The following is a 115,343-nucleotide window of genomic DNA, read 5'->3' as shown; positions in this document are numbered from 1 at the left end:
AACAACGCACTGCGCGCCTCCGGATGTCTCTTTATAAAGTCCAGCAACGCCTTCTTTGAATGACCCGCATCTTATGTCCTCGCATGTACAGACGCGCTAATCAAGCACGCTCTACCTGCAAGGCTAATGGGATGGGATCGAGACCGATAGCTGGCCGGACGGCATTGACCGAACAGCCCGCAACCGCTTACTACCGTACGACAACGTCATTTTATTCGCGTATTGCGAAGTTCGCAGTACGCGAATAAAGAGACAGGCGATGGCGCTCCGAGGCGCCTTCGCTAAAGCAGGCCACCCACTATCGCGCTGCACGCGGACGCCCACGCATCAGCGCCCCCAGTTGCCTCTCTGTGCGCGTTCGACGGGCCATGCAAGATCCTCGGTGGCCAGATCGGGTTCGATCCGCTCCGCCGCCGCCACCCGCAAACGCCAGCCCGAAGCTGCGATCGTGCGCGTCACTTCAGCCATGAAGGCGCGCCGGAAAACCGCCGCCGAAAACCGCTCGGCGTTCGCGCGGCATGCCGCCGCTGTGATCTGTGCACCCTGCCGCTCGAAGCGGTCGATCGCGTCGAGCATCGACACGACCGTTTGGCGTGCGAAATACACCCCGGTAGGACGCGCCTCGCCGATCGGCACGACCGTTTCGAGCGCCCCGCCCTTACCGAAAGCGATGACCGGCGTACCGCACGCCTGCGCTTCGAGCGCGACGATGCCGAAGTCTTCTTCGGCGGCGAACACGAAGGCGCGCGCGCGTTGCAGATGATCCTTGAGAACCTTGAATGGCTGATAGCCGAGGATCGTCACGTTCGGACCGGCCTTGGCGCGAATCGCCGCCATCTCCGGACCGTCGCCGATCACGATCAGCTTGCGATGCGGCGTCGCCGTGAAGGTTTCGACGATCAGATCGATGCGCTTGTACGGCACCATGCGCGAGGCAGTCAGATAGAAGTCGTCCTTGTGCGTGCACAGGTCGAACTTGTGCACGTCGACGGGAGGCGAAATCACCGCCGCCTCGCGCCTGTACGTTTTCATCACGCGCCGCGCGACGAATTGTGAATTCGCGATCAGCCGGTCCACGCTGTTGGCCGAGTGCGAATCCCAGCCGCGCAGATAATGGAGCAACGCACGCACGGCCCACGACTTCGGCCCGCGTGTCAGATTCGCGTCGCGCAAATACTGGTGTTGCAGATCCCACGCGTAGCGCATCGGCGAATGCACGTAGCTCACGTGCGTCTGATCGGGGCCGACCAGCACGCCCTTGGCGACCGCATAGGAGCTGGTGATGACGAGGTCGTAGCCGGAGAGATCGAACTGCTCGATCGCGAGTGGCATCAACGGCAGATACGCGCGATAGCGGCGCCGCGCAAACGGCAGGTGTTGAATGAACGACGTCGTGACAGGCTTGCCGCCCACCGGCCGGCGGTCTTCGAGGAAATCGACGAGACTGAAAAGATCGGCATCGGGAAAGCACTCGATGATCTGTTCGAGCACTTTCTCGGCACCGCCTGGTGCGACGAGCCAGTCGTGCACGATCGCCACTTTCATGATCTCCCCGCCTATTGATAAACGCCTTTTGGCCTTAGCAACGAGTGTAGGTGCCGCATCATTTACTGTGCGTGCGTATGCCCACATTCGAGGCGCGACAGTCCGCGAATAATGAAGACTCGCCATTCGCCTCCTGCGAACGGCGCGTTCAATCACAACGCCAGACATCGCACTCTATGCGCCCGACGCTCGACGCTTCTCCTCTCAGCCATTCTTTGCCACGCGTTCAGCCGACCCTGATCGATGCATCCGCGGCGCCCGTATCATCGGTGTCGACAGCCATCTCGGCAACGCTCTCGCCGGCGAAGCCAAGCGTGCTCTTTGTCGACCAGAGCGGCCAGCTCGGCGGCGCTGAATTCGCGCTTCTGCAACTGGCGGCAAGCTGCACTGCGCGGAGCGAAGTCGTGCTGCTCTCGGACGGTCCCTTCCGCGCGCGCCTCGAAGCGCTCGGTGCACGCGTGCAGGTGCTTAATGATGCGCGGGTGTCGGGCATCGTTCGGCAAGCGTCCGGGTTGAACTGTTTGCGCGTGGTGCCTGGCATCGTGCGCCAGGTGCGCTCGATCGCGGCGCTCGCGCGAGCGTTCGACGTGCTGTTTCTCAACACGCAAAAAGCACTTGTGCTGGGTGCGCTTGGCAAACCGCTGCATCGCAAACCAGTAATCTGGTATCAGCACGACATCCTCACACGCGAGCATTTCGGTCGCGTGCAGTTGAGCGTCATCAAGTGGCTGGTGCGCTTCGCCGTCGATCACGTGGTAGCGAATTCGCAGGCGTCGAAGCAATCGTTGATCGCGTTGACCGGCGTCGCGGCCGACTCGGTGCCGGTCATCTATAACGGTATCGACGCCGGCGCGTTCCAGCGTATCGACGGCAGTGACATGGCCGCGCTGCGCCGGCGCCTGGGCTTGCCCGAGCATGCGTGGCTCGCGGGTCTGTTCGGCCGCCTCGCGTCGTGGAAGGGTCAGCACATTGCGCTCGAGGCCATGGCCCGGCTGCCCGACGTGCACCTGGTGCTGGTCGGTGCGCCGCTATTCGGCGAAGACGTCTACGCACAAGGTCTGCACGAACAGGCGGAGAGATTGGGTGTCGCGGATCGCGTGCATTTCGCAGGCTTTCAGGACGACGTGCCCGCATGGATGAAAGCGATGGATGTGATCCTGCACACGTCGACCGAGCCGGAGCCGTTCGGTCGCGTGATTGTCGAAGGCATGGCGGCGGCGCGGCCGGTGATCGCCGCGGCCGCGGGCGGCGTGCCCGAGATCGTGCGGCATCGGCGCAATGGCTGGCTGGTGAAACCGGCAGACGTGGCCGCGTTGGCCGAGGCGATCGGCACCTTGCGCGCCGACCCGGCGCTAGCGCGGCGCCTCGCGGATCAGGGGCTTGCCGATGCGCAAACCGAGTTCTCGGTGGAGCAGTATTTGCAGCGGATGACGCAGGCGATCGGACAAGCGGCGCGCTAGTGCGGATCGGCACCGGTTCGATGCAGGCGCGCGCCTCGCTGAAGCGAGGCGCGCTCACACTCTAAAGAAGCGCGCCGATCAGCCCTTGCTATATTCGATCGTTTCGACGCCCGTATCCGTGCCGAGCATGCACAGATTCGCGCCGCGGCCCGCGAACAGACCCACCGTCACCACGCCCGGCCATGCATTGACATGCATTTCCAGCGTGCGCGGGTCGCTGATACGCAGACCCTTGACGTCGATGATCTCGTTGCCGTTATCGGTGATGAACGGCACGCCTTCTTTGGTCACGCGCACCACCGGCACGCCGCCGAGCGCCGTCACGCGGCGGCCGATCGCGGTACGCGCCATCGGCACGACTTCGATCGGCAGCGGGAAGTTGCCGAGCGTGTCGACCAGCTTGCTCGCATCGGCGATGCAGACGAACACGTCCGACACCGACGCGACGATTTTCTCGCGCGTCAGCGCGCCGCCGCCGCCCTTGATCATCGCGCCGCCGTGGTCGATCTCATCGGCGCCATCCACATACACCGGCAGCGAATCGATTTCGTTCAGGTCGAGCACCTTGAAACCATGCGATTGCAGACGCGCGGTGGTGGCGAGCGAACTCGACACGGCGCCGCGATAGCGGGTCCTGGTGGCAGCCAGCGCGTCGATGAAACAGTTCGCGGTGGAGCCGGTGCCGACGCCGATCACGGAGCCTTCCGGCACGTTGGCGTTCACATAGTCGGCGGCGGCCTGGCCGACCAGTTGCTTGAGTTCGTCTTGGGTCATGGGGAATGCTGGCGAGCAGTGAAAACGACAAGTTTACCGGAGTGGCGAGGGAGTGCCGGATTTGCCGGACACGGCGGCCGGCAAAAGTGCTCGCCATGGGTGCTTACTTCTTCTTCACCGACCGCTGACGCACCGCTTCAAACAGACACACGCCGCTCGCCACCGACACATTCAAACTCTCGACCGTCCCCGCCATCGGAATCTGCATGACTACGTCGCAGGTATCGCGCGTGAGGCGGCGCATGCCCTCGCCTTCGGCGCCCATCACGAGTGCGACCGGACCGTCGAGTTCGGTCTCGTAGAGGCTCTTGGTGGCTTCGCCGGCGGTTCCGACCACCCACACGCCCGCGTCCTTCAGCTCACGCAGCGCGCGCGCCAGATTCGTGACGGTGATGTACGGCACGGTGTCGGCTGCGCCGCTTGCCACCTTCGCGGCCGTCGCGTTCAAACCCACCGCGCGGTCACGCGGCACGATCACCGCATGCGCGCCGGCCGCATCGGCCACGCGCAGGCAGGCGCCGAGATTGTGCGGATCGGTCACACCGTCCAGCACCAGAATCAACGGCGAACCGTTGATACCGTCGAGCAATTCGGCCAGGTTCTGCGCGAGCGGCATGTCGGTCGCACGCGCGACCACGCCCTGGTGGCGCTCGGTATGCGCGAGACCCCACAGACGCGTTTCGTCAGCTGCGATCAGACGCACGCCGGCTTCTTTCGCCGCGTGCAGGAATTCGGTCATGCGACGGTCTTTGCGCGTGGCGTCGTAATACACCTCTTCGACCGTCGACGCGTCGTGCCGCATACGCGCGGTCACTGCATGGAAACCGTATAGAACCTTGAGACGTGACATGACTGACAAACCTTTGATTGAGCGCGCCTTGAACGCGTGCTGCTGTGATGAATACGAACCTGCTTACTGCGCTGCTAACTCGTGTTGCCTGCGTACTTGCCGCGGTACTTGTTCAGTGCTTGTTCGGTACTTGTGCGACACCCGACTTGACCACACTGAAACGAAGACCGCGCGCAACCGGTACGTCTGAACGTACCCGATGCGCGCGGTTCAAGCCGTCATGCGACTTCAGCGCTTCTTGCGGGCCTGCGGCTTCGATGCCTGCTTGGCCGGCGCGCCGCCATGCTTCTTCGCCGCGCCGCGTGCCGCGCGTGCTTCCTGGACGGCCGCGGTTTGCGCCGGCGCAGCCTTCTTGCGCCGCCCACCCGCGCCTGCCGCCGCGCTACCCGCACCGCCTTCCACCGGCGGCAACGAACGCACGCGGGCGCCACCGGTTTCACCGGATGCCTTGTCGGCAAGCGCCTGACGATTCACCGGCGGCTTGATCGGCGTATCGCGCACGAGGCGGAAATCGATCTTGCGCGCATCCAGATCGACGCGGCTCACCTGCACACGCACGCGATCCGACAAGCGGTAACGAATGCCAGTACGTTCGCCGCGCAACTCGTTCTTGATCTCGTCGTACTGGAAGTAGTCCGAGCCCAGTTCGGTGACGTGCACGAGCCCTTCGATGAACAGCGAATCGAGCTGCACGAAAATGCCGAACGACGTCACGCCGTTCACCATGCCGCCGTACTCTTCACCGAGCTTGTCGCGCATGAAGTAGCACTTGAGCCAGGCTTCGACGTCGCGCGAGGCTTCGTCCGCGCGGCGTTCGTTGGCCGAGCAATGCAGGCCGAGCTCTTCCCAGATCGCCACGTTGTTGGAGCGCTGGCGGCCGCGCTTTTCGTCGTCGGCTTGCTGCATCGCGCGGGCGCGCGGCGACAGCGCCGTGTTCAACTCGACGCCCTGCGGCGGCTCCGGCTGATACTTGCGTCCTTGCAAGATCGCGTAGATCGCGCGGTGCGTAAGCAGGTCGGGATAGCGGCGAATCGGGCTCGTGAAGTGTGCATACGCTTCATACGCGAGACCGAAGTGGCCGATGTTGTCCGGGCTGTAGACGGCCTGTTGCATCGAGCGCAGCAGCATGGTTTGCAGCATCTGCGCGTCGGGCCGCTCGCGGATCTGCGCCATCAGCGCGGCATAATCGCTGGCGTGCGGCTTGTCGCCGCCAGCGAGCGTGAGGCCCATGCCGCGCAGGAAGGTGCGCAGATTTTCAAGCTTCTCGGCGGTCGGCCCGGCATGCACGCGGAACAGACCCGGGTGCTTGTTGCGCTTCAGGAAGTCGGCCGCGCAGACGTTCGCGGCCAGCATGCATTCCTCGATCAGCTTGTGCGCGTCGTTGCGGGTACGCGGAATGATCTGCTCGATCTTGCCCTGCGCATTGCAGACGATGTACGTCTCAGTTGTATCGAAGTCGATCGCGCCGCGCTTCTGACGCGCGGCGAACAGCGACTTGTAGACGCCGTACAGATTCTGCAATTGCGGCAACAAGGCGGCGCGGCGGGCGGCTTCCGGACCCTTGGTGTTCTTCAGCACCGCCGCCACTTCGGTATAGGTGAGGCGCGCGGCGGAATTGATCACGCCGGGATAGAACTGATACGCCTTCACTTCGCCGCGCGCGGTGACGATCATGTCGCACACCAGCACGCAACGATCGACGTGCGGATTGAGCGAGCACAGGCCGTTCGACAGCTTCTCCGGCAGCATCGGAATCACCCGGCGCGGGAAGTACACCGAGGTGCTGCGCTCGATCGCGTCCGCGTCGAGCCCGCTCTTCGGATGCACATAGTGCGAGACGTCCGCGATCGCGACGATCAGGCGGAAGCCCTCGCCGCGACCGACCTGAACCGGCTCGCAATAAACCGCGTCGTCGAAGTCGCGGGCGTCTTCACCGTCGATCGTGACGAGCGGCACGTCGCGCAGATCGATACGATGACGCGCGTCGACCGGACGGACTTCGTCGGGCAGCTTCGCGGCTTCGTCGAGCGCGGCCTGGCTGAATTCGTGCGGCACGCCGTACTTGCGCACCGCGATTTCGATTTCCATGCCCGGGTCGTCGATATCGCCGAGCACTTCCACCACACGGCCGAGCGGCTGCGAATGACGGCTCGGAAAATCGGTCAACTCGACCACCACCACCTGGCCGACCTTGGCCTTCTTGGTGTTCTGCTGGATCAGAATGTCGTGTCCGATCCGCTTGTCTTCAGGCGCGACGATCAGCGCGCCGTTCTCGTTCAGCAGACGCCCGATCACGCGCTTGTTGGCGCGATCCGTGACTTCGACGATATGCCCTTCCGGCCTGCCACGGCGGTCATAGCCGACGATGCGCGCAAGCACGCGATCGTTGTGCATGACCTTCTGCATTTCGCCGGTGGGCAGAAACAGATCGTCCTGACCGTCGTCGCGAATCAGAAAACCGTAGCCGTCGCGATGGCCCTGCACGCGGCCCGCGACGAAGTTCGACGGATGGGTCAGCTGATAGAGATTGCGCTGATCGAGCCGGATCTGGCCGTCGCGCTCCATGGCGCCCAGGCGCTTGAAAAATCCTTCGCGCTCCTGGCGTTTGATCGACAGGGCTTCGGCGATGTCGTTCGCGGCAAGCGGCGCTTCACTCGTGCGCAGGACACCGAGGATTTCCTCGCGGCTTGGGATCGGATACGGGAATTTGCTCAAGGGCTTGTCGATGATTTTTTCTCGTTGCATGGACGTCGGTCGGCGATGTGGCTCGGCTTAAGAAGCGCTTGGGCGCGCCTGGGTTGCGCTTAAGTTGCACTTGCGATTGCACTGGAGATTCTGCTCGGGTCCGGCTCGTTCAAGTCTGAGTCCGACGGGCGTGTGCACCGTGCCAACGAACTACTGCGAGGCATTCTAACACCCGTCTTGCACGCCACGCGGCCCGTCAATAGTCGCTGTGAGCCGCCTGCGTGCTCGCTGCGGCGTCGTTCAAGCGACTTTTGAGAAACGCTTGACACCCCTGAATCTGTCGCTATAATGGCGTTCTTTGCTGTTCATCACCTGCCCAGGTGGCGAAATTGGTAGACGCACTAGGTTCAGGTCCTAGCGGTGGCAACACTGTGGAGGTTCGAGTCCTCTCTTGGGCACCAGATTCAAAAGTAAAGCCGCCTCCGGGCGGCTTTACTTTTTGTGTGAGGCCATGTGATCCGGGGCTGTTTTTTCTGGTCGGATTGCGTGGTTGGCAGGACGGTTGCGGCGACGCGAGTCGGCAGATCGCGCAGTGAGGTTTTGCCTCGCTGCGCGACACCAACCGGGCGATTGAAGAAGCGCTGGTTTGTTTGCAGGTAGGGATTGACACGCTGCTTCAGCTCGCTAAAATGGCGGTCTAGCTTGAAGACGTGCCCAGGTGGCGGAATTGGTAGACGCACTAGGTTCAGGTCCTAGCGGTGGCAACACCGTGGAGGTTCGAGTCCTCTCCTGGGCACCAACAGTTGTTCCGGCGCAAGCCGAAGAAGTCCGAGAAACCCCGTAAGATCAACGTCTTACGGGGTTTTTTGTTCTCTACAGATCCCCTGCGTTCCACTGACATCGACGATTTTTGCGTATACTGTTGCGTATACCAGATTCGGGGGCAAACCCATGCCCAGACGCGTCGAACCGAAGTCAGAGTTAGTGTTCCGTGCCGCCAAAGCGCGCGCCCGTTCCTACCTTCTCGCGGATGGAAACGGACTCGCCCTGAGGGTCCAGCCGAACGGCACCAAAACCTGGCTGTTCCGCTATCGACGACCGAGCACAGGCAAGGAGAACTTCCACAGCCTCGGCCCCTACCCCGATATCACGCTCACTGATGCGCGACGGTCGGCCACTACCGCACGCAATCTCGTACGCGAAGGCATCGATCCGGTTGCATATCGCCAGGCCGAGTCCATCGCCCGCAAACGCGTGGCCGAAGGCGCCTTCCATCTCGTGGCCCAGCGCTGGCTCGACTACAAACGGAAGGAATGGGCCGACGAAACCTACCGGAAGGCGGAGTTTGTCGTGCGCGAATACCTGACTCCCGCACTCCGCAACAAGCCCATTTCGACGCTTGCGACGCCAGAGGTCAAGCCCGTACTTGAAGCGATTGCAGCTCATGCGCCTAACCTCGCGACCAAGGCACGGCAGTATGTCGGTGGCATCGTAACGTACGCCGTCCAGAACGGACTGCGCGAAGATGGCGCCGCCTTGACACTGCGCGGCGTTGTGCCTCGCCACAAGAAAGGCCACATACCAGCGATCACCAAGCCTGCGGACATCGCTCCGCTCGTCCTTGCTATCGATGCCTACAAGTCGCCTATTACCCGCGCCGCCCTCAAGCTCACCATGCTGACCGGCCTTCGCCCAGGTGTGGTTGCCGCGGTACCGTGGGATGAGGTGAACCTCAAGACAGCTGAATGGCATGTTGCAGCCGAGCGGATGAAAATGCGGCACGATCACATCGTGCCATTGCCGAAGCAGGCCATCGCCGTCCTGAACGAGTTGCAGTCACTTACCGGTAAGGGGCACTATGTCTTTCCGTCCCCTGCCCGTCAAAAGACCCCTCATCTACATCGAGATGCATTGAGCAAAGCACTGCGAGAGATGGGCTTTCAAGGGAAGCACGCGACGCACGGTTTCCGGGGCATGCTTCGCACCGTCGCGCGAGAACGACTCGGTATGGATATCGATGTACTGGAAGCGCAACTGGCACACGCCAAACGTGGCGATGTACAAAAGGCCTACGATAGAACTACGTTTGACGATGATCGTCGCCGGGTCATGCAGGAGTGGGCCGACTATATTGATCGCCTAAGCATGCCAACGACAGAAACGGGATCGAGCAAGCGGACCTGAGCGGCATACCCACTCGATTGTCAATCCAGTGGCTGCACCCTTTGTGGGAACGGATTGCCGCCAGGTCATGTATCGACGATACCGTCACCGATACCGAAAAACCTAGTCGGCAGTTATCGGCTTTCGATAGACTGCATCGGAGATTCAACCCGTGCTTTCGTCGATGGATCAGGAACACTAGGCATTTGAGGGCGATTTCTCCAAGGATATCGTCATCGATACCGTCAGGCACGTCCAAGGTAATCCTGGCAGAGCTTGCTGAAGCCATGATTTCAACCCGGGAACGATCCCTGGCAGACTTCATTCGCCCCAGAGCTAGACGTTCCAGACTGTCGCGCTGCCGGTTAATCACCCACAGGACTACTAGTCGGCGCTGAAGCTCGCCTAGCGTACCGGCCAGCATCGCACCAAATCGCGCAACACCCGCCTGATTACGCGCCGCCGTATTGACGATTACTGCCGCGTCCCGGTGTCCGTCGCAGAAATTGACGAGGCCAATCCAGCCGTCTGCATCGTCCAGACTATAGGCAACGCAATGCATCTCGTCCTGAACCGCCTTCATGACGTCCGGATTTGAGGTGTCGGTTTCAACCAGCGCGGCATGGATATCCTGACGCTGGAGATAATCGGCCAGCGCAAGCGATACAAAGCTCTTACCCACACCGCCCTTGCTGCCGCCAACCAGATAAATGGGGGGAATCGTCGTGTCCATTTGAGCCCTCTACAAGTTTTCAACATCGGGCGTGATCTCGAACGAGAACGCGTCCCGAATTACCATTGATCCCTGCTGACTGACTGCCCTTCCCCCATCCTGCGTTTTCCCGGCAGGCTTGTTGCCGGCATGTAATGCTCTTTCCTGACTACCCTTCTTCGCGCGTGCTGCCGTCGTCGCACCCTGCACACCATTCGCTTCTGCCTGAACAGGCCGACTCTCCTTTGCAGCGCGTTGCATCGCGTATCTCAACGTGCTCGCGCTGATTTCGACGCCATCCTGGGCAAGCTGCTGCACGATTTCCTCCAGCGTGTACCCCTTTTTCTGGGCGCTGCAGATCTGGGCCTGCATCGACTTGATTGCATCCCGCACATTGACGCGATGCTCATGCGCAGGCTTTGCCGGCAGCGTATCGAGACGGCGCGAGGCGGCGTCCCATTGCGCCTGGGTAAAGCTCTTCACCATCGGCATGACTCGCTCCGGTGTGCGGCCTGAATGCCATCTTGCAAACGATTCCCGATGATCGTCAACACCCTGAATCAGGCCTGAAGCAAGGCACGAGAACACGGCGGAATACAGAGGAACTGACCGGAATAGGAAATTTTTTTGCGTCGTTTTGTACGGGCAACACGTGGGGATTCGTGCGAGAAGGCACGACCGTCGAGGCTACCCAGCGATAGCAATCAATGGTTGCGCGCTTCTACAGGTTTGACCGGTAGGAACATTGTTCACCGTAGGAGGCTGCGATCGCGCAAGTTGCGCCGAGCAATCGCAGGATTCGATTTAATCCGCTTCGTTATACAGGTTTTTTCTGCGCTGCTCGCCAACACCTGGCATCTCCAAGTGGCGGAAGAGGCTGCCTTCTCGCGTAGACATTCAACAGGTCATTTGAATTTTTCTGCGCGAAGCATGGAACTCCGTGTTCTCCATATTGCGCCAGCAATTACGGGTTTCTTTCTCCAGACTGTTCGGTCAATTTGCGAGCAGGGAAATCTACCCGTACGATGTCGCGCACCTTCCCTCGCAAGAGGTTCAGTTTTCTGCGTGCCACAGATGTCTTTTCTGTGCTAGTGGATCGTTTTTCTTGCGCCAGGTGGTCATTCTTTTCGCGCGGCGTCGGCTACCCTACTCACGGGATCTGCGGACGACAAACTGAACAACGGAAAAACAAGGGATGGCAGGATAGGCTACCGCCGGTTTTGGGCGCCATGTGCAATGCACTTCTACTAGATAAACATGGTCGCGGCCTCAGTAACCTTGCGCTTGTTAACAAACGCTCTCGCGTTGACCGGGATCCTGTTGCGTACGCTGGTGGTGTGAACGATCAGATCAACGAGGATATCGAGCACTGTATTCGTGGCCGCCGAAATAGCTCGCGATCCGCAGCGGAGTTGAGAGGTCGAACGAACCCTACTTCAGCCGGTCGTCGCCGATGTCGCGGCTAGGACTGATTGCAAAGATCAGCGGGCGTTAGAGACGTCGTCGCGGCCGGCGGGTGTCGGCAATTGCGATCACTGTTAGCCCGTCATGAGGCAACTGCTATACCGAAAAGCGGCCCGCTCGCCGCATCGGTCGGGGTCTCAAGAAAATGCAAAGAACGATACTACTTTGAGCCGGGCAACCACCAGCCGATCCGTCCCGCCCGCCCTCGCCTTTGCGACACCTGGTCGCCGCGATAACGTGGGCTATCGCCGCCCCGACCAGCAGATTCTTCTCGGTTCGATGTGCCCATTGAGGACTCCCGCCCACGCATGGATTCAGCGAAGCAGCCCGTCAGAGCACCTTGTTCTTATCGAGCTTCTTGCCCGATGCCGCGTTGTAGTGGTCGACGTATTCGCCAAGCAATGCCCGGATCGCGCGTCCGATCTTCACATAGTCGCTCTCGTTGAGATTCGCAAGCGACACGCGGCCCGACGGATGCTGTGTACCGAAACCGCGTCCCGGCAGCAGCACGACCCGCGCGTCCTTCGCGAGACGGAACAGCATCTCGGACGGCTCAGTGTTCTTGATCACCCAATCGACGAAGTCGCGTCCGTAGGCTCGCTCACCGAGGAACTCGAGATCGAGGATCGTGTAGTAGTCAACCTTGTTCTCATCATCGTCATCGAAGCTAATGCCGATCTCGCGGTATAGCGCCTGCTTACGGCTGCGGATCAGCCGCTTGAGCGCATTCTTGTACGCATCGGGCGTATCCATCAGCGAGAACAGAGAGAACAACACCATCTGCACCTGCTGCGGTGTCGACAAGCCAGCTGTGTGATTCAGCGCGACGGTGCGGCTGTCGGCCACGAGACGATCGATGAACTTGAGCTTGGCCGGCTCGGTCGTGATCGACTCGTAGCGCGTGTTCAGTTCCTTTTTGACGTCCTTGGGCATCTCGGCGAGCAGCCTGTCGAGCACATTGTCGCGATGCGTCGCAATCGTGCCCAGGCGCCAGCCGGTCGCGCCGAAGTACTTCGAGTACGAATACACGAGGATCGTGTTCTTAGGTGCGAGTGCGAAAAGCGACACGAAGTCATCGGCGAAGGTGCCATAAACGTCGTCGGTCAGCAGGATCAGGTCGGGACGTTCCTTGACGATGTCGGCGATGTATTCGAGGCTCTCGTCGCTGATCTTTACCGAAGGTGGATTGCTCGGATTCACGAGGAAGAACGCCTTCACCTTCGGATCGCGCAGTTTGTCGAGTTCCTTCTTCGAATATTGCCAGCCGTTTTCCACGTCGGCATTCAGGTTCACGACATTCAACTGGTAGTCGTTCAGACGCGGAATTTCGATGTACGGCGTAAAGATCGGCATGCCGAGCGCAATCGTGTCACCTGCCTGGATCAGGTGATTCTCACGCATCGTGTTGAAGATGTACGTCATCGCCGCCGTGCCGCCTTCGACAGCGAAGATGTCGAACTCGCCGATGAACGGATGCTTGCCGATCATCTCTCGACGCAGATACTGCCCAACGATGATCTCCGAGAGCTTGAGCATCCGGTCCGGCACCGGATAGTTGCAGGCGAGAATGCCTTCGCACATTTCATAGAGGAAGTCGCCGGCAGACAGTCCGAGCTGGTCGCGTACATACGAAACGGCGGCGCCCAGGAAGTCAATACCGGGCACGCCCCGGTTTTCGCGCAGGAATAGCTCGAAGCGTTCGGTGAGCCCTTCACGCTTCGGAAAGCCGCCGATGCCCTCCGGCATGTACGCAAACGAACGCTCAGATTCACGCATCGCGAATAGCCCGATCTGCCAGAAACCGTGGCGTGGAACCGTCGCGAGAAAGTTTGGATTGCCGCGACCGGCATTGAGCATCGATGCGTTCGCCGCGCGCTCGACTGCGCCGCCGCCCGCGGCCTTGATGAGTTCGTCCTTCAGTTCGAACGGGCTGAGCGCCGCCATCGCAGCACGATCGCCTGCGCCCGCTTTAGAAGACTTCGCCATCCAACACCTCCATTGAGGGTTAACGTGCAGGAAAAGCCGAATGCGTCAATGTGGGAGTCAGGTCAACAGCATCACGATGACCATCCCCCAGATCGTAAGCAGCGTATTGCCCACTGCGTAGGTGACGGTGTAACCGAGACCCGGCACCTGGCTTTTGGCCGCGTCGCAGATCATGCCGAGCGCGGCTGTCGTCGTTCTCGCCCCGGCACAGATGCCGAGCAGAATCGCAGGATGGAACTTGAAAATGTATTTGGCAATGAACATGCCAAGGATGAGCGGTACACTGGTCGCGAAGATGCCCCACAGGAAGAGGCTCACACCCAGTTGCTGAAGGCCCGAGACGAAACCCGGCCCCGCCGTGATACCGACCACCGCAATGAACACGTTCAGACCGACTGAGTTCATGAACCAGATGGTCGGCTCGGGGATCCGGCCGAAGGTCGGATGAATCGCGCGCAACCAGCCGAACACGATACCCGCGATCAGCGCACCGCCCGCCGTCGATAACGTAATGGGAATCGCCCCAACCTTGATCACGACGGCACCGATCAGGGCGCCGAGCGTAATCGCAAAACCAACGAACGCGATATCCGCGGCGCCGGTGGGCCGATCGAGCACGCCCAGATCTTTCGCGGCCGCCGTGGTGTCCTGCGTGCGGCCGATGATAGTGACGGTGTCGCCACGATGCAGCCTGGTGCTCGGTAAGACCGGAATCGGTGTTTCCGTCGCGCCACGCTTGATCCTGCGCAGGAAGACGCCGCGCGCCAGAGGCCGCGCCGCCAACTCCTGCAAGGTCTTCCCGTCGACCTCCTTGTTCGTGACATAAACGTCGACACCTTCGGCCGGCACGGCCAGCAATTCCGGATCGTCGACCTCGGTACCCCGTGGCCCCAGCATCGCCACGAGATGCTTGCGGCGCCCGGCAACGGCGACCACGTCGCCCGCCTGCAGCACATCGTCGAGCTTTGCGTCCTGAAGCACGCCACTGCGTCTGATCCGTTCAACGAATAGCCGGGCTCCTTCTGGCGACCTCACTTCAGCCTGTGCCACCGTCAGGCCGACAGCCGGGCCGTGTTCCGCAATCCGGTAGGCACGCAATTCATATTGGTGCCATGCCACGGCGGCCCCACCTGACTCCTGTGCCCCGCCCAGCGTCGCTTCATACTCTTTGCACGCTGCCACGAGATCGATACCCAGGAGCTTCGGTCCGAGCGTCGCGAGGATCAGTGCGGAGCCAATAGTGCCGAAGATGTAGGTGACGGCATAGGCGGTCGGCATTGCGTCCAGCAGCGCCTTCGTCTGGTCGGCGGGTAGCCCGAGGCGATTCATGGCGTCTGTGGCAAGGCCCATCGATGCAGAGATGGTTTGCGACCCCGCGAAGAGGCCCGCGGCCGAACCGACGCTATACCCGGCAAGCTTCGCCGCAACATAGGGCGCCGCGAGACACAATATGCACTGAACGACAGAAAACAATGCTTGCGGCAAGCCGTCCTTCGCAACGCCACGGACGAACTGCGGGCCGACGCCATAACCGACGGCGAATAGAAACATCAAGAAAAACACTGACTTGACGTTAGCCGAGACGGTAATACCCAGCTGTCCGATCGCAATGGCGGCAAGCAGCGTCGCCGTCACCGCCCCGAGAGTAAACCCGCGATAGCTTTTCCCGCCTATCCAATATCCGATCCCCAACGAGAGAAAAATGGCGATCTCGGGGTAACTGCGTAATGTTGTAGTGAACCATGACATACGCACTCCTTGGTGGACTGCTTCTCGACGATATATTCGACAGGCTCAAGCAATAACATACGGGCATTCCAGCCCGGCGCAGCCGCGTGCTGCTGAGCCGACCGACGCGCAGGCAGTACGTTCGGGAAGGAAAGGGTCGTCGATTGAGTGTAGGAAATGAAACCTGAAATACAATCCTTTCAACGGATCTGGGAGCGCACCAGAATGCTCCACACGATGGAGTTCAGAGGTCAAGGAACGGTTAAGCTTCGCACGCCCTTGATGTCATATGCGGAGCGATGATGCTGCCCAACCCTATCTAGATGGGAGAGGAACATGAGCAAGCTGACCACCACGATCAAGCGCGAATTTATGGAGATGCTGCCGCCGACTATCTTCTTCGTCATCCTCCACATCGTCGCGATCATTCGGGCCCTGACAACAAAGGGCACCGACATTACGCTGCCCACTTCCGCCTCGGTGACCATCGCCGCTCTGATTCTCAGCAAATCGGTGCTGGTCGCCAACATGCTGCCGTTCGTCAACCAGTTTCCCGAGAAACCGCTGATCTGGAATGTCGGATGGAGGACGTTCATTTACACGATTGTGGCGTTGCTCGTGCACTACGCGGAGCACCTGTACGACTACTGGAAGGAAGCACCGGGCCTGGTTGCCGCCAACAACATGCTGTTTGCCGAACTCAACTGGGCGCATTTCTGGGCCATCCAGATCCTGCTGGTCACGCTAATCGCCAACTACTGTGTGCTCGCCGAACTCGCACGTGTAGTCGGTCGCGACAAGCTCAAGGCGTTGTTCTTCGGTCCCCTGCCCCACAAGCCCGACGGGCAGACTATCGTCTAGTTCAGCTTCAGACATGACCGCGCAGGTTATTGCAGGCGTGCAATGAATTCAGCTGCGTGCGGTTGCATGGGTGCCAGCTGCGAGGTTGGTGATACGCCGTTAGTTACCGGGCCGGCCCCAGCGATACCTCCGCGTTCGCCGAACCGCCAGCGATATAGGCCTGGCGGTTTAGCGTGTTGCCGCTGGCGGTGTACGCGCCGACCGCCGCACTGTCCTGCCGATGCGCCTTCGCGCCTTGACCGACGGCAACGCTGTTATGTGGCTTCGCCCCCCTCCGGAATGAGGGGTTCACATAACGCCTGCGGCGTTATAGTCGGCGTCAACGGCTGGCTACGACAAATGGAGACAGATGATGAAAATGAATTTCGCCCGCATGACCGAACAATTGTCCGTTCGCCATCGCGACCGCGAGGCGCTTGTGAATATCGAACGCCAACGGCGCTTCACGCACCGCGATCTACATCTGCTCACCAATCGCATCGTGAACATGATGGTCGAGCGTCTCCAACTGCGGCGCGGCGACACCTATTTGTGCATTCTGGAGAACGACAATCTGTCGTTGCTGCACGCCTGGACCGCACTGAAGGGCGAAGCCGCCGCCGCATGGACGAATTTCCGCGACTCGAGCGACGAGCACCGCTGGCAAATCGAGTTTATCCAGCCCAAGGTGGTGTTTCTTGAGAACGCGCTTCTCGATCGCTACTTCGACATGCTGCATGAGCGCGGCATCCTGGTCGTCTGCATGGATCCGCCGCCGGGCGCGCGCGAAGGGCTGGCTTACTTCTGGGACCTTCTGGAAGACGTTTCCGATCGAAACCCCGGGATCGAAAGCGATCCCGACACCGACGTCCTTATCTACCGGTTCACCGGCGGAACCACCGGCAAGAGCAAGTGCGCGCAGTACACCATGGAAAACTGGCTGGCCTGCCGGAACTCGGCCTACCTGGAGAGTGAACAGCTGTACGACGCCGACTCGCGGTGCCTGCATATGGCGCCGATCAGTCACGGTTCGGGAATGGCCTTGCTGGCAGCGCTCTTTCGTGGGGGCTGCACCGCCACGCAGAACCTGCCCGATCTGACCCAGTGGTGCCGCAACGTCGAGACTGAGCGAATCACCATGAGCGCGCTCGTGCCGACGCTGTTGTACTGGCTGCTCGATCTGGCCGAAGCTTCCGCCTACGACCTGTCGACGCTGCGCACGATCGCCTACGGTGCCGCCCCGATGAGCCCGGCCAAACTCGATCAGGCGCAGAAGCGTTTCGGTAACATTTTCGTGCAGGTGTACGGGGGAACTGAATGCCTGCAATACGCCACGATGCTGACCAAAGCGGACCATCTGACGGCAGCGGAAACCGGCCATCTTGCTTCTGCCGGACGCGTGGCAATCGACGTCGAACTGATGATCGTCGACGAGACAGGTAAGGAAGTCGCGCCGGGCGCAACGGGCGAGATCTGGATCCGCTCGCGGGCGACCATCGACGGTTACCTCAATAACCCGGAAGGCACGGCCAGCGAATTCTCCAACGGCTTCTGGAAGTCAGGCGATCTCGGCTATCTCGACGACCAGGGCTTTCTGTACATCGTCGACCGCAAGAAAGACATGATCATCACCGGCGGCTTCAATGTCTATGCAGTCGAAGTGGAAGCCGCGCTAAATGCTCATCCGGCGGTGTCGAACTCGACCGTGGTGGGCGTGCCGCACGATGAATGGGGCGAAGCCGTGCACGCGGAAGTGGTTCTGCGTGCCGGCGAATCCGTCACCGCCGAAGCATTGATTGAACATGTGAAGAGCCGCATAGGCCGCTACAAGGCGCCCAAGTCGATCGTGTTCGTGGAGGATCTCCCGGTCAGCGTGGTCGGCAAGGTATTGCGCCGCAAGGTCCGCGAAAAGTATTGGGCTGATCGTTCGCGGCAGGTTGGATAGTACTGGCGCGCTTTGCCCGCAGCTCCGGCTGCGGGCTCGGCGTTCCCTAGCGGTCCGCCGCGACCGTAAGCGGCGCGAGCGCCGCTCGCATCGCATCGGACAAATGCATCGGGCGACGCGCAATGCGATCGACGTAGACATGCACGAAATGACCTTGCGCTGCGGGCTCCGCCTCACCTTCACGAAAGAGCCCAACCTCATATCGAACACTCGATGAGCCGAGTCTCGCCACGCGCAGCCCGGCGTCGACGCGGTCCGGAAATGCGACCGACGAAAAATAGTTGCACTGGGTTTCGACGACAAGCCCAATCGCTTCGCCGTGCTCGAAATCGAGTACCCCTATTCGAAGCAGATACTCGTTCACGACCGTATCGAAGTAGCTGTAATAGACAACGTTGTTGACATGTCCGTAGACGTCGTTATCCATCCATCGAGTCGGAATCGAGAGGAAGTGACGGTACGCATCACGTGACAAGGCAGTGGGTTTCTTCATTGCTGCTTTCCCCCGTTCAAACCGCCGCGCCACCGTAAGGAACGTCCTTATGGCCGTAACGGCGCACACGCAGGTTAGCCTGCTCGCCGTGGCCTGCGAAGCCTTCCAGCGCGCACAAACGCGAGCAGTACTCGCCGATCATCGCCGATGCCTCGTCCGTCATGACCTTCTGATAAGTGCAGGTCTTCAGGAACTTGCCCACCCACAGTCCGCCCGTATAGCGTGCCGCCTTTCGGGTAGGCAGTGTATGGTTCGTGCCAATCACCTTGTCGCCAAACGACACGTTGGTGCGCGGCCCAAGGAAGAGCGCACCGTAGTTGGTCATGTTGCGCAGGAAATAGTCGGTATCGCGCGTCATCACCTGCACGTGCTCCGAAGCGATCTCGTTGGCGATGCGAACCATCTCTTCGTCGCTTTCCGCCACGATCACTTCGCCATGCTTGTCCCACGACTTGCGGGCAATATCAGCCGTCGGCAGTATTTTGAGCAGGCGTTCGACTTCGGCCATCGTCTCGCGAGCCAGCTTCTCCGAGGTGGTCAGCAGGATCGCGGGCGAATCGGGACCGTGCTCGGCCTGGCCGAGCAGATCGGTTGCGCACATTTCGCCGTCGACAGATTCGTCGGCGATCACCAGCGTCTCGGTCGGACCGGCGAAGAGATCGATCCCTACCCGCCCGAACAATTGCCGCTTCGCTTCAGCCACGAATGCGTTGCCTGGCCCGACGAGCATGTCGACGGGCGCAATGCTCTGCGTGCCGATCGCCATCGCGCCGATGGCCTGGATGCCGCCCAGACAGTAGATCTCGTGCGCGCCTGCCATATGTTGTGCAGCGACGACGGCGGGTGCCGGTTTACCGTGAAACGGCGGCGCGCAGGTCACAATGCGCGGCACGCCGGCCACCCTCGCGGTAATCACCGACATATGCGCCGACGCCAGCAACGGATACTTGCCGCCAGGCACATAGCAACCCGCAGCGTTCACCGGCAAATTCTTGTGACCGAGAACGACGCCCGGCAACGTTTCGACTTCGATGTCGCGGATCGAGTCGCGCTGGTGGCGCGCAAAATTCTCAACCTGCTTCTGCGCGAATTCGATGTCGGCGATGTCACGCGCTGACAATTGCGACAGACATTGATCGATTTCACCTTGCGACAGGCGGTAGTCGTCACGCTCCAGTTTGTCGAAGCGGATCGACAGATCACGCACCGCGGCATCGCCTCGCGCCTCGATATCTGCCAACGTTGCTTCAACCGTTTCGCGTACTTCGCGCGCGGCCGCCTTCAGAACCTCCGCCTCGGCGCCTCGCTTGAGCCAAATTGCCATTTCTAATCCCTGCCATCTATGATTATGCGGCCTCGCGCGCCGGCCGCCCACCACGCCGGATTTTCAGCACCGGCATCTACAGCCCCCGCCGCTTCAATACGAAAACGGCCCCGGCAGCATCACCACCGGGGCCGTTCACTCCGTTACTGGCCGCAAGCCAGCTTCAGGAACGCCTGCACCTGCGGGCCCGACTCTTCATAGGCGCGCGCCGTGCTCCAGTTCGCGATCTCGTCGAAGCGCGCCGCGATGCCTTCGGGCGTCAGCTCCGCGTCCGACAGCAGCACCGGCGCGGTCTCCACCACCGTCGCCGCGGCAAACGCACCGCCGCCCGCTGCGATAATCGTCTTCGACGGCGCATCCTCGCCGCACAAGAACAGCACCGCCGGCGTCACGCGTTCCGGCTGGATCCGCTGCAGCATCGCTTCGGGCAGAATGTCGGACGTCATGCGCGTGGCCGCCACCGGCGCGATCGTGTTCACCTTGATGTTGTACTTGCGGCCTTCGGTCGTCAGTGCGTTCATCAGGCCGATCACCGCCATCTTCGCGGCTCCATAGTTCGCCTGGCCGAAATTGCCATACATGCCCGAGGACGACGTGGTCATCACGATGCGCCCAAACTCCTGCGCACGCATGATCTCCCACACCGCCTTCGAGCAATTGATCGAGCCCATCAGGTGCACGTCGAGCACCGCCTTGATATCGGCCATCTCGAGCTTCTGGAAACTCTTGTCGCGCAGGATGCCGGCGTTGTTCACGAGGATGTCGACGCGCCCAAACTCCGTCACCGTGCGCTCAACCATCTTCTGCACCTGATCGTAGTCGGCCACATTCGCACCGTCGGCGATCGCCATGCCGCCTGCCTTGACGATCTCCTCGACCACCGCGAGCGCCGCCTCGGACGAGCCGCCGCTGCCATCGCGCGCGCCGCCGAAATCATTGACGACGACCTTCGCGCCACGTGCGGCCAGCGCCAGCGCGTGAACACGGCCCAAACCGGCGCCCGCGCCGGTCACAATGGCGACCTTGCCATCAAAACGAATTGTCATGGTTTGCTCTCCAGATTAATAGTCATTGCTGATTCTTCGGAATCAGAAGTCGGACACGATCGTGAACCACGACCCTGCCTCAGTCAGTTACGGAAACAGGCGTGTGATCGATTCCGCGACGCACGCGGGCTTCGTGCCCCCTTCGCATTCGACGGTCATCTCGATCTTCAGTTGTGCGCCGCCGTTGGCGAGCGCCTCCCACGCGAGCAAGCGGAAGTGCGCGCGCAGCCGGCTGCCCACGGGCACCGGCGCGACGAAACGCACCTTGTCCAGCCCGTAGTTCAGGCCGCTCTTCGTCTCGCGGATCTCGAAAGCGGTTGCAAAGAACGCCGGCAGCAGGCTCAGCGTCAGGAAGCCATGCGCAATCGGACCGCCAAACGGCCCGGCCTTGGCCCGCTCGACGTCTACGTGGATCCATTGGTGATCGCCGGTGGCGTCCGCGAACAGGTTCACGCGGTGCTGGTCGATCAGCAGCCAATCGCTCGTACCGATCGATTCGCCGACCAGCGGCTGCAGGTCGGTGATTTTTTCGAAAATCTTCATGCTGCGTTGTCTCCCTGAAGCAAGGTTTTCTGCAATTGCGCCGCACAGGCCGCCTCATGCCGGCCGCTGCTGCCCAGCAGAACATCGGCTACCACGGCGCGTTTGTAGTAATGACCGACCTCATATTCTTCGGTCATGCCGATTCCGCCATGCAACTGAATCGCCTGGCCGCACACGAATTTCGCCGCCCGCCCGATCAGCGCCTTGGCCTGCGAGACCGTATGCTGACGCGTTGCCGCATCATCGTTGTCAATCGACGCGAGCAGCGCGTACAGCATCGAACGCGCCACTTCCAGTTCCGCAGCCATATCGGCCATGCGATGCTGCAGTGCCTGGAAGCTGGCGATCGGGACGCCGAATTGCTTGCGCATCTTCAGGTATTCGGCGGTAATCGCGATTGCCTTCTCCATCCCGCCCACCAGCTCCGCGCACAGCGCCGCAGTGCCGTGTGCGAGGCCCTGCTCCAGTGCGGCCAAACCTTGGCCGGGCGCTCCGAGCACGGCGTCACGCGGCACGCGTACGCCTTCGAACGAAACTTCCGCGGCCCAGCTACCGTCATGTAGCGGCAACGCGCGACGCGTCAAGCCCGTGCTGGCGGCGTCCACCAGGAAGAGCGTGATGCCGGGCGCGTCTGGCGCGATCGCTGACACGATGAAACTGTCGGCGTCGAGCCCGCCCGCTACCAGTGTCTTGCGGCCGTGCAGCGTATAGCCGTCCGCGGTGGCCTTCGCATGCAACTGGACAGGCTCGGCAAAACCACATGACTGCGCTTCGCTGTACGCGAGTGCGAGCTTGCGCGAACCCTCTGCAAGCGGCGGCAGCAACTGTTCGAGCTGCGCCGGCGTGGCGGCGGCCACCAGCGTTTGCGCCGCGAGCACCGCGCAGCCCAGATACGGTTCCACCACCAGACCACGGCCAAATTCGTGGGCGATCAATACGGTGTCGATGAGCGTGCCGCCCAGACCGCCGGCCGCTTCGGGCAGCGCTGCGGCGAGCCAGCCGTTGTCGGCAAACGTCTGCCAGTGCGCAGCGCTACGGGTAGCGCCCGCCTTGAGCGACGCGGTTCGCGCTTCAAAGCTGTAGGCCTTGTCGACAAAGCGGCGCACGCTGTCCTGCAGCAGTTGCTGCTCGGAATTCAGGTTGAAGTTCATGATCGATAGCCCAACTCAGAATTGAAACAGCATCTTCGCGATGATGCCGCGCTGAACTTCGCTCGTGCCGCCATAAATCGTCGACGCACGCCGGAAGAACATCTCGTTGGCAATGCCGCGCCCAACTTCCTGCAGCGGCAGCGCCTCGCCCTGCGCGTCATCGTGCGGCTCCGGATACGCGATCGCGCCATAGTCGCCGAGCGCCTCGAGCGCGAACTCGCTGAGCCTTTGCTGCAGCTCGGTGCCACGCACCTTCAGGATCGAGCCCATCGCATGCGCTGCGGGGCTATGATCCTGCTCCATCGCAGCGACGCGCTTGACCATCATCGCAATCGCGTTGACCTCCGCCTCCAGCCGCGCCAGCTTCAGCGCGAACTCAGATTGCTCGATCAATGCCTGGCCGCCGGCGAGCTGCCTTGTCGCGAGCTTTTTGAGCTGCATCAGGTAGCGGCGCAAGATCGGCAGATCGGCCGCGGAGGCGTGCTCGTTGTTGAGCAGGAACTTGGTAATGTTCCAACCGGCGCCCTCTTCGCCGACGCGATTGCCAACCGGCACCCGCACGTTGTCGAAGAAGGTTTCGTTCAGGTGATGGCAATCGTCGATACTGCGAATCGGGCGCACCGTAATACCCGGCGTCTTCATGTCCACCAGCAGGAAACTGATACCGGCCTGCTTCTTCACTTCGGTATCGGTGCGCACCAGCAGGAAGATCCAGTCCGACTCATGCGCATAGCTGGTCCAGATCTTCTGGCCGTTCACCACGTAGTGATCGCCCTCGCGCACCGCCTGCGTGCGAAGTGACGCGAGGTCCGATCCCGAACCCGGCTCCGAAAAACCCTGGCACCACAGCCGCTCGCCGGCGAAGATCAACGGCAGGTGTTCGGCTTTCTGCTCGGGCGACGCGAACTCGTTGAGTACCGGGCCCAGCAGCTTCTGCGCAAAGCCGTCCTGAGTGGGCGCTCCCGCGGCGACGCACTCTTCATCGAACGCCAGCCGCTGCAGCACGCTCCAACCGGTGCCGCCATCCTTCGCTGCCCAATAGGGCGCGCCCCATCCTTTCTGATTCAGGATGCGCTGCCAGCGCACGAGATCGGCACGCATCGACCTGACGCTGCCCACCGGCTTGCCGGCAAGGTCGGCCGGCAAGTTCTCGCGCAGGAACGTACGAACCTCGTCGCGAAATGCGTCCAGTCCCTGATCGGGTTGAAAGTCCATCAGCGTCTCCCGCTCAGTTCCGGTACATCGTCACGACGCAAGCGCCGCCGATGCCGACGTTGTGCTGCAGGGCGATCCGTGCACCTTCGACCTGGCGCTCACCCGCCGTGCCGCGCAGTTGCTGGACGAGTTCGGTGCATTGCGCGAGACCCGTTGCGCCGAGCGGATGTCCTTTCGACAGCAGGCCGCCGGACGGGTTGACGACATAGCGACCGCCGTAAGTGTTGTCACCGTCGTCGATGAACTTCTCTGCGCCACCTTCCGGACACAGGCCAAGCGCTTCGTAGGTGATCAGTTCGTTGTGTGCGAAACAGTCATGCAGCTCGACCACGTCCACGTCTTCCACACCCACGCCCGCCGTCTCGTAGACCTGACTCGCGGCGTCCTTGGACATGCCGTACCCTGCCACGTAGCGCAGGTCGTCGCCGTGCAAAGATTCCTCCTTGTCCGTCGTGATCGCCTGGGCGGCGATCCACACGCGCGAATCGAGACCATGCTTGCGCGCATAGTCTTCGCTGCACAGGACGGCCGCCGCCGCGCCGCAGGTCGGCGGGCAGGCCATCAAGCGCGTCATCACGCCGGGCCACAGCACCTGCTCGTTCATGACGTCCTCGACACTCACCACCTTGCGGAACACCGCAAGCGGGTTGTTCGCCGCGTGGCGGCTCGCCTTGGCGCGAATCTTCGCGAAGCTCTCCATCGGCGTGCCGAAGCGCTTCATGTGCTCCATACCGGCCCCGCCGAAGATGCGCAGCGCGGGCGGAATGTCGGTCGGCACGCCGAGCCGGTCGCATTGCTGGTTGAACAGATCGGAAGGCAGCGGACGGTCGTTGAAGTAGCTGCCGAGCGCGCCCGGATTCATCTGTTCGAACCCCACCACCAGCGCGATGTCGATCGCGCCCGATACGATCGCCTGGCGTGCGAGAAACAGGCCCGTGGAACCGGTCGAGCAGTTGTTGTTGACGTTGAAGATCGGCAACCCCGTCATGTCGACGTGGTACAGCGCGCGCTGGCCGGCCGTCGAATCGCCGTAGACGAATGCGGCATACGCCTGCTGGATCGCCTGGTAGGTCACGCCTGCATCGGCAAGCGCGAATCGCGCAGCCTGCGCACCCATCAGGTCATACGTTTCACTGGCACCGGGTTTCTTGAACGGGACCATCCCTACACCGGCGACTACCACCTTGCGTGTCATACGCTCTCCTCCACCTGTTATTCACGCCGTTCGGGGGAATCGGCACTGGGCCATAATAGGCAGAGCCGCCCCGCACCCGCCCCTTCCTTTCTAGGGGGCGTTCAAACTTGCCCGCCGGTACAGAAACAGCGAGCACAGCACGCGTCAGCGCGACACCCGACGCTTGTCGGTATCTTCCCCACACCCCTCGAAACGAGGGGCTCTACCGCGACCGACCCGCTCTAAGCTGGACGGAACGCTGCGTCCTGCCTGTTCCCGACATGCGCGAAACGGGTCGATCATCCTGGCGGCCGGCAGGCGCCGGCACGCGAAATCGCAACGGGTTACGCCATAGCGAACGCTCCAGCAGCGCCTCGGCTGCGCGCGGCGCCATTGTTCACTGTTGACGGCCTGACGATGCACTCGACCAAACTCCTGATTTCGACGAAGTTCGCACCGCCCCGTATCAGCGCCAGGCATGTGCCGCGCGCCGGCTTGCTGAGCCTGCTTTCGCAGACACAGCAACGCAAGCTGGCGCTCGTCACAGGCAGCGCCGGCTACGGCAAAACCACGCTGCTTGCACAATGGCGTCAAACCTGTCTGCAATCGCATGCGCAAGTGGCGTGGCTGTCCCTGACTTCCGACGACAGCGGTTTCACGGATTTCTGTGCTGTCTTCTTTGCCGCCCTGCAGCAGATCGGCGTCGCGGTCGAGCTCGACCTGTTCGTCGAGGGCAGCAGCCAGAGTGCGATCGACGAGATGATCGCGAGCGTGCTTGCGGGCATCGCCAATCTCGCGAGTGAGTTGTTTCTCGTCCTCGACGACTACCATCACGTCGAGGATCCGTGGATACACAAACTGGTGCAGAAGCTGCTCGACCAGTGTCCCGCGAATTTCCATCTGGTGATCGCGTCGCGTTCAGCCCCGCCACTCAGCCTGGGCCGGCTTCGCGTGATGGACCAGATGGTCGAGATCGACTGCGTGGAGTTGCCGTTCAGTGCCACGGAAACGCGCAGCTTTCTCGACGGGAACCTCGGGCCGGGCAAAGTCAACGCGGACGACGCGGGTCTCATCTATGAGATGACAGGCGGCTGGCCGTCCTGCCTTCAACTGATCGCCATCATGCTGAAAAACCACCCGGGTGCCGGCAGCCGCTTGCGCGACGTGGTGTGGCGTTCAAACGATCTGCAAACCTACCTCAGCGAGGAGGTGCTCGCTGACCTGCCCGCCGAACTCGTCGAGTTCGCCGAGACACTCTCGCTGTTTCGCCGTTTCAACGCACCGCTTGCGGAGTACGTGACCGGCAATCCGCGCGCGGCCGAACTGCTGAGGCGCATGGAGTTCGAGAATCTGCCGATCCAGCCTGTCGATCTCGACGATCGCACGCCCTGGTTTCGCTTCCACCGGTTGTTCAGCGAATTCCTCAATACGCGCGTGGAACGGCGCGGCGTGCACGCCATCGCGGATCTGCATAGCCGCGCGAGCCGCTGGTTTGCCGCCAACGAGTTGCTCGTCGAGGCGGTGCGTCATGCCAACCTGGCGGGAGACGTGGATCTCGCCGCTTCGGTGATCGAAGGCGCGGTGCCGGCAAACTGGACGCTGGGATACCTCGGGCCGATCCTCGGCTTGCTCGAGCGCCTGTCTCCCGAGACGCTGCTCAAGCATCGCAAGCTCTCCTTCCTCGCCTGCCTCGCCGTTGCGATGGCTGCGCGCGCGCCTATTGCGCAGGCGCGGCTGACACAACTGCAAGCAAGCGAAGCCGCCCGGCACCCTGATATTGCGAGCCGCCTGCCGCTGATCCATGCCGTCATCGCACTGCAGCGAGACGACGCGAAGCACGCGATCGATCTGCTGGAGTCGCAGCCCGACGCCGCTGCCGATAACCCGTTCCTGCGGTATCTCGCGCTTTCCGTGTTGGCCACCGCCTATGCGGGTGCAGGACGCTTCGCCGATGCTCGAAGCCTGTTGGACCGTCACCCCATGCTTCCGCGCGACGAAAACAGCGACATGGCGATCGTCGCAGAAAATACGCGCGTCCTGTTGCTCTTGCTGGAGGGGAACGCACTCGAGGCTGAACGACTTGCTTCACCACTGCTGGCACGAGCGCAAAAAGAATTCGGCGATCAGTCCGTGCCCGCCAATGTTTGCTCGGCATTCGTCGCCGACGCGTTTTACGAGCTCAACCGTATCGACGATGCACGCGAGACACTCGCCAACCGCCACGGATTATTGGAATCATCAGGCGTGGAAGTGACCGTACGGGCTTCACTCTGCCGGGCCCGGCTCGACCTGTTGCAGGAGAGTCCTGGTGCGGCACTCGCGTTCCTGCAGCGGCAGGTCGTGCGCTTTCGCACCGTGGGGCTGGATCGCCCGGTCGCGCTCATGCTCGCCGAGCAGCTCAAGATCCTGCTCGCCAAAGGCGACAAAGTGCACGCCGCGACGGTGATGGCAGCCCTCGATGAGCTCGCCGGCGCTCACGCCGACAGTCAGGGCTTCCTGGCCGAAATCCCGGCCGCCGCGGCCCTTGCGCGAGCGCGCATGAATCTCGGCGAGCGGCCGGAGCTTGCCATTCAGGCGCTCGAAGAGGCGCGCCGGTATGCGCTGGCGCTTAAACGGGGCAAGCTGCTCACGTTGGTCGATTTGCTTTCGGCGCGCGCGCTCGATGAGCTGGGGCGGACGGATGACGCGATGGCATCGCGCAGCCGGGCCGTCCAGTTCGGCTGCCAGTTGGGCCTCGTGCGCACTTTTCTGGACGAAGGCTTGCTCGCACGCGAAGAACTCGCGCTGCTGGTGAAAAAACAGGGATCGCAGGACCGATCCTTGCAATTCGCACGCGAACTGCTGGCGGGATTTCCCGACGACGGCACGGCGAAAGGCCTGGCCGTACCGGCGGAACCGCACTCGCGCGCCGGCCGGGGACAGGCCGCGCTGACGCAACGGGAAATCGAAATACTCGAGCTGGTGGCACAGGCCATGTCCAACAAGCGCATCGCGCTGACGTTGAAAATCACGGTCGAGACCGTGAAATGGAACCTGCGCAATGTCTTTTCGAAACTGGAAGTATCGAGCCGCTACGACGCGATGGTATGGGCACGGAATCGGAACCTGATCCAATAGGTGCGTTCAGGTTGCAGACTGGCGGGCCGAGCGTCAGAACGCGGCGCGGTAGATCGCCAGTGCGTCGCCCTCCTCGACGGGACGAGGGTTATTGACAAGCAGGCGCGTCTGCAGCATCGCGTCGCGGGCCATGCGTGGCAGGTCCTCAAGTCGAACGCCGACCTCGCGCAGTGTCCGCGCGATGCCTGCCGCCTCTATCAGACAATCGATGTGGTCGATCAGCGCGTACGCCTTCGATTCGTCGCTGCAGGCTGCGGCTGGCACCACAATGTCGGCAAGCTCCGCGTACAGATGCGAAGCCGCCTCGACATTGAATTTCATCACATGCGGCAACACGAGTGCGTTTGACAGACCGTGCGGCACATGAAAAATGCCACCGATCGGATAGGCGAGCGCGTGCACGGCGGCCACCGGCGAATTGGCGAACGCCTGCCCCGCGAACATCGCACCGAGCAGCATGGCCTCACGCGCCGCGCGATCGTTGCCGTTGTCGCAAGCACGCAGCAGATTGCGCGACAGCAACGAAAGCGCCTTCATCGCCAGCATGTCGGAAACAGGATTCTTCAGGTGTACCGACGTATAGGCTTCGATGGCATGAACCATCGCGTCGATGCCCGTCGCGGCGGTTGCGTGCCGTGGCAGCCCCAGCGTGAGCTCAGCGTCGAGGATGGCGAGGTCCGCGTACAACTGGGGCGCCACGACGCCCGTCTTGGTCGTCTCGCCGGTAGTCACGATCGACACCGCCGTCACCTCCGAGCCGGTCCCTGCGGTTGTCGGCATCTGCACGAGAGGCAGGCGTGCGCCGGTCACTTTCCTGACGCCGTAGATCTCGGCCAGCGTTTGACTGCCAGGCACGAGAATCGCAATCAGCTTGGCCACGTCCATCGACGAGCCGCCGCCCAGCCCGAGTATGACCTCCGCGTCGGCGGCGCGCGCGCGGTTCGCCGCCTCGATCACGATGTGCTCCGGCGGATCGGCGATCACATCGTCGACCAGCGTCACATGCCACCCGTGTGCGCACAAGTCGTTCAGTGCCGGATCGAGTAGCCCGCTTCTTTTCAGTGCACTGTCGGTAACGACGCACAGGCGAGTCTGGGAGCGATACGTCTCGCGAAGCAACGCGCCAAGGCGTCGCGCCGCGCCAAACTCGACGACGATGGTGGGAACGGTTTGAAAGCTGAATGATCGCGTCATGTCTTTGAAAAGAACGATGGCTCGGCGAGGCGATGAACACGACGCCAATGCGTTAATCGCGTGAAATCGGCCATCCTGATTCTGCGGCCCATTTCACGACGTGCCGATTACATATTCGGGTAATTCGGACCGCCGCCCCCCTCAGGCGTGACCCAGACGATGTTCTGCGTCGGGTCCTTGATATCGCAGGTCTTGCAATGCACACAGTTCTGCGCGTTGATGACAAGCCGGTCGTCGTCGCTCTCGTCTTTCACAAACTCGTACACGCCTGCTGGACAGAAACGGGCTTCCGGTCCTGCGTAGATTTGCAGATTGACGTTGATGGGAACGCTTGCGTCCTTCAGCGTGAGGTGAGCCGGCTGATTCTCTTCGTGATTGGTGTTCGAAATGAACACCGAAGACAGGCGGTCGAACGTCAGCTTCCCATCCGGCTTCGGATAGACAATCGGCTTGCACTGCGACGCGGGTTTCAGCATCTCGTGATCGGAATGCTGGTGATGCAGCGTCCACGGCACGTTGCCGCCCAGCAGCTTCTGCTCGACACCGACCATCAAGGTGCCGAGGTACAGCCCCTTGCTCATCCACTGCTTGAAGTTGCGCGCACGATACAGTTCAGTGTGCAGCCACGAGGTCTTGAAGCTCTCCGGATAAGCAGTGAGTTCATCGGCCTGACGTCCCGCCTGCACCGCATCGAACGCCGCATCGGCCGCCAGCATGCCGGTCTTGATCGCCGCATGCGAACCCTTGATCCGCGATGCATTCAGGAAGCCCGCATCGTCACCCACCAGCGCGCCACCCGGGAACACCAGCTTCGGCAGCGACATCAGGCCGCCCGCGGTGATCGCCCGCGCGCCGTACGACACGCGCTTGCCGCCTTCGAGGAACTCGCGGATCGCCGGATGCGTCTTGTAGCGCTGGAACTCCTCGAACGGTGACAGGTACGGATTCGTATAGCCCAGACCCACCACAAAGCCGACCATCACCTGGTTGTTGTCCAGGTGATAGAGGAACGAGCCGCCGTAGGTGTCGCTCTCCAGCGGCCAGCCGGCGGTATGGATCACCAGACCCGGCTTATGTTTCGAAGGATCGATTTCCCACAGTTCCTTGATGCCGAGGCCGTGGACCTGTGGATCGACACCGTCGCGCAGCTTGAACCGGTCGTTCAGCTGACGGCCGAGATGGCCGCGTGCGCCTTCGCAGAACAGCGTGTACTTGGCGTGCAGCTCCATGCCGAGCTGGAAATTCTCGGTCTGCTGCCCATCCTTGCCGATGCCCAGATCGCCCGTGGCGACGCCTTTCACGGAACCGTCGTCGTTGTACAGCACTTCGGCAGCCGGAAAGCCCGGGAAGATCTCGACGCCTAGCGCCTCGGCCTGCTGTCCCAGCCAGCGCGTGACATTCGCAAGGCTCACAACGTAGTTGCCGTGGTTCTTGAAGTTGCCCGGCAGAGCCCAGGTCGGCACGCTCTTCGAACCGGTTTTCGACAGGAACAGGAAGCGGTCTTCGGTCACGTCCACATTCAGCGGCGCGCCTTTTTCCTTCCAGTCAGGAATCAGTTCGGTAAGGGCGCGGGGGTCCATTACCGCGCCGGAGAGAATATGAGCACCGACCTCTGAGCCCTTTTCCAATACGCAGACACCAATCTCCGCGCCTTTTTCCTGTGCCAGCTGCTTCAGGCGGATCGCCGCGGACAGGCCGGCCGGCCCGCCGCCGACGATCACCACGTCGTATTGCATCGACTCGCGCTTGGGGGCGAAGTCATCTTCGAGGACTGTCGAGATACACACTGAACCAGGTCTCCATGCTTATAAAAACGGTATAAGTCGCGTCTCACGCGAGCCACGCGACTTTTTTTAATCTGGGAAAACGTCGACCGGCGCCGCGGACCTGTGACAGTCCCGCTTCCTGCGGCATCGATTAGCCCAAGCGCATTGCTGGCATTCACAAGCGGCTGCCGAGCCAAACACTGGCGCTCCGGCCGCTCAGGCGACGTAAAGAGCCTCGTCGCCTGAAAATTGCCTTGCGCAGTCAGGACTCGTGGCCGGCGAAGCGATGGTTCGTACGATATTCATCGTTGGTCGCTTGTATTCCGGGGGGAATACGCACCACGATCCCTCGTCGTGACGAAAGAAGACGAACGCCAGCGTGCCTGACGGTCGATCGGCTTCCACACACACATAGCGCCACTGCTTACGGCGGGAGTGACTGAAACGGGTCACGCGGGCATGCTTCGCCGCGTCAGGTCCCATCCAATTCTCAACCAGTACGCGCAACGACTTTTCTCGAGTACCCATTTGTTTCTCCGACTACGCCAACGTCCTGTATTACACGGCGCACCAACCCGCTTGTCCAGACAACGGGTCTGCTGGGCCATGCGCTTCACCATGCGCGGGACACTGCAGCTGATGGACGCGCACGCCGATATCGCGCAATGCTGAAGAAGGCAAGCGTGCCGCCGCCACTCCAAGTTTTGCGCACGCTTTAAAGGTACCGTGATGGGCTTCGAATGGCCCCTCCACGAGTGGGGGGGCGTGTCGGTGTGCAGGACTGTGTAGTCGTTAACCTGTCTATGCCCGCAATTAAAGTTCGCTCGCGAGTTCCGGCACCACCTCGAACAGATCGCCGACGAGACCATAATCGGCAACGCTGAAAATCGGCGCTTCCGGATCCTTGTTGATCGCGACAATGACCTTCGAGTCTTTCATCCCGGCCAGATGCTGGATCGCGCCCGAGATACCGACTGCAAGATACAGTTGCGGCGCGACGATCTTGCCGGTCTGCCCAACCTGATAGTCGTTCGGCACGAAGCCCGCATCGACGGCTGCGCGCGAGGCGCCCAACGCCGCGTTCAGCTTGTCGGCCAGCGGTTCCAGAACCTTGGTGTAGTTCTCGCCGTTGCCCAGACCGCGGCCACCCGACACGATGATCTTCGCCGAGGTCAGTTCTGGACGGTCCAGCTTCGTCACTTCGCGGCTCAAGAACTGCGACAGGCCGGTATCCGCTGCGGCTTCGATCTTCTCGACCGTCGCGCTGCCGCCGTCGGCCGCCACCGGGTCGAAGCCGGTCGTGCGGACCGTGATGACCTTGATCGGATCTTGAGATTGAACCGTTGCGATCGCGTTGCCAGCGTAGATCGGGCGTTCGAAAGTGTCAGCCGAAGCCACTGCAGTGATTTCGCTGATCTGCGCAACATCGAGCTTCGCCGCAATACGCGGCGCGATGTTCTTGCCATAGGCAGTCGCCGGCGCGAGGATGTGCGTGTAATCCTTCGCGATGTTCATCACCGTCGCTTCGACGTTCTCTGCGAGGCCTGCTGCGAGCTGCGGCGCGTCGGCCAGCAACACCTTGCTCACGCCAGCAATCTTCGCTGCCGCATCCGCTGCAGCTTGTGCGTTGTGCCCTGCGACCAGCACGTGAATATCACCGCCAATCTTCTGCGCGGCGGCAATCGTATTCAGCGTCGCGGCCTTGATCGACGCGTTGTCGTGCTCTGCAATTATTAGATTCGTCATTTTTTATCTCTCAGGTCCTAACTACAACACCTTGGCTTCGGTCTTCAGCTTCTCGACCAGCGTCTTCACATCCGGCACCTTCACACCGGCGGAGCGCTTCGGCGGCTCGGCGACTTTCAGCGTCTTCAGGCGCGACGCGACGTCGACACCCAGATCTTCCGGCTTGACGATTTCCAGCGGCTTCTTCTTCGCCTTCATGATGTTCGGCAGCGTCACGTAGCGCGGCTCGTTCAGGCGCAAGTCGGTGGTGACCACGGCCGGCAGCGTCAGCGACAGCGTTTCCGCACCGCCGTCGACTTCGCGCGACACCGTAGCTTTACCGTCGGCCACGACAACCTTCGACGCGAACGTGGCTTGCGGCAGGTTCGCCAGCGCAGCCAGCATCTGGCCGGTCTGGTTCGAATCGTCGTCGATCGCCTGCTTGCCCAGAATGACCAGCCCAGGTTGTTCCTTGTCGACCAGCGCCTTCAGCAGCTTGGCGACGGCCAGCGGCTGCAGCTCTTCGTTCGACTCGACCAGGATCGCGCGGTCCGCGCCGATCGCCAGCGCCGTGCGCAGCGTTTCCTGCGCTTGCGTCACACCCGCCGACACGGCGATCACTTCGGTCGCCACGCCCGCTTCTCTCAGACGTACCGCTTCTTCTACGCCGATCTCGTCGAACGGGTTCATCGACATCTTCACATTCGCCAGATCGACGCCCGTGCCGTCCGACTTCGCGCCGACCTTCACATTCGCATCAACCACTCTTTTAACTGCAACTAAAATCTTCACAACCTTCTCCTTGCCTGCTGAGATTCTCTATGGGCAGCGGCACGCGCCGACTCTGAGCGCACGCCACCGCTGAGACATGGCTATCGCGTGCCGCAATCGATGTCGAGTGTGGTCGCATTCAAATAGGCGTTCTCGATCACGTGCTGAACCAGAGCTGCGAATTCGCTCGCTTTGCCCATGCGCCGCGGGAACAGCATTTTCTCGATCAATCCGTCCGACACCTTCGGCGGCATACCGGCCGACATGCCCGACTCGAACAAACCCGGTGCAATCGACACGACCCGAATACCGTGCTCCGCGAGGTCGCGCGCCACGGGAGTGGTCATACCGATCACCGCGGCCTTGCTCGCGCTGTAAGCGGCCTGCCCCATCTGCCCCCCGCGAGCCGCACCCGATGCGGTGTTGATGATCACGCCACGCTCGCCGGTCTCTTCCGGTTCGTTGGCCGTCATCGCGAGCGCTGCATGGCGAATCACATTAAAGGTGCCCGTCAGGTTCACGCCGATCACGCGGTTCCAGAGATCCGACGGAAAAAGCTGGCCTTTCGAAATCGTCTTGCAGGGTCCGAGCACGCCGGCGCAATTGACGGCGATATGCACATGACCGTATTCGTGAACGACCGCATCGATGCCAGCCTTCACACTGGCTTCGTCGGCCACGTCGACGGCAATCCCTTTGATGCCCGTGCCGAGCGCGTCGTCAAGCTTCGTCTTGTCCAGATCGAAGCCGACCACCGTGGCACCCGCCGCCGCCAGCGCCTGGCAGGTGGCGAGCCCGAGGCCCGAAGCGGCGCCCGTGACGACAGCTACCTTGTTTTGCAGTTTCATCTTTCTTCCTCATTCTCTACGTTTGTACGTTCAGGATGCTGCGCAATCGGACGACTCCTCTGCAACGCAACGGCCCCCACCAGGCACCCCCTCGGATCGTGCGCGTGCCCGTCAGAATCGATGCATGATGCCGAGCGCGAAAAGGGTCTGCGACGTGCCTGTCCCGGTCACCGATACCCCTGGCCAGCTCGCCGTCGCGCTGCCGTGGTTCTTCATATAGCCCGCACGCATGTAGACGCTCGTGCGTTTGGACAGGTTGTGATCAGCGCCCAGCTCTATGCCAACCGTGTTGTCGTGAGCGCCGCGCACGTTGCGCTCAACCGCGGCCACCTCGATCACGTCCGCCGCGGTGGCCTGAATCGTCGCGCCCAGTTCGGCCACGCTGACCGAATGCCCCGCATTGAGCTGCGCCGCCGGCGAACCCGCCGGCGCATTGCCCGGCCGGGCATAGGTATAGATGAACTGGAGATTCACGATGCCCAGCCGGTACGCCAGTGCGCCCGTGAAGTGCTCCGTCGGCAGCAGATTCAGCGCAGCCGGCAGCCCGGGGAACGTTTCAGTGCCCGCATGCTGGTTCTGATACGCGAGGCCTGCGTAAAGCCCATAGCCTTCGTAGGTCACCCCGACATCGAGGACATCGCCCGAAGTGACCGGCACTGGCTGGGTCACCGTGTCAGGAAGCGCGTACATCGCATAAAACTTGAAACCGCCCAAGACCGGCGAGCGGTACAAGATCGAGTTATCCACCCGCCCTGCCGGGTATTGGGTAGACAGGGTCCGCTTGTCCACCGGCAAGATGCCCGCCGAGAACGGCGACAAGATTTCGTTGCCCCGGAACGGCTCGGCGAAATACGCGATCCAGAAACTCGGCTGATATTGACGCCCGAATGTCAGCGTGCCGTAGTGGTCGCTCGCGAGTCCGACCCATGACTGACGCTCGAAAAGCTTGCTGCTATCGACAAAAAATGCGCCGTTGTTCGCCGTGAAACCGCTTTCCAGATCGAAGATCGCCTTCAGTCCGCCACCCAGATCTTCACTGCCCTTCAGGCCGATCATCGACCCCGTGCTGCCGCCGCTTCGCTCGGAGATCGAAGTCTTTCCGCCGTTATTCAGGTACTGGACGAACGTATCGACCACCCCATACAGCGTCACGTTTGACTGCGCCGCGGCCCCCCCTGCGGCGAGCATCAATGCGGCCCCGCCCATACTCCGACTGATAAAGCGCATACAACCTTCCTCTTTGTGCCTATCGCGCCGGACAGACGCGCGAAGCAAACTCAAGCAAATGCGTAACAGCTGCGGATACCTTCGCGGACGCCGTGTAACGGACGCCGTGTAACCCTCTGACGTGCTGACATGCCAGTTGGCATGGAAGAAGGATAGGGACCCTCCCGCCTGGATGCCCCCCTCCCATGTAGGGGGGTTGCCGCAGCCCAATATGCCGGGGGGGGGGGCGTCGCCCCTATGCCAGTGGCGGACGCGGCACCGGCGTCAGGGTGACGCCGTGCCTGCCGCGTGCGGGAAAGGCCGTCGCACGGGCGTCGCCTCGCGCAACGGCCTCGTTGCAAACGGTTACGGGACGGCGCCTCGGTCGCGCGTGGCGCTATTCTCTGGCGAGAACTTGCGATGCCGCGCTCTGCGGTACCTTCCGATGATTCAGCAGGAAGTATGACAACGCGGGAATCAGCACGAGCGCGCCCACCATGTTCCACACGAACATAAAGGTAAGCAGAATGCCCATATCAGCCTGGAACTTGATCGGCGACCATGCCCACGTCACCACCGCGACGGCAAGCGTGACGCCAATCAGCGCAATGACCTTGCCGGTAAAGCTGAGCGCTCCACGGTAAGCGTCTTCGAGCGAAGCGCCCTGCCGCAGCATCGTCAGTTGAACACTGACCAGGTAGAGCGCGTAATCCACGCCAATGCCGACACCCAACGCGGTCACCGGCAGGGTCGCGACCTTCACGCCGATGCCGAGCATCACCATTAACGCCTCGCACAGAATCGACGTAATGATGAGCGGCACGACGGCCACCACCACCGCGCGCCAGCTACGGAACGTAATGAAGCACAGCACGATGACCGCGGCATAGACGAGCAGCAGCATCATCCGGTTGGCCTTCTCGACCGCGATGTTCGTCGCCGCCTCGATCCCGGCGCTGCCGGCCGCCAGCAGGAACTGGCGGTCACCGGCGTTATGCTGGGCCGCGAACGCTTCGACCGTCTTCACCACCCGTGCCAGCGTCTGCGCCTTGTGGTCAGCGAGGAAAGCGACGACGGGTGCGACAGCGCGGGCGCCATCCACCAGTTCAGGGTTCGCGACATAGGCGTTGTTGACGGCGTCGGTCGATATGGCGGGATCGCGGCTGATGGTCATCCAGCGCGGATCGCCTTCATAGCCCGCCGCCGTGTAGCGACGGCTCAGACTGCTGATTGAGGTCGTCGTCTGCACACCCGGCAGATCCCGCAACTGCTGCTCGAGGTTGTCCATTTCGATCAGCGTCTTGAAGTCGTTGATCCCGCCGGGCGGCGTCTTCGTGATCACCGCGAACTGGTCGGTCGACAGGCGATAGTGGCCGGTGATGTACGCGTTGTCGCGGTTATACCGCGAGTCCGCGCGCAACTCGGGCGCCCCCGGATCGAGATCGCCGATCTTCAGATGCTGGCCGATGAGCAGCCCTCCTGCCGTGAGCATCCCCGCTACCAGCACAGCCCCGCACGCATAGGGGCGGCGCGTGAACGGCATGAGCAGCCGGATAAGCGCGTTCTGATCGCCGGCACGCAAACTGCGCGTGGCAGCGGCGCGCGTCACGCCGGTGTAGGACAGCAGCACCGGCAGAAACACCAGATTCGTAAAGATCAGCACCGCCACGCCGACGCTGGCGGCAAGTGCGAGGCCGCGGATCACCGGAATGTCGATGAGCATGAGCACGGCGAATCCCACCGCATCCGCCAGCAACGCGGTAAGCCCCGCAAGAAACAGACGGCGGAACGTGTAACGCGCCGCCACATAGCGGTCCGTGCCACGCCCGATATCCTGCATGATGCCGTTCATCTTCTGGGCGCCATGCGATACGCCGATGGCAAAGATCAGGAATGGCACCAGAATCGAATAGGGATCGAGATCGACGCCCAGCAGCCGAACGATGCCAAGCTGCCACAGCACCGCTGTCAACGAACAATAGATGACGAGTGCCGTGCTCCGGACGCAGCGTGTATAGGCGAAGATCACCGCCGCCGCAATCGCCGCCGCGATACCGAAATAAACCGCGATCTGCATCAGCCCATGAATCAGGTCGCCCACCACCTCGGCAAAGCCGATCACGTGAATGCTGATGTCGTCGCCGGCATACTCAGCGCGGATCTTCTCGATTGCGTCGTACACCGCGCGCGCGTCGAGCGGTTTGCCCGTATCCGCATAGTGGTCGAGCAACGGCACAAAGATCGTGCTCGACTGCTGGTCATTGCCGACCAATGAACCGACAATGCCGGCCCGCGCGACGTTCGTGCGCAGTTGACCGAGGCTGCCGGCCGATCCGTCATAGTTGTCCGGCATCACCGGGCCGCCCTGGAAGCCGTTTTCCGTCACCTCGGTCCACCGTACCACCGGCATCCAGAGCGACTTGACGAACGACCGGTCGACGCCCGGAATCACGTAGATCTTGTCATTGACCTGCCGCAGGACCTTGAGATACTTCTGGTCGTAGATGTTGCCTTTACGGTTTTCGACCACGATGCGCAGCGAGTTGCCGAGGCCACGCAGGGAGCCGATGTTCTCGAGATAGTTGCGGATGAACGGGCTCGACTGCGGCATCATCCGTTCGTAGCTCGCACTGACGGTCGACTTCGCCGCCTCAAAGCTGAGGAACGCCGTCAGGATCGCACACAGCACGACGATCCATAGCCGATGATTGAAAATGAGCCGCTCGAGGCGCGAGCCGGATTTCGATTCGAAATCCTCACGGTTCTTCAGAACCGGCATTGAATCGATTCGTTCAGTGTTCAGTGACATACCTGTATTCTTTATCCTGAAGCGGGTGCGATTACCGAAGCGCGGCGAAACTCACGCCATCGAGACCTGACAAAACCAGCGTGCTGCCCGCTAATGCCTGTACCGCAGTGATGAGCGTCGGCCGCGTGGACTTCGAAAGGTGAAGCGCGTTTGCCGATGCGTCAGCGGTTGCAATCTCACCGGCGCTGCTCACGAGCGCAAAAGTGCGAAGCCCTGGCACATAGCTCGCGCCGGTCACGGTGCCATGCAGCGGACTTTGCATCGCACGCCATGTGGCGCCGCGATCGGCACTGCGATAGACCGTGCCGCGCAGCCCGTAGGCGAGCAGCACGTCCTCGTTGCCTGTCACGCCAAAGAAGCTTCCTGCATAGCCTGTATCAACGCGATGAAACTTTCCCGTGTCCGGATCGAGCCAGAAGACGGTGCCTTTTTCGGCGGCGATATACACCTTGCCCGCCACTTCACGGATCGCGTCCAGATGCAGAAACTGTGGATTCTCGATACGCTCCAGAATGGGAGCCCAGGTTTTCCCGCCATCGTCAGTCGCGATAGCCATGCCGAACGGCCCGACGGCGAATCCATGCAACGTATCCCGGAACACCACGCCGAGAAGCGGCAGCGACGGTCCCGCTTTGTAGTTCAGTACCAGTTGATCCAGGTAGGGTTGCAACGTGGCATCGCCGGCAGCAATGCGCGTCTTGTAGTTTTCAATCAGCGCCGTGGCGGCCATGCGGCCGTCGAACTGCTTGATCCAGGTCTTACCGCCGTCGGCGGTGTGGAGCACAACGCCATCGTGGCCGACCGCCCAGCCTTCCAACGCCGTCGGAAAGCTCAGCGCGAGCAGATCGCTTCTGACCGGCGAGCTCACCTGGGTCCACGTCTTGCCGTTGTCGTCCGACATCGCAATCAGGCCACGCATGCCGGCCACAACAAGCCGCGTCCCTGCACGCACGACCGACATCAGGGGTCGCCCAGCGATGCTTCGGTGCATCACCGCAGCCTCATCCAGCGGATCGACAAACGGATCCTTGTGCAAAACCACACCCGCGCTCTGGTGCGCGCTCGTGTCCGACAACGATTGCGCCGCGACTCCGCCAGAGCTCGCCATCATCAGCGCGCCCAGCAGCAGACTCCCGCGGGCGATGCCCACAAACGTTTGCTGAAACATGTTTCACCTTCGATCATCCGATGCCTTTTCCAAGGCATCCGCAATCATGTCGTATCGGGTCCCTGCACTCCCGGCCGGAGGCGGCGTGCAGCCGCCATCCAGCCGGGAAGCAGTCCGTACACTACCCGCCGGACTGCGGTGCGAGCATTAGCGGAGGCCGGTTCCCGCCATGCCTGCTGGCGTAAACAGCATCGGCTTTTCCAGTTTTTCGGCCACACGGACTTGCATGGGACCACTCAGGCTAGCCGTACCGGCGACAAAGTAGTTCCCCTTTTGCAGGTCGTAGAAGCCCAGCGAAGTGGCGAAAACGCCGCCGCCATCGTCGTAGTAGTTGAATGAATAGTCGAGACCGACGCGCCACAGCTTGCCATCCTGGCCGAAGCCGTCTGATTCGCTGAATGCCCAGCTATCCTCGTCGACATAGAAGACCCGCTTCGAATACGCATGTCGCGCATCAGCCTTCAACGTGGCTTCCACGACCCAGACACGATGCCGCTCCCAACGCACCGCATCCGGTTTGGTGTGCTTGGGTCCGAACAGGTCATCCGGCGGAATTTGCGAAAGCTTGTAGTTGTTATACGGAATGAACACTTCCTTCTTGCCGATCAGCTTGAAGTCGAACCGGTCCATCCGGCCACGGAAGACCGCAGCCTCGTCCCAGAACGTGACGCCACCGTAGCTCGCCGCAGGGGTGTCGTATTTGTAGTCGGGCGCCATGCGGGTGCGACGTTGCGCGGGAAAATACGCCCAGGTCGTCTGATCGGCTTCGGAATAGTTAATCGGGTAGTCCACCAGGATCGACGTTCCTGCCGTCGTCGGCGGGGTCTTTTGTTGCACCCACAGCCGGTCATATGACCCGGTGAAGTTCTTGCCCGCCAACGCGCGGTCGTAGTACGGCCGGAATTCAACAATATCCAGAACCGGCAGATCGGTGCGTCCTCCCGAGGTATCGACCAGAAAGGCGCCCACGTTCCTCGCGTCGTATTGCGTGCGCTGATAGTTCAGCAGCGCGTTCCACATCACCTCGTAGCCGTTCTTTGGAATCGGGAATGGAATCCCGCCGAATGCCCCCTCCACGCCGTCGCCCTCGATCTTGCCGGTCAGCTTCGCGCTGGTGGCGTTCTTAAGCGTGTTGTCGAGCACCCATTGGGGATAGCGGATCGTGCGATGCGTCGGATAGACATCGACGCGGTAGTCGGGAAACCGCTTGAGCAGCGCCTGCACGCCCGGTGTCAGCTGGTCGGCATATTGCGACATGTTCGCCGCGGTGATGCTGAAGGCGGCCTTTTCACCTTTGAACGGGTCGGGCCATTTGCCGCTATTGGGCACAAAGTCCGCCGGTGCCTGGGTAAGGCCACCGGTGTACTCCGGAATGGTGCCGTCGGCACTCGCCGCCTTCTGGGCGCCAAACGCGGTCAGCGTAGTGCCGAGCTGTTTGGCCTCGTCTGCCGATACCGCCGCGAATGCGCCGGCGCCGTGCAGCGCCACCAGACCGGCAGCAGCCAGATGAATCCAGATCTTCATGAATGTCTCCACTATCTTGTTGGTGCGAATCAGAACGACGATTGAATCGTCAACGACACCCACGGGCGGTCGTTGAGATCGACCAGCCCGGCGGCCCCGCTGTTGTCATAGGTCAAGCCGCTCGGGGTCGTCGAAGTACCATTTACGTGCGCGTGATAGCCGTTGTAGGCCAGCGTGACCGTGGTCTTCTGGCGAATCAGTGCCTGGACGCCAATGGAGTAGATAAAGAAGCCCTGCCCCCCGCCCGCTGGGCCAGGGTTGATCGGATTGTTCCCATAGAGGCCGCCCGTGATCGAGGTCGGCATACTCAGATCCACGCCCGGGAACACCTGAAGCCATTGCGGCTGGAATACGACGCCGGCGCCCACATAGTTTTTGGTCGAACAGCCCGCCCACTTGTTGTTGGAGGGGCAGCCGCCATAACCCAGACCGTTATAGATCGACGCATTCTGAGTCACGGACATGAGATGCGTGTACGACAGTTCGGCAATCAGCGTACCCGTATCCCAAAGGGGCGAACGCGACAAAGGCACGATTGCATTGGCGACCAGGTTCAGCACATCACCCTTCGCGCCTTCCGTCTGGGTCGCTATGTTCGAACTCAGCGCGGTGTTGAGGGCCGTATTGCGCCGGTAGGATGCTTCGAATCCCGTGGCCACGCTGCCGATCGTCGTGTCGAGGCTATAGCCGAACAGCTGGACGCCGCGGTTATAGGCGAGGTGGTAGTCGGTCGGCAGGGAGGTATGCAACGCCGGGAAGCTCTTCCAGTCCGACAACACCCAAGGCTGCGCTTCGTCGAAGCGGCGGAAATAGAAACCCATCGCGCCGTTCATGAAACTCGGCGTCCAGCTCGTCTTGAGGCCGAAGTTGTTGTCCAGCTGCGGCGGCGTGTTAGCCGTGCCCTGGGGGATGACATACCCAAACGGGCCGCCCGGCGGCAAACCAAACAGCGGACGCACCGCGCCTGGCAACGTCGTAACAAAGAGGCCCGATGGCCCCTGGGCAACCGCGTCGTTCGCCTCGAGGTAGGTGCCCCCCGTGCCAAGACGATTCGCCTGCCAGCCGAGTTCGTACTGTCCCGACACGGACACCTGCGGTGTCACCTGTGCTGTCAGGCTGACCTGCGGACGCGGCAGGAGCAGTTCCTTGGTCTGCGTGCCCGGCGAGTTAAGTGCCTTGATCCCGTCAGTCGCGCCCTGCCCATACGAAATGCCCTGGGTGGGAGACAGGAGGGAATTACCCCAGTACTCGGTAAACTGCCCGGCCTTGAAATAAATCGCCTTGCCGCCGATCTCCGAGTTGTAGAAAGCGAACCCATCCAGCAGCTGCGCGCCCTCTACGTAGTATCGGTTCGTATAGGAGCCGTACTGCCCGTTCGGATAGGCCCTGATCGACTGATAGGTGACGCCGGGCGCATACATGCCCGGGTTCGTCGCGTCGCCGCTGCCGTAAGCAAAATCCTTCCATGCCGAGCCCGACAGTTTGAAACCGACGTACCCCTGATAAGCCGCGGTGAACTCGGACACCGCCGACAGCCGGTTGGTGACAATGTCGCCGGCGTGCTTGAATTTGTAGTCCCCGTCATCGAAGTTCGGATTATTTCCGATCATCGGATCGACGCCCTCGGTCCGCATACCGATGTTGTAGCTAACGGTGTTATCCCAGTTGACTTCCCAGTCAGAAGATCCAGTGTCGATCCTGAACGCGTGCGCGTAGATCGGCATGACGGCCGACACCAGGCCCGCGAGAATTGTCAGCCTCGGCAGTTTCTGCACCCAGTCCCCTTGCTTTGTCTTGCGAAACATCTTTTTGTCTCCTGTTGTCCTGCCGGCTAAGTTCACACTCACGCGCAAACCCCGATACTCTTATTCAGACAGGGCTACGCCGGTTGCCGCTGCGGGTGAATCAGGCAATCTCGATCCACCGTCTCGACGCCCGCTTGTATCGAACTCAACGCAGACTTTTATGTTGTTAGTCACGTCTCAACCTGTCACTGCGATCCTCAGTCGACCTCCTCTGAAATCTCGAACGATGGATTTGCTTTTCCATACGACAGCCGTATCAAACAGCTAAGTGTCAGATTGCCAGCACTCCCCTATCCCCTCCCCTGTAAAAAGGAGGGGGCGGGTTTACTAGATAGCTTGCAAAGGGCAGCACAAAAGAAAAAACGGCGCCCGCGTGGCGCCGTTTTCTGCGTATGGACGAAGGGGGAGTCAGCCAGTCAAAACTGATCCTCGGCGAGCGCCAGTACACCTTCACCGCCCCGTCCGCTGAGGATTGTCAATTCGAGCGCTATCGCCTGGGGCAACACGTGCGTGGCGTAGAAATGCGCCGTGGCGATCTTCGCGCCGTAAAACGACGGATCGTCGGCCATCCTGTCCGCCGCCACCAGCAGCGCTCGTGCCATTTGCCAGCCGCACAGCACGATCCCGGTCAGCTTCAGGTACGGCACGCTCCCAATGAACGCCGCATTCGGATCACTCCTGAAGTGCGCGATCATGAATTCGATTGCGTTCGCGAACGCGCCCCGGCCCGCCGCAAGATGGCGATGCAGCGCCGGGAAGGCAGCACTCGACTCATACGAAACGTGTGCCTGCAGCGCCGCGAGCGTTTGATCGATCTGCGCAAGAATCGTCTTTGCGACCTCGCCGCCGTCGCGCACCGTTTTACGGCCGACGAGGTCGTTGGCCTGGATCGCCGTGGTGCCTTCGTAGATCGGCAGAATGCGTGCATCGCGGTAGTACTGCGCGGCGCCTGTCTCCTCGATGAACCCCACGCCGCCATGCACCTGCACACCGAGGCCCGTCACTTCGAGCGAAAGCTCCGTACTCCACCCCTTGATGACCGGCACCAGAAATTCATAGAGCGCATGATGTTCGGCGCGCGTTGCCGGGTCCGGATGACGATGCGCCATGTCGCAATGGCCGGCCGCGACGTACGCGAGTGCGCGCGCCCCTTCGGTTAGCGCGCGCATCGTCGCCAGCATGCGGCGCACGTCCGGATGATGGATGATCGCGACCGCGTGCCTCGCGGAACCGTCGGAGGGCCGACCTTGCACCCGCTCCTTCGCGTAGGCGGCCGCCTTCTGATACGCGCGGCCCGACACACCGAGGCCCTCCATGCCGACCGAAAATCGCGCCGCGGTCATCATGATGAACATGTATTCGAGGCCACGGTTTTCCTCGCCGATCAGATAGCCGGTCGCACCGCCATTGTCGCCATACTGCAGCACGGCAGTCGGGTTTGCCTTGATGCCGAGTTTGTGTTCGATCGATACGCAATGCACATCGTTGCGCTCGCCGAGCGAGCCGTCCTCGTTGACGAGGAACTTGGGGACGATGAACAGGGAGATGCCCTTTACACCTTCGGGTGCGTCGGGGGTGCGTGCCAGCACGAGGTGGACGATGTTATCCGCCATATCGTGCTCGCCCCACGTGATGAAGATTTTCGTGCCGAATATCTTGTAACAGCCGTCGCCCTGCGGCTCAGCTCGCGCGCGCAGGAGCGCCAGATCGGACCCCGCCTGCGGCTCGGTCAGATTCATTGTGCCGGTCCACGTACCCGACACCAGCTTGGGCAAATACAGTTGTTTCTGTGCCTGCGAACCGGCAATCAACAACGCTTCTATTGCGCCGTCCGTGAGAGACGGACACGCTGAAAACGACAGATTCGCGGCCTTCAGCATCTCGAGGCAAGGCGTCGCGATTAGCTTCGGCAGCCCTTGGCCACCATATTCGACCGGATGCATGACGCCCTGCCAGCCGCCTTCGGAGAACTGACGGAAGGCCTCCTTGAAGCCGGCCGTCGTCGTCACCTTGCCGTCGAGCCAGGTGCTCGGATTCCTGTCGCCTTGTGCGTTCAACGGCGCCACCACTTCGCCGCAGAACTTCGCGATTTCCGCGAGCACGGCCTGCGCGGTCTCCTCGGTCGCATCTTCAAAGCCCGGCAACGTCGCGACGCGGTCAAGACCCGCCAGTTCTTTCATCACGAACATCATGTCCTTGAGTGGCGCGATGTAGCTCATGGTCTTTCTCCTCTTTGGAATGGGAAACTGGGGCACGTGCTGCGTCCGTCCGCGTGCCAACGCGCACCGCTCGTCTGGCATGCAGGGCGGCAGCACGTCGAAGTGGGTCCAGATTTAAGCATCTTTCAAGCGCTGTGCCTCCCCCTCGTAAAGACGGGGCGCCCACGCGCGGCATGCGCGGTTCGCACGCCGACAGAGACGGGAAAGTGGCTGGCACGTCGCCCCCCCCGAACGGAGGGTGACATTTCACTCGAATCGCGATACATGTCTTACGGGTGAAGCATCCTGTAGATCTGCACACGAAAGGACACAACAACGATGACGGACAACCACAGCAGCGATACCCGCGGCGTGCTCAGCTATCCCTGCGGTACGCCGCCGGAGCGCGGCGATACGCGCGAGGTCGCACCCGGTGTGCAGTGGATACGCATGCCCCTGCCCTCGGCATTGACCCACATCAACCTGTGGACGATTGCGGACACGGATGGCTACACGTTGGTCGACACGGGCGTCTACAACGAGGACACGACTGCCGCGTGGAACGAGGTGCTGGACGGGCCGCTCGCCGGACAGAGGCCAAGCCGCGTCATCGTCACGCACATGCATCCTGACCACGTCGGGATGGCGGGATGGCTCACGCGCAGGTTCGAATGCCGCCTCTGGATGACGCGCCTCGAATATCTCAATTGCCGCGTGCTGGTGGGGGACACCGGTCGCGCAGCGCCGGACGAGGCGATCGCTTTCTATCGCCGCGCGGGCTGGGATGAAAACGCGATCGGCGCTTACCGGCAGCGCTTCGGCGGCTTCGGCAGGATGACGTCGCCACTGCCAGATAGCTACCGGCGCATCCAGGATGGCGAGGTGATTCGCATCGGCCAACACGAGTGGGAGGTGGTGGTCGGTTCGGGCCATACGCCCGAACATGCGTGCCTGTACTGCCCGTCACTGCGACTCCTGATCTCGGGCGATCAGGTGCTGCCGCGCATTTCTTCCAACGTCTCCGTGCATCCGACCGAGCCCGATGCCGACCCGCTCGCCGATTGGCTCGCATCCATCGAAAAGATCCGGCAGCGGGTGCCGAACGATGTGCTGGTACTGCCCGCGCACAATGAACCCTTTGTCGGACTGCACGAACGGCTCGATCGTCTCGCGTCCAGTCAGCGGCGCGTGCTCGCGCGACTGCACGCGGCATTGCAGTCGCCGAGCCGAGTGATCGACGTATTCGGCACCCTCTTCGCGCGGGCGATCTCGTCGACGGATGCTTCGCTGCTGGGACTCGCTACCGGCGAGAGCATCGCCCACCTGAACTACCTCGTGGCCCGTGATCAAGCCTCGATCGAGACGGACGGGGACGGCGTCGCGTGGTATCGGGCCCGCTAACGGCGGGCCCGATATGTAGCGCCCGCGCTACTTCGCGTCGGGCCTGTCGCGTTCACGCTTCCATTCGCTCTCGTCCATCGCGAGGCGGAAGCCAAGATGCGACATACCATTCATCGGATCCGTACCACGCCGCGCACTTGTCCGGTAGCTCATGCAGTACGTCTCGCTGCACAGAAACGAGCCGCCACGGGTCACGCGAGCGGGTGCGTAAGCGGTCTCGCCCAATGCCGGGTCAAAACTGTTCGACGGGCCTTTCGGGTCCGTGACGACGCGCGCACTCGCCGCTTCGATACGAAACGCGTCCGCGCGATACCAGTCGCCGACCCACTGCCAGACGTTGCCGGCCATGTCGTACAGACCATAGCCGTTCGGCGCGTAGCGGCCAACGGGCGAGGTGCCGACCTGCACCTTTTCATGGGTGCCGCGCGCCGCGGTAACAGGAAATGGCCGGGACGCGTCGTCCCACGTATTGGCCATCTTCTTTCCGCGCGGTGCAAATTCGGCTCCCCACGCGTAGTCGGCCTGCTCGAGACCGCCTCTTGCCGCGTATTCCCACTCCGCCTCGGTGAGGAGCCGCTTGTGTGCCCACCGTGCGTAGGCTTGCGCATCCTCGTAGGACACCTGCACTACGGGATGTTTGTTTTTTCCCGTGATATTGCTATCGGGTCCAGTCGGATGCCGCCAGTTTGCGCCCGGAACGAACTTCCACCAGCGAGAATAGTCCTCCAGCGGTACGGGCGCGTCTGTTCCGGCAAACACCAGCGCCCCTGGCACGAGCACGCTGTCGGCAGGCTTCGGGGTACCCGGCGGCAACTGCACGGCCAGGTCCTCCCAGCGCGGCTTGCGCTCGGCGGTCGTCACGTAGCCCGTCGCAGCGACGAAGCGCGCGAAATCCGCGTTGGTGACGTCGTAGCGATCGATCCAGTAACCACTCACTTTCACCCGATGAGCCGGGCCTTCGTTCGGCTGAGCGTGCTGGTGATCGCTTCCCATGGCGAACTCGCCACCGGGAATCCAGACCATGTCGCGCGGACCGGTTTTGCCATCGCCAACGCTGAGCGCAACGGGCTCCTTGTTGTATTGATAGGCCGCGACAGCAGAGCTTAGAATGAGCGCGGCCAGCACCGCTGCGAACCCGATGTGTTTTCGTCTCTTTGCTGGAATCATTCTGAAACCTCTAATCAAGCGTTACACCAAAACCGATGGACGCACCGGTGTCTAGCTCACCGATATGAAGCACCGATGATCGAGGCGACGTCGCCGGGAATCCGGACGATATTGCGCAAGCCGGCCACGCCGTCGGCCACGCTGAACGCAGCCGGTTCCTCGCTGTACTGATAGACAGCGAACGCACAGCCCAATGTGAGGACGGCCAGCGCGGCCGTGATCCAGATGTGCTTTCTCTTCCTGGGTGAAGTCACGTCCAAACCTCCGTCATCGATGGCCGTACCGGCGCCCGTGAGAGCGCCGGCGTGCGTCATTGCTTCAAGGAGATCTGGGTGCGCGGCGGGTACTTCTTCAGCACCTCGCGATAACGCTGAAGCTCTCCGGCTATGGGAATAGCCGCCGGAATATGCCGGATGCTGACCGTCTCGTCTTCCTTCGGATTGGTGTAGAGGTTGAACATCAGAGCCGTCCACGGCTGTGCGATCGTGCCGCTGAAGCCTCCGTTATACCCGGCTTGAGTCACCGAATCAGCAAGCTGCACCTTGATCACGAACTTGAACTCGTCGACCCGAACCGCTGCTATTTCGTCGTTCCAGAAGTAGAAAATGCTCCGGCGGTTCGATACGCCCTTGTCAGCCAGCAGGAAGGAGGTCTGATCGATACCGTCGATATAGGTCGTGGCAGGAACCTGTTTCGCCAGCGCCGCACCCGGTTGCCCGGCAAGCGACAGCGACGTATTGAACAGGTCGGCGAAGTCGAACAACCCGTCGGACTTGCGCGCGGGAATCATGCCCTTCCAGTACACAAAAAACGGACTGCGCACACCGCCTTCCCACGTCGAACCCTTGCCGCCGCGGAACATCGTCTGGCCGTGCGGCGGAACCTCTTGCTCGGGACCGTTATCCGAGGCGAAGAAGATGACCGTGTTATCCAGTTCGTTATTGGCCTCGAGCGTATCGATCATCTTCTTGAAGAGGTCGTTGACTTCGACCATGCAGTCGCCGTACGTCGTGCGCGATGCCGAACGCCCGCGGTAGTAGTCGTTCGGATAGTTGTCGAAGTGACACGCACGCGGTGCGTAATAGAGGAAGAAGGGCTTCTCCGCCTGCTTCTGGCGGTTCAGGAAGTCGACCGTATAGGCGAGCCACTTCTGGTCGAGATCCTTGATGGTGTCGGTGTTGATCTCGTACAGGTTCTCGATCTTTCCGCCCTTCACCGCATGCACGTCGCTCTTGTTGAACGGCAGATTGCGAATGGCGTTGTAGCGATCGGGGCTCAGTGCGATCTCCGGGTTGTACTCCGGGTCTCGCCACTCCGTGTACATATCGGACACGGACAGAAAGCCGCGGAAATCGTCGAACCCGACGTTTTGCGGCTGCGAGCCCACGTTGTCACCCATGTGCCATTTGCCGACCGCCTGGGTCGTATAACCCTGGCGCGACATCAGTTGCGCAAGCGTGGTGAGCCCTTCCAGGCCGCCAGGCTGGCCGTACATAGGCGGCACCTGAATGCCGTGATGCGCCATGTTCTGGCCGGTCATGATCGTAGCGCGCGTGGGCGAGCAGCTCGGCTGCGAGTAGGCCGAACTCAGAACCAGGCTCTGGCCGGCGATACGGTCCACATCCGGCGTGTCGTTTCCGACTGCCCCGCCGCCGCCGTTGAAGCCGAAATCGCTGTACCCCACATCATCGAGCAGAAAGATGACGACATTCGGCCGCTTGCCCGTCTTCTGCTGCAATGCCTCGAGCTTTTGCCGCGCCTCGCGGTTCTGCTCGGTATTGTCGATAACCGGCTCCATGTTGTCCGCCACCTTGACGGCTCGACGGGTCAGGTATTGATTCGGCTGGTTATAGCCGGGCATCCCCTGAACCCTGGTCGGTTCGGTAATGGTCGGTGCGGCAATTGAACTGACGGCCCCAAGTGTCGCCCCAAGTGCGACGCAGAACGCTATCGGCATGATGCGTTTCACGAAAACGTCTCCTGTTGTTGTACATATTCTTCACACGCGAGTGTTCGGCCCGCGTACCTCACTGACCGCGCTTGAGCAGATCCGGCAACGCGTCCAGATGAAAGCCTTCGAACGGAACGTTGTTCCGGTGTGGCGGGCACGTCCAGTGACTACGCGCATTAGGCCCACCGCCATCCACGCGGATGCAGGTGCCGGTGATGAACGCCGCTGCGGGCGATAGAAGGAACACGATAGCCGCCGAGACTTCGGCCACGGTGCCGTAGCGCTGAGCCGGTATCGTTTTCGTGAAGCTGAGAATGGTCGATGCGGCTTCGCCGGAATAGTTGTCGAAGCCGCTGGAAGCGATGAGACCGGGCGCGACGCTGTTCACCCGAACGCCGGATGCAGCCCACTCGGATGCGGCACTTTCGGTCAACGAATGCATGCCGGCGCGAGCCGATCCCGAATGTGCGAAGCCGGGCAAACCATTCCACATGTCGGCGGTCATGTTGACGATCGAACCGCCGTGCTGCTCCATCCAGCGCACAAACACTTCGCGCATGAAAATGAAGCCGCCGGTTAGGTTGTTGCGCACCACCGCGTCGAAGCCCCGGGACGAAATGCTCTTGAGGGGAGAGAAAAACTGGCCGCCGGCATTATTGACGAGACCGTCGATACGCCCGTGATCGGCCAATACCGCGTCGACGGTCGACATCACTGTTGCGTCGTCACGGATGTCGCAGATGTGCGACGACACGCTGCCCCCATCGGCCTCGATCTCCGCCTTCACCCGTGCGAGCTTTTCGGCATTGCGTCCAACGATGACGACGCGCGCACCAAGCGCCGTCAGTTCATGCGCGGTACAGCGGCCGATACCGCTACCGCCATCGGTCACGATGACCACCCTGCCCTCGAACAGGCCGGGCCGGTAGATGGATTGATAAGGCATGAACGTTGCCCGATGAGCGCGGCTGCCAAAAGCGCACAAGAACCTGTGGGTCCTTTGTGCGTCCCCGGCGGGCGGACCGCATGCTACCCGCCCTGCCGCACCAGCGGCTACGGGCGCGCGCTGTCCATCTCCTGACTTTTGCGCACCCGTGCCGAAGCGGCTTTAGATGAACGAGCCAATACCCGTCAGCGCGCGCGAGATCATCAGCTTCTGGATCTCCGTCGTGCCGTCCGGAATCGGAATCACGATCGCTTCACGCGCAAGACGCTCGACGTTGAACTCCTTCGTCAGACCGTTGCCACCATGCAGTTGCACCGCGTCTCGGCACACCTTGACCGCTGCCTCGGTGGCGAACCACTTGGCCATCGACGACTGCACATCGCAACGAACGCCTGCGTCCATCATCGAGAAGGCGCGGAAGCACATCAGACGCGCCGCATCGGTCATCGTCGCCATTTCGGCGATTTTTTCCGCAATCAGCTGATGGCCGGCGATTTTCTTGCCGAACTGCTTGCGCTCCGTTGCGTAGGCGATCGACTCTTCCAGCGCGGCACGCATGAGGCCCACCGATAGCATGCCCACGTTGGCGCGTGCCTTTTCGAACGTCTTCATCGTGTTCTTCAGCCCCTCGCCGATTGTGCCCACCACATTGGTGACGGGCACACGACAGTCGGTGAGGAAAATCTGCGCGGTGGATTGCGAGTTCAGCGCGATCTTTTCGATGTTGCGCGACTCGTACCCATGCTCCTTGCGATCGACGAGGATGTGCGTCAACTCCTTCTCACCGGTGCGCGCCGTGACGACGATCCAGTCGGAGTAGTCGCCGTTCGAGATCCACGTCTTCTCGCCATTGAGAATGAAGTGGTCGCCGTCGCGCCGTGCCGTGACCTTGATGTCCGCCACGTTCGAGCCAACGTCCGGCTCGCTGATGCAGAAGCTCGCGAACCCGCGCCCGGCCAGCATGTCGGGCAGGTAGCGTTCGCGCAGCGGCGACGGCAGGTCAGCGGCGAGCTGCGTCATGCCCTTGTTGATCATCACGCACAGCCCGATATCGACCGACACCGTGACGAGCTCTTCGAACAGCATCGCTTCAGTGACCATCGACAGGCCCATGCCGCCATGCTCTTCCGCGAGCGATGCGCCAGGCAAACCGAATTCCGCAATGGCCATCGTGATCTCGCGCATCTTCTCCTTGAAGATGAAGCGGTCACGAAACTGCTTGGCGATCGGACGAATCTCGCTATTCAGGAACTTGCGGAAGCTCTCGACCGCTTCGCGCTGGTATTCCGTCGGCATTTCAATATTCATGGTTTTTCTCTGCAGTAACCGTAAGTTCGGGAATCAAACCCGGCCGAGGATGGCAATGTGTTCGGTGGCTTCTTCGACACGCCACAGACCGCCACCATTGCCCTGAATCGCGAAGCGCGCGCCTTCCACCTGGCGCGGACCGCAATTGCCGCGCAACTGGTCGACCAGCTCGAAGATCTGTCCAAGGCCGGTCGCGCCGATCGGATGGCCCTTCGATTCGAGGCCGCCCGACGGATTGACCGGAATCGAGCCGCCGATCGTGGTTTCGCCGCGTTCGGCGAGGATGCCGCTCATGCCCGGCTCGCGCAGCCCCAGACCTTCGAACAGCATCAGTTCGCCGATCGCCGACGCATCGTGCAGTTCGGCCACATTGATTTCGCTCGGGCTGATACCAGCCTGCTCGAATGCATCTTTGGCAGCGAGCGGCGTGCAGGCGTTTGCGTGGTCGTCGGCGGCACGCGCCGAACCCGAGCGCATCACGCTAGCCATTACCTTGATCGCACGGCTGCGATCGAAGCCGTATTTCTTCAGCGCAGATTCTGTGCACAGGATTGCCGCGGCGGCGCCGTCGGAAATCGGCGAGCACATCGGCAGCGTCATCGGGTACGTGATCGGCGGCGCGGCGAGCACTTCTTCGATGCTCATCGGCTTGCGGTATTGCGAGCGCTCGTTGTGCACCGAGTGGCCGTGATTCTTCGACGCCACCGCCGCAATCTGGCGCTGCGTAACGCCGAAGCGCGACATGAAGCCCCGGCCGAGCGCCGCATAGACATCCATGAACGGGCTATACGGCTTGTCGGACTGCGAGCCCGGCGGCGGCACGATATCCTTGCCCATGTTCGCCAGGTAGTTCTTGTTTTCCTCGAGCGTCTCGATGTCCCACGCCGACTCGAAGCACGAGAACATCTTCGCCTTGTCGTTCGTGTACATCTTCTCCGCACCCACGGCCAGCACCACGTCGGCCGCACCGGCACGCAGTTGCATGACACCCAGATTGAAGGCCGCGCTCGACGACGCGCATGCGCCTTCGAGGTTGTAGATCGGAATGCCGCCAAAACCCATCGGCAACAGCGCGACGTGACCGCGGATCATGTGCTGACCGTCGAAGTGACCTTGCGTCGTGTTGCCGAAGAATGCCGCCTGCACCCACTTGCGGTCGCACGCCGCATCCTTGAGCGCATCTTCTACGGCCCATGCCGTCAGCTGCTTGACGCTCTTGTCCATGTGGCGACCGAACGGCGTCATGCCAACGCCGACGATGTAGATATCTTCCATGTTTACCTCAGATGTTTTCTTAATGTTGGTAGCTTGCCGGCAGCGCCGGGACGTTCGCGGGGCCGGATGCGCCCCTCGCCGCTCAATAGCCCTTGAATTCGGGCTTGCGCTTTTCGACGAACGCGCGCAGGCCTTCCTGAATGTCGTACGAGCGCTGATGGTTGCGCAGTTCCAGAACCTCGTGACGCAGCGCGTCCGCGATCGACTTGTCGGCGGCTTCGTCAGCCACCCGCTTCATCCGGGTAAGCACGATGGGACTCTTGGCCGCGAGCTTCTCGCCGAGCGCCTGGACGCGCGCCTGCAATTCCGCGTCCGCCACCACTTCGCTGACGAGGCCGTAGGTCTTCATGTCTTCGGCCGGCAGCGAATCGCCGGTGAACAGCAAGTACTTGGCTACGTTGACGGGCACCTTACGTGGCAGGAGCGCCGCACCGCCGCCGCCCGGGAACACGCCGAAGTTCGAGTGCGCATCGCCAAAGCGCGCGCTCTGCGCCGCGATCACAAAGTCGCAAGCCATCACAGCTTCGAGGCCGCCGGCCAATGCGATGCCGTTGACCGCAGCGATCACGGGCCGCGGGAAGGCGCGCAGCGTGTTGAAAAACACCACGATCGCATCGAGAAAGTCCATCTCGCCAGGCGCGGTCGGCGCGCCGACCTGTTTGAGGTCGGCACCCGCACAAAATGCGCGACCGGTGCCGGTCAACGCGACCACGCGAACCTGCGCGTCATCTTTCCACTCGACCAGCTTGGCCGTCATGCGATCCACCATGCCGCGCTCCAGCGCATTCATGGCCTCGGGCCGCGCCAAAGTGATCCAGCCGACGGAACCCCGTACTTCAAACGAAACGCTCATGCTGTTCTCCTCGATTCATGCCATTTTTCAGGCGATACGTAAGCTGCATGACACCCGTCCGCACGTGGCTGGACGCGCACGCCCCATACGTGCTGCGGCGCTTGCGCACCGGTGGTGTCACTCGTGCATTGCTACGATAGGGATTTGAGTCGATGGATTCCCCTCCATTTGCGGGGGGGATCAACGGGTAGGCAACGGCCTCTGGGCCGCCGCGCGACGCGGAAGACCCGTCAGGCGCGACTTGTGAGCTGCCGATCTTGCATAAAGGACGTGCTAGCATGCAAACAGGATGGGTGCCGCCAGCCATCAGGCGCTCGCCCGGTGCGGTTGCTGCGCGCCATTGCGTGTGCCTTGGTGAAAACCCTCGCTGTTCAGTTTCTGCTTGCCACCGTACGCTCCCGGGCCACGCACCCGCGCGAGAACGCGCTGGTGGCAATCGACCCCAGAAAATTTCCGACAATGCATTTCGACGATCTGCTCGTGCAAGCGAAGTTCGCACCACCACGCATCGGCACGCGACACATCCCACGCAGGCAACTACTTGACCGGCTGCGCGAAACCCAGCATTGCACGATCACGCTTGTCACTGCGGGCGCCGGCTTTGGAAAGACCATCCTGCTCGTGCAGTGGCGCCAGGAACTGATGAAGGCCGGCGCCGAAGTCGCATGGCTCGCGCTCACCCAGGACGACCGGCGCGGCTCGGTGTTCTGCCGCTACCTGCTCGCCGCATTCAAACGTCTTGGCATCGAGGTAGACGACGATACGCTGGCGGAGGACGACCACGGCGCAAGATCGATCGAAAACGTGGTGGCGGCGATCATCGCCGGCGCGCAGGAACTCGCCAAGGACATCTATCTTTTCATCGACGACTACCACCACGTCGAAGACCCGTGGGCGCATCAGTTGATGCAGAAGTTGCTGACCCACAGCCCTGGCAATCTGCACATCGTGATCTCGTCGCGCGTGGCGCCTGCGTTGAGCATCAGCCGGCTGCGCGTCTACGGGCAGGTGGCCGAGGTGGACTTTTCGGATTTGCCGTTCAGCCGCGAAGAAGCCCAGGCGTTTTTCGAGCAGAATCTGAGCACGATGAAGCTCACCGCCGATGAACTGCGGCTGATCCAGGACATGACCCAGGGATGGCCGGCGACCCTGCAACTCATCGCCATCATGTTGCGCAGCCGCCCGGGTACACGCGAGCAGTTGCACGCATTCCTGTGGCGATCGGGCGATCTCCAGGCGTATCTCGCCGAAGATGTCATCGCGCAGTCTCCACCGGCCCTGATCGCTTTCCTGGAGTCGATCTCCATCTTCCGGCGCTTCAACGCCGATCTCGCCGCGTTCGTTGCCGGCGCGGAGAATGCAGCCGATCTGCTGCGGCGAGCCGAGGACGAAAGCCTGCTGATCCAGCGCGTCGAGTCAGACGATCGCTCGCCGTGGTTCCGGTTTCATCCGCTGCTCGGCGAATTCCTCGCCGCGCGGCTTGCGCAACGGGGCAAGGATGCGGTCGAAGCGCTGCACCGTCGCGGCAGCCAGTGGTTCGCCAGCCACGACCTCCTCGTAGAAGCGGTCCGCCACGCCAATCTGGGCGGCGACGTCGAGTTTGCCGTCAACGCCATCGAGCAAGCGGCACCGGCCAACTGGAGCCTCAGCTATGTCGGCGCAATGGTGCATCTGCTCGAGCACCTGCCACAGGAAGCACTGTCCGCTCACCCGAGGCTCTTCTTTCTGGGCTGCCTCACGTATGCGCTGACGGCCCGACCCTCGCTCGCGCAGCGCTGGCTCGAGCAGCTTCGGCGCACCGATATGGCGAGCCACCCCGCCGCCGCGGTGCACCTGGCGCTGGCAGAAGCGGCCATCGCCACGCAGCGCGATGACAATCAACGCGTCATTGCACTACTGGAGCGCCCGCGCAGCGAATGGCCTGACAACCGGATGCTGAAGTACCTCTATCTCGGCGCGCTGGCAAACGCGTATGCCCGCAATGGCCGCGTCAAGGACGCGCTGAGACTGCTCAATGACAACGCGGTCATGGCCGAAGACCACGGCAGCGAAATTGCGCTGCTCGTCGAGGCAACGCTGCCGACCATCTACCTGGCGCAAGGCAGGGTGAGCGAGGCAGTCCACCTGGCATCGGCTCTCCTCGAACAGGCGGAATCGTCCTATGGGCGGCATTCGGTGTGCGCGAGTACCTGTGCGGCGATGCTGGGCGAGGTGTACTACGAACTCGACCGCATCGATGACGCGCGCGAGGTCCTCGCCAACCGGGCGCGCATCCTGCGATCCTCGTGGCCGGAGGTCATGATTCAGGCCTCCTTATGCCATGCGCGGCTGGATCGTCTGCAACAGGATTCCGCGGCGGCGCTCGCCTTTCTCGATGTCCAGGCAGCGCACTTCCACGGTCTTGGCCTCGCGAGGCCGATGGGGTACATGCTCGCCGAACAGGCGCGCATCCTGCTTGCCGACGGCGATCACATTCGCGCCGACGACGTAGTCGCAAGACTATGCGCGCTCGGCGAGGCGCACCGCGGCGCCAGCTTCCACGCGGAGCTTTCGGCGATCGCTGCGTTCGCGCGCGCGCGGCTCGCACTGGCAAACTTCGATGCCAGTCAGGCGCTCCATGCGCTCGATGAAGTCCGGGCGTTCGCGCGATCGTTCGGGCGCGAGCGGCTGCTCGTGCGGGCGAACCTGCTGGCGGCCGTGAGCTTCGACAATCTCGAGCAGCACGATGCGGCAACCCAATGCCTGACCGATGCCGTGCGCTCGGGCGCGAAACTTGGGCTGATGCGAGCCTTCCTCGACGAAGGCGAACGGATCGGTCCGTTGCTCGCAACGGTGCGTCACGAACCGGCCCTCGGCACGCAGGCCGCGCACTATCTCGACACGGTGCTCGACAAGCTCGGCACGGCCCCCGTTCGAGTCAGCCCCTCGGGTACTGCCTCGCTGGCCGCGCAACACGTGAGCCTCACGCCGCGCGAACTCGAAATCCTGTTGCTGATCTCGCAGGCCATGTCGAACAAACGCATCGCGCTGACGCTCAACATCACGGTCGGCACGACGAAGTGGAACGTACGGAATATCCTCACCAAGCTCGGCGTCTCGACGCGCTACGACGCCATGATGTGGGCGCGCGAGCACGGATTCATCCAGTAGCCGACCGATCAAGCGGGCCGTGGATCGCCATGTCCGCCCTCGCATTCGCGCGCCCTTCAGCACGCGCCGGAACGTACACGCATGCCCGCCCGCGTGCCCCTGCCCGGAATAGGGGGATCACAGCTTCGGATCACAGCCAGGACCGCCATCCGCCCCCTCCTGCTTGAGGGGGTGTGCCGCAGCATGCGGCTGTCTATCATTAGGCAGACTACAAACATAGCGAGACAAACGATGGCGTCAAACAAGCAAGGGCCGCTCACCGGCATCCGGGTACTGGAAATCGCGGGCATTGGCCCAGGGCCTTTCTGCGGGATGCTGCTCGCCGATCTCGGCGCAGACGTGGTGGTCGTCGATCGCGTCAATGCCGACACTGAGCGCGTGGATGTCGGCAACAATGACATCGCGAGCCGCGGCAAGCGCTCGATCGCTGTGAATCTCAAGACGCCCGAAGGCGTACGCACCGTGCTGGAACTGGTCGAACAGTGCGATGCGCTGATCGAGGGCATGCGCCCCGGCGTGATGGAGCGCCTCGGCCTCGGCCCGGACGTCTGTCTGCAGCACAATCCTCGTCTGGTTTACGGCCGGATGACCGGTTGGGGCCAGAGCGGACCGCTCGCCCATGCTGCGGGACACGATCTGAACTACATCGCGCTGTCTGGCGCCCTGTGGTACGCGGGCCAGCCGGGCGAGCCGCCCGTCACGCCGCCAAGCCTCATCGGCGACGTGGGCGGCGGCGCCATGTACCTCGCCGTCGGGTTGCTGGCCGGCATCATGAGCGCGCGCGCGACGGGCCAGGGTCAGGTGGTGGATGCCGCTATCGTCGACGGCACCGCGCACATGATGACGCTGCTGCTGACGCTGCAGGCTTCGGGCAAGATGACGCCCGCACGCGGACAAAGCCTGCTCGACGGCCCCCACTGGTACAACACCTACCGCTGCGCCGATGGCGGGTTCATTTCGGTGGGTTCGCTCGAGCCCAAGTTTTACCAGCAACTACGCGAGAAGCTGGGTGTCGCCGACGATCGCGCCTTCGACAACGGCTACGATTCGCGCAACTGGCCAACGTTGCGCGAGCGTTTCGCCGAACTCTTTGCAAGCCGCACGCGCGACGAATGGTGCGCGCTGCTCGAAGGCACGGACGCCTGCTTCGCGCCGGTGCTGACTCCCGACGAAGCGGCGGCGCATCCGCATATGAAGGCCCGCGAGGTCTATACCCGCGACGGCGGCATCCTGCAGGCCAGCCCGGCGCCCCGCTTCTCCGCCACGCCTGCCGCCCGCCCCGGCGCAATTCCCCGCCGTGGCGAACATACCGACTCGGTACTCAAGGACTGGCAAGCACGCTGATCCGGCCAGGCTCTTTCTGCGCAGCGCAGGGGCTGCCGATCCGTGCGCCCGCGCGGCGCGGACGATGGCTCCCAAAACGCGCTTGTACCCCATACCAGGCCCTCGATAAAGGCAAGGCAATCATGACAGACATATCCACTGCATTCCTGACAGAACAACAGATCCTGATCCGAGACTCCGCACGGCGCGTCGCTACCGAGATCATCGCGCCGACCGCCGCCCAACGCGATGCCGCGTCGGCATGGCCATACAGCGAACTGAAGGCGATGGCGGAACTGGGCTTTCTCGGCATGCTCATTCCCGAAGAGTACGGCGGTACGGGCGCCGGCGTGCTGGACTTCTGTCTGGCACAGCACGAGTTCGCCGCTGTCGACGCTGGCCTCGCCACCATCGTCCACGTGCACAACTTCACGGCGATGACCATCGCCGAACACGGCACCGAAGAACAGAAGCGGCGCTACCTGCCGGCGATGGCACGCGGCGAATCGATCGGCGCGTTCCTCCTCACCGAGCCGCATGCCGGTTCCGATACCGCCGCGCTGCGCACGGCAGCCCGCCGCGACGGCGACCACTACGTCCTGAACGGCGCCAAGCAGTTCATTTCGAACGGCAGCGAAGCGGGCGTCGGCGTCGTCTTTGCGATCACCGACAAAACAGCCGGAAAACGTGGTGCAACCACGTTCATCATCGACCCGAAGCAGCCCGGCTATCACGTGACGCGCATCGAGAGCAAGCTCGGTCAGCACACGGCGCATACGGCCCAGATCGCGCTGGAAGATTGCCGCGTGCCGGCCGAAAACCGCTTGGGCGATGAGGGCAACGGCTATCGCACGGCGATGGGGGGACTGGCCGACGGCCGCATCGGCATCGCCTTTATCGCCGCGGGCGCCGCGCGTGCTGCGCTGGAGGCCGCGATCAAGTACGCCGGCGAGCGGGAAGCGTACGGCGCGCCCATTGCCAGGCTCCAGGGCGTGGCATTCGACCTGGCCGATATGGCCGCGCAGGTCGACGTCGCGTACCAGTACTGCCTGTACGCCGCGCGGTTGCGCGATTCCGGCGTCAACTGCATGAAAGAGGCATCGATCGCCAAGCTGTTTGCCAGCGAAATCGCCGAGAAGGTCTGCTCGGATGCGCTGCAGATCCACGGCGGTTACGGATACCTCACCGACTTCCCGGTGGAGCGCTATCTGCGCGATGTGCGGATCTGCAAGATCTACGAGGGCACCAGTCACATCCAGAAGCTGATCATTTCGCGTAACCTGGCTTAACGCGCTGGCTTAACGCGCGCTGTCGTCCTCGGGCGCCTGGGGTCACGCGAAAGCCTGGCCCCCGTCAAGGCGCGCGGCAGGATTACCGGCCAGCCCCAGGCCGTGCCACCGGGCATAGGGATAACGATGACATCCCGCCAAACGTGCCCGCCGCTGATGTCCTTCAGGATGCCGTCGCCCCCATGCCGATCCCCACGGAACGGGTCTCTTCCGGGATATCGGCCAGTCTCCGCTCTCTTGACGTTCGAATGCTGGTAAGTTAGCTTCCGCTCATCCGTTTGGCACCCCTCAATCAGAGGAAGGACGTATTCGCGCGGAACACGGATGTAAACGGTTGCCTCTCGCGCGCGAATCATCCGTTGCATCGACTAGGTGACGACTTGACCACGCAATTCACCAGACACCTGGTTTCCACCAAGTTCTCTCCCCCTCGTATCGGCGCAAAGCACTTGCCGCGCGCCAACCTGCTCGCCCAGCTCAACCGTATTCATCAGTGCAGGCTCGCCCTTGTCACCGGCAGCGCGGGCTACGGCAAGACCACCCTGCTCGCGCAATGGCGGCAAGCCTGCCTGAAGGCTGGGGCCGACGTCGGCTGGCTCTCCCTGAGCGCTGACGACAACGGCTATGCCGGCTTTTGCGCCGCGCTGTTTGCCGCCCTTCAACGCCTGGGCATTCCGGTCGAAACGGATATGCCGCTCGAGGACACCAGCGCAGTCGCCATGGATACGGCGATCGCCGCCATCGTCAGGGGCGCCGAGGCGCTTCAGCGCGACGTTTACCTGATCCTGGACGACTATCACCTGGTGGAGGCGTCGGCAGCGCACAAATTCATGCAGAAGCTGCTCGATCATGGCCCGGGCAATCTCCATCTCGTGCTTTCTTCACGCGTTACGCCGCCATTGAGCTTGAGCCGGTTGCGAGTCATGGATCAGATCGTGGAACTGGATAGCGCCGAACTGCCCTTCGACCTGCCAGAAACGCGCGTCTTCCTCGATGAAAACCTGGGTGCAGGCAAGATCAACGCCGATGAACTAGGCCTGATTCAGGAGCTGACGAGCGGCTGGCCATCGTGCCTCCAGTTGATCGTCATCATGCTGAAGAGCCGTCCGGACACGCGTTCGATCCTCCCGCATCTTGTCTGGCGATCCAGCGATCTGCAAACCTACCTGACCGAAGAGATCATGGCGCACCTGCCGCCTGAGCTCGCCGGTCTTGCCGAAACGCTGTCGATCTTCCGCAGATTCAATACGTCTCTCGCCGAGTCCGTCACGGATATTCCGCACACTGCGGAGTTGCTGACGCGCATGGAAGACGAGAACCTGCTGATCATTCGGGTCGATTCGGACGACAGGTCAGTCTGGTACCGCTTCCATCCGCTATTCGGCGAATTTCTCGCCACGCGGCTCGAACGCCGCGGATCCGCTGCAGTGCGGGAATTGCACCGGCGCGGCAGCCGATGGTTCGCCGATAACGGATTCCTTGCAGAAGCGATCCGCCATGCCAGCCTCGGCGAAGATCTGGAGTTCGCCACCTCGGTGATCGAGCGCGCCGCCCCCGCAACATGGAGCCTGGAATATCTGAGTCCGACGCTGCATCTGCTGGACCGCCTGCCGGAAGAGACCTTGTTCAAGCATCAGAGGCTGCTTTTCCTCGCCTGCCTGACGGTCGCGCTGACTGCTCGCCCAGCCAAAGCGGAGGGCTGGCTCGCCCATCTGGACGCAAGCGGCACCCCTACGCATCCGGATGTCAGCAGCAGCCTGCCGCTGATCCGCGCCGCGATCGCCGTCCAGCGCGACGATATGCAACGCGTCATCGATCTGCTGGAGCCCCAGCGCGATGCCGCGATGGAAAATCCCTTTCTGCAGTACGTGCTGCTTGCCGAACTCGCCTCGGCGTACAGCGCCACCGGGCAGTATGCGAAAGCGAGGCGCCTGCTCGACGCCCACCCCATTCCGCTGGCGGACCGCAACAATGACATGGCGCTCGTGGCGGAAGCGACGGTCATCACGACGTTGATGCTCGCCGGCGAAGTACGTGAGGCGGAGCGCACCGGTTCCCTGCTACTCGCGCGTTCGGTGAAGGCGCTGGGCCGCCGCTCGATCAGCGCGAACCTTTGCGCCGGCGGCCTCGCCGATGCTTATTACGAACTGGACCGCATCGATGATGCACGGGAGACCATCGCCAATCGCCGTGGCCTGCTGCAGTCCTCCGCGCCGGAGGTCATGATCCGTGCATCGCTTTGCAGGGCGCGTCTCGACCTCCTGCAGGAAAGCCCCGAGGCAGCGCTGTCCTTCCTGCAGCAACAGGCCGGACATATGCGCGGCCTCCGCCAGGAACGCGCGGTCGCGCACATGCTGGCCGAACAGGTCAAAGTGTTGTTGATAAAGGGGGACCGGGCACGTGCCGCTGACGTGTCCGCCTCTCTGGACGAACTGGCACACGCCCATCCGGCCGAACAGGGTTACCGCGCGGAGTTTCCGGCAGTCGCCGCGCTTGCCCGGGCCCGTGTCGTTCTGACCGATTATCCCGATCGGGCACTAGCGGCGCTGGAGATCACGCGCAGCCATGCGGCGCAATTCGGTCGCGGCAGGCTGCTTGCGCTCGTCGACATACTCCAAAGCGCGGCACTCGACAACATGGAGCGCTCAGAAGAAGCAATCGCCTCCATGGCCAAAGCGGTCGAAGCCGGCCACAGACTCGGCCTCATACGTACGCTGGTCGACGAAGGCGCGTTGGTCGGCAAGCCACTCGCGCGGCTCGTGCAGGAGAAGCTGCTGCAAGGGCCCGTCATGCAGTACGCGCAAGATCTGCTCGACAAGTTCTCCAACGCCGCGACAGCCGACGCGACCACCGGCGGGAGCCGGCGCGCAAACGCCCCCAGGAACCAGGCGGTGCTGACTCAGCGCGAAGTGGAGATACTCGGCCTCGTGGCCCAGGCGATGTCGAACAAACGAATCGCGCTCACACTGAACATCACGCTTGAAACCGTGAAGTGGAATCTGCGCAACATCTTCTCCAAGCTGGGGGTGTCGAGCCGGTATGACGCGATGGTATGGGCGCGCAAGCATGACCTGATTCAGTAGGGAGCAATGCCGTCCTTCACGGGGGACGGCGTCGAACGCAATGCAAATACCTGCGTCGGACAACGGCCCAGACACCGTGTTCACGCGACCGCCGTTACCCCACCATCCACCGCGAGAATCTGGCCGGTGATGTGCTTGCCGGCATCGCTCGCGAATAGCAGCGCCGCACCCTTCAGGTCGCCGTCGTCGCCAAGCCGTCGCAGAGGGATGCCCGCGCATACGGCATCCATGTCCATGCGAGCGAGCGAGCCGCTCGTCATCTTCGACGGGAAAAAGCCCGGCGCCAGCGCGTTTGCCGTGATGTTGTGCTCGCCCCACTCGCCCGCCAGCGCGCGTGTGAAGTTGACCACCGCGCCCTTCGACGTGTTGTAGGCGATCGTCTCCATGCGGCCCGGCACGTTGCCCCTGAGGCCGGATATCGATGCGACATTGATGATCCGTCCGTAGCGGCGGGGAATCATCGAACGCCTGCCGATGCGTTGCGTCAGCAAAAACAGGCCGCGGATGTTCAGGTCCATCACTTTGTCCCAGGCTTCGACGGTGTGGTCCTCGGCCGGCGCGCCCCACACGGCGCCGGCATTGTTCACCAGGATGTCGACGCGCCCGAGCGTTGCGAGCGCTTCGTCGGCAAGACGCGCAATATCGTCGTCGCGCGCAGCGTCGGCGGCGACCCAGTCGACCACGATGCCACGCGCCTGTAAATGCGCCTGAGCGGCCTGCAGTTCGTCTGTCTTGCGTGCCGATATCACGAGGCGGGCGCCCTGCTCCCCGAGTGCCTCCGCGATCTGCAGGCCAAGCCCGCGCGAGCCGCCGGTAATAAGCGCCGTCTTACCCTTCAGGTCGAAGAGCTGCTTTACGGTATGCATATGATTTTCCTTTTGTAGAGCCGTAGGCTCTTGTTGAGCGTCTTTACAATCGACGTCTCGACAACGACGCGGCCGCGTCAACCACCCCGTCACATCGGCTAGTCGCTGAGTGATCAAGCGACTTCACATCAATGAGTTCGGCGACGCGTTGAAGAAGCCCCGCGCGGCGCCATGCCAGGTACTTCACGTAGCACGTCTGCTGGGCCGGAAAAATGGACGGCAGCCTATGCCACTTCTCGCCGTTTTGCTGCACCCAGAGAATCGCATTCAATATTCCGCGACAATCTCGACGGGGTCGCCCAGGTCCCCGAGTCGGCCCTGGAAACAGATGTTCGACGCGCGCCCAGTCAGCATCTGATAGGAGAATATCTGTGACGCACTTTTCCGCGTATTGCTGTACAGCGTTCAAAAAGGGACTCCTTGAGCTCGCCTCGTGCCTGATCTGCTAGCGATCACTTCAGCATCGAAGGCGCTCATTTAGAACCAGGCGTCCTGCATGTCGAGCGTGGTTCGATCGAGACTTGCAAGCAGATCAAACTGCGCTGTCACGCGGGGCAGCTCCCAGCGAAAGAAATAAGCCGCGGCGGCGAGCTTGCCGCGGTAGAAAGCATCGTCCTGTGCATGCTTGCCGCCAGCAAGCGCAGCACTCGCGACAAGGGCCTGCTCCAGCCACACCCACGCCATCACCACATGGCCGAACGCTTCCAGGTACAAGGACGCGTTGGCGAGCGTCAATGCGGGTTCCCCCGCCGCCCACAGTTGCCGCGTCACCTGCGCGAGGCGGGCGGTAGCGGAATCGAGCACACCGGCATATTCGTTCAACGCCGCGTCCGCACAAGCACGCGCGCATTCAACGGCGGCTTGCATCGTGTCGCGGAGAATCCCAAGGGCGGCCCCCTCCTTCAACACCACCTTGCGGCCAAGCAAATCCAGTCCCTGGATGCCGTGCGTGCCTTCGTGAATCGGGTTGAGACGGTTGTCGCGGTAAAACTGCTCGACGTTGTACTCGCGGGTGTAGCCGTAACCGCCGTGCACCTGAATCGCGAGACTGTTCGCTTCCAGGCACCATTGCGACGGCCAGCTTTTGGCGATGGGCGTCAGGATGTCGAGCAATAGCGTCGCCCGCTCACACGCCTGTGCGTCGCCCGCCGCGTGCGCCGCGCGTTCTTCGTCCACCCGCTTGGCGCAATATAGATTCAGCGCCAGCGCGCCCTCCGCGTAGCTCTTCTGCGCGAGCAGCATGCGGCGAATATCAGCATGCTCGACCAGCTTCGCCTGCGGGCTGGCCGGGTCCTTGCCGCCACGGCCGGCGGTGCGTCCCTGGGGCCGGTTGCGCGCGTAGTCGAGCGCATGCAGGTAGCCGGTATAGCCGAGCGTCGCCGCACCCAGCCCCACGCCGATGCGCGCCTCGTTCATCATGTGGAACATACAGGCGAGCCCCTGACCCGGCTCGCCGACCAGATAGCCAATCGCGCCAGCCTTGCCGTCCGGCCGATATTTGATGCCTTCGCCGAAATTCAGCAGGCAGTTGGTCGTGCCACGATGGCCCATCTTGTGATTGAGACCGGCGAGCACCACATCGTTGTGCTCGCCGAGCGAGCCATCATCATTGACGAGGTACTTGGGTACGATAAAAAGCGAGATGCCCTTCACGCCCGAAATCAGCCTGCCGTCCGGACCAGGAATCTTGGCCAGCACCAGATGTACGATGTTCCCGGACAGTTCGTGTTCGCCGCCCGAGATCCACATCTTGTTGCCACGCAGCCGGTATTGCACGCCGAGCGGCGACTCGACCTCATACTCGGCGCGCGTCGTGATGTCCGACAGCGACGAGCCCGCCTGCGGCTCGGACAGGCACATCGTCCCGAAGAAACGGCCGTCCATCTCAGGCCGCACGAACGCGTCGATCTGCGCGGGCGTGCCGTAGGTGAGCAACAGGTTGGCATTGCCAATCGTCAGGAACGGATAGCCCGCCGTGCCGACGTTAGCGGCCATGAACCAGGCGAAGCCAGCCTTCTCGACCACCAGCGGCAACTGCATGCCACCGAGTTCGTAATCCTGGCCCGCGGCCATCAGACCTGCCGCACTGAACGCGTCGAGCGCAGTCTTGACCTCAGGAATGAGGCTAACCGTTTCGCCGTCGAAATGCGGCTCGTGCTGGTCGCTCTTCTTGTTATGCGTCGCGAACAGTTCAGTGGCGATCTTTTCGCAGGTATCAAGCGCGGCGTCGAAAGTTTCGCGCGAGTGGTCGGCGTAGCGCGGGATCTCCGTCAGCGCCTCGACCCGAAGCCACTCGTACAGCATGAAATCCAGATCACGGCGGGACAGGATCAGCGACATACGGAGATCCCGTTCAAAGCACTTCGAACAGGCCGGCCGCACCCTGGCCGCCGCCGATACACATCGTAACCACCACGTACTTCACGCCGCGGCGCTTGCCTTCGATCAGCGCGTGGCCGACGAGGCGCGCGCCCGATACGCCAAACGGATGGCCCACCGCAATCGCGCCGCCATTGACGTTCAGACGCTCCATCGGGATGCCGAGCTGGTCGGCGCAATACAGCACCTGCACCGCGAATGCTTCGTTCAGCTCCCACAGGCCGATGTCCTCGACCTTGAGGCCAGCCTTCTTCAGCAGCCTGGGCACCGCGAACACCGGACCAATACCCATTTCGTCGGGCTCGCAGCCCGCCACCGCGAAGCCACGGAACACGCCGAGCGGCTGCAGGCCGCGCGCGGCCGCCACCCGCGCGTTCATCACCACGGCGGCCGACGCGCCGTCCGAGAACTGCGATGCATTGCCTGCCGAAATGACACCGCCAGGCATCGCGGTGCGGATCTTCGCCACGCCTTCGAGCGTGGTGTCGCCGCGGATACCTTCGTCGGCCGCGAGTGTCACTTCGCGCGTCACGATCTCACCGGTGACCTTGTCGGTCACGCCGGCCAGCACCGTGATCGGCACGATCTCGTCATTGAAGCGGCCCGCCTGTTGCGCAGCGGCCGCCCGTTGCTGGCTGCGCGCACCGTACTCGTCCTGGCGCTCGCGCGAGATCTCATAGCGCTTGGCCACGGTCTCGGCGGTCTGCAGCATGCTCCAGTAGATTTCCGGCTTATGCTGCACCAGCCACGGGTCGCTCGCCATGTGCTGATTCATCTGCCGCTGCGTCCACGAAATGCTTTCGACGCCGCCCGCCACGAAAATGTCGCCTTCGTCCGCGATCACGCGCTGCGCAGCCATCGCAATGGCCTGCAGGCCCGACGAGCAGAAGCGGTTGACCGTCGCACCCGGCACCGTCGCCGGGCAGCCCGCGCGCAGGGCGATCTGCCGCCCGATATTGCCGCCCGTCGCGCCCTCGGGATTCGCGCAACCCATCAGCACGTCCTCCACTTCGCCAGCCTCAATGCCGGCGCGCTCGATTGCGTGCTTCACCACATGGCCGCCCATCGTGGCGCCGTGGGTCATGTTGAGGGCGCCCTTCCAGCTCTTTGCCAAGCCGGTGCGCGCGGTGGATACGATGACTGCTTCATTCATGTGTTGTTCCTGGGTGTGCTTTGATAGGGTTACTGGCCGGCAGCCGCAGCGCGGGATGCATGGCATCCGTGACCTGCGCGCCGGCATGCAGCAGCGGACACGCTCAATCGTTGAAGCCCTTGCCTTCGTCCGCCAGCTTCTGCAGCAGCGGCGCGACCTGCCATGCTTCTCCGCGATAACCCTTCGCGCAACGCTGGATCGCCTGCGCGACGTTGTAGAGGCCGAACTGATCCGCATACAGCATCGGGCCGCCGCGGAACTGCGGAAAGCCGTAGCCGCTCAGATAGACCATGTCGATGTCCGATGCCTTCGACGCGATGCCTTCCTCGAGAATCAGTGCGCCTTCGTTGACGAGTGCGAACACCAGCCGCTCGACGATTTCTGCATCGGAAATCTTGCGGCGCGCGATCCCCAGATCCTTCGAGTGACGCACGATCATTTCGTTGACCTGCGGACTCGGATACGCCTTGCGATCGCCCGGCTCGTAGTCGTACCATCCTGCGCCGGCCTTCTGGCCAAAGCGCCCCGCCTCGCACAGCAGGTCGCCGGTCTTCGAGTAGGTGAACTCGGGCTGCTCGATGGCGCGCCGTTTGCGGATCGCCCAGCCGATATCGTTGCCCGCCATGTCGATCATGCGGAACGGGCCCATGGCGAAACCGAATGTCTCGATCGCGCGGTCAACCTGTTCGGGCAACGCGCCTTCGTCCAGCAGGAAGCCCGCCTGGCGGCTGTACTGCTCGAGCATGCGGTTGCCGATGAAACCGTCGCACACGCCGGCCACAACGGCGACCTTTTTGATCTTCTTACCGAGCTGCATGACGGTGGCAAGCACATCCTTGCCGGTTTTCTCGCCGCGGACCACTTCGAGAAGCTTCATCACGTTGGCCGGGCTGAAGAAGTGCATGCCGACCACGTCCTGAGGACGCGTCGTGAACGAGGCGATTGTGTTCACGTCCAGCGTCGAGGTGTTCGAAGCGAGGATCGCCCCCTGTTTCATGACCCCGTCGAGTTTCCTGAAGACCGCTTCCTTCACACCCATTTCCTCGAACACCGCTTCGATGACGAGATCGGCGTCGCCGATGTCGTCATAGGAGAGCGTCGTGCGCAGCAGGTTCATGCGCTGCTCGACGTCGTCCTGGGTGAGCTTGCCCTTTTTCGCGCTGCTCTCGTAGTTGCGGCGGATCGTCGCCACGCCGCGCTCCAGCGCATCGGACTTCATTTCCAGCATCGTCACGGGGATGCCCGCGTTCAGGAAGTTCATGCTGATGCCGCCACCCATGGTGCCCGCGCCGATCACGGCCACCTTCGCGATCTTGCGGGTGGGCGTGTCGCCCGGCACATCGGGAATCTTGCTCGCGGCGCGCCCGGCGAGGAACGCATGACGCAAGGCCCGCGATACAGGCGTGGAGAGCAGATACAGGAAGCCATCGCGCTCGTCTTTCATGCCCTGTTCGAACGGCTTGAGGGAAGCCGCGACCGCGTCGACGCATTTGAGCGGTGCAGGGAAATGCTGCGATGTCGCCGCGAGCGTGCTGCGCGCGAATCCGAGGTAGCCTTCAGCGTTCTTGTGCTGCACCTTCAGGTTTCGTACCTGCGGATGCTGGCCCGGCGCGGCGGCGACGTTCCGAGCGAACTTCACTGCAGCGGGTAGCACGTCGTCACTGGCGACGTGGTCGAATAGCTTCGTATCGGCAAACTTCTCGGACGGGATCGCATTGCCTGACGTGATCATGTTCAAAGCCGCCTCGAGGCCGATCACGCGCGGCAAGCGCTGCGTCCCGCCGGCGCCTGGCAGCAGGCCAAGATTGACTTCCGGCAGGGCGATCTGCGCGCCCTTTGCCGTCACGCGGTAGTGGCAGCCTAGCGCCAGCTCGAGGCCGCCGCCCATCGCCACCGCATGAATTGCAGCCACCACCGGCTTTGGCGAAGCCTCAATCGTATCGATGACCGTTTGCAGGCTCGGCTCCTGCATCGCCTTTGGTGTACCGAATTCGCGGATATCCGCGCCGCCCGAGAATGCCTTGCCGGCACCGGTGATCACAATCGCCTTGACGGTCGCATCGTCCAGCGCTCGAGTCATCCCTTCGACGATGCCCACCCGGGTGCTGTGGCCCAGTCCGTTGACAGGAGGATTGTCGAGCGTGATGACGGCAATGCCGTCATGGGACTGATACTGCGCTGTCATGCTGGTTCCTTTGATGTCTTGAGTTTCTCCCGGGATCGGGAGGGTCGACTTCATCCGTTTTGTCATGCGAAGCCGTTCGGCGCGGCGGCGAAAGCTGCGGCGTGTGTCGCACGTGAGATCCGGGCACATGATAGGCGGGCGTCAGACGCAATTTCCCCCTCCCTTTCTAGGGGGCGCCGGCGAACTGCCGTTCAGTTCGCCAGACGCGGACATGCGTCCCACCGATGCCCGGTTTCGCGGCGACCCGCCGCGCAATCCGCCCACCAGGCCGCGTTCGCAGCCGCCCCCCTCCAAAGGGAAGGCGGCGCCACACCCGACACGCCCTATCCTGCGTGTGCAGGCGCGTTGCCGCGTTGCAACCTGAAGCGCTCGCTGAGCTCGACATTCCCGACATGCAACCAGGCAGGACAACGCAATGAAGCAGTTTCAGAACAGGGTTGCCGTGATTACCGGCGCTGCATCGGGCTTCGGCAAGGCATTCGCCGAGGCCGGCGCGGCCCTGGGCATGAAGCTCGTGCTGGCCGACATCCAGGAGGACGCACTGCACGCCACCGTGAAAACACGCCGTGACCAGGGTGCGGCCGTGATCGGCGTGCGTACCGATGTGTCGAGTGCCGATCAGGTACAGGCGCTCGCCGACGCCGCGATCGACGCGTTCGGCGAGGTCAATCTGTTGTTCAACAACGCTGGCGTGGGCGCCGGCGGCCTCGTGTGGGAGAACACCGAAAAAGATTGGGACTGGGTGCTGGGCGTGAATTTGAAGAGCGTCATTCATGGTGTGCGGATATTCACGCCCTTGATGCTCGCCGCCGCCGCGCGCGATCCGGCCTATGAAGGCCATATCGTCAATACCGCATCGATGGCCGGTCTCGTCAACGGACCGTCGATGGGCGTGTACAACGTCTCCAAGCATGCGGTGGTTGCCCTCACCGAGACGCTTTATCACGACCTCGGCCTCGTGACCGATCAGGTGCACTGTTCGGCGTTGTGTCCGTACTTCGTGCCGACCGCATTCAGCCAGTCGCGCCGCAATCGTCCCGCCGAGCTTGCCAACGCTGAAACGCCGACGCGCTCGCAGCTTGTCGCACAGGCGATGTCCGAGAAGTCGGTCAGCTCGGCAAAGATCAGCGTGGAAGAAATCGCCCAGATAACGTTCGACGCCGTCCGGAAGCGGGACTTCTATATCTACTCGGATCTCAATGTAATGGCGCTCGTGGAGGAGCGCTTCAAACACATGATCGGACAGTGCAACCCCGGTGACCCGTTCGCCGGCCATCCGCAAGTGCGCGAAAAGCTGGTCAAAGCCTTGCGCGGCTAGCGCACGCGTCATTGCTGTCCACGGATATCCGATATGAACCCGACCGCTGTCGCGCGAAAGCTTCTTCATACCCGCCATGTCGCCTGTCATGCGTATCAGCGCAGCGACGGGCTGATTGACATCGAAGCAGAGTTGAGAGACATCACGCCAGACGGAACAGATCTTTTCTTCAAGATCCTGCCCGCCGGCATGCCGATTCACGACATGCGCATCCTCATGACGGTGAACCAGAAGCTGGTCGTCCAGGCCGTCACCGCGCAGATGCGCGCAACCCCGACGCCTTACTGCCCGAAGATCGAGTCCGCCTATGCGGCGCTCGCCGGTCTGCAAATCGGTGCGGGCTGGCGAACGCAGGTCAAGGCTCGCGTCGGCGGCATGCACGGTTGCACGCATCTGACCGAACTGATACTCGGAACAATGGCGACGACCGCCGTGCAGGCGAGCTTGGCTATCGAGCGCGCGTCGCCCGACTGGCCCGCAAGCCTTAAAAAAGACGTGACGATCATCAATAGCTGTCACAGCTATCGGAGCGATGGCGAGGCGGCAAAAATACTCTGGTCCGAGCAGCGGCGCGAGCAGGATTGCAGCGGTCCGGTGGTCTGAATGTGGAACGCGCAAACCAATCGAACCAGCTGGCGTGTGCTGACCGAGCAATCGCGCCGGGCATTACTCGCGCATTTTCTCGCCCTCAACGACGAAGACCGTCGACTCCGTTTCAATCAGCCGACGCGCGACTGGACGATCAAACATTACGTGGATGGCATCGACTTCGAGCGCGACACGGTGTTCGGCGTCTACGACAGTCCGCTGACGCTGGACGGCGTGGGGCATTTCGTGACGCTGCGCGATAACGACCGTCCTCGCGCCGCCGAGCTCGGCGTATCCGTATCGCAAGATGCGCGCGGGCGCGGCATCGGCAGCGCACTGCTCGAACACGCGATTACTCACGCTCGCAGCATGCAGTTCCACACGCTGTGGATGTATTTTCAGTCGGACAACGACGCGATGATGCGTATCGCGAGAAAGGCCGGCATGACGATCCAGTGCGCGTACGGCGAGGCCGATGCATGGCTCGCGCTGCCATCGGCGGATGACCCCATTGCCGTTCTGGACAACCATTGCATCAAACCACGAGGGGACTTGTATGGCGTCTCACTTCAATGCACCAGAGAAATGGCTTCAGGCATGCTTCAAGTTGGCACACGACTGGACGCAGGTGCTGACTGGCCCGCGAGCAACCCAGGATAGCGAGGCATCGAACGCGGACGCGGCGCCGCTGGCGCTTGCCAGTGCACACTATTGGAATCAACAGATGGCGCTTTGGCGCACTCTGATGTCGCCGCACGCGAGCGGCAATGGCGTCGCGCCCCCCATGACGGCGCCCGAGCCGAACGACCGCCGCTTCCAGGGCGAGGATTGGACCGGCAACGCCTGGTACAGTGCGCTCGTGCAGGCTTACCTGCTCAATTCACGCCTGCTCGCCGAGATGGTCGAAGCCGCGGAACTCGACGACAAGGTCAAGCACAAACTGCGCTTTTTTTCCCGCCAGTTCATCGATTCGATGAGCCCCGCAAACTTCGCCGCGACCAATCCCGAGGCGATGCGGCTTGCGCTGCAATCGGACGGCGAGAGCTTGCGTGCCGGCATGTCGAACCTGCTGCACGACCTGGCACGCGGCCAGATTGCGATCACCGACGAGACGGCATTCGAGGTAGGCCGCAACGTCGCGGTCTCCGAGGGTGCGGTCGTGTTCGAGTGCGAGCTCATGCAATTGATCCAGTACCGGCCGCTCACCACGCAGGTCGCCGCGCGCCCGCTCGTCGTGGTGCCGCCGTGCGTGAACAAGTTCTACATTCTCGACCTCCAGCCGAAAAACTCCTTCGTGCGCTATGCGTGCGAGCAGGGCTACACCGTCTTCGTGATTTCATGGCGCAACCCAGGCGAGGACATGCAGCATACGACCTGGGACGATTACCTCGAACACGCCGTGATGAAGGCGATCGAGATAGCGCAGGCGATCAGCGGCGCGGACAAGGTCAACACGCTCGGCTGGTGCGTCGGTGGCACGATGCTCTCCTCGGCGCTGGCGATTCTGCGCGCGCGTGGCGACGAAACGGTAGCGAGCATGACCTTGCTCACGACCCTGCTCGATTTCGACGAACCGGGTGACCTGGGCGCGTTCATCGACGAGGAAAGTGTCAGGCAAAGCGAACTGACGATTGGCCGGGGCGGCATCCATTCCGGCAAGTCATTGGCGTTCGTATTCCAGATGTTGCGCGCGAACGATCTGCTGTGGCCCCATGTCGCCAACAACTATCTGAAGGGACAAACGCCCGACGCGTTCGACCTGTTGTACTGGAATGCCGACGCCACCAATCTGCCGGGGCCGATGGTTGCGTGGCTGCTGCGTAACACGTACCTGGAGAACAACCTGCGCGTGCCGGGCAAGCTCGTGATGTGCGGCCAGCCGGTGAACCTCGGCGCGATCGATGTCCCGAGCTATGTTCTCGCGGCCCAAGGCGACCATATCGTCCCATGGCGGTCCGCATGGCGAACCGTACACCTGCTTGGCGGCAAGCCGCAGTTCGTGCTGGCCGCGAGCGGCCACATCGCCGGGGTCATCAACCCTCCGTCCGTGAACAAGCGCCATTACTGGACTGGTGGCAACCAGGCCGACAACGCGGACGAGTGGCTCGCGCTTGCGAAACAGAAGCCAGGAAGCTGGTGGACACACTGGAGCCAATGGCTGCGCCGGCACGCCGCCGAGAAGGTTCCGGCTCGCACGCGATTGGGCGATGACGCCTATCAGCCGATCGAGCCGGCGCCTGGCCGCTATGTAAGCGCGCGCTGCGGATAGCCATGCCGCGGCGGCATGGCTTGCACTATTCCGCTTGATCGGTTTGGCACTCGCCCGTTGTGCTCGTCCCGCCGGTCAACAACGCATGCACCATGCGTGCGATCAAATAGGGCGTATCGGAATCGACGAGGTATTCAGGTCTTTCAAGCACCATCGCCCGCGGCAGCGCAAGCAGCGTCTGGAAGACCAGAAACTCGGCCTGCGCCCAATCCCGGACGCGAATCTCGCTGGCGAAACGCGCCATCAGCGCCGGGGTCGCGACCGCGTGCCAAAGTTGTTTCGTCTTGACCAGATCGAGCCGCACGAGTTCGTCATAGTGGGTCGAACGCACGCTGTACGCCGGGTCGATCAACATTTTCTTGTGATGAACGGCAAGGCCGATTTTCAACGTAAGGAGAATTCCGTCGAACAAGGTCGCGTTGACAGGCAGCGCCGCGATGCCCGCCAGCAACGCTTCGCGTCGCTCGACACGGTAATCGTCGAAGACCGCGGTAATCAGCGCTTCCATGGTCGGGAAATACTCGTAGATCGAGCTAATGGCCACGCCCGCATTTTCCGCGAGGCGCAACGCGGTCAACGCGTCGCGCCCTTCCGTCTCGAGAATTTGCCTGCCAGTTTGCTTCAGCGCGGCGACAAGGGCGATCGAGCGCGCCTGGCGCGGCGCTTTGCGCGGCTGAGCAGGTATCCCGACACGCAGGACCCGATCGCCGCTGGCCGCTCCTTGCACATCGCGGGTCGAATTAGCCATGGCAATCCTTCTCTCTCGTTCGGCGTGCGCCTGCGCCGGCAGGTGATTCCGCGGGGCGCAAGGACAGTTCGGAAATGCCAACTATAGCGACGTGCACAGCCACCGCCTCCCCTCATTCGTAGGGGGGCGGGTTACCACGCGTTGACAGGAACGGTCGCTCACGGGCCGTCCGCTGGCCGTCCGCAGGCACCGGTCAGAAACGCAGAATCGCCCGGCAAACGCGCCTCCAGCCCAAAATTTCTCCTTTTATTTCAAGGCCTTGTCCGCCGCCACCAGGCGACCGAATCCGGAACGAGACACGGCCGTCGGCTCCCTATACTGATCTTGCGGTCTGCGTTGGGCCGAGCGAGCGTGAATGCTCGCCGCACGCCGGCGTCGGCGCCGGTCCCTTACCCAAGATTTACTCAAGAGTAGCGAGTCAGACGATGTCCTCTGCAGAAGTCTCCATCGAACAAAAAACCCAGTTGTTGCTGAACGACCCGGCGGCTCTCGCCAATCATTCATACGAAACATGGGGTCACCTGCCGCGTGCCGAGGTCGACGCCATGCAGCTGATCGGCCTGAAAAAGCGCTTTGCCGCGTTTCGCGACCGCATTCCGACACTCAAGAAGCTCGCCGATGCCGAAGGCGTGCACACGGTCGAGCAACTTGACGACGTGGTGCCGCTGCTGTTCGAGCACACCATCTACAAGTCCTATCCGCCTTCGCTGCTCGAAAGGCACAACTTCACGCAAATCAACAGGTGGTTGAGCAAACTGGTCACCCCTGAGGTGGCCGAGCAGATACTCGCGGCCGACGTCAGCGCGTGCCGCGGGCTCGACGACTGGTTCGCGGCAATGGACGCAGCGGTGCCGCAACTGGTGCTCAGCCACACGTCAGGCACGTCGGGCACGGTGTCGTTTCTGCCGCATAGTGCCCGCGAGTACGAAAAAGCTTTCGAGGCACGCAGGCTGTTCATCTGGAACATGACGGGGCCGCACACGCCTCAACCGGAGTTGCATACCGCCTTCCCGTACTACCGTTCCGGCTATTTGAGCCACTTGCGCGGCAACGACTTCATGATCAAGGTGTTGCTGCCGGACGAAACGCATTTCCGGGCCGCCTACCCCGCGCGGCTGAGCAGCGACGTGCTGCATCTCGGCGCGAAAATCCGAGCTGCGCACGCGCGCGGCACGCTCGATCGACTGGAAATCAGTGCTGAACTGGCCGCCAAGAAGAAAGCCTTCGACCGGCTCCAGGCCGACATGCCGAAGCATCTCGAAGCATTCTTCGAACGCATCGCACATGAACTCAAGGGCAAGCGCGCGTTTATCTACGCGACCTGGAATCTGCTGCACAACATGGCGAAGGCGGGCCTCGCGCGCGGTCTCGAAGGCGTGTTCGCCGCTGATTCGTACATCACCACCGCCGGCGGCGCGAAAGGCATGGTGCAGCCCGAAGGCTGGGTGGAGGACATCCTGCGCTTCACGGGCGCGAAGAAGCTGAACCAGTCATATGCGATGTCCGAAGTACTCGGTTCGCACATGCTGTGCGAGCACGGCCATTACCACCTGAATCCGACCGTCATTCCCTACCTGCTCGATCCCGAGACGAGCAAGCCGCTGCCGCGCACTGGCCGCGTGACAGGGCGCGCGGCTTTTTACGATCTGAGCACCGAAACGCGCTGGGGCGGCTTCATTTCCGGCGACGAAATCACCATCGAATGGGACGAGCGCTGCCCGTGCGGCAGACCGAGCCGCTACATCGTCGGTCCGATCCAGCGCTACAGCGAAAAGAACGGCGGTGACGACAAGATCACCTGCGCGGCCAGCGAAAACGCGCATCGCGAAGCGATGGATTTCCTCAATACTCTCGAAGGCTGATGTCATGCAAAAACCTGTCGCGCCGATGATCATTCGCGGCCAGATCATCACCGATAACCTGATCGAAGTCGGCGGCCGCGGCGGCGATCTCGCATTTCTCACGCCGGACGCCCACCATTACATCGACGCGCTGCCGCTCGGCAATCCGGCGAAGCTGGCCGACCTGTACAAGCTCAGCTTCGACGACATTCTCGACTACGCTGCTGCGCTCGGCGAGCACCTCGATCTCGCGACCAATCGCCACCTTCAGGAAGCGTGCGAGCTGTCGTATCTGACGGCGCCGACCACGCCGACGCTCGTCAAGTCGAGCTACCTCGGCCTGCGTCACATGCTCTCGCGCGAGGCGATCATCGAAGCCGTGGACAGCACGGTCGGCATCAAGTATCTGGAAGGATGGGTCAAGCAGCGCCTGATCGACGGCACCGACCTCGAAGTGCGCTGCTTCGGCGCGCGTACTCTGCACATCGTGGCCGGCAATGCCACGGGGCTGTCGTTGCTGACCATCGTGCGCAACATGGTGCTGCGCAGCGACGCCATCATCAAGGCGCCGTCGAACGACCCCTTCACGGCCCTCGCCATCGCCCGCACGATGATCGAGATGGCACCGGATCACCCGCTCACGAAACACCTGAGCGTCGCCTACTGGAAAGGCGGCGACGCGGCGTTCGAAAAGCGCCTGTATCAGCCACAGAATCTGGAAAAGATCGTCGCGTGGGGCGGCTTCGCGTCGATGAAGCACGTGAGCCAGTACATCCAGCCCGGCCTCGAACTGATCTCGCTCGACCCCAAACGCAGCGCGAGCATCATCGGCAAGGACACTTTCGCGAGCGAGGCCACCATGCGCGAAGCCGCGCTGCGCCTCGCCACCGATATCGGCGCGCTGAACCAGAAAGGCTGCGTGTGTGCGCGTCTGGCCTATGTGCAAAGCGGCACCGACGAGGCGGGCCTGCAGCAGCTCAACGCCTTCGGCCGCTACGTGTACGACGCCCTGATGCAATTGCCGAACAGCGTCAGCACGTCTGCGAAACGTTACGACCAGGGTCTCAAGGCACACGTCGATGCACTACGCCTCGACGACGAGTGGTATCGGGTAATCGGTGGCAAGGATGGGGAAGGTGCGATCATCGTCTCGCAGATTCCCGAACCGGTGTCGTTCGCCACGTTGCTCGACGATCGGACGGCCAACCTCGTGCCGGTCGACTCCCTCGATGAAGTGATGGACGCGGTGGACGCCTACACCCAGACGGTCGGCATCTATCCGGAACGCCTCAAGGACGAACTGAAAGATCGCCTGCCGTTGTATGGCGCCCAACGGATCGTGTCGCTCGGTTACGCGGCGGCGATGAAATGGGCCGCGCCTCAGGACGCGATCGAGCCGCTGCGCCGTATGGGCAAGTGGATTTCGAACCAGACCAACTCACCCGACGCCACCCCGGGCCCGTGGCAGCGCCCGCCCATCGACTGACCGGTTTTCTATCCCCAAGGCCCGGCGCCCGCTCGGGCCAATCCATTCCCTTTTTCTTCTGAACCACATCAAATCATGACCACCTGTCACGGATTCGGCGCCCTCGATGCCCACGCACACCTCACCCCGATGAGCTTCGAGCGCCGCGCATTGCGCGCCGACGATGTCTCGATCGACATCGCCTACTGCGGCGTATGTCACTCGGACGCCCACCAGGTCGACAACGACTGGAACAATACCGTTTTCCCCTGCGTGCCCGGGCACGAGATCGTCGGGCAGGTCTCTGCCGTCGGCAGCGACGTGACGAAATTCAAGGTCGGCGACCGGGTCGCCGTCGGCTGTCTCGTCGACAGTTGCCAGCACTGCGCACCCTGCGAGGAAGGCGAAGAACAACTGTGTACCGAAGGACCCACGCCGACCTACAACGGCCGTGATCGGATCACCGGCGAGACCACTTACGGCGGCTACGCCCAGCACATCATCGTGCGCGACCGGTTCGTGCTGCGCGTGCCCGCCGCACTCGACCCACGCTTCGCCGCACCGCTTCTGTGTGCCGGCATCACGGTATGGACGCCGATGCGCAAGTATGGCGTCGGCGCGCAATCGAAGGTGGCGGTCGTAGGCCTGGGCGGCCTGGGTCACATGGCGGTGAAGCTCGCAGCGGCACTGGGCGCCGAAGTGACCGTGATCACGAGCTCACCGGGCAAGGTCGACGACGCTCGCGCGCTCGGCGCGAACCACGTGTTGCTGTCGAGTGATCCGAAGGCGATGCAGGCAGCGGTCAACTCATTCGATTTCATCCTCGACACGATCCCGATGCGGCACCACGTCAACCCGTATCTGATGCTCCTTGGACGCAACGGCAAGCTGGTGGTGGTCGGCGCAATCGACCTTCTGGAGCCCGTGCACGGCGCTTTGCTGATGCGCAACAATCGCTCGCTGACCGGTTCGCTGATCGGCGGAATCCAGGCTACCCAGGAACTGCTGGACTTCTGCGCGGAACACAAGGTTCTGCCCGACTGCGAGATGATCGACATCAGCGAGATCAACACGGCGTTTCAGCGCATGCGTGCCAATGATGTGAAGTATCGCTTCGTGATCGACATGGCATCGCTCGAGAACGCCGGCGGCGATTGAGTTTCGCCGCGGCGCGGGGGCCTGCGCAAGTTTCGCAGGTCCGCCGTATCGTTACCGTCGCGAGCGTTCTCGCGACGCAACTCAGCGCAGACCCGTCAGTTGACGTCGACCAGCAGGCGGCCGCGCACTTTACCCGCCAGCAGGTCTGCCGCGGCACTGGGCACTTCGGTCAGCCGTACCGTTTTCGCCGTGATCGCGCCAAGCGCGCTCACGCACAACATGGCCGTCAAGCCCGCCGTGCCGACCATCATCGCCTCACGCGTGCCGAGGCCGTCTGGCAAGGGCACAAGCCAGTCGCCCCGCACCCGTTGATACTGGCTATAGCCGCCCCAGTGCTTTTCGCCGACACCCCATCCCGTCAACACCACTTTCTGGCCCGCGGTGAGCTGGGGATTCGTGGTCTCGACAACGGTCCCCGCGAAGTCGATACCGGGTACCAGCGGCCATGCCTTGACGACCTTGCCGGTGCCCGTGACGGCAAGCGCGTCCTTGTAGTTGATGGTCGAATAGTCGATTTTGACGAGCGTGTCCTCAGCGGGTAGCGCATCGAACGACAAGGTTTCGACCGCCGCCCTCGTCTTCCTGTCTTCCTCGCGCAGCATCAGCGCGTTAAAAGTCTGTTCAACCATTCCGTTCACCTTTAAATGATCCGTCGCGGGAGATTGTGCGCCATCTGCGCCCACACGGCAGTAGTGCCCGCGTCTAGGGTGTGCCCGCCACGCCGTCGAAGACACGTCCAGGATTGAGCACGCCTTTCGGATCCAGCGCTTGCTTGAGCAGGCGCATCACATTCACTTCGGCTGGTGTGCGCGACACACCCAGCCACGGCTTCTTTTCGATCCCGATGCCGTGTTCGGCCGACACGGAGCCGTGCAACGCCTGCAACGGTGAGTAGACCAAGGTGTCGAGTTCGACGCGGCGTTGCGGGTCCAGGTCCGGCACATGCACCGCGAGATGCACGTTGCCATCGCCGAGATGCCCGAAGGCCCACAACCCGGCGCCGGACCAACGCTGCGCGATCTCTGCACGGACGGTTTCGACGTAGTGTCCCGTGTCGGCGAGCCGCAGCGAGATGTCATACGCGACGAGCGGGCCGAAGCGGCGCAGCTGCGCGACATCGTCGCGCAGTCCCCACAGGGCCGCGCATTCGCGCTCGTTCTTCGCGAGTGTCGCATCGACCACGACACCCGCTTCCAGCGCCGCACCGAGCGCATCGTCGAAGCGATCGTCATCGACACTCGCCTCCACCAGCACATAGAACGGATGGTCCTGCGGCAATGGCGGCCGCGCGAGCGCGGGCGGCGTGGTCACCACATGGTAGAAGTCCTGCCACATCACTTCGAACGCCGAGAGCCGGCCGTCCATCGCATGATCCAGCTGGCGCAGCAGCGTGCAGACCGCTGCGAAATCGGGCATCGCCACGAGCGCCATGCGTCGCCCGGCGGGCGGCTCGCTAAGACGCAGCACGACCCGCGTCACGATGCCGAGCGTGCCTTCGGAGCCGATGAAGAGGTGTTTCAGATCGTAGCCGGAGTTGTTCTTGACGAGCTCATTCATCGAGTCCAGCACGGTGCCGTCCGCCAGTACGACTTCGAGACCGCGCAGGTTCTCGCGCATCATCCCGTAGCGAATCACGCGGTTGCCGCCCGCATTGGTGGCCACCATGCCGCCCAGCGTCGCGCTGCCGCGCGCGCCGAGGTCGACCGGCAATAACAGCCCCGCCGCCGCGGCTGCGTCCTGCGCTTGCGCGAGTATCACACCCGCCTCGGCGATCAGCACGCGCTGCGTCGTATCGACCGGCTCGATGCGCTGCATGCGCTCCAGCGACAGAATCACTTCATGCGCTTGCGCATCGGCGCCGTGCACGAGGCCCGTCAGCCCGCCTTGCGGTATGACGGGTACCCCCGCCGCGTGGCAGACGGCCAGCACGGCGCTGACTTCGGCGGTGCTGGCGGGACGCACGAGCACCCGCGCTTGTATCCCCTGCCGGCTGGCCACGCCGGCCGGGCGCGCACGCACATCGTCTTCCAGCAAAAGGCCAGCCGGACCGACGATTTCGCGCAGCGCCTCGATCAGTGGTGTCAGCGCGGCGCCGGCGTCAGCGCGTTGCTGTGTGTTACCTGACGTTGTCATGGTTGAATGCCCTCTCGTCAGATCATCAGTTCGATCAGGAACGGGCCCTTGCGCCCATTCGCCATCGCGAAGAGTTCGGCGAAGCGCGCGAGTGTATCGGCGCGCGCGGCCTCCACGCCCATGCCGTTGGCGATCTTGACCCAATCCATATCGGGGCGGCCGATGTCGAGCATGTCCAGCGCGGTTTTGCCCGGCGTCGCGCCGACGCTTGCCAGCTCACCGAGCAGAATCGCGTATTTGCGGTTCGACAGCAGCACCACGGTCACATCGAGATCTTCGCGGGCCATGCTCCAGAGCGCCTGCGGCGTGTACATCGCCGAGCCGTCGGCCTGCAACGCAACGACACGCCGGCCAGGCGCCGCGACCGCCGCGCCGAGCGCGAGCGGCAGACCATCGCCGATCGCGCCACCGGTCACCTGCAGCCAGTCATGCGGCGCCGCGTGTGCGGTGCCCGGGTAGAACGCGTGACCGAAGGTGACACTCTCGTCGACCACGATCGCTTGCTCGGGAAGCTGTGCACACAGAATCTGCGCCACCGACTGCGAGGTGATCGGTCCGTCAGGAATCTCGTGCGCAGCGGCCTGGGCGTCAGGTGCGTCGATGCGCGGCGCGTTCAGTTGCGCCGCGAGCTGCGCCAGCGCATCGGCGAGGTCCTGCTCTGCCCGGGCCAGCACGTGGACCACCGCGTCTTCGGGATACGGGCGCGACGACTTGCCTGGGTACGCGAAAAACGTCGCCGGCGCGGGTGTGCCGACGAGGATCAGATGGCGGATGCCAGCGGTCCTGGCCCGTGCAGGGTCGCCGTAATACGGCAGCCGCTCGATCGGAAAGCGCCCACGGCCGCGCGCCACGCGCGCATTGGCGGTCGTGCACATCAGGCGAGCGCCGGTGGCGGCGGCAATGCCATGCGCGTCGGCCAGCGCGGCTTCGTCGAGCGCGCGGCCCGCGAGCAGCAGCATGGTCGGCTCGCCGGAGCGCAGCACACGCGCGATTTGCTGCACGATATCCGGCGTGACCTTCGGCACAGGCAGCGGGGCCAGTGGCGCAGCCACCTGGCCGCCCTCGTTCCAGCAGACATCGGACGGCAGGATCAGGCTCGCCACCCCGCCCGGTTCTGCACACGCGGCCTGCACCGCGGCGGCCGCAGCGGCGCCGACCGAAGCGGCCTCGGTGGCCGTGCGCGTCCACACCGAGACCGGCCGCGCCCAGCCCTCCGTATCGGAGGTAAGGGGGGCATCAAAGGGCCGATGATAAGTCGCCTGGTCGCCGACGATGTTGACCACGGGCGTCTGCGCGCGGCGCGCGTTGTGCAGGTTGGCGAGGCCGTTGGCCAGACCGGGCCCGCAATGCAACAGCGTGGCGGCGGGCTTGCCCGCGATGCGCGCATAGCCATCGGCCGCGCCGGTCACCACGCCCTCGAACAGGCCGAGCACACAGCGCATGCCGGGAATCTGGTCGAGTGCCGCCACGAAATGCATCTCGCTCGTGCCGGGGTTCGCAAAGCAGGTGTCGACGCCACACGCGAGCAACGTTCTCACGAGGCTCTCAGCGCCGCTCATCTGCGCCATCGTGCCGGCCGGCCGGGTTTCGAGCAAACGTGTGGTGTCCTCAAGGTGTTTTTCTACAGTCGACATCGACGATCTCGCATAGGGAAGGGGTGAAACGCACGCCGTCAAGCTGCGGCGGTCTCAGTGACGAAGCGGTTGACGTGCGCGGCTACGGTTTCAGGCACCTCTACCGGAACGAAGTGGCCAACCCCGGGCAATTCTGCATATTGCGCCTGCGGCGCCAGAGCATGCAGCGCTCTCCCCATGGCAATGTTGGCGATGGGGTCCGCATCGCCCCACAGGAACTGAACTCGCGCGCCCTCCGCCTGGACTGCACCGACCCAGCGGTCCGCGTGCAAATACCGTTCGCGCACGTAACTGTAGACATTGGGTATGCGAAGGTTGCCGTCCTTGTGGGCAAGGAGTTCGGTCATGACCAGTGCGTCCTCTGCACTGACGGCCTCGGGTTTGCCCATACACTTCTTAAGGCGCTCAGCGTATCCAGGCACCATGTCGGCCACCATCCGCTTCCCTTCGTCAAGGGTGGCGGGATTCTCAAGCACCTTCTGGATGTTCGTGAGTGTCGCCATCCCCTTGATGATGCTTCCATTCAGAAACGTCGAGCTGTCGATCTCGAAGGAAAGGCGCCCCTCCTGCTTGCGGGCAAGCAACTCCGTATGGACACTCGTGCCCACGTCGTGGCTCACCACGTGCACCGTCTTGACGCCGAGCTTTTTGAGTAATGCTTCGATGACATCGGCTTGCTGGAAGAGCGAGTATCCCCACGCCGCCGGTTTGTCGGAGAGTCCGTAGCCGATCTGATCGAATGCGATGCAGTCGAAGTGGCCTGCAAGGCTGGAAACTGTATCTCGCCAATCAAAGCATGAAGTCGGAAAGCCGTGGATGAAGAGAATGGAAGCACCAACGCCTCGCCGATGGACGAAGACCCGATGCTCTCCAATCTGAACAAAATCGCCCGAATTTTGCCAGGCTGTGGTTGCTGCAGAAAACGAAGATTCAGCTGTCATTTTGTCTTTCCGAGTTTGAGAACGAATTCAGTTCGTGCTGTGACGAACAGGGCGCCCGCACCCATTCGGGGCAGTTCGCGGGCGAACCCGTAAAGGGATGACGAACAGGCAACCAAGGATCATGGCCACCCCGGCCGCGCTGAACGCCAAGGTGAAATTTCCTGTATGTATTCGCACGAGGCCAAAAACGAACGGTCCGACTACGCCGCCCAGGCTGCCAAAGCCATGAATGACGCCAATCCCCACGCCGAGCACGGCTGGCGGCAACACTTCGGATGGCAGCGTCCAGAACGGCCCGAACCGACCCGCCATGGCACCTGTTGCCACAGCAAACAGACAAACCATCGCGAACGCGCTTCCTCCACTGAACTGCATCAGCAATAGCACGCAACCCGCAGTCATCGTCGCGCCAATCATGTGCCACTTGCGCTCACCCCAACGGTCAGAGCTTCTGGCAACCAGCGTCATCGAGAGCATGCTCAAGAGGGCCGGCAAGGTGGCCACCAGTCCAACGACGCCTATTGAAAGCCCCGCCTCTTTGAGAACGGTGGGATACCAGAACTGAATTCCCCACTCCCCGACAAGTGCAAGAAAGTTGTACAGCGCCAGCAAGATGACACATGGATGCCACAGGACCGACAGGAAATGGCCTTGCAGCGCAACCATGTCGCTCGTTTCCGCGTCAAGGGTTCGAATCAGTTGTTCGCGCTCCGCTTCATCCATCCAGGTCGCGTGTCGTGGGTGGTCATCAATGAGGCACCACCAGACGATGCCCCAGAGTAAGCCTGGCAATCCTTCGATGATGAACATCCAACGCCAGGTTGAGTGCGTCAGAATGAGGCCGGAAAGCGGACCCGCGATGATCGGCCCGGCGACCAGACCCAGCAGGAGAATGCCGGTGGCGCGCGCGCGCTCTGCACGAGTAAACCAGGACCGGATCAGGACCAGCACGCAAGTCAGCAAACCGCCTTCTGCGAGTCCCAGCATGAACCGGTTGATCGTCAATCCACGTTCGGTCGTGACAGACGCCGCAGCCAACGCAATGGTGCTCCAGAGCAGCATCAAGACGAAGATTGCCTTCTTGGGGCTCCGTAGACTGGCTATTCGTCCCATCGGTATCTGCAAGATGAGATAGCCCCAGAAATAAGCGCCCGCCGCCAGGCCAATGGCCTTTGGCGACAAGCCGAGATCCTGGCGCATCGAGGGAATGGCCATGCCCAGATTGCCGCGATCGATGAGCGCCAACATGTACATCACCGTAGCGACGCCAAGAATGCGAACCCATCGGTTTCGAAGCGAAAATTTGAGATTCCCAACCGGCATGATGTCTCCGTTTGATCCCGTGTTTCGGGATGCTATTTAGTGCACGACTACTGCCCGTTCCGTACGTTGTCTTGACCACGCTGATCCAGACAGCGCACGGAATTGACGCGTCACTGGCCTGGCGGAATGAAGTCTTCCGAAGCGATGTGCGCGGGCACGGGGGTGTAAGACTTTTCAGTCACCAGATTGGCCATCACCATTTCGGGACCACCCAGGCTTTCGATCAACTCACGTTGCGCAAGGTTGGCGCGCTTATCGACTTCTTCGGGGTCAACGATCGTGTGCAAGATGCGCTCGAGTTCCGAGACCACCGATGCGTAGCGCGTGTCCTCTGCAAGGTTAGTGCCCTCCTCGGGGTCGGCCTCGAGGTCGAACAGTTCTGAAGAAAACTCAACGTAGTGGATAAGCTTGAAGCGGCCTTTGCGGACCATGTAGGACGCGGACGGCGACCCGCCGGCGTGGTATTCGCTGAAGGCGACACGCTCGATGTCGTCCGGCTGGTTTGCAAGATTGAAAAGCGATTTTCCGGGTGTTCCGTCGTTTTCAAAGGGCAACCCGGCGGCATGAAGGATGGACGGATGGACGTCAACCAGCGTGGCGGGCGTGTTGCACACCTTCGCAGCGGGAACATCCGGGCCCGCGACGATGAGCGGAATGGCTGCGGCTTCCTCGTAGTGGTTGGACTTGCCCCACAGGCCGCGAGCACCGGCGTTTTCGCCATGGTCCGAGGTAAAGATGATCCGGGTGGAATCGGTGAGGCCCGCCTGTTGCAACACTTCCAGCACGCGCCCGACCTGGGCGTCCATGAAACTGCACAGCGCCAGATAGGACGCGAAGGCCTTTTTTTGTTGCTCGACTGTCGCGCGCCCGGAGGCGACGAAGCGCTGCAGCCAGGGGTGAAGCTGGAAGCCTGATGCGGGCGCAAACTTTCCCTCAGGCATCTGGTCGATCGGGTACAGGTCCAGGAATTCCTTGGGTACGCACAATGGATAGTGCGGTGTGACGAAGCTCACGAACAGGACCCAGTTGCCGTCTTTGTCAGCGGCGCGCTTCAGCCAGTCACACGCGACGTCGGCGATCCGCCGGTCGTAGCGGGTGTATTCGCTTTCGCCTTCGGCTGCGGACATGGGGATGCCTGCCACATGGCGCGCCTCGGCCACGAAATCCGGAAATTGCTTGCGGATCGACAGATGCACCATGCCCAGGCCGTCCTTGATATGCATGGGCACATGCTGGCGGTCAAGGCCGACCGGATCGCTTTGCTTGCGATAGTGGAGCTTTCCGATGGACTCCACCGGGATCTTTGCCGCCTGGAGACGATGCCCCCAGCCCTCTACACGACCATCGTAGGCAATGGAATTGTCCCAGTACCCGATTTCATTGACGTAGCGTCCGGTGGCGAAGCTCGCGCGCGCCGGCACGCAGATGGGGGAATTCGTGTAAGCATGGGTAAAGCGGGTTCCGCGTGCCGCCAGCGCATCGAGGTTTGGCGTTTTTGCCAGGGGATGGCCTGCGCACCCAAGCATTCTGGCGTTGTGCTCGTCCGCCATCAGTACCAGTACATTGTTCGGCTTCATTTCGGCTTCGTCTCTCGTTCTGGGTTTGCTACTTAAGCCGAGTCTGTATGATTCGATTCATGGTCGCAATGCGACATCTGGCATAAAGTCATTACCATCAGGAATGCCTCAATGGAAACCCGTGACCTCGAATATGTTCTGGCCATCAACACATATGGCGGGATCGGCCGTGCCGCCACGGCCATGGGCGTCACTCAGCCCGCGTTGACCAAGGCTGTGAAGCGCATCGAAGCGCAGTTAGGCTTACGGTTGTTCGAGCGCAGCGCGCGGGGTATGAGTCCAACTTCGGCAGGGGCACTCTTCATCGATCGAGCTCGGCTTATTCATCGGGACTACGAAGATGTGCTGAAAGAAATGCGGGCGATTCAATCGGGGACGCAGGGCGTTTTGAGCCTGGGTTGTTCGCCCTCGGTCCCCGATGCGATGGTGCTGGATGCCTGTCGACAGTTGGTCATGGATCGCCCCGCGGCCCAGCTTCGTCTGCGTCGGATGCTGGCGCCTGCCCTTTTAGACCTCCTCGCGGAAGGTTCGCTCGATCTGGTCATGGCGCCAGTGCCAAAACAGCGCGCAGCAGATTTTGTGGTGCGGGAGCTTTTCAATGACAGACTCACTGTCATCGCGGACCAGGCGCACCCGCTGCTGCGTAAGCGAAAGCCGAAGCTCGCTGATCTGGTGGGCCACGATTGGCTGCTGCCAGGTTCCCACGTCGCCGTGCGGCAACAAGTGGAAGCCGCGTTTCGCAATCAAGGCCTGCCACAGCCTATCTTGCGGATCGAGACAGACTTCAGCAGCCCCTCGTTCGTTCAGCTTGTTCGGGGTACGCAATTGCTGAGCGTCGCAAGTGCGGCGCCAAAGTGGGCGGCGATGGGGATTCGACCGATCAGGCTGGATGCGCAAGAGCTTGATCTGCAAAGGCGCATCGCGATCATGTCAAGAGCCGGAGCCTATTTGTCGCCCTTGGCGCAGCGGATGATTGCCATCGTGGAACAGCGTTCAAAGAAAGCCTGGCCGGCCTGACGAGGCCGGTCAAATGCGTATCCGCTTGTCAAAGCACGGGCTGCGCTTGAGGGAACGTCCAGGATCCCTTCAGGACTTCGGCGCGCGGACGATAGAGTCGTACCGTATAGTTCCAGCCAGCCTCGGTGGGCAGGCAATTGGCAATCTTGCCGTCGCACGCTCCGAACTGGACCTCGACGGAACCGTCCCCGGCCTTCTTCGCCGTTACGTTATTAAGCGTATAGGCACCGTATGCGTTCGGCTGGATATATCCCGATGCGTTGTACACGCTGACCGACCAGAATCCATCGACGGGCACGTCCTTGACACGTAGACGATACACCGTTGCACCGTCGTTCTTGCCCGGCGTGACGGTCAGATAGACAGCATCCTTATCCGGATTGCCACCCCAGAGGGTTGCGGCACCGATCAGATGCCGTATCGGCGACACTTCGCCCGGCGGGCCGAACGAGTCCCTCGTGTCAGGAAGCGTCGATCCCAGCACTTTCAGCGCGTCGCGTACTCGCTTCTGACTGACGGCATCCCAATTGGGCACGTCGAAATGGCCGACACTCGCCTGTTTGACCTTGATCCCGTCCTGTAGCGCATGGACCTGTTGCAGATCCGCCGGATCTGACGGGTCCGCCAGCGTGCGCACCGTAACCAACACGTACCGCGTGCCCATCTGCTTCTTCGTCAACGTGTAGCTACCGCCGTCATAGACCACCTCTTGCGCATAGTGATCTTCGTTAATCGCAATCATCGAACGAAAGCGCTTGCCCGCGTCGGGCAGCGTGATCGTCACGGGCCCTGCATCAAGGTCGAACACCGCCGTCGAATAGATCGTGTCGCGATTGACACGTACGACAGTCTGCTTGTCAATCGGCGCCAGATCGCGGTGATGCCCGAACTGTCCGAGGCCGTTCTGCTTGACCATCGCGGTGAACATCATGTCCGACTCCGCGCGAACGAAGTTATCGGCGGTGACAGGAATTGAGAGTGCTGCCGAGCCGGCCGACTGTGCGCACACCGACGCCGTTGCGAGAGCGAGGCTAAGTGCAACGAGAGGCCGCAGTGAAAAGGACATGAAGACTCACTTTAGAAGTAGCTGTTCGACCGGTCAGCCTACTTCGTCACAAGTTGCGGCACACCTGTCCAGACGAGAGGGCGGCCGTTGCTACCGCGCGCGTAGGCATGCCCTCGATTCGTGGGCGGTTTCGGCATCAGACCAGGCATCGCACGCCAGTTGGCTGAGTGCGGACGAAATTGCCTGTCAAACGCCGGGGCCGCCCGGCTGCCAATCAGGATTCGACGCGTTGCGGCTGAGCCAGGTGTCAGCGCCGCCCCACACATCTATGGCATGGATTTTGGCGGTATATAGGGGTCAGGCGTGCCTGCAGCGGAGGTCGCTGCTCACCGGCTACCCTCCTCCTAGATCAGGCTGCGTGCAATGATCAGTTTCTGGATATGGCTCGTGCCTTCGTAGATCTTGGTCACGCGCACATCCCGGTAATAGCGCTCGACCGGGAAGTCGTTGAGATAGCCATAGCCGCCGTGGATCTGCAAGGCATCCGAGCACACCTTCTCCGCCATCTCGCTGGCGAAGAGCTTGGCCATCGAGGCTTCCTTCGCGCAGGGGATGCCGGCTTCGTATAGCCTCGCGGCATGCAGCATGAACTGGTGCGCGACTTCCACCTGGGTTGCCATGTCGGCCAGATCGAAAGCGACGCCTTGCAGCTTGATGATCGGCGCGCCGTAGGCTTCGCGCTCGCTGGCATATTTCACCGCGGCTTCCAACGCGGCGCGCGCGGTGCCGACTGCCACCGCAGCAATCCCAATGCGCCCCTCAGACAGCATGCCCATGATCTTCTTGTAGCCGGAGCCCTCTTCCCCCAGGATGTTTTCAGCCGGTACACGACAGTCTTCCAACTGGATCGCGGCAATATGAGCCGAGCGCTGCCCGAGCTTGTTTTCGACGCGCGCCACGTTATAACCGGGCTGACTGGGATCGATGATGAACATGCTCGACCCATTCTTCCCGGCGGTCTTGTCGGTCACCGCAATGGCAAAGGCTACGGCAGCTTCGCTGCCGTTCGAGATGAACTGCTTGTTGCCATTCAACACATAATGCGATCCGTCACGGCGTGCCGTGGTACGGAAGGCCGCCGTATCCGAACCGGCGTGCGGTTCGGTCAACAGACCCGCGCCGATTTTTTCACCCGAGGCCATCGCCGCCAGGTACGTGCGCTTCTGCTCTTCGCTTCCCATTTTGGCAAGCATGCCGGCCATGGTGTTGTGTACGTGAATGAGCGTCGCAAAACCGGTATCCGCTGCGGAAAACGCTTCGATGGCGAGGCAATAGTCCACAAAAGTTGCGCCGGATCCGCCGTATTCCTCTGGCACTTGCATGCCTAGAAAGCCGAGTTCAGCGACGGTTTTCAATTCGGCGCGCGGCCACGCACAGGTCCGATCGCGCTCGGCTGCCGTTGGCGCGACCACTTCCGCCGCCACCTTCCTGGCCGAATCGCGGATCATGACTTCCTGTTCGCTCAGGAATACCGCTGACGTATCGTTCATTTATCTTGCTTCCCTAATTTGATGTCGGGCCTTACACAAGGCCACGTGAAATGATCAGCTTCTGGATATGGCTTGTGCCTTCGTAGATCTTTGTCACGCGCACGTCCCGGTAGTAGCGTTCGACCGGGAAGTCGTTGACGTAGCCATAGCCGCCGTGGATCTGCAAGGCATCCGAGCACACCTTTTCCGCCATCTCGCTGGCGAAGAGCTTGGCCATCGACGCTTCCTTCGCACAGGGGATGCCGGCTTCGCACAGGCGGGCGGCGTGGATCATGAACTGACGCGCGACTTCCACCTGGGTCGCCATATCGGCGAGATCAAAGGCAACGCCCTGCAGCTTGATGATCGGTGCGCCGTAGGCTTCGCGCTCCCTGGCATATCGCACCGCGGCTTCCAATGCGGCGCGCGCGGTGCCGACAGCCACTGCGCCAATGGCAACCCGCCCCTCCGACAGCAAGCTCATGACCAATTTGTATCCGCCGCCTTCATCGCCCACGCGGTTTTCGATCGGCACACGGCAGTTCTCCAACTGGATTTGTGCGACGTGCGCCGAGCGTTGACCCAGCTTGTGCTCGATACGGGCAACGATATAGCCGGGCTCGCTGGGTTCGGCGAGGAGCAGGCTCATGCCATTCCTGCCAGCGGTTTTGTCGGTGACGGCGAGTACAAAGGCCACACCGGCTTCGCTGCCGTTCGAGATGAACTGCTTGCTGCCATTCACAACGTAATGCGATTCTTCACGGCGTGCCGTGGTACGGAAAGCCGCCGTATCCGATCCCGCGTGCGGCTCAGTGAACAATGTCGCACCGATCTTTTCGCCGGAGGCCAGCGCCGGCAGGTACCTGCGCTTCTGCTCCTCGCTTCCCACTTTGGCAAGCATGCCGGCCATGGTGTTGTGCACGTGAATGAGCGTTGCGAAGCCGGCGTCCGCGGCAGCAAACTCTTCGATGGCGAGACAATAATCCACAAAGCTGGAGCCGGAGCCGCCGTATTCCTCCGGAATGAGCATCCCCAGAAAGCCGAGTTCAGCGACGGCTTTCAATTCGTCGCGTGGCCACGCACAGGTCCGATCGCGCTCGGCTGCCGTTGGCGCGACCACTTCCGCCGCCACTTTTCTCGCCGAATCGCGGATCAAGACTTCCTGCTCACTTAGGAATGCTGCTGATGTATCGCCCATTTTTTCCTCATGAAATGTGACATTCATTTTCCGGATTGAATTGCTTCCGGAGCAATGAATCGATGATGTCGGATCATTCCTTCGCAACGGAAATCATCGGGCCTTGCACCAGTCGTTAAGCACGGCTTCGCCGTGCTCGCCGCGGCTCGGTATGCTGCCCGGCTGCGCCAGGGGGGTGCCGATGAAGCGCGGTGCCGGATTGGCCTGCAGTACGCCATCGATGCGGCTGTACACTGCGCGTGCGGCCATGTGAGGATGCTTCGCCGCCTCGTCGGGGTTCAGAACCGGTGCAAAGCAGGCATCGGTGCCTTCCAGCAACGCACACCATTCGTCACGCGTGCGAGTGGCAAACAAGGCGGCGAAACGCTCGTGCACTTGCGGCCAATGATCGGGGTCATTTTGCTTCACCTCGGCGAGTTCGTCGGCAAGGTTCAGCTTCTCCAGCAGGATGCGGTAAAAGCGCGGTTCCAACGAGCCGACCGAGACAAAGTGACCATCGGCGCAGCGATAGGTACGATACCAATGCGGACCGTCGAGGAGGCTGCGCCCACGCTCATTCACCATCTGGCCAGTCGCCCTCAGGCCCATCAGCAGATTCATCATGTTGGCGCTGCCGTCCACGATCGATGCGTCGATCACCTGCCCCTTGCCTGTTGCACGCGCGCTCATCACGCCGGCCAGCACACCGACGGCCAGATACAACGCGCCGCCGCCGATATCGCCGATCAGGCTGGGCGGCACCATCGGCGCTTCGCCCGGTTGACCGGAATACCAAAGTGCGCCCGACAGCGCCAGATAGTTGATGTCGTGGCCGGCAGCGTGCGCCAACGGTCCCTCCTGCCCCCATCCGGTCATGCGGCCGTACACCAGCCGCGGATTGCGCGCGAGGCAGACGTCGGGACCGAGTCCCAGCCGTTCCATCACGCCGGGGCGCATTCCTTCTGTCAGCACGTCGCAGTTTTCCACCAGACGCAGCAGTGTTTCCACGCCTTCCGGGGACTTGAGATCGAGAGCGATCGAGCGCTTGCCGCGGTTCATGATTGCGCGCTTGCCGAGATCGTTATCTTCGGCGCCTACCTGCATGCGGTCGACGAGCACAACATCGGCGCCCAGATCGGCCAGATTCATGCCGCAGAACGGGACCGGCCCGATCCCGTAAATTTCCAGGACGCGCAGTCCCGCCAGCGGGCCATTCTGATTTCGACTCATTTCCATTCTCTCGATTAAGGTCGCTTCAACGACTTGAATGTCACGCTACGACCGCGAAGGGGCTCGCATTGGCGGCGCACTGCATGGCCGCCAGCTGATGCAGTTCACACACATAGCGCTTCATTGGTGGCAGCCGTCGATACAATGGATCGGGCGCACTGTGATGTCAGTTGCGATACATGGTGACGACGGCAGCGCCGCCAATACCAATGTTGTGCTGCAGCGCGATGCGCGCGTCCTGCACCTGGCGCTGGCCGGCATTGCCGCGCAGTTGCTGCACAAGCTCCGTGCACTGCGCGAGGCCGGTGGCCCCGATAGGGTGGCCTTTCGACAGCAAGCCGCCGGACGGATTGGTCACGTAGCGGCCGCCATACGTGTTGTCGCCATCGTCGACAAACTTTTGCGCGCCACCTTCCGGACACAGGCCGAGCGCTTCGTAAGTCAGCAATTCGTTGTGCGCGAAGCAGTCGTGCAGTTCCACCACGTCGACGTCTTCGGCTCCGATGCCGGCGATCTCGTAGACCTTGTTGGCCGCCGCGCGTGACATGCTGAAACCAGCGATGTTGCGCATGTCGTCGGATTGGAAGGTGTCGAGACCATCGGTGGCGATGGCTTGCGCTTCGATCCACACGCGCGTGTCGAGTCCGTGCTTCTTCGCATACGCTTCGCTGCACAGCACGACAGCCGCCGCGCCGCAAGTGGGCGGACAGGCCATCAGGCGCGTCATCACGCCCGGCCACAACACTTGATCGGCCATCACTTCTTCGGTGGTTACGATCTTGCGGAACACCGCCATCGGATTGTTGACCGCATGACGGCTAGCCTTGGCACGGATCTTCGCGAAGGTTTCCATCGGCGTCCCGAAGCGCTTCATGTGCGCCAGGCCGCCGCCGCCAAATGTCGTCAAGGCCGTGGGCAGATCCAGTTTGCCCAGCAGTTTTTCCTTTTGCTGCTCAAACAATTCGAGGGGATCCGGCCGGTCATGGAAGTTCGATCCAAGCGCGCCTCGGTTCATCTGCTCGAAGCCGACTGCCAGCACGACGTCCACGTCGCCACTGGCAATCGCCTGGCGCGCCAGATAGATCGCGGAAGAACCACTGGCGCAGTTGTTATTGACGTTGACGATGGGGATGCCGGTCATGCCGACGTCGTACAGCACACGCTGGCCGCAGATCGAATCGCCGTAGATATAGCTCGCAAACGCCTGCTGGATCGATTCATAGCCGACACGGGCGTCAGCCAGCGCGGCGCGCACCGCCTCCGCGCCCATCACCGGGTAGGTTTCGCTCTGGCCCGGCTTCCTGAATGGAATCATGCCGACACCGGCAACGACGACCTTTTGCGTCATGTCCTGCTCCTTTCGTCATTCGAATTGTTCACTGGCAAGCATGCCGACCACGTCGTTCGGGCAAACCCGGATGCGCCTCTTGCCCGAAGTTCATACACATGAACAATAGGCATAGACGCTTCAGGCAGCACCCCGAATTCAGGGGGGGGCGCGCGCTTTGCACGCCCCCCCTTTGCCAGTGCGGGTGCGCACGGCGCGTGGCAAACGCACGCGCGATTGCATACACTAGTGCTCCGCGACACATGCCGCGCTGCGAAATAAAGCGCCCCTGGTGCTTCTGGCCGGGACGAGGCGACGGGCTCCGGCAACTGCCGGGAATACCGATCCGTTGCAGCGAGCGCTTGCAAAGCAATCGAGCAGGAATGCCTTCAATGAATATCGATAAGCTGCTTGTGGTGAGCAAGTTTGCGCCGCCACGCATCGACGCCCGTCACATTTTCCGTACGCAGTTACTCGACCCGCTGCGCGAGCCGCAGCACTACGCCCTTGCGCTGGTCACCGGGGGTGCCGGCTTCGGCAAGACCATCCTGCTGGTGCAGCGGCGTCAGGAATTGATGAAGGCGGGAGCCGAAGTCGCGTGGCTGTCACTGAGCCACGACGACAAGCACCTGCCGAACTTTTGCGCCTATCTATTTGCTGCCTTTGAGCGGCTGGGTATCCGGATCGAGAACGACATGCTGCTGGAAGGCGACAGCGGCAAATCGATGAACAGCGTGTTGGCCGTTGTGGCGGATGCAGTTGCCCACATCGCCAAAGAGCTCTATCTCATCATCGACGACTATCACCACGTAGAAGACCCGTGGGCACATAAGCTGATGCAGAAATTGCTCGACCATTGCCCGGCGAACCTGCATTTGATCATTGCCTCGCGCGTTACGCCTCCACTTGGCCTCAGCCGCTTGCGCGTGTCGGGACAAGTCGCAGAGATCGGCTTCGCGGAACTCCCCTTCGACGTGGACGAGACCCGTGTTTTCTTCGAGCGGAACCTCAGTACGATGAAGCTCTCAGCGGATGAAGTGCGATTGATCCACGACCTCACCAATGGTTGGCCGGCCAGTCTGCAACTGATCGCCGTCATGTTGAAAAATAGTCCGGCGAAGCGTGCAAAGCTTCGTTCCTTTCTGCGTAAATCGACCGACCTGCAAGCCTATCTCGCGGAAGATGTGCTCGCCTATTTGCCGCCGGAATCGACAGCGTTCCTCGAAACCATTTCGGTCTGTCGACGCTTCAACGCGGAACTCGCCGCTTTCATCGCTGACAACGCGCACGCGGCCGACTTGATCAAGCGGGCGGAAGACGAGAACCTGCTGATTTATCGGGTGGAGTCGGACGACCCTTCGCCGTGGTACCGCTTTCACCCGCTATTCGGTGACTTTCTCGCGAGTCGGCTGACGCGGCGCGGCCAGCCTGCCGTGGAAGCGCTGCACCGCCTCGCCAGCCGGTGGTTTGCGGGGCAGGAGCTTCTGGCGGAGGCGGTTCATCATGCCAGCCTCGGCGGAGATCTGGAATTTGCTGTCGATGCCATAGAACAGGCGACCCCCACCACCTGGAGCCTGGGTTACATCAGCCCCATGTTGCATCTGCTCGAGCACTTACCCCAGGACACGCTGTTCGCTCATCCCCGGCTTTTTTTTCTCGGTTGCCTGACTTATGCGTTGACCGCGCGCCCGGATCAAGCGGAACAATGGATCGAGCAAATCCGGAAAAGCGATGCCGCAAAAAATCCTGCGATCTCTTCCCAGCTCGCACTGGCGGATGCCGCGATCGCGCTGCAGCGCGACGATACGCAACGGGTCATCGATCTGCTCAAGCACAACGCACCGTCCGACATTCGATTTCTGCGCTACGTCTATTGGTTGTCGGCTCTGGCGGCGGCCTATGCTTCGGTGGGCCGCTACAGCGACGCTCGCAAGCTTCTGGCCGACAACCCGGTTGACGCCGCGGACTGCGACAACGACATGGCACTCGTGGCAGAAGGCACGCGGCCCCTTATCCTGCTGATCGAGGGCAACGTCAAGGAGGCGGCGCGGCTAGGCGCGCCCCTTCTCGCCCGTTCGGAGGCCGCGCATGGGCGCGGATCCCTCTCCGCAAACCTGTGTGCGGGCAGTCTCGGAGACGCGTACTACGAGCTTGACCGGCTCGACGAGGCGCGCGCGGTGCTCGCCAACCGTACCAGCATTCTCCGGTTTTCGTCACCGGAAGTCATGGTGCATGCCACGCTGTGCCATGCGCGGCTGGATCTGTTACAGGAAACGCCGGATGTCGCTTTGGAATTCCTCGAAGCGCATGCAACGCATTTCAATAGCATTGGCCTGGATCGGCCCCTCGCTTACATGCTGGCCGAACAGATCAGGATACTTCTCATCAAAGGCGATCGGGTGCGCGCCGCCGACCTGACGGCCGATTTGCATCAACTGGCGGCACTCCATCGGAACGCGAAAGGCTTCCGCGCCGAAATTCCGGTGATCGCGGCCCAGGCCCAGGCGCGGCTTGCACTCGCCAATTGCGATTATGGGGAAGCCTTGGACGCCCTGTTGGCGGTCGTTAATTTTGCGGAGAAATTCGGTCGTGCCAGATTACTGGTCATGGCCAACGTGCTGGCGGCAACGGCGCTCAGTAGCCTGGAGCGTAAAGAGGAAGCGGCCCAATACCTGATTCACGCGCTGCAAACGGGGGCCCGGCTCGGCCTGATACGCACCTTTCTCGATGAGGGCCAACGTGTCGGGGAGATGCTGGCGCACCTGCAGAACGACGCCGGCATGGATAGCCTTGCAGCGCAATGGCTGCACAACCTGATGGGGAGATTTTCGCCAAGAGGCCCAGCGGAGCAGACAACAAGCGCGTCGTCTTACCAGAAAAAAACCATGCTGCAGGAGGTGATCCTCACGCCGCGCGAACTGGAAATCCTGGGTCTGGTGTCGCAAGCAATGTCCACCAAGCGCATTGCACTGACGCTCAACATCACGCCCGAAACGGTGAAATGGAATGTCAGGAACATTCTTTCGAAACTAAATATATCGAGTCGTTATGATGGGGTGACGTGGGCGCGCCAACGGGGTCTCATCAAGTGACCCAACGCGCGCAATCAGGTGGCGCATCGGTTGAATCATTCGGCCGTCGTCAATAACGCATGCAACATGCGGGCGAGCAGCAGTGACGTATCCGCCTCCCCCAGGTATGCGGGCTTCTTGAGCGCAATCACTCGAAGCGATGCCAACAGCACCTCGTTGACAAGAAATTGCGCTTTTTCGCGATCGTGCACCAGAATCTCATCTGGAAACCGAGCAAACAGGGCTGGCATCGCTCCGGATGACCAAAAATGTTCCGGCTTGACGAGATCGAGCCGCACCAATTCGTCATAGTAGGCAGATTTGACGTTGAAATCCGGATCGATCTGCGACCATTTATGCAGCGCGGCAATGCCGCTTCGGAGTGCCAACAAGATGCCATCGAACAGCGTGGCGGAGAGCGGCAGCGCTTGAATGTCCTCGAGCAGCAGGCGACGGCATTCGGCGCGGTAGTCTTCGAAAATCGCGCCAATCAACGACTCTATGGTTGGGAAGTATTCGTAGATGGAACTGACTGCTACGCCTGCGCATTCGGAGAGCCGGTAAAGCGACACCGCATCACGCCCTTCTTTCTCCAGAATGTCCCGGCCCGTTTTCTTGAGCGCGTCAACCAGCACGATCGAGCGCGTCTGACGCGGGCGCTTGCGCGGCTTCGCCAGCACTTCGATATGCACTACGTCGTTTGCCGTCTTTCCCGGGGATGGCCTGGTCATCCGTCTCTCTCTTTTCGGTGAAGTGCCAGTCGATGGGCCCGTGCGCGTCTGAACTACGCTGGGAAAAGTGAAAGTCACCCACTACTTCATTCAGCCTTAGGCCGGCCGAACAGCTAAAAGAGTACCCGAAATCGGGCGCTCACTTCGCAGGCAATTGGCGTGGCAGCTTCTCGACGAACACTTCCGGACGCGGCGCCGGCAGCGTCATGAAATACAGAGCCAGCGACTCTCATGACCGGCGCGAATCCGTTATTTTTCTTTTAATTCAATCCATTGGCGTCGTCCCACGCGCCCTCGGAATGCGGAGATGAATTCGCATTTCATCCTCTTATACTGGTTCAGCGCCAACACCGTCGCCGCGTCAACAGCAACATTGTTCCGTCTGTCGCATCGGCGCTCGCCGCCGGATCCTTCATCATTCAATTGCGAAACCTGATCATGACTCTTGCGGACAAGTCTCTCGAGGACAAAACCCGTCTGCTGCTGAATGAACCGGCAGCTCTCGCGAATTACTCGCTCCATAAGTGGAACCATCTGCCACGCGCCGAAGTCGAGGCGCTACAGCTTGCTGCCCTGAAGCAGCGCTTCGCCGCATTGCGCGACCGGATTCCAATGCTAAAGAAGCTCGCCGATGCTGAAGGCGTGGAACGCATCGAGCATGTCGACGATGTGGCGCCGCTGTTATTCAAGCATACCGTCTACAAGTCCTATCCGCCGTCGCTGCTGGAAAAGCGCAACTTCACGCAGATCAACCAATGGCTCGGCAAGCTGGTCACGCCCGAACTCGCCGACGCCATTGCTGCGGTCGATGTCAGCGGCTGCCAAGGGCTGGACGAGTGGTTCGGAAAAATGGACGAAGCAGTCCCACAGCTCACGCTTAGCCACACCTCGGGCACCTCCGGCACGCTGTCGTTCCTGCCGCACGGCACGCGCGAATGGGAAAAGGTCCTGAGCGTGCGGCGCCTGTTCGTATGGAACATGGATGGCCCGGACACGCCGCAGCCCGAACTTCACGTGGCCTACCCTTACTTCCGCTCCGGCTTCATGAGTCACCTGCGCATCAACGACCATGTCGTCAAGACATTGCTGCAGGGCGAGTCCTATTTCCGGGCCGCCTACCCTGGGCTGCTCTCCAGCGACCTGCTGCATCTGAGCGCCAAAGTCCGCGCCGCCCACGCCAAGGGCACGCTTGACCGGCTCGATATCAGCCCGGACATGATGGCGAAGAAAGAAACCTTCGACCGCTTGCAGGCCGACATGCCGCGACACCTGGCGGCCTTCTTCGAGCGGATGGCGACCGAGATCCAGGGCAAGCGGGTTTACATTTCAGCCACCTGGACCAACCTGCACAACATGGCCAAGGCCGGCCTCGCTCGCGGGCTGGAAAGCGTGTTCGACGCCGACTCCTTCATCAATACGTCCGGCGGTGCGAAGGGTATGGTGCAGCCGGAAGGCTGGCGGGAAGACATCCTGCGCTTCACCGGCGCGAGGCGTCTCAACGAGGGATATGCCATGTCCGAGGTGCCGTGCTCGCACATGCGCTGCGAGCACGGTCACTTCCACCTCAACCCCACCGCCATTCCGTACCTGCTCGACCCCAAAACCGGCAAACCGCTGCCGCGCAGCGGCCGGGCCACGGGGCGTGCCGCCTTTTTCGACCTGGGCGCCGAGACACGTTGGGGCGGCTTCGTCAGCGGCGACGAAATCACGATCGAATGGGACGAGCCCTGCGCCTGCGGGCAGCCGAGCGCCTACATCGCCGGTCCCATCCAGCGCTACAGCGAAAAGAATGGCGGCGATGACAAGATCACGTGTGCCGCCACGGAAAGCTCACTCAGCGAAGCGATGGATTTTCTGAATACTCTCGAAGGCTAATGACATGAACAAGCCGATTTCCAATCCGATTGCGCCGATGATCATCCGTGGCGAGGTCATCACCGACAACCTGATCGAAGTAGGCGGCCGCGGCGGCGACCTCGCCTTCCTGACCCCGGACGCGCACAAGTACATCGACAAGCTGCCACTCGGCAATCCCGCCAGACTGGCAGATCTCTACACGCTCAGCTTCGACGACATTCTCGACTATGCCGGCGAGCTGGCCAGGCATCTTGACGTCGCCACCAACCGGCACCTGCAGGAAGCCTGCGAGCTGTCCTATCTGACTGCGCCGACCACCCCCTCGCTGGTCAGGAACAGCTACATGGGCTTGCCCAACATGCTCGCCCGTGACGCGATCATCGAGGCGGTCGACTCCACCGTTGGCATCAAGTACCTGGAAGGCTGGGTCAAGCAGCGCCTGCTCGACGGCACCGAACTCGAGGTGCGCTGCTTCGGCTCGCGCGCCTTGCATATCGTCGCGGGAAATTCGCCGGGGCTGTCGTTGCTGACCATCATCCGCAACATGGTGCTGCGCAGCGACGCCATTATCAAAGCGCCGTCCAACGATCCCTTCACGGCGCTGGCCATCGCTCGCACCATGATCGACATGGCGCCGGACCACCCGCTCACCCGACATCTCTCTGTCGCCTACTGGAAAGGCGGCGACACGGCTTTCGAAGCGCGCTTGTACCAGCCGCAAAACATTGAAAAAATCGTTGCCTGGGGTGGTTTCGCCTCGCTCAAGCATGTCACCCAATACATCCAGCCCGGGCTGGAGCTGATCTCGCTCGATCCGAAACGCAGCGCGAGCATCATCGGCAAGGACACGTTCGGCAGCGAGGCGAGCATGCGTGAAGCTGCGCTGCGCCTCGCCAGCGACATCGGCGCGATGAACCAGAAGGGTTGCGTCAACGCGCGCGTGGTGTACGTGCAGAGCGGTACCGACGAGGCGGATCTCGCGCAACTCAACACCTTTGGTCAGTATGTCTACGAGGCGTTGATGGGTTTGCCGAACAGCCTGTCCACCGCGCCCAAACGCTACGACGAAGGGCTCAAGGAGCATGTCGATGCACTGCGCCTGGATGACCAGTGGTACAAGGTCATCGGCGGCAAGGACGGCGAAGGCGCAATCATCGTGTCGCAGATCCCTGAGGCGGTGTCCTTCTCCACGCTTCTGGATGACCGTACGGCCAACCTGGTGCCGGTCGACACGCTCGACGAAGTCATGGATGCAGTGGACGCCTACACCCAGACGGTGGGCATCTATCCGGAAAACCTGAAAGATGACTTGAAGGACCGCCTGCCCCTGTATGGCGCGCAACGCATCGTGTCGCTCGGATACGCGATCGCAGGCAAGTGGGCCGCCCCGCAGGATGCCATCGAGCCGCTGCGCCGGATGGGCAAATGGATATCCAACCAGATCGCCTCGCCGGAGACCACGCCGGCACCATGGCAACGACCGCCGATCAACTAATGACCGCTCATCAACGGAAGCCGGTACACCGTTGCCGGCGCAGTGACCCCATATAGATCGTCAGCGACTCGCCTGCGCATCGCACCCTCCCCCCTACAAAAGAGGGGGCAATGCGCCGCCGAGTCGATCCATACTGCCAGAAGTCGCTCGACGTGATGGCGCCCTTCGCACGCGGCGCGCGCACTCATGCGGAAACACTCGTTTGGAAGTAACTCGACTGGCAATGGCGCATAGTGGTGTCACAGATGTCAAGAAGATCGACCGGAAAAGCCTGCTTCCCGGCACGTTTCGAACGCGCCTACCGATTTCGCGCCCGCGATTTCCAGCATCCACGCGCCGCGAACGAGGTGGACAACAGGCGCGCCGACTGTCAACCTTTCAAATAGATGTTGAGGCGCTTTGCCGAATTACGCAGGTGTGTCTCAGCGGCGCTCCCGGCTCGATCCGCGTCACCCGCGCTGATCGCCTCGAAGATCTGCTTATGCTCCTGCTGCACCGCCTCGACCAGCTGCGCATACCGGGTCTTCGTGTTGCTGCGCGCCTGCCGGATCAGGCGACGCGCGCCATGCTCGAGATGTTCGCTCAGTGCCTGAAAATGCGGATTATGGGTCGCGTCGACAATCGCCTGATGGAACGCGAAATCCTCTTCGTCTCCGAGGCGATCACTGGCGATTTCATACTCCATACCGATCAGTGCGCGGCGAATCCGTTTCAGATCGTCTGCCGTTCGCCGCAAGGCGGCAAAACGCGTCGCGGCCACCTCGACGGTGATCAGCAACTCCATCACCATCGCGAGAGAGTCCTTCTGTCCGAGTTCCACATCCTGCATGCGGAAAACCTGGCGTTGACTGCCGTCGCTGACATAGACGCCGCTGCCCACTCTCGACGTCACGAGCCCCTCGGATTTCAATTTGGACAGCGCTTCACGCACGACCGCGCGGCTGACAGAAAACTGCTCGCACAGCAGCCTTTCGCTAGGCAACCGATCGCCTGCTATGAATTCCTTTGCGCGGATAGCCTGGGCAAGGTGCTTTGCGATCTCGTCGGGCAAATGCTGCGGAGCGTTCTGGTCGGCCGCCCCGACGGGAATTCGGCCAATCACCGCTCGCGGAGCCGCTCCTGCCTTCGCCGCGTTGCGCTTGTTGAGTGGTTCTGCAGACATGTCTATCCGGTTTTTCAATTGGTCTTACAGGCAAATTTAGCACACTTCGTGTGGTTGGCCAGAAGAGAGACTCGAGTTGACGAGCGGCAGGGTTGCGCCGCATTGACACCGTCACGCCTCTCCACTAACCTCCCAACCTGTCAGACCACTTATATATTCTGACTTACCAGTCATTTTACGTGCGGTTAGGCGTCTGGTAATTCAGATGTTTCGGTTTTGAAGTTGCTTTTGTGGAGAAGCTATGAACACGCTGGACACCGATCTGGCCGAGTTGCACGGTATTGAATCCGATTGGCGTTTCGGACTGCCATTCGACGTTCGCTGGAGCGAACTGGACGCATTTTCACACGTCAGCCATCGTAGTTATTTCACGTGGTGCGAAGAAGCGCGCAATGCCTATTTCGCGTCGCTCGGCGAACCCGCCTTCTCCGTTGAGCGTGCCGGCCCCGTACTGAAGGAAGTCGGATTTACTTACGAGCGTTCGCTGGACCAGGGCAGCCACGTCGTCGTGACCGCGCGTGTTGCATGGATGCGCAACACCAGTTTCCGGATGGAATTCGCTGCCTGGAGTCGGGGACTCGTGGGACGAGGACACGCGATCTGCATCTGGATGCGCAATTCGACTAGCGAGCTGGTCACCGTTCCAGACGACCTGCGCCTGCGGATTACACAGCGTGACGCGCCCCAGGATCTGCGACGCGCGACGTAGCCGCGGACGAGCCCTGTATTGCGTGCGCCAGACAACCGCATGAGAGCCCCGATCAACGAGACACACAATGACAGCCTACTCAGACTACCAACCGCGCACAGCATGGCTCATTGCCGCCTTGCTGACGGGCCTCGCGCTCATCAACTTCCTCGACAAAGTCGTACTGGGCCTGCTAGCGGTGCCCCTCATGGCCGAGTTCAAGTTGTCACCGTCAGAATTCGGTCTGATTGCCGGCAGTTTCTTCTGGCTCTTTTCGACGTCCAGCGTGATCGTCGGTTTTCTTTCCAACCGCTTTTCCACGCGGTGGATCCTCTTTGCAATGGCGCTCAGCTGGTCTCTATTGCAACTCCCGCTGGCCATTGCCGGCGGCGCGCTGACCATTCTCGTCTGCCGTGTCATCCTGGGGGCGGCGGAGGGTCCGGCATCTCCGCTGTCGATGCACGAAGTGTTCAAGTGGTTCCCTGATCAGAAGCGCGGCCTGCCGGTCGCACTGCAACAGCAGGGCGCGGCCTTTGGCCTCGTCGTATCGGGCCTGCTCATTCCGCCAGTCACACGGCATTGGGGTTGGCGCATGAACTTCGTTATGCTCAGCGTCCTCGGTGCTGTCTGGTGCCTGCTCTGGTTGCGCTTTGGGAGAGAGGCCGGACCGCATGAGCCGACCGACCCGGCCCACCGCGCGAAACCCGCCACGGACCCGGCCGCGGCCCAGGTAGCACGCCTGCCGTACCGCGCGATACTGGGTTCTCCCTCGGTCCTGCTGGTCTTCCTGCTCGGGTTCTCGGCGTATTGGACATCGGGCCTGATGCTGACCTGGCTGCCCACCTATCTGGAGAAAGGCCTCGGTTTCGACAGCATCACCTCCGGCCGGGTATTTTCGATGATCCTGCTGTTCACGACACCTTATACGATCGGCCTGAGCTGGCTGTCACAGCGCATGCAGGCGCGGGGAGCCTCGACCCGGCAGTCGCGCGTCCATGTCATGAGTGTGGCTTTTGTAGCCGGTGGCACGATGCTTGTCGCATTGGCGGCCTTTGATCTTCCGCCCATGGCGAAGGTCGTGCTATTCGCTTTAGGCAATGCCCTTCCCTCGATCTGTTTTACCCTGGCGCCGGCTATCCTCGGCGAGCTGGTGCCAGCCAGCCAGCGCGGCTCAATCATGTCGATCTATACGGCTCTCGCCAGTTCGGCGGGTGCGATCGCGCCCGTCGTGATGGGCCGCCTCGTTCAGGCACACGGCACCACCAATTCACATGGCTATGAGACCGGCTTCCTGATCGGCGCCGCGCTCCTGATTGTCGCCGCCGTCGCCAGTGCGCGTTTCCTGCATCCCGAGCGAGCGCGACTGAGGTTGGCGCACACCGCGGCCTCCAGGCTGGCTTGAGCAATGGTGCGACGACCGGCCCTTCGCGCGAGGAAGCAGTCGAATTTCGCGCGCGAGCGTATTCATTCAACACGAGAAGCCTGAAGAGAGCTACAGATATATGTCAGATCATCCAGTTTCCTCACCTGCCGCAGGCTCGTCCGGACATGGCGGCACGCCCGCGGTGGCGGGTTCCAAACCGGCTTTGGGGGCGGCTGCCGTGCGTCTCGTACGCGCCGGGAACGGCGCCATCGTCAACGAGGCGATCCTGGACAACGCGCGCCTGGTCAAACATCAGGACTTCACGCCCTACCAGCTGACCGGGGGGGTTTGGGTCTTGCCGGGCCCTTCGTTGAACGCCGCGGTGATCGAGGGGCCCGACGGGCTGATTGTCTGGGAAACCGGTGAGAACATCGAGCACGGCAAGCGATACCGCGAGCTCATCCGCAGCATCAGCACCAAGCCGATCAAGGCGGTTATCTACAGCCATACCCACTACACGCTGGGCACCTCGGCGATCATCGAAGGCGAGCTCGATGTAAAAGTCATCGGGCATCCAAAGCTCAATGAGAACATGCAGGTGGCCACGCTCGGCTCCTACTTCCCGGAGATCGAACCGCTTCAACGCGCACGCGCCGTTCAGCATGCGCAGATGTTCTTGCCTGAGCAAGGCGAGGACGCGAAGCACGGCTTCTTCATCGAACCGGGGGAGCGCGGCTTCGTTCCCGTCAACACGCCCGTGCAGCACGGCGAGGAACTGACAGTCGCGGGCATACGCCTGCAGTTCTTCACCGAAGGCGGTTCCGATACCGACGACTGCACCACCGTGTGGCTGCCGGAACACAAGGTGGCCCTGAACAACATCCTCTGGCCCTGGCAGCCGAATTTCTATACCCCGCGCGGCGCCAAATTCCGCGATCCGCGTATCTGGTCTGAGGCGCTGCGGCATATCCTCGCGCTGCAACCTGAGTACCTGATCAATCAGCACGGCCGCTCCATCGCCGGTCGGGAAGAGATCGGGCGCACGCTGCGCAACTATCTGGACTTCACAAGCCTCGTGCTCGACCAGACCTTGCGCGGCATCCTGCAGGGCAAGGGCCCTGAAGAGTTGCGCGACTTCATCCGGCTGCCGCGTCATCTGGCGGCCGAGCCATGGCTGTTCGAGTCATACGGACGCATGGACTGGCATGCGCCCTACATCATGAACCACGCGGTGGGTTGGTGGGATGGCGACGCCGCCACGCTCGCCAAACTGCCGCCGCAGCAAATCGCCGAACGCATGGTGCCGCTGCTGGGCGGGCGCGACAAGATACTCGTCGCGGCGCGCGAGGCGCGCGCCAAGGGTGAACTCGCATGGGCGCTCGAGCTGCTCAACTACCCGTTCCGTCTCACGCCGGCTGATGCTGAAATCCGCCAGCTCAAGGCCGACCTGTTGCGCGAAAGCGCGCGAGCCTGCACGGCGAGCATCACGCGCGGTTTCATGCTGAGCCAGGCGCTTGCGCTCGAGGGCAAGATCACGCTGCCGCGCGTGGTACCTCCCACGCCGCAGCAAATAGCCGCGAATCCCACGACGTTCGTCAACCAGATGCGCGTGCGTGTCGATCCTGTCAAAGCACAGGACACCGATGCGGTCATGCGCTTTGACTTCACGGATGGCACGAGGCAATCGGTGGCGCTCCATTTGCGTCGAGGGGTGACCGAATTCGTCGAGCGGCCGGATCGCCACTACCGGCAGGCTGACTTCGTTCTTACGCTCGACGCGCGATGTTTCGCCGCCCTCTTCCTCAGCTCAGAATCGCTAGAGGCGCTGGTGGACCGGCAAGCGGTCGTCATCACCGGCGACAGAACCGGCGCGTCGGCGTTCCTTGCCTTGTTTGATTCGCTGCGGCCGTAAGCGGACTGGCGTATTCGACGTTCCAAAAGAGACCGATGAAGAGACTGACGACATGAAACAGGATAGCGAACCTGGCGTGCTCACCGGCAAGGTCGCCGTCGTGACAGGCGGCGGACGCGGTATCGGGCGCGCCATTGCTGTGGCCTATGCGGCGGCCGGTGCATCGGTCGTCGTGGCGGCGCGAAGTGCGCACGAAATCCAGGCCGTCGCGCAATCGATCAGGCAGACCGGCGGTGACGCGATCGCCTGTGAAGTCGACGTGACAAATCGCGCGAGCGTCGAGACCATGTTCAACCAGGCCGCGGCCCACTTCGGCGGCGTCGACATTGTCATCGCCAACGCCGGCGCAGCGCTCCAGCGCGGCAACATCGAAACCTGCGATCCAGAACTCTGGAAACAGACCGTGGAAGTCAACCTCTTCGGTGCCTTTCACACTGCGCGCGCCGCCATTGCCCACTTGCGCAAGCGGGGCGGCGGCAAGATCGTGATGACAGGTTCGGGTTCCCGATTTCGCCCCTATGCGGGCGGGTCAGCTTATACAAGTTCGAAGCTCGCGCTGTGGATGCTCACGCAGACGTTGGCCATGGAACTCGAAGGCGCCAATATCAGTGTCAATGAGTTGATCCCGGGTCCTGTGAAGACCGCCATGACGGGTTTCGGCGCAACCCCCTTCCCGCCGGGCGAGTGGGTCAAGGAGCCGGAAGATGTCGTGCCGCTGGCGATGTTCCTGGCCACGCAGCCCCTGGTTGGACCTACCGCGCAGAGTTTTAGCCTGATGCGCCGGCCAGGATGAGCGCAGTCTCGCCGCACGCCGACGCGCCGTCGTCGGCCAGCCGTCCGTTTCGCGCGAGCATGTGCAGGCCCATGCTGATTGAACCGGCGACTGCTTCACCTATTTGAAAGAGGATAGACCCCATGCAAGCCCAAGAGCCATCGAATTCTCCCGCCGCGTTCACTTCCTTAGCGCCATCTCCCGCGGAGCAACGCCCGGCGCTACCGTTCTATCGTGGCGGTCAGGACGACAATAAGGCCACGGCGCCGAACGGCGCCATCATCAACGCCGACTTTCTTCGTTACGCCGCCAACTCGAGAAAGGGCATACGCGTAGAAAACGTTCGGCCGGGCATCCATGTGATCCTGGGCTACCACAGCGTCAACTGTATCGTTGTGGAGGGAGCGACCGGCTTGATCGTCATCGAATCGGGCACCAAGTTCGGCCATGGCCGCGAGCTGCGCCAGATGATTCGCGGCTTCAGTGACAAGCCGATCAAGGCAGTCATCTATTCGCACCATCACTACATTGGCGGCGGTGCCGGCCTGCTCGACGGCGAGAAGATCGCGGACGTCGCGGTCTACGCCCATCCGTTGATGGAACATCTGGACGCCACAACCAACGACCTGCTCGGGCCGATGCAATTGCGCCGCATCGGCATTCAGTTTGGCGCCTATCTGCCGTCGGACGGTCCCGATGCGCGCCTCGGCGAAGGCGACAAATCCTTTGACGAGCCACATCTGAACGCCGCGGCCCCCTTGAAGGTCACGCATGCAGTGGCCGACAAGGAAGTCGTGACTGTCGATGGCGTGAAGATCCGTTTTCATCACATCATCGGCGACACGCGCGACTCACTCGCCATCGAATTCCCCGAACTGGACGCGGTAGTAGCCAACTCGGCGCTCGGGCCGGTGGCCTATCCCCTCTATACGCTGCGCGGCGACTTCTTTCGTACACCGGACGAACTGATCGCCAGCCTCGACCTGTTACGCACCCTCGACCACACCTACGTGATCCCGGTGCATGGCGTCCCGTACACCGACAAGGCGTCGGCACAGGCGGCCCTCACCGCTCATCGCGACGCGTATGCCTTCATCTGGAACCAGAGCCTGCGCGCCATCAACCAGGGCATGACACCCGATGAGATGGTTGCCAGCATTCATCTGCCCGAGCATCTCGCCAACCATCCTCTGCTGTACCCGGGTTATATCGACTGGGAATACGGCATCCGCGGCATCTACCGCGGCATGGTGGGCTGGTATAGCGAAGACGGGGCCGACCTGCATCCACCGGCGCCAGCCGAACTGGGCGAGGCGCTCGTGGAAGGCTTTGGGGGTGCCGACGCCTTCATTGCCCGCGGGCGCCGCGCGATGGATGAACGCAAATACAACCTTGCCGCCAGACTGATGAGCCTGCTGCTTGGCGCCGAACCGGACAACCCGGCAGCGCGCCAGCTCAAGGCCGATGCCCTGCGTGCGATGGCGCAAGCCACCCGTACCGGCGTGCAGACCCGTAACTTCATGCTCACCGAAGCGCTGCATCTCGAGGGCAAAACCGACTGGCGCCGCATTTCGCCGAAGTCGTTCTTCGGGGCGCAGACCGTGGAAACGCTGTCGGCGAAGCCTCCGCAAGATCAGGTCAAGCTGCTCGAACTAAGCGTCGATCCGCAAGCGGCCGCGGGAGTGCGCACCAGCGTGACATTCCGCTTTCCCGGCCACGGTGCTTGCGGGCTGCTGCTACGCCCCGGAATCGCCGAGTTTCGCAGCGAGGCGCCCGGCGAAGCCGCGATCGAAATGAGTCTGAGCGTGCGCACGATGTCGCAATTGACTTTACATCAGACAAGCCTGAGCAAAGCCGTGGCTAGCGGCGACATTCAGGTCACGGGTGATCCTGGCCTGATACCAGTCCTGGAAAAGGTCCTGGCGCTGGCACCACGCCAGGACTGATGGCGATTTGTTGGCGCCAGCCGTATCGGCGCCATGCGTCAGCCGAGTTTCCCGAGATCGACACACAAGGAATCACCCATGTCATCCCAAATCGAACATCACTATGTGACGCTCAACGGATACACCGCGCACTTCGCCAGCTGCGGCGCCTCCGACCGTCCGCTTCTGCTCTTTGTGCACGGGTTTCCCGAAAGCTGGCTGGCCTGGCGCGGGATGCTCCAGTCATTTGGTCAGTATTACCATGCAGTCGCACTGGACACCCGCGGCATCAATGAATCGAGCGGTCCGGAAGACGTGCGCGGGTATCGCGCGGGACAGATGGTGAAAGATCTGGTCGCGCTACTCGATCATCTAGGGCACGAGAAGTGCATCCTGATCGGTCACGACTGGGGCGGTGCGATCGCTTGCGCATTTGCCATCGCGTATCCGCAGCGACTGCACGGCCTCGTCATGATCAACGCCGTACATCCGGCCGTGTACCGTCGCGAGCTGACCGAAAACGCTGCGCAAAAGGCAGCGAGTGCCTACATGAACTTTTTTATCGGCGATGGTGCGGAAGCGGCGCTCAGCGCCAACAACCATGCTTATCTGCGCTCGATGTTCACCGAGGGCGGACAGTCCGATGCCCTGCCGCCCTGGTTCGACGCCGCGGCGCAGGAGGAGTACCAGCGCACGTGGTCACAGCCGGGCTCGATCCCGGCCGGGCTTTCATACTACCGAGCCTCGCCGCTGCATCCTGCTAGCGGCGAGGACCCCGGTGCACAAGCCGTGATCTTCGATGATGCCGCGATGACGGTGAGCGTGCGCACACTGGTGATCTGGGGAGAGCGAGATCGCTTCCTGCTGACTGGATGCCTGAATGGCCTGCAAAAGTACATCCCCGATTTGCATATCGAGCGAATCGCCGACGGCAGCCACTGGGTGATCCACGAGCATGAATCCCGCGTGACTCAACTGGTCGCCCAGTTTGTGACGGATCGTATCAACCTGTCGTGAGCGTGGCTTTGCCGGAACGTCGCGCGGTGCCACCGCGCTTTCGGCACATTTCTCACGACGTGCCGTAACGATTCACATCGGCGTTGACGGGCGCTATCTGGTGCCTCTATAGTTAACCTGTCTGACCAATTGTATTTTTGGTCTATCCAATTTATGAAAATTTCGCCGGCGGTTCAGTGCTCAACAAGCATCCTGGCTTGCTCGCCGCTATGAACATGTTAGTCATCCGTATTTCATGCCCTGCACGGCCGAACGGCAACGAAGGCGAGCCTGTGCAACGCGAATCCAATACTCAACTGATGAAGGACCGGTTAGCTGCATGAACCCCTCCCCGTATAAAACGTCGCAGACGGCACAAGCTTTTACGCCAGCCATCTATGCCGGCCTCGCCGGCAAGTCCGTACTCAACACAGGCGGCGCGAGCGGCATAGGCCGTGCGATGGCGCATGGCTTCGCGCGACACGGCGCCCGCCTGACGCTGCTCGACCTGGATGCGGCCGGCCTCGCGGCCACCAAGGCGGAGCTGGAAGCTGCCTATCCGCATATCGAAGTGGAAACCGTCACGGCGTCGATCACTGACCCCGCCGCCGTCGAAGCCGCCTGTGCCGACACCGAAGCCCGCTTCGGGCGCATCGACATCCTGCTCAACAATGCCGGAATTTCCATGAACAAGCCCTCGCTGGAACTGACACCAGACGAGTGGCGCCGTGCCATCGACATCGACCTGTCCGGCGTCTTCTACTGCACGCAGGCTGCCGCCCGTCGCATGGTGCGGCAAGGCGGCGGCTCCATCGTGAGCACCGCGTCGATGTGGGGCCTCGCCTCATCGGCCCGGCGCCTCGCCTACTGTGCCGCCAAGGCCGGCGTCGTGTCGCTCACCCGGTCGCTGGCGGCGGAGTGGGCCGAGCACAACATCCGCGTCAACGCGCTGTGCCCGGGCTACACGAGCACCGCGTTAATGGAATCGCTGCTGGCCCGCAAGGCCATCGACGGCGACGCGCTGCTCGCGCGTACGCCACTGCGGCGCTTCGGCACGCCTGAGGAAATGGCCGAAGTGGCGCTTTTCCTCGCCTCCGACTCGGCCGCGTTCATCACGGGCCACGCGCTGGTATCCGATGGCGGCTGGACCGCCGACGGTTTCTGAACACGCCGCTTCGCGATTTCGACTGGTATTCAAGGATTTCCGCATGTCTGAACGTAGCCTCCTGCACCCCACCGCCGAATGGGTGGAACTGCGCGCCACCGACGATGACTGGGCGCGTGCCGACCCTGCGCTGCTCGGCACAATGCTTAGCCATTTGCACCTGATCCGCGGCTTCGAGGAAGCCGTACTGGAACTCGCGGCAGAGGGACTGGTGCATGGCCCGGCCCATTCGAGCATCGGCCAGGAGGGCGGCGCGGTCGGTTCAATCGTCCCGCTTACCGGCACCGACCAGATCAACGGCTCACACCGCGGCCATCATCAGTTTCTGTCCAAGGCATTGGGTTATCTCGCGCCTGCCGGCATCGATCCTCACGCACCGTTTGCGCCGGCCATTCAGAACCTGCTGCAGCGTACCCTGGCGGAAATCCTCGGTCTGGCTCAGGGTTTCTGCAAGGGCCGCGGCGGCTCGATGCATCTGCAGTGGGCCGAAGCCGGCGCACTGGGCACCAATGCGATCGTGGGTGGCGGCGTACCGATGGCCGCCGGCGCCGCGTGGTCGCATCGACACGCCGGCACCGACGACGTGGCCATCACCTATTTCGGTGATGGCGCGGTGAATATCGGCTCGGTTCTGGAAACCATGAACCTGGCTGCCGCGTGGAAGCTGCCGCTGTGCTTCTTCATCGAAAACAACCGCTACGCCGTCTCCACCACCGTGGAAGAATCCACGGCGGAGCCGCGCCTGTCAGCGCGCGGTATGGGGTTCAACATCCCAAGCTGGAAAGTAGACGGCATGGATCCGCTGGCGGTCTATCTGGCCACCCAGGAAGCGCTCGCGCATATGCGCGCCGGTCTTGGGCCGACCGTGATCGAGGCAGACGTCTATCGCTTTTTCCATCAGAACGGGCCGTTTCCCGGCAGCGCCTTCGGCTATCGCAGCAAAGACGAGGAACAACATTGGCGCACCCGCGATCCGCTCGACCTGATCGCGCGTCGCATGCAGGAGCGCAAGCTGATCGGCGCTGACGAGATTGCCGCGCTGCGCGAGCGTGTGAAGCAGGGAATGCGCGAAGCCATCGAGGCGCTCACCGAAGCCGATCCAGCCAGGCCCGGCAAAAAGCGTATTCGGCCCGACCTGTGGCCGAGCCCGGACTTCCGCGACGTTGGCATCCGCAGCGAGTTGCGTGAGCTCGAGGGCCTGCGCTACGAGGAAGAGGCTGACTTCACCGGCAAGCTGGACACGCGCAAATTTATCGACGTGGTGGCCGACGTCATGCACCGCCGCATGGACACCGACCCATCAATCGTCGTCATGGGCGAGGATGTACACCGCCTCAAGGGCGGGACCAACGGCGCCACCCGTGGCTTGCGTGACAGCTTTCCAGGGCGGGTCCTTGGGACGCCCATCAGCGAGAACGCATTTGTCGGCCTTGGCGGCGGGCTTGCGCTGGATGGCCGTTACAAGCCAGTGGTCGAGTTCATGTATCCGGACTTCATGTGGGTTGCCGCGGACCAGATCTTCAACCAGATCGGCAAGGCCCGCCACATGTTCGGCGGCGAAAGCGATGTGCCGCTGGTCTTGCGCACCAAAGTGGCCATGGGCACCGGCTACGGTTCCCAGCATTCGATGGATCCGGCCGGCATTGTTGCCACCAACCCTGGCTGGCGCATCGTGGCCCCTTCGACACCGTTCGACTATGTGGGTTTGATGAACACGGCACTGGCCTGCAAGGACCCGGTGCTCGTGATCGAGCACGTCGACCTTTACAACGCCACGGGTACGGGCCCAGTCGATGATTTCGACTACCACCTGCCGGTGGGCAAGGCCTCGGTACGCCGCAGCGGCATCGAACTCACGGTGATCACCTATCTGTCGATGGTCGGCCACGCGCTCGAAGCCGTCGAGCAGACCGGGATCGATGCTGAAGTGATCGACCTGCGCTGGCTCGACCGGGCCAGTCTCGATTGGGAAACGATCGGACAGAGTCTCAAGAAAACCAACAACGTGCTGATCGTCGAGCAAGGCGCACGCGGCACATCGTATGGCGGCTGGCTGGCCGACGAAATCCAGCGGCGCTACTTCGACTGGCTGGACCAGCCCGTGCAGCGCGTCACCGGTGCGGAAGCTGCGCCCAGTATCTCCAGGGTGCTGGAACGCGCCGCTGCCGCGCGCACTGAGGAAGTGGCCGAGGGTCTGCGTCAAGTCATGCGCGACAAAGGCGCGGCCTGAGCAGCAGCGCCCGAAAGATATCGAACCGATTGATCGTATTCAAGGAATTCCCATGACGCTGAACATGATTGCTCCGCTGGAGGTTGGCATTGCGGTGCGCGACCTGCCGCGCATGCGCCGTTTCTACGAGCAGGTACTGGGTTTCGCGTTCGTCAGCGAAATCGCCGTGCCTGCCGCCAAGGCTGTGCAGGCGGCCTTACATGAAGCCGGCTACACCGTCGTGCGCCTGCAGACCTCCAATGGCGAACGCATCAAGCTGCTTGCGCCGGAGCAACCACCGGCGCCGCAAGCCGCGCCAGCGTACATCCTGGGTGAGGCCAATGCCACCTACCTGACTTTCATCGTGGACGACATTCAGGCCGTGATCGACAGGCTTCACGCCGCTGGCGTGACCTTCCTGACCGGCGCGCAGCGCGTCGAGGTGCGGCCCGGCACCTACCTGTCGTTCTGCCGCGACCCGGAAGGCAATGTGCTCGAGATTGTCCAGTACGCGGATATCGCGACCTATCGCCCCGAGCTTTGCCAGCCGAGGAACGCCTGACATGCCTATCCTTCTGCGCATGCCCGAGGTAGCGGCCAACGCGACCCAGGCCACGCTGCAAGCGTGGACAAAGAATGAGGGCGATACGATCGCGGTGGGCGACTGCATCGCCGAAATCGAAACCGACAAGGCCGTCGTCGAACTGAACGCCGATAGCGCCGGTGTGCTGGGCCGCTGCCTGATTGCCGCCGGGCAAAGCGTCGAGGTCGGCGCGCCAATCGGGGTACTGTTGATCAATGGCGAAACTTCGGTCGATGTGGATGTAGTGATCGCAGCGGCCGCAAACGGTACGCAAGCGTCTGGGGCAAACGCCGCTCCCGATACAAGCGTCTGTTCGTCCGGGGGTAACGACGCGGCAACGGGCGCGCTCGCATCACAGCCGGTCCGCGTCTTTGCCAGCCCTCTTGCGCGCCGCCTCGCCGGCGAGCGCAAACTGGACCTCGCCAGCCTGATTGGCAGCGGCCCCAAAGGCCGGATCGTCAAGCGCGACGTCGAGGAGGCTGCGGCCATGCTTGCGTCGGGCGAAGCCGCCGCCTTGCCTGTGGTTCGCGAGGCCGCGCAGCCAGTGCAGTCCGCCGGGACGTTCGTCGAAGTCCCGCATAGCAATATGCGCCGCACGATCGCCCGCCGCCTGAGCGAGAGCAAGTCCACTATCCCCCATTTTTATCTCACTGCGAACTGCCGCATGGAGCGGTTGCTTGCGCTACGCACCGAGATCAACGCCGGCGCGGCGCGAAAAATGTCGGTGAACGACTTTATCGTACGCGCCGTGGCGGTCGCCTTGCGCGAGGTGCCGGCGGCCAATGTCGGCTGGACGGACACCGCGATGCGCCAGTACACGCAGGCCGATATCGCGGTGGCGGTTTCGACCGATGCGGGCCTCATTACGCCCATCGTGCGCGCGGCCGATCAGAAGCCGCTTTCCGTCATCAGCGCCGAGATTGCCGAACTGGCAGCGCGTGCGCGCGCCGGACGATTGCGTCCGGACGAATATCAGGGTGGGAGCTTTAGCGTCAGCAACCTCGGCATGTTCGGTGTGGCCGAGTTCGCCGCAATCATCAATCCTCCGCAGGCCGCCATCCTCGCTGTTGGCGCCACCCAGTCCATGCCGGTGGTGGACGGCGGCGAAATCCGCGTCGGGCAGGTCATGCGCTGCACGTTGTCAGCAGACCATCGCGCACTCGACGGCGCGCTCGCGGCGCAATGGCTGGCCGCCTTCACGCGCCTGCTGGAAAACCCGTTGACGATGCTGATCTAAGGAGCAGGAAGTGATGAACGCCTCGTTTGATCTGATCGTTGTCGGGGGTGGCCCCGGCGGCTATGTTGCCGCGATCCGTGCGGCCCAGCTCGGCATGAAGACCGCACTGGTCGAGAAAGCTCAGTTGGGCGGGGTCTGCCTGAACTGGGGCTGCATTCCGACCAAGGCGCTGCTGCGTTCGGCCGACGTGCTCAGGATGGTGAAGCACGCGGCATCCTTCGGTGTACGAACGTCAGCACCTGGCGCCGACCTGCCAGCGATGGTCGCCCGCTCGCGAGCGGTGGCTGCGCAACTGAACAAAGGCGTCGCTCACCTGATGAAGAAGAACGGCGTGACCG

85 protein-coding genes and 2 tRNA genes (2 of these 87 only partly in view) are annotated in these 115,343 nt (G+C 62.2%); 34 read left to right on the top strand and 53 right to left on the bottom strand.

Features of this window, described 5'->3' with window-relative positions; genetic code table 11:
* Window positions 1–2: a 2-nt sliver of a type II toxin-antitoxin system HigB family toxin gene (locus PQR53_RS10320; RefSeq protein WP_408452842.1), read on the bottom strand. It extends 229 nt beyond the left edge of the window; a 2-nt sliver of its 231-nt coding sequence is all that appears in the window; its start codon straddles the left edge of the window (only 2 of its three bases are visible, at window positions 1–2); the stop codon falls past the left edge of the window.
* Between the two features lie 325 nt (window positions 3–327).
* Window positions 328–1,671 carry a glycosyltransferase family 4 protein gene (locus tag PQR53_RS10315; RefSeq protein ID WP_408452750.1) on the bottom strand — a complete coding sequence of 448 codons (1,344 nt, stop codon included), beginning with the start codon at window positions 1,669–1,671 and terminating at the stop codon, window positions 328–330.
* Window positions 1,672–1,814: 143 nt separating this feature from the next.
* Between PQR53_RS10315 and PQR53_RS10310 the strand changes: the two genes are divergently transcribed.
* Complete coding sequence (locus tag PQR53_RS10310) at window positions 1,815–3,005, top strand: glycosyltransferase family 4 protein (RefSeq protein WP_408452748.1); 1,191 nt, start codon at window positions 1,815–1,817, stop codon at window positions 3,003–3,005.
* A gap of 78 nt (window positions 3,006–3,083) precedes the next feature.
* Here the strand turns inward: PQR53_RS10310 and rpiA are convergent, their stop codons facing one another.
* The 3 genes from rpiA to rnr all read right to left on the bottom strand — a co-directional run bounded on the left by rpiA (window position 3,084) and on the right by rnr (window position 7,374).
* The gene (gene rpiA, locus PQR53_RS10305) at window positions 3,084–3,779 is read right to left on the bottom strand and encodes a ribose-5-phosphate isomerase RpiA (protein WP_408452746.1); all 696 of its coding nucleotides are present in this window, start codon (window positions 3,777–3,779) and stop codon (window positions 3,084–3,086) included.
* Between the two features lie 103 nt (window positions 3,780–3,882).
* Window positions 3,883–4,629, bottom strand: a complete 747-nt coding sequence (rlmB, locus tag PQR53_RS10300; protein ID WP_179731241.1) for a 23S rRNA (guanosine(2251)-2'-O)-methyltransferase RlmB — start codon at window positions 4,627–4,629, stop codon at window positions 3,883–3,885.
* Between the two features lie 228 nt (window positions 4,630–4,857).
* Window positions 4,858–7,374, bottom strand: coding sequence for a ribonuclease R (gene rnr, locus PQR53_RS10295; protein ID WP_408452744.1), 2,517 nt, complete (start codon window positions 7,372–7,374; stop codon window positions 4,858–4,860).
* Window positions 7,375–7,688: 314 nt separating this feature from the next.
* Between rnr and PQR53_RS10290 the strand changes: the two genes are divergently transcribed.
* The 3 genes from PQR53_RS10290 to PQR53_RS10280 all read left to right on the top strand — a co-directional run bounded on the left by PQR53_RS10290 (window position 7,689) and on the right by PQR53_RS10280 (window position 9,498).
* Window positions 7,689–7,775: transfer RNA gene (locus tag PQR53_RS10290), tRNA-Leu, on the top strand.
* Between the two features lie 251 nt (window positions 7,776–8,026).
* Window positions 8,027–8,113, top strand: a tRNA-Leu gene (locus tag PQR53_RS10285).
* A gap of 152 nt (window positions 8,114–8,265) precedes the next feature.
* A complete protein-coding gene (locus PQR53_RS10280) occupies window positions 8,266–9,498 on the top strand; it encodes a tyrosine-type recombinase/integrase (protein ID WP_408239407.1) in 1,233 nt (410 codons plus the stop codon).
* Here PQR53_RS10280 and PQR53_RS10275 read toward each other — a convergent pair.
* The 4 genes from PQR53_RS10275 to aspT form a co-directional block, all read right to left on the bottom strand.
* Entirely contained in the window at window positions 9,422–10,210 is a 789-nt protein-coding gene (locus PQR53_RS10275) for a nucleotide-binding protein (RefSeq protein WP_408269147.1), read from the bottom strand. The genes PQR53_RS10280 and PQR53_RS10275 overlap by 77 nt on opposite strands.
* A gap of 9 nt (window positions 10,211–10,219) precedes the next feature.
* The gene (locus PQR53_RS10270) at window positions 10,220–10,681 is read right to left on the bottom strand and encodes a hypothetical protein (RefSeq protein WP_408226534.1); all 462 of its coding nucleotides are present in this window, start codon (window positions 10,679–10,681) and stop codon (window positions 10,220–10,222) included.
* A gap of 1,302 nt (window positions 10,682–11,983) precedes the next feature.
* A complete protein-coding gene (locus PQR53_RS10265) occupies window positions 11,984–13,639 on the bottom strand; it encodes a bifunctional aspartate transaminase/aspartate 4-decarboxylase (RefSeq protein WP_408226531.1) in 1,656 nt (551 codons plus the stop codon).
* Window positions 13,640–13,696: 57 nt separating this feature from the next.
* The gene (gene aspT, locus PQR53_RS10260) at window positions 13,697–15,388 is read right to left on the bottom strand and encodes an aspartate-alanine antiporter (protein ID WP_408452742.1); all 1,692 of its coding nucleotides are present in this window, start codon (window positions 15,386–15,388) and stop codon (window positions 13,697–13,699) included.
* 315 nt (window positions 15,389–15,703) lie between these two features.
* On the opposite strand from aspT, the gene PQR53_RS10255 reads away from it, so the two are divergent.
* Both PQR53_RS10255 and PQR53_RS10250 read left to right on the top strand, forming a co-directional pair.
* Window positions 15,704–16,228 (top strand): hypothetical protein, encoded by a 525-nt coding sequence (locus PQR53_RS10255; RefSeq protein WP_408226525.1) that lies wholly within the window; start codon window positions 15,704–15,706, stop codon window positions 16,226–16,228.
* Window positions 16,229–16,577: 349 nt separating this feature from the next.
* Window positions 16,578–18,152 (top strand): class I adenylate-forming enzyme family protein, encoded by a 1,575-nt coding sequence (locus PQR53_RS10250; protein ID WP_408226519.1) that lies wholly within the window; start codon window positions 16,578–16,580, stop codon window positions 18,150–18,152.
* 46 nt (window positions 18,153–18,198) lie between these two features.
* On the opposite strand, the gene PQR53_RS10245 is transcribed toward PQR53_RS10250, so the two are convergent.
* From PQR53_RS10245 to PQR53_RS10215, 7 genes are all read right to left on the bottom strand, one after another.
* Complete coding sequence (locus PQR53_RS10245) at window positions 18,199–18,645, bottom strand: acyl-CoA thioesterase (protein WP_408269132.1); 447 nt, start codon at window positions 18,643–18,645, stop codon at window positions 18,199–18,201.
* 16 nt (window positions 18,646–18,661) lie between these two features.
* Complete coding sequence (gene hisD / locus PQR53_RS10240; RefSeq protein ID WP_408226513.1) at window positions 18,662–19,969, bottom strand: histidinol dehydrogenase; 1,308 nt, start codon at window positions 19,967–19,969, stop codon at window positions 18,662–18,664.
* Window positions 19,970–20,112: 143 nt separating this feature from the next.
* Window positions 20,113–21,015: an SDR family NAD(P)-dependent oxidoreductase gene (locus tag PQR53_RS10235; RefSeq protein ID WP_408226510.1), complete on the bottom strand. Its 903-nt coding sequence runs from the start codon at window positions 21,013–21,015 to the stop codon at window positions 20,113–20,115.
* 87 nt (window positions 21,016–21,102) lie between these two features.
* Entirely contained in the window at window positions 21,103–21,558 is a 456-nt protein-coding gene (locus tag PQR53_RS10230; protein WP_408226508.1) for a MaoC family dehydratase, read from the bottom strand.
* The gene (locus PQR53_RS10225) at window positions 21,555–22,709 is read right to left on the bottom strand and encodes an acyl-CoA dehydrogenase family protein (protein WP_408226505.1); all 1,155 of its coding nucleotides are present in this window, start codon (window positions 22,707–22,709) and stop codon (window positions 21,555–21,557) included. The genes PQR53_RS10230 and PQR53_RS10225 overlap by 4 nt, the downstream gene beginning before the upstream one ends.
* Before the next feature lie 15 nt (window positions 22,710–22,724).
* A complete protein-coding gene (locus tag PQR53_RS10220; RefSeq protein WP_408226502.1) occupies window positions 22,725–23,924 on the bottom strand; it encodes an acyl-CoA dehydrogenase in 1,200 nt (399 codons plus the stop codon).
* Between the two features lie 13 nt (window positions 23,925–23,937).
* Window positions 23,938–25,119, bottom strand: a complete 1,182-nt coding sequence (locus PQR53_RS10215) for a lipid-transfer protein (protein WP_408452740.1) — start codon at window positions 25,117–25,119, stop codon at window positions 23,938–23,940.
* Window positions 25,120–25,515: 396 nt separating this feature from the next.
* Here PQR53_RS10215 and PQR53_RS10210 point away from each other — a divergent pair, with 396 nt between their 5' ends.
* Window positions 25,516–28,215: a winged helix-turn-helix domain-containing protein gene (locus tag PQR53_RS10210; protein WP_408226496.1), complete on the top strand. Its 2,700-nt coding sequence runs from the start codon at window positions 25,516–25,518 to the stop codon at window positions 28,213–28,215.
* A gap of 33 nt (window positions 28,216–28,248) precedes the next feature.
* On the opposite strand, the gene PQR53_RS10205 is transcribed toward PQR53_RS10210, so the two are convergent.
* From PQR53_RS10205 to PQR53_RS10155, 11 genes are all read right to left on the bottom strand, one after another.
* Complete coding sequence (locus tag PQR53_RS10205; RefSeq protein WP_408406173.1) at window positions 28,249–29,409, bottom strand: iron-containing alcohol dehydrogenase; 1,161 nt, start codon at window positions 29,407–29,409, stop codon at window positions 28,249–28,251.
* 107 nt (window positions 29,410–29,516) lie between these two features.
* Window positions 29,517–31,145: an electron transfer flavoprotein-ubiquinone oxidoreductase gene (locus PQR53_RS10200; protein ID WP_408269227.1), complete on the bottom strand. Its 1,629-nt coding sequence runs from the start codon at window positions 31,143–31,145 to the stop codon at window positions 29,517–29,519.
* Window positions 31,146–31,988: 843 nt separating this feature from the next.
* Complete coding sequence (locus PQR53_RS10195) at window positions 31,989–32,921, bottom strand: electron transfer flavoprotein subunit alpha/FixB family protein (protein ID WP_408398021.1); 933 nt, start codon at window positions 32,919–32,921, stop codon at window positions 31,989–31,991.
* A gap of 21 nt (window positions 32,922–32,942) precedes the next feature.
* Complete coding sequence (locus PQR53_RS10190; protein ID WP_408398019.1) at window positions 32,943–33,692, bottom strand: electron transfer flavoprotein subunit beta/FixA family protein; 750 nt, start codon at window positions 33,690–33,692, stop codon at window positions 32,943–32,945.
* Between the two features lie 80 nt (window positions 33,693–33,772).
* Window positions 33,773–34,519: an SDR family NAD(P)-dependent oxidoreductase gene (locus PQR53_RS10185; RefSeq protein WP_408226484.1), complete on the bottom strand. Its 747-nt coding sequence runs from the start codon at window positions 34,517–34,519 to the stop codon at window positions 33,773–33,775.
* A gap of 111 nt (window positions 34,520–34,630) precedes the next feature.
* Window positions 34,631–35,746, bottom strand: a complete 1,116-nt coding sequence (locus tag PQR53_RS10180) for a porin (protein ID WP_408398017.1) — start codon at window positions 35,744–35,746, stop codon at window positions 34,631–34,633.
* Between the two features lie 376 nt (window positions 35,747–36,122).
* Window positions 36,123–38,534, bottom strand: a complete 2,412-nt coding sequence (locus tag PQR53_RS10175; RefSeq protein ID WP_408398015.1) for an efflux RND transporter permease subunit — start codon at window positions 38,532–38,534, stop codon at window positions 36,123–36,125.
* 31 nt (window positions 38,535–38,565) lie between these two features.
* On the bottom strand, window positions 38,566–39,702 hold the full coding sequence (locus PQR53_RS10170) for a WD40/YVTN/BNR-like repeat-containing protein (protein ID WP_408226475.1): 1,137 nt from the start codon (window positions 39,700–39,702) through the stop codon (window positions 38,566–38,568).
* A gap of 147 nt (window positions 39,703–39,849) precedes the next feature.
* A complete protein-coding gene (locus tag PQR53_RS10165; protein ID WP_408226472.1) occupies window positions 39,850–41,226 on the bottom strand; it encodes a DUF1329 domain-containing protein in 1,377 nt (458 codons plus the stop codon).
* A gap of 29 nt (window positions 41,227–41,255) precedes the next feature.
* Window positions 41,256–43,031 (bottom strand): DUF1302 domain-containing protein, encoded by a 1,776-nt coding sequence (locus PQR53_RS10160; RefSeq protein WP_408452737.1) that lies wholly within the window; start codon window positions 43,029–43,031, stop codon window positions 41,256–41,258.
* Between the two features lie 416 nt (window positions 43,032–43,447).
* Window positions 43,448–45,250, bottom strand: a complete 1,803-nt coding sequence (locus PQR53_RS10155; protein WP_408398012.1) for an acyl-CoA dehydrogenase — start codon at window positions 45,248–45,250, stop codon at window positions 43,448–43,450.
* A 318-nt stretch (window positions 45,251–45,568) separates the two neighbouring features.
* On the opposite strand from PQR53_RS10155, the gene PQR53_RS10150 reads away from it, so the two are divergent.
* Window positions 45,569–46,630: an MBL fold metallo-hydrolase gene (locus PQR53_RS10150; protein ID WP_408226463.1), complete on the top strand. Its 1,062-nt coding sequence runs from the start codon at window positions 45,569–45,571 to the stop codon at window positions 46,628–46,630.
* Window positions 46,631–46,657: 27 nt separating this feature from the next.
* Here the strand turns inward: PQR53_RS10150 and PQR53_RS10145 are convergent, their stop codons facing one another.
* From PQR53_RS10145 to PQR53_RS10115, 7 genes are all read right to left on the bottom strand, one after another.
* Complete coding sequence (locus PQR53_RS10145) at window positions 46,658–47,797, bottom strand: formylglycine-generating enzyme family protein (protein ID WP_408226460.1); 1,140 nt, start codon at window positions 47,795–47,797, stop codon at window positions 46,658–46,660.
* A gap of 56 nt (window positions 47,798–47,853) precedes the next feature.
* Window positions 47,854–48,051: a hypothetical protein gene (locus PQR53_RS10140; protein WP_408226456.1), complete on the bottom strand. Its 198-nt coding sequence runs from the start codon at window positions 48,049–48,051 to the stop codon at window positions 47,854–47,856.
* A 56-nt stretch (window positions 48,052–48,107) separates the two neighbouring features.
* The gene (locus tag PQR53_RS10135) at window positions 48,108–49,766 is read right to left on the bottom strand and encodes a sulfatase-like hydrolase/transferase (RefSeq protein WP_408226453.1); all 1,659 of its coding nucleotides are present in this window, start codon (window positions 49,764–49,766) and stop codon (window positions 48,108–48,110) included.
* Between the two features lie 58 nt (window positions 49,767–49,824).
* Window positions 49,825–50,694 (bottom strand): SDR family oxidoreductase, encoded by an 870-nt coding sequence (locus PQR53_RS10130; protein ID WP_408452735.1) that lies wholly within the window; start codon window positions 50,692–50,694, stop codon window positions 49,825–49,827.
* A gap of 162 nt (window positions 50,695–50,856) precedes the next feature.
* Window positions 50,857–52,002 carry an acyl-CoA dehydrogenase family protein gene (locus tag PQR53_RS10125; protein ID WP_408226447.1) on the bottom strand — a complete coding sequence of 382 codons (1,146 nt, stop codon included), beginning with the start codon at window positions 52,000–52,002 and terminating at the stop codon, window positions 50,857–50,859.
* 33 nt (window positions 52,003–52,035) lie between these two features.
* The gene (locus tag PQR53_RS10120) at window positions 52,036–53,277 is read right to left on the bottom strand and encodes a thiolase family protein (RefSeq protein ID WP_408226444.1); all 1,242 of its coding nucleotides are present in this window, start codon (window positions 53,275–53,277) and stop codon (window positions 52,036–52,038) included.
* 82 nt (window positions 53,278–53,359) lie between these two features.
* Window positions 53,360–54,130 (bottom strand): enoyl-CoA hydratase/isomerase family protein, encoded by a 771-nt coding sequence (locus PQR53_RS10115; RefSeq protein WP_408226441.1) that lies wholly within the window; start codon window positions 54,128–54,130, stop codon window positions 53,360–53,362.
* A gap of 354 nt (window positions 54,131–54,484) precedes the next feature.
* Here PQR53_RS10115 and PQR53_RS10110 point away from each other — a divergent pair, with 354 nt between their 5' ends.
* The 4 genes from PQR53_RS10110 to PQR53_RS10095 all read left to right on the top strand — a co-directional run bounded on the left by PQR53_RS10110 (window position 54,485) and on the right by PQR53_RS10095 (window position 62,975).
* Window positions 54,485–57,280 (top strand): winged helix-turn-helix domain-containing protein, encoded by a 2,796-nt coding sequence (locus tag PQR53_RS10110; RefSeq protein WP_408406188.1) that lies wholly within the window; start codon window positions 54,485–54,487, stop codon window positions 57,278–57,280.
* A 231-nt stretch (window positions 57,281–57,511) separates the two neighbouring features.
* Complete coding sequence (locus PQR53_RS10105) at window positions 57,512–58,624, top strand: CaiB/BaiF CoA transferase family protein (RefSeq protein ID WP_408452734.1); 1,113 nt, start codon at window positions 57,512–57,514, stop codon at window positions 58,622–58,624.
* Window positions 58,625–58,746: 122 nt separating this feature from the next.
* Entirely contained in the window at window positions 58,747–59,892 is a 1,146-nt protein-coding gene (locus tag PQR53_RS10100; RefSeq protein WP_408226432.1) for an acyl-CoA dehydrogenase family protein, read from the top strand.
* A gap of 380 nt (window positions 59,893–60,272) precedes the next feature.
* A complete protein-coding gene (locus PQR53_RS10095; RefSeq protein ID WP_408226429.1) occupies window positions 60,273–62,975 on the top strand; it encodes a winged helix-turn-helix domain-containing protein in 2,703 nt (900 codons plus the stop codon).
* Between the two features lie 80 nt (window positions 62,976–63,055).
* On the opposite strand, the gene PQR53_RS10090 is transcribed toward PQR53_RS10095, so the two are convergent.
* The 5 genes from PQR53_RS10090 to PQR53_RS10070 form a co-directional block, all read right to left on the bottom strand.
* Window positions 63,056–63,841 (bottom strand): SDR family oxidoreductase, encoded by a 786-nt coding sequence (locus PQR53_RS10090; protein ID WP_408452732.1) that lies wholly within the window; start codon window positions 63,839–63,841, stop codon window positions 63,056–63,058.
* Between the two features lie 43 nt (window positions 63,842–63,884).
* A complete protein-coding gene (locus PQR53_RS10085) occupies window positions 63,885–64,250 on the bottom strand; it encodes a transposase (RefSeq protein WP_408452730.1) in 366 nt (121 codons plus the stop codon).
* Window positions 64,251–64,318: 68 nt separating this feature from the next.
* Complete coding sequence (locus tag PQR53_RS10080) at window positions 64,319–66,181, bottom strand: acyl-CoA dehydrogenase (protein ID WP_408452728.1); 1,863 nt, start codon at window positions 66,179–66,181, stop codon at window positions 64,319–64,321.
* A 13-nt stretch (window positions 66,182–66,194) separates the two neighbouring features.
* Window positions 66,195–67,373 (bottom strand): acetyl-CoA C-acyltransferase, encoded by a 1,179-nt coding sequence (locus PQR53_RS10075; RefSeq protein ID WP_408406194.1) that lies wholly within the window; start codon window positions 67,371–67,373, stop codon window positions 66,195–66,197.
* A gap of 103 nt (window positions 67,374–67,476) precedes the next feature.
* The gene (locus PQR53_RS10070; RefSeq protein WP_408452726.1) at window positions 67,477–69,558 is read right to left on the bottom strand and encodes a 3-hydroxyacyl-CoA dehydrogenase NAD-binding domain-containing protein; all 2,082 of its coding nucleotides are present in this window, start codon (window positions 69,556–69,558) and stop codon (window positions 67,477–67,479) included.
* Window positions 69,559–69,973: 415 nt separating this feature from the next.
* Between PQR53_RS10070 and PQR53_RS10065 the strand changes: the two genes are divergently transcribed.
* From PQR53_RS10065 to phaC, 4 genes are read left to right on the top strand one after another with little or no spacing between them, the layout of a single operon-like run.
* Window positions 69,974–70,876, top strand: a complete 903-nt coding sequence (locus tag PQR53_RS10065) for an SDR family oxidoreductase (RefSeq protein ID WP_408452724.1) — start codon at window positions 69,974–69,976, stop codon at window positions 70,874–70,876.
* 33 nt (window positions 70,877–70,909) lie between these two features.
* Window positions 70,910–71,479 carry a DUF2889 domain-containing protein gene (locus PQR53_RS10060; RefSeq protein WP_408269069.1) on the top strand — a complete coding sequence of 190 codons (570 nt, stop codon included), beginning with the start codon at window positions 70,910–70,912 and terminating at the stop codon, window positions 71,477–71,479.
* Window positions 71,480–72,124, top strand: a complete 645-nt coding sequence (locus PQR53_RS10055) for a GNAT family N-acetyltransferase (protein WP_408397994.1) — start codon at window positions 71,480–71,482, stop codon at window positions 72,122–72,124.
* Entirely contained in the window at window positions 72,021–73,733 is a 1,713-nt protein-coding gene (gene phaC, locus PQR53_RS10050; protein WP_408452721.1) for a class I poly(R)-hydroxyalkanoic acid synthase, read from the top strand. Before PQR53_RS10055 ends, phaC begins: the two co-directional genes overlap by 104 nt.
* 25 nt (window positions 73,734–73,758) lie before the next feature.
* Here the strand turns inward: phaC and PQR53_RS10045 are convergent, their stop codons facing one another.
* Window positions 73,759–74,481, bottom strand: coding sequence for a TetR/AcrR family transcriptional regulator (locus tag PQR53_RS10045; protein WP_408226399.1), 723 nt, complete (start codon window positions 74,479–74,481; stop codon window positions 73,759–73,761).
* Window positions 74,482–74,906: 425 nt separating this feature from the next.
* Between PQR53_RS10045 and PQR53_RS10040 the strand changes: the two genes are divergently transcribed.
* From PQR53_RS10040 to PQR53_RS10030, 3 genes are all read left to right on the top strand, one after another.
* Window positions 74,907–76,343, top strand: coding sequence for a phenylacetate--CoA ligase family protein (locus tag PQR53_RS10040; RefSeq protein ID WP_408226396.1), 1,437 nt, complete (start codon window positions 74,907–74,909; stop codon window positions 76,341–76,343).
* 4 nt (window positions 76,344–76,347) lie between these two features.
* Window positions 76,348–77,808, top strand: a complete 1,461-nt coding sequence (locus PQR53_RS10035; protein ID WP_408406201.1) for an acyl-CoA reductase — start codon at window positions 76,348–76,350, stop codon at window positions 77,806–77,808.
* Window positions 77,809–77,883: 75 nt separating this feature from the next.
* Window positions 77,884–78,945 carry an NAD(P)-dependent alcohol dehydrogenase gene (locus PQR53_RS10030; RefSeq protein WP_408226391.1) on the top strand — a complete coding sequence of 354 codons (1,062 nt, stop codon included), beginning with the start codon at window positions 77,884–77,886 and terminating at the stop codon, window positions 78,943–78,945.
* Window positions 78,946–79,040: 95 nt separating this feature from the next.
* Here PQR53_RS10030 and PQR53_RS10025 read toward each other — a convergent pair whose 3' ends face one another.
* The 6 genes from PQR53_RS10025 to PQR53_RS10000 form a co-directional block, all read right to left on the bottom strand.
* Complete coding sequence (locus PQR53_RS10025) at window positions 79,041–79,574, bottom strand: alcohol dehydrogenase catalytic domain-containing protein (protein WP_408452719.1); 534 nt, start codon at window positions 79,572–79,574, stop codon at window positions 79,041–79,043.
* Between the two features lie 73 nt (window positions 79,575–79,647).
* Entirely contained in the window at window positions 79,648–81,078 is a 1,431-nt protein-coding gene (locus tag PQR53_RS10020) for an FAD-binding oxidoreductase (protein ID WP_408397987.1), read from the bottom strand.
* Window positions 81,079–81,095: 17 nt separating this feature from the next.
* Window positions 81,096–82,637: an acetolactate synthase large subunit gene (locus tag PQR53_RS10015; RefSeq protein WP_408269224.1), complete on the bottom strand. Its 1,542-nt coding sequence runs from the start codon at window positions 82,635–82,637 to the stop codon at window positions 81,096–81,098.
* Between the two features lie 113 nt (window positions 82,638–82,750).
* Entirely contained in the window at window positions 82,751–83,653 is a 903-nt protein-coding gene (locus PQR53_RS10010) for an alpha/beta fold hydrolase (protein ID WP_408269054.1), read from the bottom strand.
* Between the two features lie 27 nt (window positions 83,654–83,680).
* Window positions 83,681–84,976, bottom strand: a complete 1,296-nt coding sequence (locus tag PQR53_RS10005; protein WP_408397984.1) for an MFS transporter — start codon at window positions 84,974–84,976, stop codon at window positions 83,681–83,683.
* A 110-nt stretch (window positions 84,977–85,086) separates the two neighbouring features.
* Window positions 85,087–86,553: a sulfatase family protein gene (locus tag PQR53_RS10000; protein WP_408406206.1), complete on the bottom strand. Its 1,467-nt coding sequence runs from the start codon at window positions 86,551–86,553 to the stop codon at window positions 85,087–85,089.
* Window positions 86,554–86,664: 111 nt separating this feature from the next.
* Here PQR53_RS10000 and PQR53_RS09995 point away from each other — a divergent pair, with 111 nt between their 5' ends.
* Window positions 86,665–87,570 (top strand): LysR family transcriptional regulator, encoded by a 906-nt coding sequence (locus PQR53_RS09995; RefSeq protein ID WP_408269047.1) that lies wholly within the window; start codon window positions 86,665–86,667, stop codon window positions 87,568–87,570.
* A 28-nt stretch (window positions 87,571–87,598) separates the two neighbouring features.
* Here the strand turns inward: PQR53_RS09995 and PQR53_RS09990 are convergent, their stop codons facing one another.
* From PQR53_RS09990 to PQR53_RS09970, 5 genes are all read right to left on the bottom strand, one after another.
* Window positions 87,599–88,636, bottom strand: a complete 1,038-nt coding sequence (locus PQR53_RS09990; RefSeq protein ID WP_408397979.1) for a DUF1254 domain-containing protein — start codon at window positions 88,634–88,636, stop codon at window positions 87,599–87,601.
* Between the two features lie 344 nt (window positions 88,637–88,980).
* Complete coding sequence (locus PQR53_RS09985) at window positions 88,981–90,126, bottom strand: acyl-CoA dehydrogenase family protein (protein WP_408226368.1); 1,146 nt, start codon at window positions 90,124–90,126, stop codon at window positions 88,981–88,983.
* Window positions 90,127–90,157: 31 nt separating this feature from the next.
* A complete protein-coding gene (locus tag PQR53_RS09980; RefSeq protein ID WP_408226366.1) occupies window positions 90,158–91,303 on the bottom strand; it encodes an acyl-CoA dehydrogenase family protein in 1,146 nt (381 codons plus the stop codon).
* Window positions 91,304–91,396: 93 nt separating this feature from the next.
* On the bottom strand, window positions 91,397–92,512 hold the full coding sequence (locus PQR53_RS09975; RefSeq protein WP_408269041.1) for a CaiB/BaiF CoA transferase family protein: 1,116 nt from the start codon (window positions 92,510–92,512) through the stop codon (window positions 91,397–91,399).
* Between the two features lie 166 nt (window positions 92,513–92,678).
* Entirely contained in the window at window positions 92,679–93,860 is a 1,182-nt protein-coding gene (locus PQR53_RS09970; RefSeq protein ID WP_408269038.1) for a lipid-transfer protein, read from the bottom strand.
* Between the two features lie 371 nt (window positions 93,861–94,231).
* Between PQR53_RS09970 and PQR53_RS09965 the strand changes: the two genes are divergently transcribed.
* The gene (locus PQR53_RS09965) at window positions 94,232–96,931 is read left to right on the top strand and encodes a winged helix-turn-helix domain-containing protein (protein ID WP_408397976.1); all 2,700 of its coding nucleotides are present in this window, start codon (window positions 94,232–94,234) and stop codon (window positions 96,929–96,931) included.
* 35 nt (window positions 96,932–96,966) lie between these two features.
* On the opposite strand, the gene PQR53_RS09960 is transcribed toward PQR53_RS09965, so the two are convergent.
* Entirely contained in the window at window positions 96,967–97,602 is a 636-nt protein-coding gene (locus tag PQR53_RS09960; RefSeq protein ID WP_408397974.1) for a TetR/AcrR family transcriptional regulator, read from the bottom strand.
* A 477-nt stretch (window positions 97,603–98,079) separates the two neighbouring features.
* Between PQR53_RS09960 and PQR53_RS09955 the strand changes: the two genes are divergently transcribed.
* Window positions 98,080–99,516 carry a hypothetical protein gene (locus PQR53_RS09955; protein WP_408226351.1) on the top strand — a complete coding sequence of 479 codons (1,437 nt, stop codon included), beginning with the start codon at window positions 98,080–98,082 and terminating at the stop codon, window positions 99,514–99,516.
* A 4-nt stretch (window positions 99,517–99,520) separates the two neighbouring features.
* Window positions 99,521–100,993: an acyl-CoA reductase gene (locus tag PQR53_RS09950; protein WP_408406210.1), complete on the top strand. Its 1,473-nt coding sequence runs from the start codon at window positions 99,521–99,523 to the stop codon at window positions 100,991–100,993.
* A 370-nt stretch (window positions 100,994–101,363) separates the two neighbouring features.
* Here PQR53_RS09950 and PQR53_RS09945 read toward each other — a convergent pair whose 3' ends face one another.
* Window positions 101,364–102,173 (bottom strand): FadR/GntR family transcriptional regulator, encoded by an 810-nt coding sequence (locus PQR53_RS09945; protein WP_408397970.1) that lies wholly within the window; start codon window positions 102,171–102,173, stop codon window positions 101,364–101,366.
* Window positions 102,174–102,396: 223 nt separating this feature from the next.
* On the opposite strand from PQR53_RS09945, the gene PQR53_RS09940 reads away from it, so the two are divergent.
* From PQR53_RS09940 to lpdA, 11 genes are all read left to right on the top strand, one after another.
* Window positions 102,397–102,864, top strand: coding sequence for an acyl-CoA thioesterase (locus tag PQR53_RS09940; protein WP_408226342.1), 468 nt, complete (start codon window positions 102,397–102,399; stop codon window positions 102,862–102,864).
* Between the two features lie 67 nt (window positions 102,865–102,931).
* On the top strand, window positions 102,932–104,245 hold the full coding sequence (locus tag PQR53_RS09935) for an MFS transporter (RefSeq protein WP_408226339.1): 1,314 nt from the start codon (window positions 102,932–102,934) through the stop codon (window positions 104,243–104,245).
* A 100-nt stretch (window positions 104,246–104,345) separates the two neighbouring features.
* Window positions 104,346–106,118, top strand: coding sequence for an alkyl sulfatase dimerization domain-containing protein (locus PQR53_RS09930; RefSeq protein WP_408452714.1), 1,773 nt, complete (start codon window positions 104,346–104,348; stop codon window positions 106,116–106,118).
* A gap of 76 nt (window positions 106,119–106,194) precedes the next feature.
* On the top strand, window positions 106,195–106,911 hold the full coding sequence (locus tag PQR53_RS09925) for an SDR family oxidoreductase (protein ID WP_408269019.1): 717 nt from the start codon (window positions 106,195–106,197) through the stop codon (window positions 106,909–106,911).
* 122 nt (window positions 106,912–107,033) lie between these two features.
* A complete protein-coding gene (locus tag PQR53_RS09920; RefSeq protein WP_408452711.1) occupies window positions 107,034–108,836 on the top strand; it encodes an alkyl sulfatase dimerization domain-containing protein in 1,803 nt (600 codons plus the stop codon).
* Between the two features lie 78 nt (window positions 108,837–108,914).
* A complete protein-coding gene (locus PQR53_RS09915) occupies window positions 108,915–109,832 on the top strand; it encodes an alpha/beta fold hydrolase (RefSeq protein ID WP_408452710.1) in 918 nt (305 codons plus the stop codon).
* Window positions 109,833–110,151: 319 nt separating this feature from the next.
* A complete protein-coding gene (locus tag PQR53_RS09910; protein WP_408226324.1) occupies window positions 110,152–110,976 on the top strand; it encodes an SDR family NAD(P)-dependent oxidoreductase in 825 nt (274 codons plus the stop codon).
* Between the two features lie 43 nt (window positions 110,977–111,019).
* Window positions 111,020–113,206, top strand: coding sequence for an alpha-ketoacid dehydrogenase subunit alpha/beta (locus PQR53_RS09905; protein WP_408226321.1), 2,187 nt, complete (start codon window positions 111,020–111,022; stop codon window positions 113,204–113,206).
* Window positions 113,207–113,258: 52 nt separating this feature from the next.
* Entirely contained in the window at window positions 113,259–113,747 is a 489-nt protein-coding gene (locus PQR53_RS09900; RefSeq protein ID WP_408226318.1) for a VOC family protein, read from the top strand.
* Window position 113,748: 1 nt separating this feature from the next.
* A complete protein-coding gene (locus tag PQR53_RS09895; protein WP_408226315.1) occupies window positions 113,749–115,005 on the top strand; it encodes a pyruvate dehydrogenase complex dihydrolipoamide acetyltransferase in 1,257 nt (418 codons plus the stop codon).
* A 13-nt stretch (window positions 115,006–115,018) separates the two neighbouring features.
* On the top strand, window positions 115,019–115,343 hold the beginning of the coding sequence (lpdA, locus tag PQR53_RS09890) for a dihydrolipoyl dehydrogenase (RefSeq protein WP_408226312.1). It continues 1,073 nt past the right edge of the window; the window shows 325 of its 1,398 coding nt (coding positions 1–325); its start codon is at window positions 115,019–115,021; the stop codon falls past the right edge of the window.

Source organism: Paraburkholderia fungorum (genome assembly GCF_046027605.1).
GTDB classification, from domain to species: domain Bacteria; phylum Pseudomonadota; class Gammaproteobacteria; order Burkholderiales; family Burkholderiaceae; genus Paraburkholderia; species Paraburkholderia fungorum_F.
This window is presented reverse-complemented; position numbering and strand designations above follow the sequence as displayed.

Bases quoted from the DNA above. Each gene is read 5' to 3' on its own strand.
- PQR53_RS10075 (WP_408406194.1), bottom strand. From the start codon at position 67,373: ATGAATGAAGCAGTCATCGTATCCACCGCGCGCACCGGCTTGGCAAAG.
- PQR53_RS10225 (WP_408226505.1), bottom strand. From the start codon at position 22,709: ATGAACTTCAACCTGAATTCCGAGCAGCAACTGCTGCAGGACAGCGTG.
- PQR53_RS09935 (WP_408226339.1), top strand. From the start codon at position 102,932: ATGACAGCCTACTCAGACTACCAACCGCGCACAGCATGGCTCATTGCC.
- PQR53_RS10040 (WP_408226396.1), top strand. From the start codon at position 74,907: ATGTCCTCTGCAGAAGTCTCCATCGAACAAAAAACCCAGTTGTTGCTG.
- PQR53_RS10055 (WP_408397994.1), top strand. From the start codon at position 71,480: ATGTGGAACGCGCAAACCAATCGAACCAGCTGGCGTGTGCTGACCGAG.
- PQR53_RS10080 (WP_408452728.1), bottom strand. From the start codon at position 66,181: ATGTCGCTGATCCTGTCCCGCCGTGATCTGGATTTCATGCTGTACGAG.
- PQR53_RS10210 (WP_408226496.1), top strand. From the start codon at position 25,516: ATGCACTCGACCAAACTCCTGATTTCGACGAAGTTCGCACCGCCCCGT.
- PQR53_RS10235 (WP_408226510.1), bottom strand. From the start codon at position 21,015: ATGACAATTCGTTTTGATGGCAAGGTCGCCATTGTGACCGGCGCGGGC.
- PQR53_RS10230 (WP_408226508.1), bottom strand. From the start codon at position 21,558: ATGAAGATTTTCGAAAAAATCACCGACCTGCAGCCGCTGGTCGGCGAA.
- PQR53_RS10220 (WP_408226502.1), bottom strand. From the start codon at position 23,924: ATGGACTTTCAACCCGATCAGGGACTGGACGCATTTCGCGACGAGGTT.
- PQR53_RS09980 (WP_408226366.1), bottom strand. From the start codon at position 91,303: ATGGGCGATACATCAGCAGCATTCCTAAGTGAGCAGGAAGTCTTGATC.
- PQR53_RS09915 (WP_408452710.1), top strand. From the start codon at position 108,915: ATGTCATCCCAAATCGAACATCACTATGTGACGCTCAACGGATACACC.
- PQR53_RS10265 (WP_408226531.1), bottom strand. From the start codon at position 13,639: ATGGCGAAGTCTTCTAAAGCGGGCGCAGGCGATCGTGCTGCGATGGCG.
- PQR53_RS10175 (WP_408398015.1), bottom strand. From the start codon at position 38,534: ATGTCACTGAACACTGAACGAATCGATTCAATGCCGGTTCTGAAGAAC.
- PQR53_RS09970 (WP_408269038.1), bottom strand. From the start codon at position 93,860: ATGACGCAAAAGGTCGTCGTTGCCGGTGTCGGCATGATTCCATTCAGG.
- PQR53_RS10275 (WP_408269147.1), bottom strand. From the start codon at position 10,210: ATGGACACGACGATTCCCCCCATTTATCTGGTTGGCGGCAGCAAGGGC.
- PQR53_RS09905 (WP_408226321.1), top strand. From the start codon at position 111,020: ATGTCTGAACGTAGCCTCCTGCACCCCACCGCCGAATGGGTGGAACTG.
- PQR53_RS10200 (WP_408269227.1), bottom strand. From the start codon at position 31,145: ATGCAATACGACGTGGTGATCGTCGGCGGCGGGCCGGCCGGCCTGTCC.
- PQR53_RS10255 (WP_408226525.1), top strand. From the start codon at position 15,704: ATGAGCAAGCTGACCACCACGATCAAGCGCGAATTTATGGAGATGCTG.
- PQR53_RS10165 (WP_408226472.1), bottom strand. From the start codon at position 41,226: ATGAAGATCTGGATTCATCTGGCTGCTGCCGGTCTGGTGGCGCTGCAC.
- PQR53_RS10145 (WP_408226460.1), bottom strand. From the start codon at position 47,797: ATGATTCCAGCAAAGAGACGAAAACACATCGGGTTCGCAGCGGTGCTG.
- PQR53_RS10115 (WP_408226441.1), bottom strand. From the start codon at position 54,130: ATGAGCGTTTCGTTTGAAGTACGGGGTTCCGTCGGCTGGATCACTTTG.
- PQR53_RS10105 (WP_408452734.1), top strand. From the start codon at position 57,512: ATGGCGTCAAACAAGCAAGGGCCGCTCACCGGCATCCGGGTACTGGAA.
- PQR53_RS10180 (WP_408398017.1), bottom strand. From the start codon at position 35,746: ATGCGCTTTATCAGTCGGAGTATGGGCGGGGCCGCATTGATGCTCGCC.
- PQR53_RS10250 (WP_408226519.1), top strand. From the start codon at position 16,578: ATGATGAAAATGAATTTCGCCCGCATGACCGAACAATTGTCCGTTCGC.
- PQR53_RS10090 (WP_408452732.1), bottom strand. From the start codon at position 63,841: ATGCATACCGTAAAGCAGCTCTTCGACCTGAAGGGTAAGACGGCGCTT.
- PQR53_RS10025 (WP_408452719.1), bottom strand. From the start codon at position 79,574: ATGGTTGAACAGACTTTTAACGCGCTGATGCTGCGCGAGGAAGACAGG.
- rlmB (WP_179731241.1), bottom strand. From the start codon at position 4,629: ATGTCACGTCTCAAGGTTCTATACGGTTTCCATGCAGTGACCGCGCGT.
- PQR53_RS10100 (WP_408226432.1), top strand. From the start codon at position 58,747: ATGACAGACATATCCACTGCATTCCTGACAGAACAACAGATCCTGATC.
- PQR53_RS10270 (WP_408226534.1), bottom strand. From the start codon at position 10,681: ATGCCGATGGTGAAGAGCTTTACCCAGGCGCAATGGGACGCCGCCTCG.
- PQR53_RS10000 (WP_408406206.1), bottom strand. From the start codon at position 86,553: ATGAAGCCGAACAATGTACTGGTACTGATGGCGGACGAGCACAACGCC.
- PQR53_RS10070 (WP_408452726.1), bottom strand. From the start codon at position 69,558: ATGACAGCGCAGTATCAGTCCCATGACGGCATTGCCGTCATCACGCTC.
- PQR53_RS10010 (WP_408269054.1), bottom strand. From the start codon at position 83,653: ATGACAGCTGAATCTTCGTTTTCTGCAGCAACCACAGCCTGGCAAAAT.
- PQR53_RS09940 (WP_408226342.1), top strand. From the start codon at position 102,397: ATGAACACGCTGGACACCGATCTGGCCGAGTTGCACGGTATTGAATCC.
- PQR53_RS10215 (WP_408452740.1), bottom strand. From the start codon at position 25,119: ATGACACGCAAGGTGGTAGTCGCCGGTGTAGGGATGGTCCCGTTCAAG.
- PQR53_RS10245 (WP_408269132.1), bottom strand. From the start codon at position 18,645: ATGAAGAAACCCACTGCCTTGTCACGTGATGCGTACCGTCACTTCCTC.
- PQR53_RS10160 (WP_408452737.1), bottom strand. From the start codon at position 43,031: ATGTTTCGCAAGACAAAGCAAGGGGACTGGGTGCAGAAACTGCCGAGG.
- PQR53_RS10315 (WP_408452750.1), bottom strand. From the start codon at position 1,671: ATGGCGAGTCTTCATTATTCGCGGACTGTCGCGCCTCGAATGTGGGCA.
- PQR53_RS10060 (WP_408269069.1), top strand. From the start codon at position 70,910: ATGAACCCGACCGCTGTCGCGCGAAAGCTTCTTCATACCCGCCATGTC.
- PQR53_RS10280 (WP_408239407.1), top strand. From the start codon at position 8,266: ATGCCCAGACGCGTCGAACCGAAGTCAGAGTTAGTGTTCCGTGCCGCC.
- PQR53_RS09995 (WP_408269047.1), top strand. From the start codon at position 86,665: ATGGAAACCCGTGACCTCGAATATGTTCTGGCCATCAACACATATGGC.
- PQR53_RS10195 (WP_408398021.1), bottom strand. From the start codon at position 32,921: ATGACGAATCTAATAATTGCAGAGCACGACAACGCGTCGATCAAGGCC.
- PQR53_RS10020 (WP_408397987.1), bottom strand. From the start codon at position 81,078: ATGACAACGTCAGGTAACACACAGCAACGCGCTGACGCCGGCGCCGCG.
- PQR53_RS10045 (WP_408226399.1), bottom strand. From the start codon at position 74,481: ATGGCTAATTCGACCCGCGATGTGCAAGGAGCGGCCAGCGGCGATCGG.
- PQR53_RS09895 (WP_408226315.1), top strand. From the start codon at position 113,749: ATGCCTATCCTTCTGCGCATGCCCGAGGTAGCGGCCAACGCGACCCAG.
- PQR53_RS09950 (WP_408406210.1), top strand. From the start codon at position 99,521: ATGAACAAGCCGATTTCCAATCCGATTGCGCCGATGATCATCCGTGGC.
- PQR53_RS10035 (WP_408406201.1), top strand. From the start codon at position 76,348: ATGCAAAAACCTGTCGCGCCGATGATCATTCGCGGCCAGATCATCACC.
- PQR53_RS10205 (WP_408406173.1), bottom strand. From the start codon at position 29,409: ATGACGCGATCATTCAGCTTTCAAACCGTTCCCACCATCGTCGTCGAG.
- PQR53_RS10005 (WP_408397984.1), bottom strand. From the start codon at position 84,976: ATGCCGGTTGGGAATCTCAAATTTTCGCTTCGAAACCGATGGGTTCGC.
- PQR53_RS10015 (WP_408269224.1), bottom strand. From the start codon at position 82,637: ATGAGCGGCGCTGAGAGCCTCGTGAGAACGTTGCTCGCGTGTGGCGTC.
- hisD (WP_408226513.1), bottom strand. From the start codon at position 19,969: ATGGCAATTTGGCTCAAGCGAGGCGCCGAGGCGGAGGTTCTGAAGGCG.
- PQR53_RS10150 (WP_408226463.1), top strand. From the start codon at position 45,569: ATGACGGACAACCACAGCAGCGATACCCGCGGCGTGCTCAGCTATCCC.
- PQR53_RS10125 (WP_408226447.1), bottom strand. From the start codon at position 52,002: ATGAATATTGAAATGCCGACGGAATACCAGCGCGAAGCGGTCGAGAGC.
- PQR53_RS09930 (WP_408452714.1), top strand. From the start codon at position 104,346: ATGTCAGATCATCCAGTTTCCTCACCTGCCGCAGGCTCGTCCGGACAT.
- PQR53_RS09985 (WP_408226368.1), bottom strand. From the start codon at position 90,126: ATGAACGATACGTCAGCGGTATTCCTGAGCGAACAGGAAGTCATGATC.
- rpiA (WP_408452746.1), bottom strand. From the start codon at position 3,779: ATGACCCAAGACGAACTCAAGCAACTGGTCGGCCAGGCCGCCGCCGAC.
- PQR53_RS09910 (WP_408226324.1), top strand. From the start codon at position 110,152: ATGAACCCCTCCCCGTATAAAACGTCGCAGACGGCACAAGCTTTTACG.
- PQR53_RS09965 (WP_408397976.1), top strand. From the start codon at position 94,232: ATGAATATCGATAAGCTGCTTGTGGTGAGCAAGTTTGCGCCGCCACGC.
- PQR53_RS09920 (WP_408452711.1), top strand. From the start codon at position 107,034: ATGCAAGCCCAAGAGCCATCGAATTCTCCCGCCGCGTTCACTTCCTTA.
- PQR53_RS10120 (WP_408226444.1), bottom strand. From the start codon at position 53,277: ATGGAAGATATCTACATCGTCGGCGTTGGCATGACGCCGTTCGGTCGC.
- PQR53_RS10030 (WP_408226391.1), top strand. From the start codon at position 77,884: ATGACCACCTGTCACGGATTCGGCGCCCTCGATGCCCACGCACACCTC.
- PQR53_RS09955 (WP_408226351.1), top strand. From the start codon at position 98,080: ATGACTCTTGCGGACAAGTCTCTCGAGGACAAAACCCGTCTGCTGCTG.
- PQR53_RS09990 (WP_408397979.1), bottom strand. From the start codon at position 88,636: ATGTCCTTTTCACTGCGGCCTCTCGTTGCACTTAGCCTCGCTCTCGCA.
- PQR53_RS10155 (WP_408398012.1), bottom strand. From the start codon at position 45,250: ATGAGCTACATCGCGCCACTCAAGGACATGATGTTCGTGATGAAAGAA.
- PQR53_RS10065 (WP_408452724.1), top strand. From the start codon at position 69,974: ATGAAGCAGTTTCAGAACAGGGTTGCCGTGATTACCGGCGCTGCATCG.
- PQR53_RS10170 (WP_408226475.1), bottom strand. From the start codon at position 39,702: ATGTTTCAGCAAACGTTTGTGGGCATCGCCCGCGGGAGTCTGCTGCTG.
- rnr (WP_408452744.1), bottom strand. From the start codon at position 7,374: ATGCAACGAGAAAAAATCATCGACAAGCCCTTGAGCAAATTCCCGTAT.
- PQR53_RS10185 (WP_408226484.1), bottom strand. From the start codon at position 34,519: ATGAAACTGCAAAACAAGGTAGCTGTCGTCACGGGCGCCGCTTCGGGC.
- phaC (WP_408452721.1), top strand. From the start codon at position 72,021: ATGGCGTCTCACTTCAATGCACCAGAGAAATGGCTTCAGGCATGCTTC.
- PQR53_RS09900 (WP_408226318.1), top strand. From the start codon at position 113,259: ATGACGCTGAACATGATTGCTCCGCTGGAGGTTGGCATTGCGGTGCGC.
- PQR53_RS10130 (WP_408452735.1), bottom strand. From the start codon at position 50,694: ATGCCTTATCAATCCATCTACCGGCCCGGCCTGTTCGAGGGCAGGGTG.
- aspT (WP_408452742.1), bottom strand. From the start codon at position 15,388: ATGTCATGGTTCACTACAACATTACGCAGTTACCCCGAGATCGCCATT.
- PQR53_RS09975 (WP_408269041.1), bottom strand. From the start codon at position 92,512: ATGAGTCGAAATCAGAATGGCCCGCTGGCGGGACTGCGCGTCCTGGAA.